The organism is Streptomyces sp. KL2 (assembly GCF_046529545.1).
Lineage (GTDB): Bacteria > Actinomycetota > Actinomycetes > Streptomycetales > Streptomycetaceae > Streptomyces > Streptomyces radiopugnans.
Genome location: NZ_CP127170.1, coordinates 4659639 through 4774981 on the forward strand (window position 1 = coordinate 4659639; position 115343 = coordinate 4774981).

96 protein-coding genes, 5 pseudogenes and 1 riboswitch (1 of these 102 only partly in view) are annotated in these 115343 nt (G+C 73.7%); of the genes and pseudogenes, 58 read left to right on the forward strand and 43 right to left on the reverse strand.

Annotation, left to right across the window (positions count from 1 at the left end; all coding sequences use genetic code 11):
- The first annotated feature begins 25 nt into the window (after positions 1-25).
- The gene (locus QPK52_RS20920) at positions 26-1012 is read left to right on the forward strand and encodes a TerC family protein (RefSeq protein WP_410538997.1); all 987 of its coding nucleotides are present in this window, start codon (positions 26-28) and stop codon (positions 1010-1012) included.
- Between the two features lie 33 nt (positions 1013-1045).
- On the opposite strand, the gene QPK52_RS20925 is transcribed toward QPK52_RS20920, so the two are convergent.
- From QPK52_RS20925 to uvrA, 3 genes are all read right to left on the reverse strand, one after another.
- The gene (locus tag QPK52_RS20925; protein ID WP_410540418.1) at positions 1046-4213 is read right to left on the reverse strand and encodes a phosphodiester glycosidase family protein; all 3168 of its coding nucleotides are present in this window, start codon (positions 4211-4213) and stop codon (positions 1046-1048) included.
- Between the two features lie 411 nt (positions 4214-4624).
- The gene (locus tag QPK52_RS20930) at positions 4625-5056 is read right to left on the reverse strand and encodes a Rieske 2Fe-2S domain-containing protein (protein WP_410538998.1); all 432 of its coding nucleotides are present in this window, start codon (positions 5054-5056) and stop codon (positions 4625-4627) included.
- A 23-nt stretch (positions 5057-5079) separates the two neighbouring features.
- Positions 5080-7926, reverse strand: coding sequence for an excinuclease ABC subunit UvrA (gene uvrA, locus QPK52_RS20935; RefSeq protein WP_410538999.1), 2847 nt, complete (start codon positions 7924-7926; stop codon positions 5080-5082).
- A gap of 190 nt (positions 7927-8116) precedes the next feature.
- On the opposite strand from uvrA, the gene QPK52_RS20940 reads away from it, so the two are divergent.
- From QPK52_RS20940 to pgi, 12 genes are all read left to right on the forward strand, one after another.
- On the forward strand, positions 8117-8851 hold the full coding sequence (locus tag QPK52_RS20940; protein WP_410539000.1) for a maleylpyruvate isomerase family mycothiol-dependent enzyme: 735 nt from the start codon (positions 8117-8119) through the stop codon (positions 8849-8851).
- 48 nt (positions 8852-8899) lie between these two features.
- The gene (locus QPK52_RS20945; protein ID WP_093655358.1) at positions 8900-9556 is read left to right on the forward strand and encodes an MBL fold metallo-hydrolase; all 657 of its coding nucleotides are present in this window, start codon (positions 8900-8902) and stop codon (positions 9554-9556) included.
- Positions 9557-9635: 79 nt separating this feature from the next.
- Positions 9636-11666: an excinuclease ABC subunit UvrC gene (uvrC, locus tag QPK52_RS20950; RefSeq protein WP_410539001.1), complete on the forward strand. Its 2031-nt coding sequence runs from the start codon at positions 9636-9638 to the stop codon at positions 11664-11666.
- Between the two features lie 51 nt (positions 11667-11717).
- Complete coding sequence (gene rapZ / locus QPK52_RS20955; protein WP_410539002.1) at positions 11718-12665, forward strand: RNase adapter RapZ; 948 nt, start codon at positions 11718-11720, stop codon at positions 12663-12665.
- Complete coding sequence (locus QPK52_RS20960) at positions 12662-13681, forward strand: gluconeogenesis factor YvcK family protein (RefSeq protein ID WP_410539003.1); 1020 nt, start codon at positions 12662-12664, stop codon at positions 13679-13681. Before rapZ ends, QPK52_RS20960 begins: the two co-directional genes overlap by 4 nt.
- Entirely contained in the window at positions 13672-14649 is a 978-nt protein-coding gene (whiA, locus tag QPK52_RS20965; RefSeq protein ID WP_093655366.1) for a DNA-binding protein WhiA, read from the forward strand. The genes QPK52_RS20960 and whiA overlap by 10 nt, the downstream gene beginning before the upstream one ends.
- Positions 14650-14914: 265 nt before the next feature.
- Positions 14915-15919 (forward strand): type I glyceraldehyde-3-phosphate dehydrogenase, encoded by a 1005-nt coding sequence (gene gap / locus QPK52_RS20970; protein WP_410539004.1) that lies wholly within the window; start codon positions 14915-14917, stop codon positions 15917-15919.
- A 145-nt stretch (positions 15920-16064) separates the two neighbouring features.
- A complete protein-coding gene (locus QPK52_RS20975; RefSeq protein WP_410539005.1) occupies positions 16065-17267 on the forward strand; it encodes a phosphoglycerate kinase in 1203 nt (400 codons plus the stop codon).
- Positions 17268-17414: 147 nt separating this feature from the next.
- Positions 17415-18191 carry a triose-phosphate isomerase gene (tpiA, locus tag QPK52_RS20980; RefSeq protein ID WP_093655371.1) on the forward strand — a complete coding sequence of 259 codons (777 nt, stop codon included), beginning with the start codon at positions 17415-17417 and terminating at the stop codon, positions 18189-18191.
- Between the two features lie 150 nt (positions 18192-18341).
- On the forward strand, positions 18342-18578 hold the full coding sequence (secG, locus tag QPK52_RS20985) for a preprotein translocase subunit SecG (RefSeq protein ID WP_093655373.1): 237 nt from the start codon (positions 18342-18344) through the stop codon (positions 18576-18578).
- A gap of 210 nt (positions 18579-18788) precedes the next feature.
- A complete protein-coding gene (locus QPK52_RS20990) occupies positions 18789-19124 on the forward strand; it encodes an RNA polymerase-binding protein RbpA (RefSeq protein WP_076971064.1) in 336 nt (111 codons plus the stop codon).
- 134 nt (positions 19125-19258) lie between these two features.
- Positions 19259-20923, forward strand: coding sequence for a glucose-6-phosphate isomerase (gene pgi, locus QPK52_RS20995; protein WP_410539006.1), 1665 nt, complete (start codon positions 19259-19261; stop codon positions 20921-20923).
- A 196-nt stretch (positions 20924-21119) separates the two neighbouring features.
- Here the strand turns inward: pgi and opcA are convergent, their stop codons facing one another.
- Genes opcA through tkt form a run of 4 tightly spaced genes read right to left on the reverse strand, consistent with a single transcriptional unit; the run spans position 21120 to position 27708 of the window.
- A complete protein-coding gene (gene opcA / locus QPK52_RS21000) occupies positions 21120-22931 on the reverse strand; it encodes a glucose-6-phosphate dehydrogenase assembly protein OpcA (RefSeq protein WP_410539007.1) in 1812 nt (603 codons plus the stop codon).
- Entirely contained in the window at positions 22928-24454 is a 1527-nt protein-coding gene (gene zwf, locus QPK52_RS21005; RefSeq protein WP_410539008.1) for a glucose-6-phosphate dehydrogenase, read from the reverse strand. The genes opcA and zwf overlap by 4 nt, the downstream gene beginning before the upstream one ends.
- A gap of 5 nt (positions 24455-24459) precedes the next feature.
- Positions 24460-25578 carry a transaldolase gene (gene tal, locus QPK52_RS21010; RefSeq protein ID WP_410539009.1) on the reverse strand — a complete coding sequence of 373 codons (1119 nt, stop codon included), beginning with the start codon at positions 25576-25578 and terminating at the stop codon, positions 24460-24462.
- A gap of 36 nt (positions 25579-25614) precedes the next feature.
- The gene (tkt, locus tag QPK52_RS21015) at positions 25615-27708 is read right to left on the reverse strand and encodes a transketolase (RefSeq protein WP_410539010.1); all 2094 of its coding nucleotides are present in this window, start codon (positions 27706-27708) and stop codon (positions 25615-25617) included.
- Between the two features lie 422 nt (positions 27709-28130).
- Between tkt and QPK52_RS21020 the strand changes: the two genes are divergently transcribed.
- On the forward strand, positions 28131-29105 hold the full coding sequence (locus QPK52_RS21020; RefSeq protein WP_410539011.1) for a heme o synthase: 975 nt from the start codon (positions 28131-28133) through the stop codon (positions 29103-29105).
- Between the two features lie 107 nt (positions 29106-29212).
- On the forward strand, positions 29213-29563 hold the full coding sequence (locus QPK52_RS21025) for a hypothetical protein (protein ID WP_093655384.1): 351 nt from the start codon (positions 29213-29215) through the stop codon (positions 29561-29563).
- A 257-nt stretch (positions 29564-29820) separates the two neighbouring features.
- Here QPK52_RS21025 and QPK52_RS21030 read toward each other — a convergent pair whose 3' ends face one another.
- The 3 genes from QPK52_RS21030 to QPK52_RS21040 all read right to left on the reverse strand — a co-directional run bounded on the left by QPK52_RS21030 (position 29821) and on the right by QPK52_RS21040 (position 32650).
- Positions 29821-30828, reverse strand: coding sequence for a COX15/CtaA family protein (locus tag QPK52_RS21030; protein ID WP_410539012.1), 1008 nt, complete (start codon positions 30826-30828; stop codon positions 29821-29823).
- A 101-nt stretch (positions 30829-30929) separates the two neighbouring features.
- The gene (locus QPK52_RS21035; protein ID WP_410540419.1) at positions 30930-31661 is read right to left on the reverse strand and encodes an ABC transporter permease; all 732 of its coding nucleotides are present in this window, start codon (positions 31659-31661) and stop codon (positions 30930-30932) included.
- Between the two features lie 62 nt (positions 31662-31723).
- Positions 31724-32650, reverse strand: coding sequence for an ABC transporter ATP-binding protein (locus QPK52_RS21040; RefSeq protein ID WP_410539013.1), 927 nt, complete (start codon positions 32648-32650; stop codon positions 31724-31726).
- Between the two features lie 258 nt (positions 32651-32908).
- Between QPK52_RS21040 and QPK52_RS21045 the strand changes: the two genes are divergently transcribed.
- The 11 genes from QPK52_RS21045 (at position 32909) to QPK52_RS21095 (ending at position 42460) form a co-directional block, all read left to right on the forward strand.
- Positions 32909-33700: a helix-turn-helix transcriptional regulator gene (locus QPK52_RS21045; RefSeq protein ID WP_410539014.1), complete on the forward strand. Its 792-nt coding sequence runs from the start codon at positions 32909-32911 to the stop codon at positions 33698-33700.
- Positions 33697-35118 carry a Fe-S cluster assembly protein SufB gene (gene sufB / locus QPK52_RS21050; RefSeq protein ID WP_093655392.1) on the forward strand — a complete coding sequence of 474 codons (1422 nt, stop codon included), beginning with the start codon at positions 33697-33699 and terminating at the stop codon, positions 35116-35118. The genes QPK52_RS21045 and sufB overlap by 4 nt, the downstream gene beginning before the upstream one ends.
- A gap of 111 nt (positions 35119-35229) precedes the next feature.
- Positions 35230-36411, forward strand: coding sequence for a Fe-S cluster assembly protein SufD (gene sufD, locus QPK52_RS21055; RefSeq protein WP_410539015.1), 1182 nt, complete (start codon positions 35230-35232; stop codon positions 36409-36411).
- Entirely contained in the window at positions 36408-36767 is a 360-nt protein-coding gene (locus tag QPK52_RS21060) for a non-heme iron oxygenase ferredoxin subunit (RefSeq protein ID WP_093655397.1), read from the forward strand. Before sufD ends, QPK52_RS21060 begins: the two co-directional genes overlap by 4 nt.
- A gap of 6 nt (positions 36768-36773) precedes the next feature.
- A complete protein-coding gene (gene sufC / locus QPK52_RS21065) occupies positions 36774-37538 on the forward strand; it encodes a Fe-S cluster assembly ATPase SufC (RefSeq protein WP_093655399.1) in 765 nt (254 codons plus the stop codon).
- Between the two features lie 124 nt (positions 37539-37662).
- Complete coding sequence (locus tag QPK52_RS21070; RefSeq protein ID WP_410539016.1) at positions 37663-38919, forward strand: cysteine desulfurase; 1257 nt, start codon at positions 37663-37665, stop codon at positions 38917-38919.
- A gap of 46 nt (positions 38920-38965) precedes the next feature.
- Positions 38966-39457, forward strand: a complete 492-nt coding sequence (sufU, locus tag QPK52_RS21075; RefSeq protein ID WP_410539017.1) for a Fe-S cluster assembly sulfur transfer protein SufU — start codon at positions 38966-38968, stop codon at positions 39455-39457.
- Entirely contained in the window at positions 39454-39789 is a 336-nt protein-coding gene (locus QPK52_RS21080; RefSeq protein ID WP_093655405.1) for a metal-sulfur cluster assembly factor, read from the forward strand. Before sufU ends, QPK52_RS21080 begins: the two co-directional genes overlap by 4 nt.
- 149 nt (positions 39790-39938) lie before the next feature.
- Entirely contained in the window at positions 39939-40262 is a 324-nt protein-coding gene (locus QPK52_RS21085; protein ID WP_410539018.1) for a DMT family transporter, read from the forward strand.
- 280 nt (positions 40263-40542) lie between these two features.
- Entirely contained in the window at positions 40543-41541 is a 999-nt protein-coding gene (gene dapD, locus QPK52_RS21090) for a 2,3,4,5-tetrahydropyridine-2,6-dicarboxylate N-succinyltransferase (protein ID WP_410539019.1), read from the forward strand.
- A gap of 88 nt (positions 41542-41629) precedes the next feature.
- A complete protein-coding gene (locus QPK52_RS21095) occupies positions 41630-42460 on the forward strand; it encodes an EI24 domain-containing protein (protein WP_410539020.1) in 831 nt (276 codons plus the stop codon).
- A gap of 73 nt (positions 42461-42533) precedes the next feature.
- Here the strand turns inward: QPK52_RS21095 and dapA are convergent, their stop codons facing one another.
- A complete protein-coding gene (gene dapA / locus QPK52_RS21100; RefSeq protein ID WP_410539021.1) occupies positions 42534-43427 on the reverse strand; it encodes a 4-hydroxy-tetrahydrodipicolinate synthase in 894 nt (297 codons plus the stop codon).
- Positions 43428-43594: 167 nt separating this feature from the next.
- Positions 43595-45421, reverse strand: coding sequence for an endonuclease/exonuclease/phosphatase family protein (locus tag QPK52_RS21105; RefSeq protein WP_410539022.1), 1827 nt, complete (start codon positions 45419-45421; stop codon positions 43595-43597).
- 279 nt (positions 45422-45700) lie between these two features.
- On the opposite strand from QPK52_RS21105, the gene QPK52_RS21110 reads away from it, so the two are divergent.
- On the forward strand, positions 45701-47254 hold the full coding sequence (locus tag QPK52_RS21110) for a hypothetical protein (RefSeq protein WP_410539023.1): 1554 nt from the start codon (positions 45701-45703) through the stop codon (positions 47252-47254).
- A 93-nt stretch (positions 47255-47347) separates the two neighbouring features.
- Entirely contained in the window at positions 47348-48832 is a 1485-nt protein-coding gene (locus QPK52_RS21115) for an alkaline phosphatase PhoX (protein WP_410539024.1), read from the forward strand.
- Between the two features lie 168 nt (positions 48833-49000).
- On the opposite strand, the gene QPK52_RS21120 is transcribed toward QPK52_RS21115, so the two are convergent.
- The 3 genes from QPK52_RS21120 to QPK52_RS21130 form a co-directional block, all read right to left on the reverse strand.
- Positions 49001-49192, reverse strand: a complete 192-nt coding sequence (locus QPK52_RS21120) for a hypothetical protein (RefSeq protein ID WP_410539025.1) — start codon at positions 49190-49192, stop codon at positions 49001-49003.
- Positions 49193-49502: 310 nt separating this feature from the next.
- Positions 49503-50705, reverse strand: a complete 1203-nt coding sequence (locus QPK52_RS21125) for a TerD family protein (RefSeq protein ID WP_410540420.1) — start codon at positions 50703-50705, stop codon at positions 49503-49505.
- 105 nt (positions 50706-50810) lie between these two features.
- A complete protein-coding gene (locus QPK52_RS21130) occupies positions 50811-51083 on the reverse strand; it encodes a GlsB/YeaQ/YmgE family stress response membrane protein (RefSeq protein ID WP_410539026.1) in 273 nt (90 codons plus the stop codon).
- 540 nt (positions 51084-51623) lie between these two features.
- Here QPK52_RS21130 and QPK52_RS21135 point away from each other — a divergent pair.
- From QPK52_RS21135 to QPK52_RS21195, 13 genes are all read left to right on the forward strand, one after another.
- The gene (locus QPK52_RS21135; RefSeq protein ID WP_410539027.1) at positions 51624-52844 is read left to right on the forward strand and encodes a hypothetical protein; all 1221 of its coding nucleotides are present in this window, start codon (positions 51624-51626) and stop codon (positions 52842-52844) included.
- Positions 52845-53128: 284 nt separating this feature from the next.
- On the forward strand, positions 53129-53806 hold the full coding sequence (locus tag QPK52_RS21140) for a GntR family transcriptional regulator (RefSeq protein ID WP_410540421.1): 678 nt from the start codon (positions 53129-53131) through the stop codon (positions 53804-53806).
- Positions 53803-54720, forward strand: coding sequence for a dihydrodipicolinate synthase family protein (locus QPK52_RS21145; protein ID WP_410539028.1), 918 nt, complete (start codon positions 53803-53805; stop codon positions 54718-54720). Before QPK52_RS21140 ends, QPK52_RS21145 begins: the two co-directional genes overlap by 4 nt.
- The gene (gene araD / locus QPK52_RS21150; RefSeq protein ID WP_410539029.1) at positions 54717-56498 is read left to right on the forward strand and encodes an L-arabinonate dehydratase; all 1782 of its coding nucleotides are present in this window, start codon (positions 54717-54719) and stop codon (positions 56496-56498) included. The genes QPK52_RS21145 and araD overlap by 4 nt, the downstream gene beginning before the upstream one ends.
- A 105-nt stretch (positions 56499-56603) precedes the next feature.
- Entirely contained in the window at positions 56604-57578 is a 975-nt protein-coding gene (locus QPK52_RS21155; RefSeq protein WP_410539030.1) for a carbohydrate ABC transporter permease, read from the forward strand.
- Positions 57575-58483, forward strand: coding sequence for a carbohydrate ABC transporter permease (locus tag QPK52_RS21160; RefSeq protein WP_410539031.1), 909 nt, complete (start codon positions 57575-57577; stop codon positions 58481-58483). Before QPK52_RS21155 ends, QPK52_RS21160 begins: the two co-directional genes overlap by 4 nt.
- Complete coding sequence (locus QPK52_RS21165; RefSeq protein WP_410539032.1) at positions 58483-59766, forward strand: Gfo/Idh/MocA family protein; 1284 nt, start codon at positions 58483-58485, stop codon at positions 59764-59766. Before QPK52_RS21160 ends, QPK52_RS21165 begins: the two co-directional genes overlap by 1 nt.
- On the forward strand, positions 59763-60662 hold the full coding sequence (locus tag QPK52_RS21170) for a PmoA family protein (RefSeq protein ID WP_410539033.1): 900 nt from the start codon (positions 59763-59765) through the stop codon (positions 60660-60662). The genes QPK52_RS21165 and QPK52_RS21170 overlap by 4 nt, the downstream gene beginning before the upstream one ends.
- The gene (locus QPK52_RS21175; RefSeq protein WP_410539034.1) at positions 60659-62209 is read left to right on the forward strand and encodes a family 43 glycosylhydrolase; all 1551 of its coding nucleotides are present in this window, start codon (positions 60659-60661) and stop codon (positions 62207-62209) included. Before QPK52_RS21170 ends, QPK52_RS21175 begins: the two co-directional genes overlap by 4 nt.
- A 135-nt stretch (positions 62210-62344) precedes the next feature.
- Complete coding sequence (locus QPK52_RS21180; protein ID WP_410539035.1) at positions 62345-63688, forward strand: ABC transporter substrate-binding protein; 1344 nt, start codon at positions 62345-62347, stop codon at positions 63686-63688.
- Between the two features lie 106 nt (positions 63689-63794).
- The gene (locus QPK52_RS21185; RefSeq protein WP_410539036.1) at positions 63795-64634 is read left to right on the forward strand and encodes a rhamnogalacturonan acetylesterase; all 840 of its coding nucleotides are present in this window, start codon (positions 63795-63797) and stop codon (positions 64632-64634) included.
- A 166-nt stretch (positions 64635-64800) separates the two neighbouring features.
- The gene (locus tag QPK52_RS21190; protein ID WP_410539037.1) at positions 64801-66117 is read left to right on the forward strand and encodes a polysaccharide lyase family 1 protein; all 1317 of its coding nucleotides are present in this window, start codon (positions 64801-64803) and stop codon (positions 66115-66117) included.
- Positions 66114-67193: a pectinesterase family protein gene (locus tag QPK52_RS21195; RefSeq protein WP_410539038.1), complete on the forward strand. Its 1080-nt coding sequence runs from the start codon at positions 66114-66116 to the stop codon at positions 67191-67193. The genes QPK52_RS21190 and QPK52_RS21195 overlap by 4 nt, the downstream gene beginning before the upstream one ends.
- A 110-nt stretch (positions 67194-67303) precedes the next feature.
- Here the strand turns inward: QPK52_RS21195 and QPK52_RS21200 are convergent, their stop codons facing one another.
- Positions 67304-68101: an IclR family transcriptional regulator gene (locus QPK52_RS21200; RefSeq protein ID WP_410539039.1), complete on the reverse strand. Its 798-nt coding sequence runs from the start codon at positions 68099-68101 to the stop codon at positions 67304-67306.
- A gap of 193 nt (positions 68102-68294) precedes the next feature.
- Between QPK52_RS21200 and QPK52_RS21205 the strand changes: the two genes are divergently transcribed.
- Both QPK52_RS21205 and QPK52_RS21210 read left to right on the forward strand, forming a co-directional pair.
- Positions 68295-69824 carry an aldehyde dehydrogenase (NADP(+)) gene (locus QPK52_RS21205; protein WP_410539040.1) on the forward strand — a complete coding sequence of 510 codons (1530 nt, stop codon included), beginning with the start codon at positions 68295-68297 and terminating at the stop codon, positions 69822-69824.
- 170 nt (positions 69825-69994) lie between these two features.
- Positions 69995-71098, forward strand: a complete 1104-nt coding sequence (locus QPK52_RS21210) for an aminotransferase class V-fold PLP-dependent enzyme (RefSeq protein ID WP_410539041.1) — start codon at positions 69995-69997, stop codon at positions 71096-71098.
- 98 nt (positions 71099-71196) lie between these two features.
- On the opposite strand, the gene QPK52_RS21215 is transcribed toward QPK52_RS21210, so the two are convergent.
- From QPK52_RS21215 to QPK52_RS21225, 3 genes and pseudogenes are all read right to left on the reverse strand, one after another.
- Positions 71197-72228, reverse strand: a complete 1032-nt coding sequence (locus tag QPK52_RS21215; protein ID WP_410539042.1) for a LacI family DNA-binding transcriptional regulator — start codon at positions 72226-72228, stop codon at positions 71197-71199.
- An 81-nt stretch (positions 72229-72309) separates the two neighbouring features.
- A pseudogene (locus QPK52_RS21220) lies at positions 72310-72713 on the reverse strand (carbohydrate ABC transporter permease); the annotation flags it as partial.
- Positions 72698-73025, reverse strand: a pseudogene (locus QPK52_RS21225) (sugar ABC transporter substrate-binding protein); the annotation flags it as partial. The pseudogenes QPK52_RS21225 and QPK52_RS21220, both read right to left, overlap by 16 nt.
- A 175-nt stretch (positions 73026-73200) precedes the next feature.
- Here QPK52_RS21225 and QPK52_RS21230 point away from each other — a divergent pair.
- Complete coding sequence (locus tag QPK52_RS21230; protein WP_410539043.1) at positions 73201-75207, forward strand: beta-galactosidase; 2007 nt, start codon at positions 73201-73203, stop codon at positions 75205-75207.
- A gap of 10 nt (positions 75208-75217) precedes the next feature.
- Positions 75218-75468: pseudogene (locus QPK52_RS21235) on the forward strand (glycosyl hydrolase 53 family protein); the annotation flags it as partial.
- A gap of 153 nt (positions 75469-75621) precedes the next feature.
- Here QPK52_RS21235 and thpD read toward each other — a convergent pair.
- From thpD to QPK52_RS21265, 6 genes are all read right to left on the reverse strand, one after another.
- Complete coding sequence (gene thpD / locus QPK52_RS21240) at positions 75622-76521, reverse strand: ectoine hydroxylase (protein WP_410539044.1); 900 nt, start codon at positions 76519-76521, stop codon at positions 75622-75624.
- Positions 76522-76657: 136 nt separating this feature from the next.
- The gene (locus tag QPK52_RS21245; RefSeq protein ID WP_093655460.1) at positions 76658-77062 is read right to left on the reverse strand and encodes an ectoine synthase; all 405 of its coding nucleotides are present in this window, start codon (positions 77060-77062) and stop codon (positions 76658-76660) included.
- 132 nt (positions 77063-77194) lie between these two features.
- On the reverse strand, positions 77195-78463 hold the full coding sequence (gene ectB, locus QPK52_RS21250; RefSeq protein ID WP_410539045.1) for a diaminobutyrate--2-oxoglutarate transaminase: 1269 nt from the start codon (positions 78461-78463) through the stop codon (positions 77195-77197).
- Between the two features lie 80 nt (positions 78464-78543).
- Complete coding sequence (ectA, locus tag QPK52_RS21255; protein WP_410539046.1) at positions 78544-79080, reverse strand: diaminobutyrate acetyltransferase; 537 nt, start codon at positions 79078-79080, stop codon at positions 78544-78546.
- A gap of 397 nt (positions 79081-79477) precedes the next feature.
- Entirely contained in the window at positions 79478-79843 is a 366-nt protein-coding gene (locus QPK52_RS21260) for a hypothetical protein (protein WP_410539047.1), read from the reverse strand.
- 346 nt (positions 79844-80189) lie between these two features.
- Positions 80190-80750: a SigE family RNA polymerase sigma factor gene (locus tag QPK52_RS21265; RefSeq protein ID WP_410539048.1), complete on the reverse strand. Its 561-nt coding sequence runs from the start codon at positions 80748-80750 to the stop codon at positions 80190-80192.
- 95 nt (positions 80751-80845) lie between these two features.
- Between QPK52_RS21265 and QPK52_RS21270 the strand changes: the two genes are divergently transcribed.
- Complete coding sequence (locus QPK52_RS21270) at positions 80846-81943, forward strand: amidohydrolase family protein (protein WP_410539049.1); 1098 nt, start codon at positions 80846-80848, stop codon at positions 81941-81943.
- A 262-nt stretch (positions 81944-82205) separates the two neighbouring features.
- Positions 82206-83318, forward strand: coding sequence for an SCO1860 family LAETG-anchored protein (locus QPK52_RS21275; RefSeq protein WP_410539050.1), 1113 nt, complete (start codon positions 82206-82208; stop codon positions 83316-83318).
- Between the two features lie 123 nt (positions 83319-83441).
- Here QPK52_RS21275 and cobC read toward each other — a convergent pair whose 3' ends face one another.
- From cobC to QPK52_RS21360, 17 genes and pseudogenes are all read right to left on the reverse strand, one after another.
- On the reverse strand, positions 83442-84566 hold the full coding sequence (gene cobC / locus QPK52_RS21280; protein WP_410539051.1) for an Rv2231c family pyridoxal phosphate-dependent protein CobC: 1125 nt from the start codon (positions 84564-84566) through the stop codon (positions 83442-83444).
- Positions 84541-85473 carry a sirohydrochlorin chelatase gene (locus QPK52_RS21285; RefSeq protein ID WP_410539052.1) on the reverse strand — a complete coding sequence of 311 codons (933 nt, stop codon included), beginning with the start codon at positions 85471-85473 and terminating at the stop codon, positions 84541-84543. Before QPK52_RS21285 ends, cobC begins: the two co-directional genes overlap by 26 nt.
- Positions 85470-86117, reverse strand: a complete 648-nt coding sequence (locus QPK52_RS21290; RefSeq protein ID WP_410539053.1) for a precorrin-8X methylmutase — start codon at positions 86115-86117, stop codon at positions 85470-85472. Before QPK52_RS21290 ends, QPK52_RS21285 begins: the two co-directional genes overlap by 4 nt.
- Complete coding sequence (locus tag QPK52_RS21295) at positions 86114-86356, reverse strand: DUF362 domain-containing protein (RefSeq protein ID WP_410539054.1); 243 nt, start codon at positions 86354-86356, stop codon at positions 86114-86116. The genes QPK52_RS21290 and QPK52_RS21295 overlap by 4 nt, the downstream gene beginning before the upstream one ends.
- Positions 86353-88131: a precorrin-3B C(17)-methyltransferase gene (gene cobJ / locus QPK52_RS21300; protein WP_410540422.1), complete on the reverse strand. Its 1779-nt coding sequence runs from the start codon at positions 88129-88131 to the stop codon at positions 86353-86355. Before cobJ ends, QPK52_RS21295 begins: the two co-directional genes overlap by 4 nt.
- 23 nt (positions 88132-88154) lie before the next feature.
- Entirely contained in the window at positions 88155-89396 is a 1242-nt protein-coding gene (gene cbiE, locus QPK52_RS21305; RefSeq protein WP_410539055.1) for a precorrin-6y C5,15-methyltransferase (decarboxylating) subunit CbiE, read from the reverse strand.
- On the reverse strand, positions 89393-90568 hold the full coding sequence (locus QPK52_RS21310; protein WP_410539056.1) for a cobalt-precorrin-5B (C(1))-methyltransferase: 1176 nt from the start codon (positions 90566-90568) through the stop codon (positions 89393-89395). The genes cbiE and QPK52_RS21310 overlap by 4 nt, the downstream gene beginning before the upstream one ends.
- Positions 90569-90647: 79 nt before the next feature.
- Positions 90648-91505: pseudogene (gene cobM, locus QPK52_RS21315) on the reverse strand (precorrin-4 C(11)-methyltransferase); the annotation flags it as partial.
- Positions 91502-92284 (reverse strand): precorrin-2 C(20)-methyltransferase, encoded by a 783-nt coding sequence (gene cobI, locus QPK52_RS21320; RefSeq protein WP_410540423.1) that lies wholly within the window; start codon positions 92282-92284, stop codon positions 91502-91504. The pseudogene cobM and the gene cobI, both read right to left, overlap by 4 nt.
- A 23-nt stretch (positions 92285-92307) precedes the next feature.
- Entirely contained in the window at positions 92308-93717 is a 1410-nt protein-coding gene (locus tag QPK52_RS21325; protein ID WP_410540424.1) for a cobyrinate a,c-diamide synthase, read from the reverse strand.
- 4 nt (positions 93718-93721) lie between these two features.
- On the reverse strand, positions 93722-94318 hold the full coding sequence (gene cobO, locus QPK52_RS21330; protein ID WP_410539057.1) for a cob(I)yrinic acid a,c-diamide adenosyltransferase: 597 nt from the start codon (positions 94316-94318) through the stop codon (positions 93722-93724).
- Positions 94318-96357 carry a putative cobaltochelatase gene (locus QPK52_RS21335; protein WP_410540425.1) on the reverse strand — a complete coding sequence of 680 codons (2040 nt, stop codon included), beginning with the start codon at positions 96355-96357 and terminating at the stop codon, positions 94318-94320. Before QPK52_RS21335 ends, cobO begins: the two co-directional genes overlap by 1 nt.
- 101 nt (positions 96358-96458) lie before the next feature.
- A complete protein-coding gene (cobN, locus tag QPK52_RS21340; protein WP_410539058.1) occupies positions 96459-100157 on the reverse strand; it encodes a cobaltochelatase subunit CobN in 3699 nt (1232 codons plus the stop codon).
- A gap of 98 nt (positions 100158-100255) precedes the next feature.
- The gene (locus QPK52_RS21345) at positions 100256-101836 is read right to left on the reverse strand and encodes a cobyric acid synthase (RefSeq protein ID WP_410539059.1); all 1581 of its coding nucleotides are present in this window, start codon (positions 101834-101836) and stop codon (positions 100256-100258) included.
- A pseudogene (locus QPK52_RS21350) lies at positions 101833-102878 on the reverse strand (cobalamin biosynthesis protein). The gene QPK52_RS21345 and the pseudogene QPK52_RS21350 overlap by 4 nt, the downstream one beginning before the upstream one ends.
- A 136-nt stretch (positions 102879-103014) precedes the next feature.
- Positions 103015-103143: riboswitch (cobalamin riboswitch) on the reverse strand.
- Positions 103144-103474: 331 nt separating this feature from the next.
- Positions 103475-103690 carry a hypothetical protein gene (locus QPK52_RS21355; protein WP_410539060.1) on the reverse strand — a complete coding sequence of 72 codons (216 nt, stop codon included), beginning with the start codon at positions 103688-103690 and terminating at the stop codon, positions 103475-103477.
- Between the two features lie 23 nt (positions 103691-103713).
- Positions 103714-104949 carry an anion permease gene (locus QPK52_RS21360; protein WP_410539061.1) on the reverse strand — a complete coding sequence of 412 codons (1236 nt, stop codon included), beginning with the start codon at positions 104947-104949 and terminating at the stop codon, positions 103714-103716.
- A 226-nt stretch (positions 104950-105175) separates the two neighbouring features.
- Here QPK52_RS21360 and QPK52_RS21365 point away from each other — a divergent pair, with 226 nt between their 5' ends.
- The 6 genes from QPK52_RS21365 (at position 105176) to QPK52_RS21390 (ending at position 111965) form a co-directional block, all read left to right on the forward strand.
- The gene (locus QPK52_RS21365) at positions 105176-105823 is read left to right on the forward strand and encodes a class II aldolase/adducin family protein (protein WP_410539062.1); all 648 of its coding nucleotides are present in this window, start codon (positions 105176-105178) and stop codon (positions 105821-105823) included.
- A 205-nt stretch (positions 105824-106028) separates the two neighbouring features.
- Positions 106029-107162: an alpha/beta hydrolase gene (locus tag QPK52_RS21370; protein WP_410539063.1), complete on the forward strand. Its 1134-nt coding sequence runs from the start codon at positions 106029-106031 to the stop codon at positions 107160-107162.
- Between the two features lie 53 nt (positions 107163-107215).
- The gene (locus QPK52_RS21375) at positions 107216-108607 is read left to right on the forward strand and encodes a hypothetical protein (protein WP_410539064.1); all 1392 of its coding nucleotides are present in this window, start codon (positions 107216-107218) and stop codon (positions 108605-108607) included.
- Positions 108608-108845: 238 nt separating this feature from the next.
- Positions 108846-110444 (forward strand): ABC-F family ATP-binding cassette domain-containing protein, encoded by a 1599-nt coding sequence (locus tag QPK52_RS21380; protein WP_093655506.1) that lies wholly within the window; start codon positions 108846-108848, stop codon positions 110442-110444.
- A 409-nt stretch (positions 110445-110853) separates the two neighbouring features.
- Positions 110854-111075, forward strand: a complete 222-nt coding sequence (locus QPK52_RS21385) for a helix-turn-helix domain-containing protein (protein WP_175540892.1) — start codon at positions 110854-110856, stop codon at positions 111073-111075.
- A 110-nt stretch (positions 111076-111185) separates the two neighbouring features.
- Complete coding sequence (locus QPK52_RS21390; protein ID WP_410539065.1) at positions 111186-111965, forward strand: enoyl-CoA hydratase/isomerase family protein; 780 nt, start codon at positions 111186-111188, stop codon at positions 111963-111965.
- 6 nt (positions 111966-111971) lie between these two features.
- Here QPK52_RS21390 and QPK52_RS21395 read toward each other — a convergent pair whose 3' ends face one another.
- Complete coding sequence (locus tag QPK52_RS21395) at positions 111972-112748, reverse strand: hypothetical protein (protein WP_410539066.1); 777 nt, start codon at positions 112746-112748, stop codon at positions 111972-111974.
- 238 nt (positions 112749-112986) lie between these two features.
- On the opposite strand from QPK52_RS21395, the gene QPK52_RS21400 reads away from it, so the two are divergent.
- The 5 genes in view from QPK52_RS21400 to amaP are tightly spaced (at most 50 nt apart) and all read left to right on the forward strand, a layout consistent with a single transcriptional unit that may run on beyond the window.
- Positions 112987-113463, forward strand: a complete 477-nt coding sequence (locus QPK52_RS21400) for an Asp23/Gls24 family envelope stress response protein (RefSeq protein WP_410539067.1) — start codon at positions 112987-112989, stop codon at positions 113461-113463.
- Between the two features lie 50 nt (positions 113464-113513).
- Entirely contained in the window at positions 113514-113696 is a 183-nt protein-coding gene (locus QPK52_RS21405) for a hypothetical protein (protein WP_237881311.1), read from the forward strand.
- Positions 113697-113699: 3 nt separating this feature from the next.
- On the forward strand, positions 113700-114110 hold the full coding sequence (locus tag QPK52_RS21410) for a hypothetical protein (protein WP_410539068.1): 411 nt from the start codon (positions 113700-113702) through the stop codon (positions 114108-114110).
- Positions 114111-114117: 7 nt separating this feature from the next.
- Complete coding sequence (locus QPK52_RS21415; RefSeq protein WP_410539069.1) at positions 114118-114819, forward strand: DUF6286 domain-containing protein; 702 nt, start codon at positions 114118-114120, stop codon at positions 114817-114819.
- A 20-nt stretch (positions 114820-114839) separates the two neighbouring features.
- Positions 114840-115343, forward strand: partial view of an alkaline shock response membrane anchor protein AmaP gene (gene amaP, locus QPK52_RS21420; RefSeq protein ID WP_410540426.1) — the 5' portion only. 99 nt of this gene lie beyond the right edge of the window; the window shows 504 of its 603 coding nt (coding positions 1-504); it begins with the start codon at positions 114840-114842; its stop codon lies off the right edge, out of view.

The window sequence follows — 115343 nt, forward strand, 5'->3', positions numbered from 1 at the left end:
GCAACCGGAGCCGGAGGATTCCCGTATGGACGTTTCCACGACCACCTGGGCGCTGACCATCGTCGGTCTGTGCGCCCTCATCGCCGTCGACTTCTTCATCGGCGGACGCAAGCCGCACGAGGTCTCCATCAAGGAGGCCGGCATCTGGACGATCGTCTGGGTCGTCCTGGCGATCCTGTTCGGCATCGGGCTGTACGCCGTCGGAGAGGGGCGGGCGGCGAGCGAGTTCGCCGCAGGCTACATCACCGAGAAGTCGCTCAGCGTCGACAACCTCTTCGTCTTCGTGCTGATCATGGCGAAGTTCGCGGTGCCCACCATCTACCAGCAGCGCGTGCTGATGATCGGAGTGCTCATCGCACTGGTGATGCGCGCGATCTTCATCGCGGCCGGCGCCGCGCTGATCTCCGCCTTCTCCTGGGTCTTCTTCATCTTCGGCGGCTTCCTCATCTGGACGGCCTGGAAGCTGGTGCGCGAGGCCCGCGCCGAGGCAGCGGGGCACGAGGAGGAGGCGTACGAGGAGAACCGCCTGCTGAAGGTGGTCGAGCGGCGCTTCCCCTCCACCTCCCAGTACCACGGCACCAAGCTGTTCGTCGTCGAGAACGGCAAGCGGCTGATGACGCCGATGCTGATCGTCATGCTGGCCATCGGCAGCACGGACCTGCTGTTCGCCCTGGACTCCATCCCGGCGATCTTCGGCCTGACCCAGGACCCGTACATCGTCTTCACCGCCAACGCCTTCGCCCTGATGGGCCTGCGCCAGCTCTACTTCCTCATCGGCGGACTGCTCAAGAGGCTGGTGCACCTGTCCTACGGGCTGTCGATCATCCTCGGCTTCATCGGCGTCAAGCTGGTGCTGCACGCCCTCCACGAGCAGGGCGTGCACGTCCCGGAGATCTCCACCCCGGTGTCGCTGGCCGTCATCTGCGGTGTCCTGGTCGTCACGACGATCACCAGCCTGCGTGCGTCCCGGAAGCTGCTGCGCGAGGAGGAGCAGGCCGCGCCGCGCGACTGAGCCGGCCCCTCCCGGAGCGGCGGTACGGCCGCCTCACGCCCGGTCGTACCGCCGCCGCGCGTCACCGCACCACCGCGACCCGCTGCTCCCGCCGCCCCGCGAGCCGGTCCAGTCCGCGCTCAGCGGCCAGCCCACCGGCACCGTACGCGCCGAGCTCCCGCCGCCCTGGACGACAGTCGCGGAGACCCTCCCCGGCGCACCGCCCGCCGCCACGGAACCGGGCGCGGTCAGCGAGAGCCCGTCCACATGGGCGCGGGTCTGGACCGAGATCCAGTCCCGGCCGGAGCCCTTGTCCACCCCCACCAGCGACCAGCCGCTGAAACCGCCCTCGCCCGCGGGCGCGGCCGGTGCCTTGCCCGCGTTGCCGTTGACCAGGTACGGCACGCCGTCCACCCGGGAGGCGTGGAAGACGCCGACGTGCGCCCCGATGAACGCCGCCCCCTTGCCGGTGCGGCGGCGGAAGTCGCCGAGCCAGTCCTCCAGGAGGTCCGCCTCCAGCCGGTCGGTCAGCCGGCTGCCCTGCTGCGGGGTCGGATCGCGCGGCGGTACGTGCGCCAGCACCACGACCGAACCGATCCCCTCGTCCCGCGCGGCGGCGTCCAGGCGCTCCCGCAGCATCCGGATCTGCTCCCAGCCTCCGCCGCGCAGGGTCAGCGAGGAGGTGTCGAGGGTGATGAAGCGAGTGCCCTTGTGGTCGAAGGAGCGATGTGCGTCGCCGAACTCCGCGCGGAAGTTCCCGATGGAGCCGCCCATCACCTCGTGGTTGCCCGGCACGTAGTACCAGGGCACCTCGTCGCCCAGCTCCTCGTCGAGCACCCGGCGGGCGAAGGCGAGGTCCCCGGGCGAGCCCTCGTCCACCCAGTCCCCGTTCACCACGGCGAAGTCGGGCCGGGCCGCCCTCACCTCCCGCAGGGTGCGCCGGGCCTTGCGCACCGCCTCGCCGTCCGGATCGCGGGCGACGAACTGGGCGTCGGAGACCACCGCGAACCGCCAGTCGCGGGCGGCCGTGCCGGCGGCCGTCGAGATCAGCGGGTCCCGGTGGGGGCCGGAGGCCGGCAGGGCGACGTCCGGCGGGGTCCGGGCGGTCAGCCCGTCCAGGACGACCTCGCCGCGGTACAGCTCGCCGGGCCGGGTCTCGGCCAGGTAGAACCGCCGGACCTTCAGCGGATGGGCGACGCCCTCGGGCACCTCGAAGGTGATCTGCCGCCAGCCGGTCCAGGTGACGTGCGGGCCGCGCAGTATCTGCGAGGTGCCGGCGGCGTCGGTGAGGTGGAGCGAGGGCCAGGCGCCGTGTCCGTCGCCCCTGAGCCACAGGGTGAAGCTCTGCGGCTGGCCGGGGACGGGGATCTGCAGCGGGGGGTTGGCGTAGGCCGCGCGGGTCGCGGTGGACTGGGTGAAGTCGTACTCCATCCGCAGCCCGGTGCCGTCGTGCCCGGCGGGATCGGCGCTCAGGGAGCCGGAGGCGCGTGCGGCGCTGAAGGTCCACTGCCCGGCGTCGTCGAAGTGCGCCACCTCGCGGTCCGTCAGGCCCACGGTGACGGCCAGGACCGTCTTCTTCCCCGCGACGGTCGCCCTGACCAGCCCGGAGGCGGACTCGGTGCCGTCGGTGGCGGCGACGGTGAATCCGGCGCGCGCCGGGTCGGGGTCGATGCGGAAGAGCGAGCGATCGTAGTCGAGCGCCACGTCCGACGGCTCCACGGGGGCGCTGCGTCCCTCGGCGTCGAAGCCGGTGAATCCGAAGTGCGCCTCGACGCCGGGCCCGGGGAGCCCGACCCGTTCCCGGGACGGGGCGATCCGCTCCAGCGCGCCCAGCACCGTCAGGGTGGTGGAGCCGCGGGCGTGGCCGCGGCGCGCGACGACATCGGCCGTACCGGACGCGCGGGCGTGGAAGACGCCGTCGCCGTCCACCCGGCCGACCTCGGGGCGGGAGCTGTGCCAGCGTGCGGCTGTCCGCGCCGGGCGTGCCGCCGGACCGTCGGCCGGGCCGTACGTCTCGTCGTGCCCCGCCGCGGTGAGCGCGCGGGTCAGACCGGGGAAGACCCGTTCCGGATGGCCGCCGGGCACATTGTCCGCCGAGGGGGCCTCGGCCGGCTCCGCGACCGTCTCCACCCAGAAGCCCTCCAGGTTTCCGCTGCCGTCGGGGGCTGTGACGGCCAGCCCGTTGGGGACCTCCCGCTCGAAGCCGTCGGAAGGGCTGTTCTCCACCTGCGGGGTGTCCGAGCCGGGCTCGCGGGCGATCAGCGTCGAGGAGCCGCCGCCGTCGAGGTTGAGCGCGTTGTGGGCCCCCAGCTCGTCCATCATCAGGGCCAGTTCGGTGAGGGTGACGCCGCCGGACGCGGCCTGGCGGCCGTCCACGGTCAGCACGTGCATCGTGGAGCCGTCCCGGGAGAAGCCCACGGCGGTGCGGGGCGCGGCGGTGTTGTTGGGCCGCCCGTCCCAGTTCCGCGGTTCGCCGTCCTCGACCAGCACGCCGCGGCCGCCGACCGCGGTACGGGGCATCTCGCCCCCGTCGGTACGCAGCCCGTACTCCCAGCTCACCGCGTCCCCCGGAGCCAGCGCGGCCAGGGCCTTCGCACCCGCGTCCCGGCCGAGCAGCACGGTCGTGCCCTCGGGGACCGGTCCGCTTCCGGGGGAGTCGTCCACGCCGGTGACCCGGCCGCCAGCGACGGTGACCTCGGCGACCTGCGACGCGCCGTCCACGGCCAGGGCACGGTCGGCCGGGCCCCACCGGGCGTTGTAGGCGCCGATGCCGTCGGCGGGGACGTTCGCGGCGTTGTACGCGGCCAGCGGCTCGGTCCCGCCGGGCAGGGTGAGGGTGCCCTCGAAGTACAGGCCGAGGACGCGGCCCGCGCCGTCCGCGCCGAAACCGGCCGCCTCATGGACGCCGGGGGCGGGCGAGTGGGTGATCTCGCCGTCGTCCAGGCCCGGACCGAGCGGGGCACCGGTTTCGTTGATGTCGAAGAAGTCGGCGTTGAAGGCGGCGACGGTGCGGCGCCCGGGGCCGGGGTCGTGCGCGGTGGCCAGTTCGGAGACGGTGGCGCGCTCGGAGACGGTGCCCGCTGACAGGTAGTCGACCTCCGCGCCGCCGCCGAGATCGACGCTGAGGGCGTCGGCGCGCAGCCACTTGTCCGGCTCCAGCCGGTCGAACGAGGTCAGTGTGGTGCCGGGTGCCACGGGCCGTACGGTGCGGGACAGCTCCATGCCGTCGTCGGCGGTGGAGGCGGTGGTGGTGCCGGCGGTGGTGGCGGTGCGTACGGGCGGGGAGGGCGAGGCGGGGACGGCGGCGACCGGTGGCGCCGACCCCAGCCCGAACGCGAGGAGGGCGGCGAGGCCCACCGAGGCCCGCCCGGAGGATCTTCTGCTCTGCGACCTTCGTGACACGACATCACCCACAGACGCTGCGAGAGAGCGCGCTTTTTGCGCGTCCAGCGCCACAGGGTGGCAAGGCCGACCGGTCTACACCAGAGGGCGTGCGCGAACACCGCCGGAACAACACGCGTTCCCCGTGCGTCCGTTGGACCGAACGGATGCACGGGGAACGCGCGGAAGCGAAGCGGGGCAGGCAGCCGGTCGCCGGGACCGGCCGTGCTCAGTCGCCGGGACCGGCCGTGCTCAGTCGCCGGGACCGGCGACGAGTCTGCCGTCCTCCACCCTGACCGGGACCGAGGGAAGAGGCGCGCCAGCCGGACCGGCCAGCACCTCGCCGCTGGTGGTGTCGAAGAGGCTGCCGTGACAGGTGCAGTCGGCCTCCAGTTCCTTCACCGAGGTCAGTACGCAGCCCGCGTGGGTGCACACCGCGCTGAACGCCCTGTACTCGCCTTCGGAGGGCTGCGAGACCACCATTCTCTTCTCGCGGTACAGCCGGGCGCCGCCCACCGGTACGGCGTCGGCCGCGCCGAGGTCCACGGGCGCGGTCGGGACCGCCGGGGCCCGCCCGCCGCCCCCGCCGGAGCAGGCGGTCAGGCCGAGCCCCGCGGCCCCGGTGAGGGCCACGCCGCACAGCACGGTACGGCGGGCGGGGGAGCCGGGGGAGCTGTCGCTCATGGTCGTGTTCTCCTCTCGGCCGCTCACGGCCTCAGCGGCAGGACGTCCTGGAGGAACTTGCCGGTGTGGCTCTCCGGCACCACCGCGACCTGCTCCGGGGTGCCCTGGGCGACGACCGTGCCGCCGCCGCTGCCGCCCTCCGGGCCCATGTCCACGACCCAGTCCGCCGTCTTGACCACATCGAGGTTGTGCTCGATGACGATCACCGTGTTGCCCTTGTCCACCAGCCCGGACAGCACCTCGATCAGCTTGCTGATGTCCTCGAAGTGCAGACCGGTGGTCGGCTCGTCCAGGACGTAGACGGTACGGCCGGTGGAGCGCTTCTGGAGCTCCGAGGCGAGCTTCACGCGCTGCGCCTCGCCGCCGGAGAGCGTGGTGGCGGGCTGGCCGAGCCGCACGTAGCCCAGACCGACGTCGTTGAGGGTGCGCAGGTGGCGGGCGATGGCGGGCACCGCCTCGAAGAACCCCAGCGCCTCCTCGATCGGCATGTCCAGCACCTCGGCGATGGACTTGCCCTTGTAGTGCACCTCCAGGGTCTCCCGGTTGTAGCGCGCGCCGTGGCAGACCTCGCACGGCACGTACACGTCCGGCAGGAAGTTCATCTCGATCTTGATCGTGCCGTCGCCGGAGCAGTTCTCGCAGCGGCCGCCCTTGACGTTGAAGGAGAAGCGCCCCGGCAGGTAGCCGCGGACCTTCGCCTCCGTCGTCTCCGCGAACAGCCGGCGCACATGGTCGAAGACGCCCGTGTACGTGGCCGGATTGGAGCGGGGGGTACGGCCGATGGGGGACTGGTCGACGTGCACGACCTTGTCGACGTTCTCGTCGCCCTCCACCCGCACGTGCCGCCCCGGCACCGACTTCGCGCCGTTCAGCTCGCGGGCCAGGTGGGTGTAGAGGATGTCGTTGACCAGGGTGGACTTGCCCGAGCCGGAGACGCCCGTGACCGCGGTGAACACCCCCAGCGGGAACGACACGTCGATGTTGCGCAGGTTGTTCTCCTTGGCGCCGCGGACGGTCAGCATCCGCTTGCGGTCCACCGGGCGGCGCTTCTCCGGGGTCGGGATGGCCCTCCGCCCCGACAGGTACTGCCCGGTCACCGACTCCTCGTTGGCCAGCAGCTCCTTCAGCGGACCGCTGTGCACCACCTTGCCGCCGTGCTCGCCCGCGCCCGGACCGATGTCCACCACCCAGTCGGAGGTCTTGATGGTGTCCTCGTCGTGCTCGACGACGATCAGGGTGTTGCCCATGTCCCGCAGCCGCACCAGGGTCTCGATCAGCCGGTGGTTGTCGCGCTGGTGCAGGCCGATGGACGGCTCGTCCAGCACGTAGAGCACGCCCACCAGGCCGGAGCCGATCTGGGTCGCCAGCCGGATGCGCTGCGCCTCGCCGCCCGAGAGCGTCCCGGCGGCGCGGTTGAGGGAGAGGTAGTCCAGACCGACGTCGACCAGGAACCGCAGCCGCTCGTTGACCTCCTTCAGAACCCGCTCGGCGATGGCCTTCTCGCGCTCGCTGAGCTCCATGGCGCTCAGGAAGTCGGCGCACTCGCTGATCGACATCGCGGAGATCTCCGCGATCGACTTCCCCTGCACCGTCACGGCCAGGACGATCGGCTTGAGCCGCGTGCCCTCGCAGGAGGGGCAGGGCACCTCGCGCATGTAGCCCTCGAAGCGCTCCCGGCTGGAGTCCGTCTCCGCCTCCGAGTGCCGCCGCCTGACGAACGGGACCGCGCCCTCGAAGGCCGTGGTGTACGACCGCTCCCGCCCGTAGCGGTTGCGGTAGCGGACCTCGATCTGCGTCCGGTGGCCGTTGAGCAGGGCCTTCCTCGCGCGCTGCGGCAGGCCGCTGAAGGGGATGTCGGTGCGGAACCCGAGCGCGTCGGCCAGGGCGCCGATCAGCCGCCCGAAGTACTCCTTGCTGTGGCCGTGCGACCAGGGGTGGATCGCGCCCTCGTCCAGCGACTTGTCCGGGTCGGGGACGACCAGCTCCGGATCCACCTCCATGCGGGTGCCGATGCCGCTGCACTCCGGGCAGGCGCCGAAGGGGGAGTTGAAGGAGAACGAGCGCGGCTCCAGCTCCTCGAACGACAGGTCGTCGTAGGGGCAGTACAGGTGCTCGGAGTACATCCGCTCGCGCTGCGGGTCGTCCTCGTCCAGGTCGACGAAGTCGAGGATCACCATGCCGCCGGAGAGGCCGAGCGCGGTCTCGACGGAGTCGGTCAGCCGCCGCTTGGCGCTCTCCTTGACCGTCAGGCGGTCGACGACCACCTCGATGGTGTGCTTCTCCTGCTTCTTCAGCTTCGGCGGGTCGGAGAGCTGGACCGTGGTGCCGTCCACCCGGGCGCGGCTGTAGCCCTTGGTCTGCAGCTCGGCGAAGAGGTCGGTGAACTCGCCCTTGCGCTGGCGCACCAGCGGGGAGAGGACCTGGAAGCGGCTGCCCTCCGTCAGCGAGAGCACCTTGTCCACGATCGCCTGCGGGGACTGCCGGGCGATCGGGCGCCCGCACTCGGGGCAGTGCGGCTTGCCGACCCGCGCGAACAGCAGCCGCAGGTAGTCGTAGACCTCCGTGATGGTGCCGACCGTCGAGCGGGGGTTGCGGGAGGTGGACTTCTGGTCGATGGAGACCGCCGGGGACAGTCCCTCGATGAAGTCCACGTCCGGCTTGTCCATCTGTCCCAGGAACTGCCGGGCGTAGGAGGACAGCGACTCCACGTAGCGACGCTGCCCCTCGGCGAAGATGGTGTCGAAGGCGAGCGAGGACTTGCCCGACCCCGACAGCCCGGTGAAGACGATGAGGGAGTCGCGGGGGAGGTCGAGCGAGACGTTCTTGAGATTGTGCTCGCGAGCCCCACGGACGATGAGACGGTCGGCCACGCCGATTGGCACCTTTCGTGTGGGATGTAGAGGGCCGGACGCCTGCCCGGAGCCCCCTGCCCAAGGGTATGGGGTAGCGCCGCCGTGGTGTCGTGCCCGGGGCGCATCGCGAGCCTATAGCACGTGCATTCGATTTACGGGTCTCCCTCTTCTCCTTCACCCGAAGGAGTGGTGGGGATAGCTTTGGATCATGACTGTGCCTGCCGCCGGCTCCGCCGGCCCCACCGCCGACCCGGTCGCCGACACCGCCGCCCTGCGGGAGTCCACCGACCGCCTCCTGACCGCCCTGCGGAAGCTGGACGACGCCGCCCTGGCCGCCCCCTCGAAACTGCCGGGCTGGACCCGCGGCCACGTCCTCGCCCACCTCGCCCGCAACGCCGACGCCCTGGTCAACGTGCTGGCCGGCCGCCCCATGTACCTCAGCGCCGAGGCCCGCGAGGCCGACATCGAGCGCGACGCCCCCCGCCCCCTGGCGGCCCAGCTGGAGGACCTGCGCACCAGCGCCGCCCGCCTGGACGAGGCGATGGCCCGGCTCACCGGCGAGCAGTGGGGCGCCACCGTCGAACTGCGCAACGGCGTCACCGACCTCGCCTCCTCCCTCCCCTTCCGCCGCCGGATCGAGGTCGAGCTGCACCACGTCGACCTCGGCATCGGCTACGGCCTGGAGGACATGCCCGCCTCCTTCACCGACCGCGAGCTGGAGAACATGGCCAGGCGGTTCGCGGGGCACCCCGAGGTGGAACCCGTGGAGATGAGGGTGGAGGACGGCCGGGTCCTGCGCACGGGCCGGGAGGCCGGGCAGGGGGAGAAGGCGGTGACCGTCGCCGGCTCGCCCACCGCGCTCGTCGGCTGGCTCACGGGCCGCACCGACGGCACCGGACTCACCGCCTCCGGGGCAGTCCTGCCCGCGCTGCCGCCCCTCTGACACACTGATCGCCGCCCGCGCCCCCTCCCGGAAGGAGCCGTAGAACCCATGCCGTACACAGGAAAAGTCGCGGTCGGCGGTCCGCCGGACGTCCACGAGCTGACCGACCTGGTGATCTCCAAGGTCGCGGTCGGCCCCATGGAGAACAACGCCTACCTGCTGCGCTGCCGCGCCACCGGCGAACAGCTCATGATCGACGCGGCCAACGAGCCCGACACCCTGCTGAGCCTCATCGGCGAGGACGGCATCGGCGCCGTCGTCACCACCCACCGGCACGGCGACCATTGGCAGGCGCTCGACACCGTCGTCCAGGCCACCGACGCGCGCACCTACGCCGGACGCTACGACGCCGAGGGCATCCCGGTGCCCACCGACGTGCCCCTGGAGGACGGCGACGCCGTGACCGTCGGCCGCATCACGCTCACCGCCCGCCACCTGCGGGGCCACACCCCCGGCTCCATCGCCCTGGTCTACGACGACCCCCACGGCCATCCGCACCTGTTCACCGGCGACTGCCTCTTCCCCGGCGGCGTCGGCAACACCCACGGCGACGCCGAGGCGTTCACCGCCCTGCTGAACGACGTGGAGGCCAAGCTCTTCGGCGAGCTCCCCGACGAGACCTGGGTCTACCCCGGCCACGGCGCCGACACCACCCTGGGCGCCGAGCGCCCGCACCTGGCGGAGTGGCGCGAGCGCGGCTGGTGACGGGCCCCGCGCGGCGTGCGGCGGCGGGGCGCGCCGCCGGCGGCCCTGCGTGTCGTACGCCGCCAGTAAGGTGGGCGCCATGGCAGACCCCTCCAGCTACCGCCCCAGGCCTGGAGAGATCCCCGACTCCCCGGGGGTCTACAAGTTCCGCGACGAACACGGCCGGGTGATCTACGTCGGGAAGGCGAAGAGCCTGCGCCAGCGCCTGGCCAACTACTTCCAGGACCTGGCGGGCCTCCACCCGCGCACCCGCACCATGGTCACCACGGCCGCCTCCGTGGAGTGGACGGTGGTCTCCACCGAGGTCGAGGCGCTCCAGCTGGAGTACTCCTGGATCAAGGAGTTCGACCCGCGCTTCAACGTCAAGTACCGCGACGACAAGAGCTACCCCTCCCTCGCGGTGACGATGAACGAGGAGTTCCCGCGCGTGCAGGTGATGCGCGGACCCAGGAAGAAGGGTGTGCGCTACTTCGGGCCGTACGCGCACGCCTGGGCGATCCGCGAGACCGTCGACCTGATGCTGCGCGCCTTCCCGGTGCGCACCTGCTCGGCCGGGGTCTTCAAGCGCTCCGCCCAGATCGGCCGCCCCTGCCTGCTCGGCTACATCGGCAAGTGCTCGGCGCCCTGCGTCGGCCGGGTCGACGCCGAGGAGCACCGGCGGCTGGCCGAGGAGTTCTGCGACTTCATGGCCGGGCGCACGGGCGCCCACCTGCGCCGCCTGGAGCAGGAGATGCACCGGGCCGCCGAGGAGATGGAGTACGAGAGGGCCGCACGGCTGCGCGACGACATGGAGGCGCTGAAGCGGGCGATGGAGAAGAACGCCGTCGTCCTGACCGACGCCACCGACGCCGACCTGGTCGCGGTCGCCGAGGACGAACTGGAGGCGGCCGTCCAGATCTTCCACGTCCGCGGCGGCCGGGTGCGCGGCCAGCGCGGCTGGGTCACGGACAAGGTGGAGGAGGTCACCACCGCCGGCCTGGTCGAGCACGCCCTCCAGCAGCTCTACGGGGAGGAGAGCGGCGACGCCGTTCCCAGGGAGGTCCTGGTCCCCGCCCTGCCCGACCCGGTGGAGCCGCTCGCGGCGTGGCTGGCGGGCCGCCGCGGCGCGGCCGTGGACCTGCGCGTGCCGCAGCGCGGCGACAAGCGCGCCCTGATGGAGACGGTGCGGCGCAACGCCCAGCAGGCCCTGGCCCTGCACAAGACCAAGCGCGCCTCCGACCTGACCACCCGCTCCCGCGCGCTGGAGGAGATCGCCGAGGCACTCGGGCTGGACTCGGCCCCGCTGCGCATCGAGTGCTTCGACATCTCCCACCTCCAGGGCGAGGACGTGGTGGCCTCGATGGTGGTCTTCGAGGACGGCCTGGCCCGCAAGAGCGAGTACCGCCGCTTCCAGATCAGGGGCTTCGCCGGCCAGGACGACGTCCGCTCCATGCACGAGGTGGTCTCCCGCCGTTTCCGCCGCTACCTCCAGGAGAGGCAGCGCACGGGCGAGTGGGCCACCGGGGAGGACTCCGGAGCGGAGGGACCCGGAACAGGAGACCCCGGGACCGAGGGACCGGACGGGCCGGCCCCGGCCGAGGAGCGGGGCGGGAACCGGCCGCCGAAGTTCGCCTACCCGCCGCAGCTGGTCGTGGTCGACGGCGGGCAGCCGCAGGTCGCCGCCGCGCGGCGGGCCCTGGACGAGCTGGGGATCGACGACGTGGCCGTGTGCGGGCTGGCCAAGCGCCTTGAGGAGGTGTGGCTGCCGGGCGAGGACGACCCGGTGGTCCTGCCCCGGACCAGCGAGGGCCTGTACATGCTCCAGCGGGTCCGCGACGAGGCGCACCGCTTCGCCATCCGCTACCAGCGCGGCAAGCGGTCGCGGGCGATGAGGGCGAGCCCGCTGGACGCCGTCCACGGCCTCGGGGAGGCCCGCAAGCAGGCCCTGGTCAAGCACTTCGGCTCGGTCAAGCGGCTGCGCGCCGCCACCGTCGAGCAGATCTGCGAGGTCCCGGGCGTCGGACGCAAGACCGCCGAGGCCGTCGCCGCGGCCCTGGCGCAGGCGGCCCCGGCCGCCCCGGCGGTGAACACCGCCACGGGTGAGATCCTGGAAGACCGGGAAGACCGGTAGGACACCGGCGATCGACAGGCGGAACGCCACAGCTGGGCGGGGGAGAGCACGATGAACGAGCACACGGGAGACGGAGCGCAGGTGGGCACGGATACGGGCGCGGTGGCGGACACCGCGGGGAACGGAGGCGACGCCGCCGCCATCCCCGAACTGGTGATCATCTCCGGCATGTCCGGCGCCGGCCGCAGCACCGCCGCCAAGTGCCTGGAGGATCTCGGCTGGTTCGTGGTGGACAACCTGCCGCCCGCCCTGATCCCGACCATGGTCGACCTCGGCGCCCGCTCGCAGGGCAACGTGGCGAAGATCGCCGTCGTCGTCGACGTCCGCGGCCGCCGCTTCTTCGACAACCTGCGCGAGTCCCTGGCCGACCTCGACGCCAAGAACGTCACCCGCCGGATCGTCTTCCTGGAGGCCTCCGACGACGCCCTGGTGCGCCGCTTCGAGTCGGTGCGCCGCCCGCACCCGCTCCAGGGCGACGGGCGCATCGTGGACGGCATCGCCGCCGAGCGCGACCTGCTGCGCGAACTGCGCGGCGACGCCGACCTGGTCATCGACACCTCCGCCCTCAACGTCCACGAGCTGCGGGCCAAGCTCGACGCCCAGTTCGCCGGCGAGGAGGAGCCCGAGCTGCGGGCGACGGTGATGTCCTTCGGCTACAAGTACGGCCTCCCCGTCGACGCCGACCTCGTCGTCGACTGCCGCTTCCTGCCCAACCCGCACTGGGTGCCGGGGCTGCGGCCGTACACCGGCCTCAACGAGGAGGTCGCCCAGTACGTCTTCAACCAGCCCGGCGCCAAGGAGTTCCTGGACCGCTACGCCGAACTGCTCCAGCTCATCGCCGCCGGCTACCGCCGCGAGGGCAAGCGCTACGTGACCGTCGCGGTCGGCTGCACCGGCGGCAAGCACCGCAGCGTGGCGATGTCCGAGAAACTGGCCGGCCGGCTGGCCGCCGAGGGCGTCGAGACCGTCGTCGTACACCGGGACATGGGACGCGAGTGACCGTCCGCACCCGAAGACTGCGGCGCCTGGTCACCACCCGCAGGGCCCGCGGCGGGACCCCCAAGGTGGTGGCGCTCGGCGGCGGCATGGGCCTGTCCGCCTCGCTGGCCGCGCTGCGCCGGATCACCCGCGACCTGACCGCCGTGGTCACCGTCGCCGACGACGGCGGCTCCAGCGGGCGGCTCCGCGACGAGCTGGGCGTCCTGCCCCCCGGCGACCTCCGCAAGGCCCTGGCCGCGCTGTGCGGCGACGACGAGTGGGGCCAGACCTGGGCCCGGGTCATCCAGCACCGCTTCGTCAGCAGGGGCGACCTGCACGAGCACGCGGTGGGCAACCTGCTGATCGTCGCCCTGTGGGAGCAGCTCGGCGACCACGTCCAGGCGCTGGACCTGGTGGGCAAGCTGCTGGGCGCGCACGGCCGGGTGCTGCCGATGTCCGCCGTCCCGCTGGAGCTGCGGGCCCTGGTGCGCGGCCACGACCCGGCGCGCCCGCAGGAGGTCACCACCGTCCGGGGCCAGGCCACCGTCGCCCTCACCCCCGGCGAGGTGCAGCAGGTGCACCTGGTCCCGCACGACCCGCCCGCCGTCCCCGAGGCGGTCGAGGCGGTCCTCGACGCGGACTGGGTGGTGCTCGGCCCCGGTTCGTGGTTCTCCTCGGTCATCCCCCACCTGCTGGTCCCCGAACTCCTCCAGGCGCTCACCGAGACCAGGGCGCGCCGTGTGCTCTCGCTCAACCTCGCGCCGCAGCCGGGCGAGACCGACGGCTTCTCCCCGCAGCGTCATTTGGAGGTTTTGGCCCGACACGCCCCTAAACTCGCCTTCGACGTGGTGCTGGCCGACCGGGCCGCCGTGCCCGACGAGGATGGCCTCCGCGACGCCGCCCGGCGCCTCGGCGGCACGGTCGAGCTGGCGCCGGTGGCCGCCCCGGGAGGGGCCCCCCGGCACGACCCGGAGCTGCTGGCCGCCGCGTACGACCGGATTTTTCGAATGCATGGAAGGATCGGCCCATGGCGATGACGGCAGCGGTGAAGGACGAGATCTCCCGGCTACCCGTCACCCGGACCTGCTGCCGGAAGTCGGAGGTCTCCTCCATCCTGCGGTTCGCCGGCGGACTGCACCTGGTGAGCGGCCGCATCGTGATCGAGGCCGAGCTGGACACCGGCATCGCGGCCCGCAGACTCCGCAAGGACATCCTGGAGATCTTCGGCCACGCCTCCGACCTGGTGGTCATGGCCCCCGGCGGGCTGCGCCGCGGCAGCCGCTACGTCGTACGGGTGGTGGCGGGCGGTGACCAGCTCGCCCGGCAGACGGGGCTGGTCGACGGCCGCGGCCGCCCGGTGCGCGGCCTGCCGCCGCAGGTGGTCTCCGGGGCCACCTGCGACGCCGAGGCCGCCTGGCGCGGCGCCTTCCTGGCGCACGGCTCGCTCACCGAGCCCGGACGCTCCTCCTCCCTGGAGGTCACCTGCCCCGGCCCCGAGGCCGCCCTCGCCCTCGTCGGCGCCGCCCGCCGCCTGCAGATCGCGGCCAAGGCGCGCGAGGTGCGCGGTGTGGACCGGGTCGTCGTCCGCGACGGCGACGCCATCGGTGCGCTGCTGACCCGGCTGGGCGCCCACGAGTCCGTACTGGCGTGGGAGGAACGGCGGATGCGCCGCGAGGTGCGGGCCACCGCCAACCGCCTGGCCAACTTCGACGACGCCAACCTGCGCCGCTCGGCCCGGGCCGCCGTCGCCGCCGGGGCCCGGGTGCAGCGCGCGCTGGAGATCCTGGGCGACGAGGTGCCCGAGCACCTGGCCGCGGCCGGCCGGCTGCGCATGGAGCACAAGCAGGCGTCCCTGGAGGAGCTGGGAGCGCTGGCCGACCCGCCGCTGACCAAGGACGCCGTCGCCGGGCGCATCCGGCGGCTGCTGGCCATGGCGGACAAGCGCGCCGCCGACCTGGGGATCCCGGGCACCGAGTCGAACCTGACGGAGGAGATGGTCGGCTGACCGGGCCCCGCGGGCCCCGGCCGCCCCTCCGGTCCCGCCTCCCGCGCGCCGCGTTCGCCGCGGGCCGCGGCGTGGACCGGGGCGTCCGGGATGTCTGCCCGGCGCCCTCGCGGGTACGTCCTGCCACCGGTGCGCCACACCGCACACGGCGGGTGGCCGATGTCACTCGCGAGCACCCGGCGCGGTAGGGTCGGAGATGGTCGGGGACATCCCAAACAGCTTTCGCCGGTGTCCGCACCGGCGTACCTAGCGAGGAGATCGGTTCGTGACGATCCGCGTAGGCATCAACGGCTTCGGCCGCATCGGACGGAACTACTTCCGCGCTCTCCTGGAGCAGGGCGCGGACGTCGAGATCGTCGGTGTCAACGACCTGACCGACAACGCGACCCTTGTCCACCTGCTGAAGTACGACAGCATCCTGGGCCGTCTGAAGCAGGAGGTCAGCCACACCGCCGACACCATCACGGTGGGCGGACAGACCTTCAGGACGATGGCCGAGCGCGACCCGGCCGCCCTCCCGTGGGGCGAGCTCGGCGCCGACATCGTCATCGAGTCCACCGGCATCTTCACCAAGCGCGAGGACGCCGCCAAGCACCTGGCGGCGGGCGCGAAGAAGGTCCTCATCTCGGCCCCGGCCAAGAACGAGGACATCACCGTCGTCATGGGCGTCAACCACGAGTCCTACGACGCCGAGAAGCACCACGTCGTCTCCAACGCCTCCTGCACCACCAACTGCGTGGCGCCGATGGCCATGGTGATGGACGAGAGCTTCGGCATCGTCAAGGGCATGATGACGACCGTCCACGCGTACACCAACGACCAGCGCATCCTGGACTTCCCGCACAAGGACCTGCGCCGCGCCCGCGCGGCGGCAGAGAACATCATCCCGACCTCGACCGGTGCCGCCAAGGCCACCGCGCTCGTCCTGCCCCAGCTCAAGGGCAAGCTGGACGGCATCGCCATGCGCGTCCCGGTCCCGACCGGCTCGGTCACCGACCTCGTGCTGGAGCTCGACCGCGAGGTCGGCAAGGACGAGGTCAACGCCGCCTTCCAGAAGGCCGCCGAGGGCCGGCTGAAGGGCGTCCTGGAGTACACCGAGGACCCGATCGTCTCCTCGGACATCGTCAACTGGCCGGCCTCCTGCACCTTCGACTCCTCCCTGACCATGGTCCAGGGCAAGCAGGTCAAGGTCGTCGGCTGGTACGACAACGAGTGGGGCTACTCCAACCGCCTCGTGGACCTGACGGTCTACGTCGGCGAGCGGCTCTGACACGCTGCCGGACAGCAGCGCCGAGAAGTGACGCGGCGGGGTTCGCGGGGCGCGATGACGCGCCCCGCGGGCCCCGTCTCGCGATGACCGGCCGCAGGGCCGGCGACCGTGCAAACCACCGAGCAGACCACCACGGAGCCACACCATGAAGACGATCGACGACCTCGGCGTCGCGGGCAGGCGGGTCTTCGTCCGCGCCGATCTGAACGTGCCGCTCGATGGCGGGACCATCACCGACGACGGCCGCATCCGCGCCGCCGTCCCGACGATCGGCAGGCTTGCCGAGGCCGGCGCCAGGGTGATCGTCGCCTCCCACCTGGGCCGCCCCGAGGGCGCCCCGGACCCGCAGTTCTCCCTCGCCCCCGTGGCCGGGCGGCTGGGTGAACTGCTGGGCAGGGACGTCGCGTTCGCCACCGACACCGTCGGCGAGTCGGCGAAGTCCACCGTCGGGGCCCTCGCCGACGGGCAGGTCGCGGTGCTGGAGAACCTGCGCTTCAACGCCGGCGAGACCAGCAAGGACGACGCCGAGCGCGGCGCCTTCGCCGACAGCCTGGCGGCCCTCGCCGACGTCTACGTCGGCGACGGCTTCGGCGCGGTGCACCGCCGCCACGCCTCCGTCTACGACCTCCCGGCGCGGCTGCCGCACGCCGCCGGCGGCCTGATCGCCACCGAGGTCGGCGTCCTGCGCAAGCTCACCGAGGACGTCGAACGCCCCTACGCCGTGGTCCTGGGCGGCGCGAAGGTCTCCGACAAGCTCGGCGTCATCGACCACCTGCTGGAGCGCGCCGACCGCATCCTCGTCGGCGGCGGCATGGCGTACACCTTCCTGAAGGCCCAGGGGCACGAGATCGGCGCCTCGCTGCTCCAGGAGGACCAGATCCCGGCCGTCCAGGGCTACCTCAAGCGAGCCGAGGAGCGCGGCGTGGAGTTCGTCCTCCCCGTCGACGTGGTGGCCGCCGCCGGTTTCCCGGACCTGAGGACCAAGGCGCCCTCCGAGCCCGTCACCGTGGCCGCGGACGCCATCCCGGCCGGCCTGATGGGGCTGGACATCGGCCCCCGCAGCCAGGAGCTGTACGCCGCCAAGCTCGCCGACGCGGCCACCGTCTTCTGGAACGGACCGATGGGCGTCTTCGAGCACCCGGACTACGCCGAGGGCACCCGGGCCGTGGCCCAGGCGCTGATCGACAGCCCGGCCTTCACCGTGGTCGGCGGCGGGGACTCCGCCGCGGCCGTCCGCATCCTGGGCTTCGACGAGGAGGCATTCGGCCACATCTCCACCGGGGGCGGCGCCAGCCTGGAGTACCTCGAGGGCAAGACGCTCCCCGGCCTGGCCGCGCTGGAGGACTGATCCGGTGCGCCGGGCCGCCCGGCGCACCGGGGGAGCACGCGCGGCCGCCGGGCCGCAGGCGATCACGATGCCCGCGCCTCCGCGCCGCGCGGGCGACAGCGACACGCTCCGCCGCCGAGGCGGAGCGAACCGAAAGGCAGCCTACCGATGGCAAACCGCACCCCGCTGATGGCGGGCAACTGGAAGATGAACCTCAACCACCTGGAGGCCATCGCCCACGTCCAGAAGCTCGCCTTCGCCCTGAACGACAAGGACTACGAGGCCGTCGAGGTCGCCGTCCTGCCGCCCTTCACCGACCTGCGCTCGGTGCAGACCCTGGTCGACGGCGACAAACTGAAGATCCGCTACGGCGCCCAGGACCTGTCGGCGCACGTCTCCGGCGCGTACACCGGTGAGATCTCCGGGGCGATGCTGGCGAAGCTCAACTGCACCTACGTGGCCGTCGGCCACTCCGAGCGGCGCCAGTACCACGGCGAGACCGACGAGCTGTGCAACGCCAAGGTCAAGGCGGCCTACCTGCACGACCTGACCCCGATCCTGTGCGTCGGCGAGGGCCTGGAGGTCCGCAGGGCCGGCGACCAGGTCGCCCACACCCTCGCCCAGGTGGACGGCGCGCTCAAGGACATCCCCGCCGAGCAGGCCGCCCGCATCGTGATCGCCTACGAGCCGGTGTGGGCCATCGGCACCGGCGAGGTCGCCACCCCCGAGGACGCCCAGGAGGTGTGCGGCGCGATCCGCGGCCGCCTGGCCGAGCTGTACGACCGCGAGCTGGCCGACGCGGTCCGCATCCAGTACGGCGGTTCGGTGAAGTCCGGGAATGTCGCCGCGATCATGGCGCAGCCGGACGTGGACGGCGCCCTGGTCGGCGGGGCCGCGCTGGACGTGGACGAGTTCGTGAAGATCGTCCGGTTCCGCGACCAGTAGGGTCGCCGGCGACCGCCGCCGGCGAGTGACGGCGGGCCGCCCACGTCGTACCCTGTCGGGGCCGGGAGCGAGCACGCGCAGCGCCTCCCGGCCCCGTACCCTGCAAGTCCCGACAGTTCCCGTCATCCGTCCGAGAGAGTTGGTCCAGCCGTGATCCTGGGGTTCTCCATCGCCCTCATCGTCTTCAGCCTGCTGCTGATGCTGCTCGTGCTGATGCACAAGGGGAAGGGCGGCGGCCTCTCCGACATGTTCGGCGGCGGCATGCAGTCCTCCGTCGGCGGCTCCTCGGTCGCCGAGCGCAACCTCGACCGCATCACGGTCGTGGTGGGTCTGATCTGGTTCGCCATCATCGTGGCGCTCGGCATCCTGATGAAGCTCGACGGCTGACGCCCGCCGACGCCTGCCGCGCGACGGCGGCCGCCGTGCTCTGACGCCGTGTCGCTTTCCCGGCCTATCATGAGGCTCGCGCCCACGGGACCCGAAGGGGGCCGCAACTCGGGTCTGTGGACGCGCGTTGGGCCCTACGTACACTGGGGCACCCGCAGCGGAGCGGCCTGTCGATGCTCCGCGGCACCGTGAAGGCAGGGAGTTACGACCGTGGCAAGTGGCAACGCGATCCGGGGAAGCCGGGTCGGAGCGGGGCCGATGGGGGAGGCCGAGCGAGGCGAGTCCGCGCCGCGCCTGCGCATCTCCTTCTGGTGCTCCAACGGGCACGAGACCCAACCCAGCTTCGCCAGCGACGCGCAGATCCCGGACACCTGGGACTGCCCGCGCTGTGGCTTCCCGGCCGGCAAGGACCGGGACAACCCGCCGGACCCGCCGCGCACCGAGCCGTACAAGACCCACCTCGCGTACGTGCGCGAGCGGCGCAGCGACGCCGACGGCGAGGCGATCCTCGCCGAGGCGCTGGCCAAGCTCCGCGGGGAGATCTGAACGCCGGTCGACCCGCCGGGCAACGCCGCACGACGGCCCGGCCGTACGCCCCCACGGGGCGCGCGGCCGGGCCGTCGTTCCATTAGGTTGGGACGCGGCGGGGTCCGTACGACAGGAATGGACTGATTTCCCAGATGAACGCTGAAGGCCGCGGCAGGCTCGACCGGATGCCGCAGTGGCAGGCGCTGGCCAGGCACCGCGAGGAGCTGGGGGAGGTGCACCTGCGCGAGCTGTTCGCCGCCGATCCGCGGCGCGGCGAGCGCTACGGCGTGCGGGTCGGCGACCTGTACCTGGACTACTCCAGGAACCTCGTCACGGACGAGACCCTGCGGCTGCTGCGCGAGCTGGCCGAGGCGACCGGGGTGGCGCGGCTGCGGGATGCGATGTTCCGCGGTGAGCGGATCAACACCACCGAGGACCGGGCCGTCCTCCACACCGCCCTGCGCGCCCCGCGCGACGCGGTGATCGAGGTGGACGGGGAGAGCGGGGAGAACGTCGTCCCCGCCGTGCACGCCGTCCTCGACCGGATGTCCGCCTTCGCCGAGGCGGTGCGGGCCGGGAAGTGGGCCGGGCACACCGGCCTGCCCGTCAGGAACATCGTCAACATCGGCATCGGCGGCTCCGATCTGGGGCCGGCGATGGCCTACGAGGCGCTGCGCGCCTACACCGACCGGGAGCTGGACGTCCGCTTCGTCTCCAACGTGGACGGCGCGGACCTGCACGAGGCGCTGCAGGGCCTGGACCCGGCCCGGACGCTGTTCGTCGTCGCCTCCAAGACCTTCACCACGATCGAGACCATCACCAACGCCACCTCCGCCAGGGACTGGCTGCTGGCCGGTCTGGGCGCGGGGAGGGAGGCGGTGGCCAAGCACTTCGTGGCGCTGTCGACGAACGCCGAGGCGGTCGCGGAGTTCGGCATCGACACCACGAACATGTTCGAGTTCTGGGACTGGGTCGGCGGGCGCTACTCGTACGACTCGGCCATCGGCCTCTCGCTCATGATCGCCATCGGCCCGGACCGCTTCCGCGAGATGCTCGACGGCTTCCGCACCGTCGACGAGCACTTCCGCACCGCGCCGCCGGAGGAGAACGCCCCGCTGCTGCTGGGCCTGCTGGGCATCTGGTACGGCGGCTTCTGGGACGCGCAGTCGCACGCGGTGCTGCCCTACAGCCACTACCTGTCGAAGTTCACCGCCTACCTCCAGCAGCTCGACATGGAGTCCAACGGCAAGTCCGTGGACCGGCGGGGCGAGCCGGTGAGCTGGCAGACCGGTCCGGTGGTGTGGGGCACCCCCGGCACCAACGGCCAGCACGCCTACTTCCAGCTCCTGCACCAGGGCACCAAGCTGATCCCGGCGGACCTGATCGGCTTCGCCCGGCCCGTGGCGGGCCTGGAGCCCGCCCTGGCGGCCCAGCACGACCTGCTGATGGCCAACCTCTTCGCCCAGGGCCAGGCGCTCGCCTTCGGCAAGACGGAGGAGGAGGTCCGCGCCGAGGGGGTCGCCGAGGACCAGGTCCCGCACCGCACGTTCCGCGGCAACCGCCCGACGACGACGATCCTGGCCTCCGAGCTGACCCCGTCGGTGCTGGGACAGCTTGTCGCCCTCTACGAGCACAAGGTGTTCGTCCAGGGCGCGGTGTGGGACATCGACTCCTTCGACCAGTGGGGCGTGGAGCTCGGCAAGGTGCTCGCCAAGCGCATCGAGCCCGCGCTGACCGAGGGCGCCGAGGTGGAGGGGCTGGACGCCTCCACGGCGGCCCTGGTGGCCCGTTACCGCTCGCTGCGCGGCCGGGACTGACGAGCGGCCCGAGACGGGCCGGACGGACCCCGGCGGGACCCCACGCCCCCCAGGGCGCCCGCACGCCGTGCGGGCGCCCCCGCGGGGCCCGGGACCTTCCCATGACGGCGGCGGCCCCGCTCCCCGGAGGGGAGCGGGGCCGCCGTGTTCCGCGCGGTGCCGGTGCGGTGCCGGTGCGCTGTGTGTCCGGCGCGGGTCAGCCCCGGGCCGACTCGGGCAGGAGGGCCGCCGCCTTCCCGTCGAGGATCCACAGGGTGCGCTCGCGCCCCCGGGCGCCCGCCGCGGGGGTCCGCGCCGGGTCGCCGGAGGCCAGCGCACCGGCCGCGGCCTCGGCCTTGTCCTCACCGGCCGCCAGCAGCCAGACCTCCCGGGCCGCGCGGATGGCCGGAAGGGTGAGGGAGATCCTGGTCGGCGGCGGCTTCGGCGCCTGCCGTACGCCGACGACCGCGCGCCCGGTCTCCTTCGCGGCCGGATGGCCGGGGAAGAGGGAGGCCACATGGGTGTCCGGGCCCAGCCCCAGCAGCAGCACGTCGAAGGCGGGCACCGCCCCGCCCGGACCGCCGCCGTCACCGGGACCACCGTCACCGGAAGCGCCGTCACCGGAGCCGCCGTCCGCGGCCGCGGCCAGCTCCGCCGCGTACGCCTCGGCGGCCGCGTCCACGTCGTCGCCGTGCGGACCGCCGGAGGCGGGCATCGGGTGGACGCGCGACGGGTCCAGGGCGAGCGCGTCCAGGAGCGCCTCGCGGGCCTGGGTGTGGTTGCGGTCCGGATCGCCGTCCGGCAGGAAGCGCTCGTCGCCCCACCACAGGTCCACGCGGGACCAGTCCACCGCGTCCCGTCCCGGAGCCTGCGCCAGGGCGGCCAGCAGGGCGTTGCCGTTGCGGCCGCCGGTCAGGGCGACATGGGCCCGGCCGCGGGCGGTCTGCGCGTCCGCGATCACGGTGACCAGGCGCGCGGCCGTGGCCCGGGCCATGCGCTCGCTGTCCGGGTGGACGACGACCTGCACAGGGGCCTGCTCCCCGCCCGGGGCCCGCGCCGCCTCCGCCTGCGCGGCCTCGGCCGCCTCCACCTCCGCGACCTGCCCGCGCACCAGGCGGTCGAGGCCGAAGCGGACGGCGCGCGCGTAGGTCTCGTCCGGGTCCAGGCGCCGCAGCTCCTCGGCGATCAGCTCGGCCGTGGAGCGCCGGTGCAGGGCCACGCTCCGGTCCGGCTGGCCCGGTACCGAGAGCGTCGCCAGTGAACCGTCGCCGCGGTCCAGGCAGATGTCGCCCTCGTCCGTGACCAGCCGCACCGCCGTGATGCCGGGGCCGCCGGAGAGCACGCGCTCGACGGGGACGCCCAGGCGGTCGGCCAGCCACAGCGCCAGCAGCTCCGAGCTGGGGTTGTACTCCTCGCCCTCGACCACCGCCCGGGTGACGCGGGCCTGCTTCTGGTCCAGGGCGGCGGCCAGCACGCTGCGCCACAGGGTGACGCGGGTCCAGGCGAGGTCGGTGTCGCCCGGCGCGTAGGCGGCGGCGCGTCCCCTGAGCGCCGCGACCGGGTCCTCGGTCTCCGCCGCGTCGGTGATGCGGCGCTGCGCCAGGGCGCCCAGCGGGTCCTTCGAGGGGTACTCGGGCGGATCGGCCGGCCACCACAGGACGACCGGCGCGTCCGGCAGCAGCAGGGGCAGGACGACACTGTGGGCGTGGTTGGCCAGTTCGCCGTGGAGACGCAGCAGGACCGTCTCCCCGGTGCCGGTCTCGCCGCCCACCCGCACCTCGGCGTCGAGCCGGGCCGTGGCCCGGTCGCGGGGCGAGCGGCCCGGGCGCCGCACGACGACGAGGATGCGCGAGGGGTGCTCCTTCGACGCGTCGCTGGCCGCCTTCAGCGCGTCGTAGTGGCTGCCCTCGTCCGTCACGATGACGAGCGTGAGCACCATCCCGACGGCCGGGCTGCCCATCGCCCGCCGCGCTCGCACCAGAGCCGCGTTGATCCGGCCGGACGTGGTGTCCGTGAGGTCGATGTTCATGGCCGCCGCCAGCTCCGTCCGTCACGTGCGAGCATCTCGTCGGCCGCCTGGGGACCCCAGGTCCCGGCGGTGTACGGCTCGGGCCTGCCGTGCGCGTCCCAGTACTCCTCGACCGGGTCCAGGATCTCCCAGGAGCGCTCGACCTCCTGGTGCCGGGGGAAGAGGTTGGCGTCGCCCAGCAGCACGTCCAGGATGAGCCGTTCGTACGCCTCGGGGCTGGACTCGGTGAAGGACTCCCCGTAGGCGAAGTCCATCGTCACGTCGCGGATCTCCATCGAGGTGCCCGGCACCTTGGAGCCGAACCGGATCATGACGCCCTCGTCCGGCTGCACCCGGATGACCAGGGCGTTCTGGCCCAGTTCCTGGGTGTCGGTGGCGTCGAAGGGGGAGTAGGGGGCGCGCTGGAAGACCACCGCGATCTCGGTGACCCGGCGGCCCAGCCGCTTGCCCGTGCGCAGGTAGAAGGGGACCCCCGCCCAGCGGCGGTTGTCGATCTCCAGCTTGATGGCGGCGTAGGTGTCCGTCCGGGAGGCCGGGTCGATGCCCTCCTCCTCCAGATAGCCGGGCACCTTCTCGCCGCCCTGCCAGCCCGCCCGGTACTGGCCGCGCACGGTGTGCCGGCCCAGGTCCTTCGGCAGCCGCACCGCGTTGAGCACCTTCAGCTTCTCGGTGACCAGCGCCTTGGCGTCGAAGGAGACGGGCTCCTCCATCGCCGTCAGGGCCAGCAGCTGGAGCAGGTGGTTCTGGATGACGTCGCGCGCGGCGCCGATGCCGTCGTAGTAGCCCGCGCGACCGCCGATGCCGATGTCCTCGGCCATCGTGATCTGCACGTGGTCCACGTAGGAGCGGTTCCACAGGGGCTCGAACATCGTGTTGGCGAAGCGCAGCGCCAGGATGTTCTGGACGGTCTCCTTGCCCAGGTAGTGGTCGATCCGGAAGACGTCCGACTGGCGGAAGACCCGGTGGACGACCCGGTTCAGCTCCTGGGCGCTGGCCAGGTCGTGGCCGAAGGGCTTCTCGATGACCGCGCGGCGCCAGGAACCGTCGGGGGCGTCGGACAGCCCGTGCTCCTTGAGCTGCTCCAGGACGGTGGGGAAGAACTTCGGCGGCACCGACAGGTAGAACGCGAAGTTGCCCCCGGTGCCGCGGGACTTGTCCAGTTCCTCGATGGTGGACTTCAGCCGGGCGAACGCGTCGTCGTCGTCGAAGACGCCGGGGACGAAGCGCATCCCCTCGCCGAGCTGCCGCCACACCTCCTCGCGGAAGGGGGTGCGGGCGTACTGTTTGACCGAGTCGTGCACGACCTGGCAGAAGTCCTGGTCCTCCCACTCGCGGCGGGCGAAGCCGACGAGGGAGAAGCCCGGTGGGAGCAGGCCCCGGTTCGCCAGGTCGTAGACGGCGGGCATCAGCTTTTTTCGTGACAAATCGCCTGTGACGCCGAAGATCACCAGTCCCGACGGCCCCGCGATGCGCGGGAGCCGCCGGTCCTGTGCGTCACGCAGCGGGTTGGCTGCGCTGCTCACCTGCTCTATGCCTCCTTCGGGGCGAGGCGCTTCAGCTCGGCCTCGGTGGAGGCCAGCAGGTCGCTCCAGGCCTGCTCGAACTTCTCCACGCCCTCGACCTCGAGCTGCTCGACGACCTCGTCGTACCCGATACCGAGCTTCGCGATCGCGTCGAGGTCGGCGCGGGCCTGCTCGTAGGTGCCGCGCACGGTGTCGCCGGTGATCTCGCCGTGGTCGCCGACGGCCTCCAGGGTGGCCTCCGGCATGGTGTTCACCGTGTTCGGGGCGACCAGCCCGGTGACGTAGAGGGTGTCGGGGTAGCTGGGGTCCTTCACACCGGTGGAGGCCCACAGCGGACGCTGCCGGTTGGCGCCCGCGGACTCCAGGGCCGTCCAGCGGTCGGAGGCGACGACCTCCTCGTACGCCTGGTAGGCCAGCCGGGCGTTGGCCAGCGCGGCCTTGCCGCGCAGCGCCAGCGCCTCGTCGGTGCCCAGGGCCGTCAGCCGCTTGTCGATCTCGGTGTCCACCCGGGAGACGAAGAACGACGCCACGGAGTGGATCTCCGACAGGTCCAGGCCCTTGGCCTTCGCCTGCTCCAGACCCTCCATGTAGGCGTCCATCACCATCCGGTAGCGCTCCAGCGAGAAGATCAGCGTGACGTTGACGCTGATGCCCGCGGCGATGGTTTCCGTGATCGCCGGGAGCCCGGCGGTGGTGGCGGGGATCTTGATGAGGGTGTTGGGGCGGTCCACCAGCCAGGCGAGCTGCTTGGCCTCGGCGACCGTGGGCCGTGTGGCGTGGGCCAGCCGCGGGTCCACCTCGATGGAGACCCGGCCGTCCTGCCCGCCGGTGGCGTCGAAGACCGGGCGCAGGATGTCGGCGGCGTCGCGGACGTCGGCGGTGGTGATCATCCGGATCGCCTCCTCCACCGTCACGCCGCGGGAGGCGAGGTCGGTGAGCTGGCGGTCGTAGCCGTGCCCCTCGGAGATCGCCTTCTGGAAGATCGACGGGTTGGTGGTCACACCCACGACGTGCTGCTCGTTCAGCAGCTCGGCGAGGTTGCCGGACGTGATGCGGTGGCGGGACAGGTCGTCCAGCCAGATCGCCACGCCTTCGTCACTCAGGCGCTTGAGTGCGTCTGTCATGAGGGATGCATCTCCTGATCTCGTTGCCTGTGGGCGTCAGCGTGCGGCGGCGGCGATGGATTCCCGGGCGGCGGCGGCGACCGCCTCGCCGGTCAGGCCGAACTCGCGGTACAGCACCTTGTAGTCGGCCGAGGCGCCGAAGTGCTCCAGGGAGACGATCCGGCCGGCGTCGCCGACGTACCGGTGCCAGGTCAGGCCGACACCGGCCTCGACGGCCACGCGCGCCCGCACCGACGGCGGCAGCACGCGCTCGCGCCAGGTCTGGTCCTGCTCCTCGAACCACTCCAGGCACGGCATCGACACCACCCGGGCGGGCACGCCCTCGGCCTGGAGCGACTCGCGCGCGGCGACGGCGAGCTGCACCTCCGAGCCGGTGGCGATGAGGACGACCTGGGGCTCGCACTCCCGCCCCTCGGAGTCCGCGGCCTCGAACATCACGTATCCGCCGCGGGCGGCGTCCTCGTTGGGCTCGTAGGTCGGCACGTTCTGGCGGGTCAGCGCGATGCCGTGCGGGGCCGGGCGGTCGCCGTGGCGGCGCATGATCTCGCGCCAGGCGATCGCGGTCTCGTTGGCGTCGGCCGGGCGGACCATGTTCAGGCCCGGGATGGCGCGCAGCGCGGCCAGGTGCTCGACCGGCTGGTGGGTCGGGCCGTCCTCGCCCAGGCCGATGGAGTCGTGCGTCCACACGTAGGTGACCGGCAGCCTCATCAGGGCCGCCAGCCGCACCGCCGGCCGCATGTAGTCGGAGAACACCAGGAAGGTGCCGCCGTAGATCCGGGTGTTGCCGTGCAGCGCGATGCCGTTCATGGTCGAGCCCATGGCGTGCTCGCGGATGCCGAAGTGCACCGTGCGGCCGTACGGGTCCGCCTCCGGCAGCGGGTTGTCCGCCGGGAGGAAGGACGAGGAGGCGTCGATGGTGGTGTTGTTGGAGCCCGCGAGGTCGGCGGAGCCGCCCCACAGCTCGGGGATCACGCCGCCCAGCCCCTTGAGCACCGCGCCGGAGGCCTTGCGGGTGGCCATGTCCTTGCCGGCGGGGAAGGAGGGCAGCGCCTTCTCCCAGCCCTCGGGCAGCTTCCCGGCGCTGATCCGGTCGAACTCGGCGGCGCGGTCGGGGTTGGCCTCGCGCCACTCGGCGAGCCCGTCCTCCCAGGCCCGGCGCGCCTCGCGGCCGCGGTCCACGACCTTGCGGGCGTGCTCGAGGACCTCGTCGGCCACCTCGAAGTGCTTCTCCGGGTCGAAGCCCAGCACCCGCTTGGTCGCCGCGACCTCCTCCTCGCCCAGCGCGGAACCGTGCGAGGCCTCGGTGTTCTGGGCGTTCGGCGCGGGCCAGGCGATGATCGTGCGGGCGGCGATGATCGAGGGGCGCTCGGTCTCCTCCTGCGCCGCCCGCAGCGCCGCGTACAGCGCCCGGACGTCGAAGTCGCCGCTGGGCGCCTGCTCGACGCGCTGGACGTGCCAGCCGTACGCCTCGTAGCGCTTCAGGACGTCCTCGGACAGCGCGGTCGCGGTGTCGCCCTCGATGGAGATGTGGTTGTCGTCGTACAGGGCGACGATGTTGCCCAGCTTCTGGTGGCCGGCCAGCGAGGACGCCTCGGCCGAGACCCCCTCTTCCAGGTCGCCGTCGGAGACGATGGTCCAGATGGTGTGGTCGAAGGGGGAGGTGCCCGGGGCGGCGTCCGGATCGAACAGACCGCGCTCGTAGCGGGCGGCCATCGCCATGCCCACGGCGTTGGCGATGCCCTGGCCCAGCGGGCCGGTGGTGGTCTCGACCCCGGTGGTGTGGCCGTACTCCGGGTGGCCGGGGGTCCTGCTGTCCCAGGTGCGGAAGGCCTTCAGGTCCTCCAGCTCCAGGCCGTAGCCGGACAGGTACAGCTGGATGTACAGCGTCAGGCTGGTGTGGCCGGGGGAGAGGACGAACCGGTCCCGGCCCGTCCACCGCGCGTCGGACGGGTCGTGCCGCATCAGCTTCTGGAAGAGCAGGTACGCCGCCGGAGCGAGGCTCATGGCGGTACCGGGGTGTCCGTTACCGACTTTCTGCACGGCGTCCATCGCCAGGACCCGTACGGTGTCGACAGCCCGCTGATCCAGTTCGGTCCACTCGAGATCTGTGGTGGTCGGCTTGGTGCTCACCCTGCGTCAGGGCTCCTCTCCACATGTCGAAGGCCGGTGTCTGTCAGGTCACACCGGGCGGTGTCGAGCGTACCCTCGCCGGTGTTCCCCCTTTCGGGCCGCTCATCCTTTGGGAAGCCGGGGGAACGAACCGCGTGAAACCGGGCGCGCAACGGGCCTCACCTGGGCATCTGTGGAACGCCGGGCGCACATGAGCGCCGCCTTCCGGTGCCCCGGGAGGCCCTGTGCACCTCCTACCCGCACCCCGCCGGGGCACCCCCCTGTGGGGTACACCGACACGGGCGACCCCCGGGGCGAGCGGCGTATGGCCAGCGTCTACAGTGGCGTGGTAGGCGCGAGCCGTGACGGGACCCCGAAGGTCCGGGCTCGCTTGTTCCCACGCGGCGCGAGCCGCGCATGTCGCATCGTGATCAGGGGTGTCCGTGACGGCCGTCGAATCCCGTCCCGCGGGTGGGGATACCGCCCACACCCGAGGGGTTGTGGGGGAGCTCGATCAGAGCCCAGCACACCGGCCGCTCGGGGCCCGTATCAAGGGCTACGTGGCACTGACCAAGCCGCGGATCATCGAACTGCTGCTGATCACCACCATTCCGGTGATGTTCCTCGCCGAGCAGGGCGTCCCCGACCTGTGGCTGGTCCTGGCCACCTGCCTGGGCGGCTATCTGTCGGCGGGCGGCGCCAACGCGCTGAACATGTACATCGACCGGGACATCGACGCGCTGATGCACCGCACCGAGCGGCGTCCCCTGGTCACCGGCGTACTGACCCCGCGCGAGGCCCTGGTCTTCGGCGTCACGCTGGCCGTGGTCTCCACGCTGTGGTTCGGCTGGACGGTCAACTGGCTCTCGGCGGCCCTGTCCCTGGGCGCGCTGCTGTTCTACGTCGTCGTCTACACGATGATCCTCAAGCGGCGCACCGCCCAGAACATCGTCTGGGGCGGCATCGCCGGCTGCATGCCCGTGCTCATCGGCTGGTCGTCGGTGAAGAACGAGGTGAGCTGGGCCGCCGTCGTCCTCTTCCTGGTCATCTTCTTCTGGACGCCCCCGCACTACTGGCCGCTGTCGATGAAGGTCAAGGACGACTACGCCCGGGTCGGGGTCCCGATGCTCCCGGTCGTCGCGGGCAACCGCGCGGTGGCCCGGCAGATCGTGGTCTACAGCTGGATCATGGTGGCCGTCTCGCTGGCCCTGTGGCCGCTGGGATACGTCGGCTGGTTCTACCCGCTGGTCGCGCTCGCCGCGGGCGGCTGGTGGCTGTGGGAGGCGCACGCCCTCCAGGCCAGGGCCAAGGCCGGGGTCACGGGCGCGAAGCTCAAGGAGATGCGGCTGTTCCACTGGTCCATCACCTATGTGTCGCTGCTGTTCGTGGCCGTGGCGGTGGACCCCTTCCTGCGCTGACCGCACGCCGGCCCGGCACCGGCCCGCAACGGCCCGGCGCCGGGCGTGGCGCAGGCCACCCGGAGCAGCGGTCGCCAGGTGATCTACCCATCGGTAGCATCCTGTCCATGGACAGCACACAGCAGGCGGAAGAGACCGGGCCCGACGCCAAGGCCCAGCGCTGGGTGACCAAGCTCGCCAAGGAGATCACCGCGTTCGCCAAGGAGCGCGGCGGCAGCGCCGACGCCCAGATCTCCTACATCGGCGAGCGCGGCGTGCGGATCGTCCTCGTCGGCGAGGACGGCGGCTGGGGCGACCTGGTGGCCCCGTCCCGCGAGGTCGCGCAGAAGGCCGCCGAGAAGGCCGGGGTCACCGTCCACGAGAGCCTCGACGGGGACCTCGCCGCCCGGATCCGCACCGGCCCCTACGAGTGGGAGCGGATGGCGGGCATCCAGGTCGGAGGGCCCAAGGACCGCTGACGCGGAAGTGCTGTGCGCGGCGGGGGCCGGCCGCCCGCCCGCTGGCCGCCGTACCCCGCCGCCGGACCCGTGCTCGTCCGCCGCGCCCGTGGGGTGCGCAAGGCCCCGGTGCGGCCGTGCCGCACCGGGGCCGCTCCGTGCCCGCCCCGCTTCCCCGGGCCCCGCGGCCCGCGCACCCGGCCGGGCGGGCGGGGAAACGCACGGGAGGGCCGGCCGGACGGGGAGTCCCCGTCCGGCCGGCCCTCCCGCCTCGGGTCCTACAGGCCGGCCGGGGCCGGGGCGGGCCGGTCGGCGGACACGGGTGCCGCGGCGGCGGCCACCGGCGGCAGACCGCGCTCGCGCAGCGACAGCAGCACCCGCAGGACGGCGACCCACACCAGGCAGGAGCCCAGCAGGTGCGCCGCGACCAGCACCTCGGGCAGCTCGGTGAAGTACTGGACGTAGCCGATGACGCCCTGCGCCAGCAGGACCAGGAAGAGGTCCCGGGTGCGGACGACCGGGGCCCGGGGCGCGTCCACGGCGCGCAGCGCCAGCCACAGCAGCACGGTCAGGGCCACCACGGCCCAGGCCAGCAGGGCGTGCACCCGGGCGGTCGTCTCCCAGTCCACGCCCATCCGCGGCACGTCGCTGCTGTCGCCCGCGTGAGGGCCCGCGCCCGTCACCATGGTGCCGACGACGATCAGCGCCACGGACACGGCGGTCAGCGCCGCCGCGAGCCGCCGGGTCCGCGCCCCGGCCAGCGGGCGCGGCGCGTCGTCGCCCTCGCGGGCGCGCAGCCAGGTGACGGTGGTGACCGTGATGAGCACGCTGGCGAGCAGGAAGTGCGCGGCGACGGTGTAAGGGTTCAGCCGCAGCAGCACCGTCACACCGCCCAGCAGGCCGTTGGCGACGACCAGCCAGAACTGCGACCAGGCCAGCCGCGACAGGCCGCGGCGGCGCGGCTTCGCCGAGCGGACCGCGACGATCGCCCAGCCGACGGCGGCGCACAGCACGTACGTCAGCAGGCGGTTGCCGAACTCGATGGCGCCGTGCAGCCCCATCTCGGGTGTGGCGACCAGGCTGTCCCCGCTGCACTTGGGCCAGGTGTCGCACCCCAGCCCCGAGCCGGTCAGCCGCACCACCCCGCCGGTGACCACGATGAGCACGCTCAGGACGAGCGCGGTCAGGGTGGCGCGCTCCACGGTGCGCTGGGCGGGGGTCCAGCGCCTGGCGACGTACGCGACGGGGTTTCGCGCGAATTCGAGCAGATTGGGCACGGACACCATGGTAGGCGGGGGCTTGTGCAAGCTTTCACGAGGGGGCGAGGGGCGAGGGGGCGCTCCACGCGCCTCCTCCCGGGCGTTGCCCGCGCGGGCGCCGGAGGTGCTCACTCCCAGCGGAAGAAGCGGGCCGCGGCGGCCAGGCCCGCCACCGCCCACACCCCCAGGACCGCCAGGTTCCCCCAGGGCATCCCGGCACCGTCCCGCAGCACCTCGCGCAGCCCCTCGGAGAGCGCGGAGATCGGCAGCAGTTCCAGCACCCCGCGCACCGGCTCGGGGAACTTCTCCAGCGGCACCACCACCCCGCCGCCGACCAGCAGCAGGACGAAGACGAGGTTGGCCGCCGCCAGCGTCGCCTCGGCCCGCAGCGTCCCGGCCATCAGCAGGCCGAGACCGGAGAACGCCGCCGTCCCGGCGACCAGCAGCAGCGCCACGGCGAGCGGACTGCCGTGCGGCGACCACCCCAGCGCCAGGGCCACCGACGTCAGCAGCACCACCTGCAGCACCTCGGTGACCAGCACCGCGCACGTCTTGGCGGCCATCAGCCCCCAGCGGGGCAGCGGCGAGGCGCCCAGCCGCTTGAGGACGCCGTAGCGCCGCTCGAAACCGGTGGAGATCGCCTGGCCGGTGAACGCGGTCGAGAGCACGGCAAGCGCCAGCACACCCGGCGCCAGGAAGCCCACGCGCCCGCCTCCGCCGTCTCCCTCCCCGGCCAGGTCCACGATGTCCACGGCGCTGAACAGCACCAGCAGCAGGGCCGGGATGACGATCGTCAGCAGCAGCTGCTCGCCGTGCCGCAGCAGCAGCCGCGTCTCCAGCGCGGCCTGCGCGGCGATCATCCGCGGCAGCGGGGCCGCGCCGGGGGCGGGGGCGTACGTGCCCGGCCCGGTGTTCTGAGCGCTCACGACCGCAGCTCCTTGCCCGTCAGCTCCAGGAAGACGTCCTCCAGCGTGTGCCGCTCCACCGCGATGCCGTCCGGCATCACCCCGTTCTGCGCGCACCAGGACGTCACCGTGGCCAGGAGCTGGGGGTCGACGGTGCCGGTCAGGCGGTACGAGCCCGGGGCCGTCTCGGCGGCCGCGGTGTCCGGCGGCAGCGCCTTGAGCAGCGAGGCCAGGTCCAGTCCGGGGCGCCCGGTGAAGCTCAGGGTGTTCTCGGCGCCGCCGCGGCACAGCTCCTCGGGGCTGCCCCGCGCGATCACCCGGCCCTCGTCGATGATCGCGACGTCGTCGGCGAGGGTCTCGGCCTCGTCCATGAAGTGGGTGCTCAGCACCACCGTCACGCCGTCCGCGCGCAGCTCCCGCACCAGGTCCCAGGCGGAGCGGCGGGCCTGCGGGTCCAGGCCGGCGGTCGGCTCGTCGAGGAAGACCAGCTCGGGCCGTCCGACGACGGCCATGGCCAGGGAGAGGCGCTGCTGCTGGCCGCCGGACAGCCGCCGGTAGGGAGTGCGGCCGCAGCCGGCCAGCCCCAGCCGTTCGACCAGCGCGCCGGTGTCCAGCGGGTGGGCGTGCAGCGCGGCCATGTGGCGCAGCATCTCCGCGGCGCGGACGGTGGGGTAGACCCCGCCGCTCTGGAGCATCACGCCGATCCGGGGCCGCAGCGCGGCGGCGTCGGCGACCGGGTCCAGTCCCAGGACGCGGACTGCGCCCGCGTCCGGACGGCGGTAGCCTTCGCAGGTCTCGATGGTGGTGGTCTTGCCGGCTCCGTTGGGGCCGAGGACGGCGGTGACCGTGCCGCGCCCGACGGTGAGGTCCAGCCCGTCCACCGCCGTCCTGCTCCCGTACCGCTTCACCAGTCCCGCGACCTCGACGGCCGCCGTGTCTCGCATACGGGCGAGTCTAGGAGCCCGCGGGCGGATCGCCCCCGCCGGGCCACACCGTCCGCCGGGCCGCGCCGCCGGTATCCCGGGTAAGGCACGCCTTACGTGACGCATCCCATCCGGGCCGGTCAGGGCGCGGCTTGCCCGCCTCCCCGGAATTACGCAACAATGGTGTTGTGAAAAAGCGCACCCGCCGCCACCGGCGGTCCGGCCACGGCGGGCGGGAGTGCTGCGGACCCGGAGCGGAGCGAGGAGGCGCGAGAGCACATGGCGGCCCACCACGGCGGCGGTGACACCCGCGCCCACGGCCACCCGGCCCCGGACGAGCACCACGGCACCCGCAACAAGGTCGCGCGCTCCATCCTCGACCACGGCCCGTCCACCGCGGCCGAACTGGCCCAGCGGCTGGAGCTCACCCAGGCGGCGGTCCGCCGCCACCTGGACGCACTCGTCTCCGAGGGCGTCGTCGAGCCCCGTGAGAAGCGGGTCTACGGCTCGCGCGGCAGGGGCCGCCCCGCCAGGGCCTTCGCGCTCACCGACTACGGCCGCAGCGCCTTCGACCAGGCCTACGACCAGCTCGCCGTCGACGCCATGCGCTGGATAGCCCAGGCCGCGGGCGGCGGCGAGAAGGGGCGGGCCGCGGTCGCGGCCTTCGCCCGCGCCCGGGTCGCCGCCCAGACGGAGCGGTACCGCGCCGAGCTGGAACGGGCCGCACCCGAGGAGAGGGCCAGGGTTCTGGCCGAGGCACTGTCCAGGGACGGGTACGCTGCCACCGCGCGCGGCGCGCCCGCCTCCAGCGGAGAGCAGCTCTGCCAGCACCACTGCCCGGTGGCCCACGCCGCCGAGCAGTTCCCGCAGCTGTGCGAGGCGGAGACGGAGGTCTTCTCCCGCCTGCTCGGCACCCATGTGCAGCGTCTGGCCACCATCGCCCACGGCGACGGGGTGTGCACGACGTTCATCCCCGGAGCGGCTTCCGGGGCCGCACCCGGGACACCCAAGACATCCAAGACCACCGCAGCGACAGCATCTGCAAGCACAGCCGGGAGGAACCCCGCATGACTCTCCCCACGGAGACTGCCCACCCTGAGCTGGAGGGCCTGGGCAAGTACGAGTACGGCTGGGCCGACCCGGACGCCGCCGGCGCCTCGGCCAAGCGCGGCCTCTCCGAGGAGGTCGTCCGCGACATCTCGGGCAAGAAGTCCGAGCCGGAGTGGATGCTGAAGCTCCGCATGAAGGGCCTGAAGCTCTTCGAGAAGAAGCCCATGCCGAACTGGGGCTCGGACCTGAGCGGCATCGACTTCGACAACATCAAGTACTTCGTGCGGTCCACCGAGAAGCAGGCCCAGACCTGGGAGGACCTGCCGGAGGACATCAAGAACACCTACGACAAGCTGGGCATCCCCGAGGCCGAGAAGCAGCGCCTGGTCGCCGGTGTCGCCGCCCAGTACGAGTCCGAGGTGGTCTACCACCAGATCCGCGAGGACCTGGAGAAGCAGGGCGTCATCTTCCTGGACACCGACACCGCCCTCAAGGAGCACCCGGAGCTGTTCCAGGAGTACTTCGGCACCGTCATCCCGGCCGGCGACAACAAGTTCGCCGCGCTGAACACCGCGGTGTGGTCCGGCGGCTCGTTCATCTACGTGCCCAAGGGCGTCCACGTGGACATCCCGCTCCAGGCCTACTTCCGGATCAACACCGAGAACATGGGCCAGTTCGAGCGGACGCTGATCATCGTCGACGAGGACGCCTACGTCCACTACGTCGAGGGCTGCACCGCGCCGATCTACCAGTCCGACTCGCTGCACTCGGCGGTCGTGGAGATCATCGTCAAGAAGGGCGCCCGCTGCCGCTACACGACCATCCAGAACTGGTCGAACAACGTGTACAACCTGGTCACCAAGCGCGCCGTGGCCTACGAGGGCGCGACGATGGAGTGGGTCGACGGCAACATCGGCTCCAAGGTGACCATGAAGTACCCGGCCGTCTACCTGATGGGCGAGCACGCCAAGGGCGAGACCCTCTCGATCGCCTTCGCGGGCGAGGGCCAGCACCAGGACGCCGGCGCCAAGATGGTGCACATGGCGCCCAACACCTCCTCCAACATCGTCTCCAAGTCGGTGGCGCGGGGCGGCGGCCGCACCTCCTACCGCGGTCTGATCGAGATCGGCGAGGGCGCGGAGAACTCCAAGTCCAACGTGCTGTGCGACGCGCTGCTGGTGGACACCATCTCGCGCTCGGACACCTACCCCTACGTCGACGTCCGCGAGGACGACGTGACGATGGGCCACGAGGCGACGGTCTCCAAGGTCAGCGACGACCAGCTGTTCTACCTGATGCAGCGCGGTCTGTCCGAGGACGAGGCGATGGCGATGATCGTGCGCGGCTTCGTCGAGCCGATCGCCAAGGAACTGCCCATGGAGTACGCCCTGGAGCTCAACCGGCTGATCGAGCTGCAGATGGAGGGCGCGGTCGGCTGACCGTCCGGCCACCCGTCCTCCCCACCTCCGTGACCGTGAGCCGGTCTCCGGGCGCCGATGGGCCCGGAGACCGGCGAACACAGAAGACAGAGAGCGAGCAACACGACAGCCATGGCTGAGGCTCAGAACATCCCGGCCGGGTCCACGACCGCCGGATCGATCGCGGTGGCGGCCGAGTCCACCGTCGCCACCCGGATGAGCGCCCCGCCGTCCTTCGACGTGGCGGACTTCCCGGTGCCGCACGGCCGCGAGGAGGAGTGGCGCTTCACTCCGCTGGAGCGCCTGAGGGGCCTGCACGACGGCACCGCCGAGGCCGGCGGCGGCGTCAAGGTCGACGTCTCCGCGCCCGAGGGCGTGACGGTGGAGACCGTCGGCCGCGACGACGCCCGTCTGGGCCGGGCCGGCAAGCCCGTGGACCGGGTCGCCGCCCAGGCCTACAGCGCCTTCGAGAAGGCCGCCGTCGTCACCGTGCCCAAGGAGACCGCGCTCACCGAGCCGATCCGGGTGAACATCCAGGGCCAGGGCGGCGTCTCCTTCGGGCACACCGTCTTCGAGCTGGGCGCCTTCGCCGAGGCCGTCATCGTCATCGACCACACCGGCGACGGCGTGCGCGCCGCCAACGTCGAGTACGTGCTGGGCGACGGTGCCAAGCTGACGGTCGTCTCCGTGCAGGACTGGGACGACACCGCCGTGCACTGCTCCCAGCACAACGCGCTGGTCGGCCGCGACGCCACCTTCAAGTCCGTGGTCGTCACCTTCGGCGGCGACGTGGTGCGCCTCCACCCGCGCGTCAACTACGCGGGCCCCGGCGGCGAGGCCGAGCTGTACGGCCTGTACTTCACCGACGACGGCCAGCACCAGGAGCACCGCCTCTTCGTCGACCACGAGGCGTCGAACTGCCGCAGCAACGTCGTCTACAAGGGCGCACTCCAGGGCCAGGACGCGCACGCCGTGTGGATCGGCGACGTGCTGATCCGCGCCTCGGCCACCGGCACCGACACCTACGAACTCAACCGCAACCTCGTCCTCACCGACGGCGCGCGGGTGGACTCGGTGCCCAACCTGGAGATCGAGACCGGCGAGATCGTCGGAGCCGGCCACGCCTCGGCCACCGGCCGCTTCGACGACGAGCAGCTGTTCTACCTGATGGCGCGCGGCATCCCGGAGAAGGACGCCCGCCGCCTGGTGGTGCGGGGCTTCTTCGCCGAACTGGTCCAGCAGATCGGCCTGCCCGACCTGCAGGACCGCCTCATCGCCAGGATCGAGGAGGAGCTGGAGGAGTCGGTCGCATGAGCACCGGCGAAAGCACGGTGGGCAGCGCGGGCTTCGTCCGCGTCGCCTCGCTCGGCGAGCTGGAGGAGGACACTCCCAAACGGGTGGAGGTCGAGGGCGTCCCGGTCTCGCTCGTCCGCACGGGGGGAGAGGTCTTCGCGATCAACGACATCTGCTCGCACGCGAACGTCTCGCTCTCCGAGGGCGAGGTGGAGGACTGCCACATCGAGTGCTGGCTGCACGGGTCCAGCTTCGACCTGCGCACCGGCAAGCCCGACGGACCGCCCGCCACGCGCCCCGTCCCCGTATACCCCGTCAAGATCGAAGGAGACGGCCCCGACGCGGCCGTGCTCGTCTCCACCACCCAGGAGTCCTGAAGCCCCATGGCAACGCTTGAGATCCACGACCTGCACGTCTCCGTCGAGGCCGAGAACGGCCCCCGGGAGATCCTGCGCGGCGTCGACCTGACCGTGAAGCAGGGCGAGACGCACGCCATCATGGGCCCCAACGGCTCCGGCAAGTCCACCCTCGCCTACTCGCTGGCGGGCCACCCGAAGTACACGATCACCGGCGGCACCGTCACCCTGGACGGCGAGGACGTCCTGGAGATGAGCGTCGACGAGCGCGCCCGCGCCGGCGTCTTCCTCGCCATGCAGTACCCGGTCGAGGTGCCCGGCGTGTCCGTCTCCAACTTCCTGCGCACCGCCGCCACCGCCATCCGCGGCGAGGCTCCCAAGCTGCGCACCTGGGTGAAGGAGGTCAAGGAGGCCATGGAGCGCCTCTCCATCGACCCCGCCTTCGCCGAGCGCAACGTCAACGAGGGCTTCTCCGGCGGTGAGAAGAAGCGCCACGAGATCCTCCAGCTGGAGCTGCTCCGGCCGAAGATCGCGATTCTGGACGAGACCGACTCCGGTCTGGACGTCGACGCGCTGCGCGTCGTCTCCGAGGGCGTCAACCGCGTCCGCGAGACCGGTGAGGTCGGCACCCTGCTGATCACCCACTACACGCGCATCCTGCGCTACATCAAGCCCGATCACGTCCACGTCTTCGCGGCCGGCCGGATCGCCGAGTCCGGCGGCCCGGAGCTGGCGGACAAGCTGGAGGAAGAGGGCTACGAGGCCTACGTCAAGGCCGACCGGACGGCGTGAGCCGTACCCGCGGGGCCGCTTCGGCGGCCCCGCGCACCGACGGCGCCCCCGGTCCGGCCGGACGGGCGCGCAATGGGGTACCCACGGGGCGTGGGGTCCCGGGGGAGAACGGAGAAACACGAGCGTGACACAGCTGCCGGGCCTTCTCGACACGGACGCGATCCGCAAGGACTTCCCGCTGCTGGACCGCACGGTCCACGACGGGAAGAAGGTCGTGTACCTGGACAACGCGGCGACCTCCCAGAAGCCGAACCAGGTGCTCGACGCGCTGAACGACTACTACGCGCGGCACAACGCCAACGTCCACCGCGGCGTGCACGTGCTCGCCGAGGAGGCCACGGCGCTGTACGAGGGAGCGCGCGACAAGGTCGCCGCCTTCGTCAACGCCCCGAGCCGCGACGAGGTGATCTTCACCAAGAACGCCTCGGAGTCGCTCAACCTCGTGGCGAACATGCTCGGCTGGGCCGACGAGCCCTACCGCGTCGACGACCGGACCGAGATCGTCATCACGGAGATGGAGCACCACTCCAACATCGTGCCCTGGCAGCTGCTGGCGCAGCGCACGGGCGCGAAGCTGAAGTGGTTCGGCCTCACCGACGACGGCCGCCTGGACCTGTCGAACATCGACGAGGTCATCACCGAGCGGACCAAGGTCGTCTCCTTCGTGCTGGTCTCCAACATCCTGGGCACGGTCAACCCGGTCGAGACGATCGTCCGCCGCGCCCAGGAGGTCGGCGCGCTGGTGGTGGTCGACGCCTCCCAGGCCGCCCCGCACATGGCGGTGGACGTCCAGGCGCTCCAGGCCGACTTCGTGGCCTTCACCGGCCACAAGATGTGCGGGCCGACCGGCATCGGCGTGCTGTGGGGCCGCCAGGAGCTGCTGGAGGACCTGCCGCCGTTCCTCGGCGGCGGCGAGATGATCGAGACCGTCTCGATGCACTCCTCCACCTACGCCCCCGCACCCCACAAGTTCGAGGCGGGCACGCCGCCGATCGCGCAGGCCGTCGGCCTGGGCGCCGCCGTGGACTACCTCTCGGCGATCGGCATGGACCGCATCGCGGCCCACGAGCACGCGATCACCGAGTACGCGGTGCGCAGGCTCCAGGAGGTGCCCGGGCTGAGGATCATCGGCCCGTCCACGGCCGAGGACCGCGGCGCCGCGATCTCCTTCACGCTCGGTGACATCCACCCCCACGACGTGGGCCAGGTGCTCGACGAGCAGGGGATCGCCGTCCGGGTCGGCCACCACTGCGCCAGGCCCGTCTGCCTGAGGTACGGAATTCCCGCGACCACCCGGGCGTCGTTCTATCTGTACTCCACCCCGGCGGAGGTCGACGCCCTGGTGGAAGGACTGGAACACGTACGGAACTTCTTCGGTTGATGTTCCGTGACCGACGAAGGACGACCGCAGCGGCTGAAGGTGACTCGTGAAGCTTGACTCCATGTACCAGGACGTGATCCTGGACCACTACAAGCACCCGCACGGACGGGGGCTGCGCGACGGCGACGCCGAGGTGCACCACGTCAACCCGACGTGCGGCGACGAGATCACCCTGCGGGTGAGGATGGACGGCTCCACCGTCGCGGACGTCAGCTACGAGGGGCAGGGCTGTTCCATCAGCCAGGCCAGCGCCTCGGTGCTGAACGAACTGCTGGTCGGCAAGGAACTGGCCGAGGCGCGAAGGGTCCAGGAGACCTTCCTGGAGCTGATGCAGTCCAAGGGCCGGATCGAGCCGGACGAGGCGATGGAGGAGGTCCTGGAGGACGCCGTCGCGTTCGCCGGGGTCTCCAAGTACCCGGCACGCGTGAAGTGTGCCCTGCTGAGCTGGATGGCATGGAAGGACGCCACCGCCCAGGCCCTGGGCGACGGCTCCGCCGAGGACAAGGCCGGGCAGAAGGCCGAGGAGAGGACCGCATGAGCGAGACGCCGACCACGACGAAGCCGGCGAGCGAGGACGAGGTCCGCGAGGCCCTGTACGACGTGGTGGACCCCGAGCTGGGCATCGACGTCGTCAACCTGGGCCTGGTCTACGGCATCCACGTCGACGACGACAACACCGCCACGCTGGACATGACGCTGACGTCCGCGGCCTGCCCGCTGACCGACGTGATCGAGGACCAGGCGAAGTCGGCGACCGACGGCATCGTCAACGAGCTGCGCATCAACTGGGTCTGGATGCCGCCGTGGGGCCCGGACAAGATCACCGACGAGGGCCGCGAGCAGCTCCGCGCCCTCGGCTTCAACGTCTGAGGCAACCGGACACCCGGGCACCCAGCGCCTTCCCCCCGCCGGCCGGGGCCCCTCGCGGGCCCCGGCCGGCGGCGTGCGCGCCCACGGGCGCGCACGGGCGCCCACGGGGCGGTCGGCGGCCCCGCCGCACCGCTGCGTAGCCTCGGCGCATGGCGTATCTGATGCTGGCCTGCGCGATCCTGGCCGAGGTACTGGCGACCACCTCGATGAAGTACAGCGACGGTTTCACCCGGCTGTGGCCCACCCTGGGGACCGCCGCCGGATACCTCGTCGCGTTCGTCCTGCTCGCGCAGACGTTGAAGACCATGTCCGTGGGCACCGCGTACGCGATCTGGTCGGGCGTGGGAACCGCCGCCATCGCCGTGATCGGCATGGTCTTCATCGGCGAGGCGGTCACCGCCGCCAGAATCACCGGAATCCTCCTGGTCATCGCCGGTGTGGTGGTGCTCAACCTGGGCGGCGGCGGCCACTGACGGCGCCGCCGTCATCAAGGACTCCAGAGAGCGGCCCGAGGTCTTCGCGCGCCTGTACGACCGGCACGCCGCCGACATCCACCGCTATGCGGCGCGGCGGCCGGGCGACGGCATGGCGGACGACCCGGAGAAGGCGCCGGCGGGAGGCGCCCCTGAGGCCGAGGCGGTGCGTGCGCACCGGGCCGGGAGAGCGCGCGGGACGGTGCGCGGGAGAGGCCGTACGCGTCCGGCCGATGGGACCGGTTCGCGCTCGCGGAAGGTGTCCGGTTAGCGTTTGGCCATGACCGAAGCACCCGCACCCGCACCCCGTACGACCGGCGCCGCCGCCGCCGGACTGGCCACCGTCGCGCTCGACGGGGGCGCCGTACTCGACACCTGGTTCCCCGCGCCCGAACTGGCCGACGCGCCCGGCCCCGCCGGCACCGAGCGGCTGAGCGCCGAGCGCGCCGCCGAGCTGCTGGGCGACGCCGCGCCGCAGGCCCTGGGCCCGGACCCGGTCCGCGGTGTCGAGGTCATCGCCGTCCGCACCGTCATCGCCTCGCTGGACGACAAGCCCCTGGACGCGCACGACGCCTACCTGCGGCTGCACCTGCTCAGCCACCGCCTGGTAAGGCCGCACGGCCAGAACCTGGACGGGATCTTCGGACTGCTCGCCAACGTGGCCTGGACCAACCTCGGCCCCGTCCCCGTCGAGAGGGTCGAGCAGGTCCGCCTCGCCGCCCGCGCCGAGGGCAGGCAGCTCACGGTCACCAGCGTCGACAAGTTCCCCCGGATGACCGACTACGTCATCCCCAAGGGCGTGCGCATCGGCGACGCCGACCGTGTGCGCCTGGGCGCCCACCTCGCCTCCGGCACCACCGTGATGCACGAGGGCTTCGTCAACTTCAACGCCGGGACGCTGGGCACCTCCATGGTCGAGGGCCGCATCAGCGCGGGCGTCGTCGTCGGAGACGGCTCCGACATCGGCGGCGGCGCCTCGATCATGGGCACCCTCTCCGGCGGCGGCAAGCAGACCATCTCCATCGGCGAGCGGTGCCTGCTGGGCGCCGAGGCCGGCATCGGCATCTCCCTCGGCGACGACTGCGTCGTGGAGGCGGGCCTCTACCTGACGGCCGGCACCCGCGTCGCCCTGCCCGACGGCGAGGTCGTCAAGGCGCTGGAGATGTCCGGCGCGAACAACCTCCTCTTCCGCCGCAACTCCACCACCGGAGCCGTCGAGGCCCTCCAGCGCTCCGGCTCCTGGGGCGGTCTGAACGAGGCCCTGCACAGCCACAACTGACGCCGCGCCGGGTACGCGTCCCCGGCACCGGGCACCCGTCCGGGCCCGCCGCCCCCACCGGGCGGCGGGCCCGTTACGCTGTGCGGCCATGGGCGATCTCATGACCGGAGCGCGGTACCTGGGGCAGGGCCAGAAGTGGGTCCTGCGCAACGGACGGTGGTTCGGCTTCGGGCTGCTGCCCGCGCTCATCACCCTGGTGCTCTACACGGCGGCCCTGGTCGCCCTCGGCTTCTGGGCCGACGACCTGGCCGCCTGGGCCACGCCCTTCGCCGACGACTGGTCCTCGCCCTGGGCCGGGCTGCTGCGCGGCACGTTCACCGTGCTGCTGTTCGCCGGCGGCCTGCTGATGGCGGTGCTCACCTTCACCGCCGTCACCCTGCTGGTCGGCGACCCCTTCTACGAGTCCCTGTCGGAGAAGGTGGAGGAGTCCGAGGGCGGCTGCCCCGAGGGCCCGGACGTCTCGCTGCTGCGAGGGCTGTGGATCTCCCTGTGCGACAGCCTCTACGTCCTGGCGCGGGCCCTGGTCTTCGGCGTGGTGCTGTTCCTGCTCGGCTTCGTCCCCGTCGCCGGCCAGACCGTCGTCCCCGTCGTCGGCCTCGCCGTCTCCGGGTTCTTCCTCACCCTGGAGCTCGCCTCGGTCGCCATGCAGCGCCGTGACATCCCGGTCCGCGAGCGGCTGCGGCTGCTGCGCGGACGCAAGGCGCTGGCGGTCGGTTTCGGGGCGCCGCTGGCACTGTGCTTCCTGGTGCCGCTGGCCGCTGTCCTCCTGATGCCGGGCGCGGTCGCGGGCGCCGCCCTCCTGGTGCGGGACCTGACGGGCGCGTCCGCGGACGGGGAACCGGCCGCGCGGGAGCCGCAGGGGCCGCACGGACCGCAGGGGATGTGGGCCAAGCCGGGCCGCCCGGACGGGACCGCCTGAGGAGCCCGAGGCGCCCGAGCCCCGCGGGGGCCGGTCCCGCAGGGCTCGGAGGACCGGGAGGACCTGGGCGGGCCTAGGAGGACAGCGTCCTCCTGAGGGCGTCGACCAGCCGCGCGGTCAGCTCCTCGTCGGCCGCGAGCAGCGGCGGACGCACCGGGCCGCCCGGCAGCCCGGCCGCCGAGAACAGCGCCTTGACCGAGACCGCGCCGGGCACCTGGGACATCATCGCGTCGACCAGCGGCACCAGGGCCTGATGGCGCCGGGCGGCCCCGGCGTGGTCACCGGCGTCGAAGGCGTCCAGGACGCCGCGTACGGCGGGGCCCGCCACGTTGGCGACCGTGCTCACGCAGCCGTGGGCGCCGATCGCGCGCAGCGGCAGGTTCATCTCGTCGCAGCCGGAGTAGTAGGCCAGCCCGGTGGAGCCCAGCACCTTCGCCGTCTTCATCAGGTCGTAGGCGCAGTCCTTCACCGCGCGGATGCGCGGGTGCTCGGCGAGCCGGGTCAGCGTCCGCGCCGTCAGCGCGGTGCCCGCCCCGGTGCGGGCGGGGATGTCGTAGAGCATCACCGGCAGGGCGGTGGCGTCGGCGACGGTGGCCAGATGGCGGGCGATGGCCTCCTGGGTGGGGCGCGAGTAGTACGGCGTGACGACCAGCAGGCCGTGGGCGCCCGCCTCCTCGGCCGCCCGGGCCAGTTCCGCCGAGTGCCGGGTGTCGCTGGACCCGACGCCGGCGACGATCCCGGCCCGGTCGCCGACCTCCTCGGTCACGGCCCGCACCAGCGCGGTCTTCTCGTCGTCCGATGTGGTCGGGGACTCGCCGGTGGTGCCGCCCAGCACCAGGGCGTCGCAGCCGCCCCGGTCCACCAGATGGGCGGCCAGCCGCCGGGCGCCGGGGAGGTCCAGGGCGCCGGAGGAGTCGAACGGGGTGATCATGGCGGCGGCGACGCGGCCGAAGGGGGAGTCGGGCATGCGCGCGAGTCTGGCCCATACGGAAGCGGCCGGTCCAACCGGCTTTGTCAGCGGCCGCCCCCCCCGGGGCGCGTTCCCGGGGGGCCGCCCCCGGGGACGGGCATCCGCACGGTCCAGCGGTACGAGGACCATGGCGGTCACGCCCCGCGCCGCGGGGGTGCCCCGCGTCAGGGACGGAAGCGGATCACCTGGGGGTCGTGGTCGCTCGCCTGGTCGGCGAACTCCGCGTTGACGTGCACGATGTCGTAGTCGAAGCGGTCGATGCCCGGGGAGACCAGGGTCTGGTCCAGCACCTGGGCGTTGCCGTCGTAGACGTAGGTGTAGCGCTCCTCCTCGGGCAGCGAGAGCACCGCGCTGCGCAGCGCGCCGCCCGCGGTCAGCTCGCGGGTGGTGGCGGAGAACTCGAAGTCGTTGATGTCGCCGAGGACGACGACGTTCGCCTTCCTCTCCACCGCCAGCACCTGCCGCACGAAGTGGTTGACCACCCTCGCCTGCGCGGTGCGCTGGACCTCGGAGGAGCGGTTGGGCGGCTGGACGGCCGCGTGCAGGGACTGGTCGCCGCCCTTGGAGGCGAAGTGGTTGGCGACCACGATGACGGTGCGTCCGCGGAAGCGGAACTCGCCGGCCAGCGGCTTGCGGCTGTCCTTCCAGGCCGTGTCGTTCGGCGCGACGCGGGCGGGGGAGTGGGTCAGCACGGCCCGGCCGCGCTCGCGCTCCACGCCGACCGCGGTGGTGGCGCCGCCACCGGGGCGGTCCACGAAGGAGACCCGCTCGGGGTTGAAGAGGAAGACGTTGCGGATGTTGCCGCCGGGCTGGCCGCCGTCGGCGTCGTCGACCGGGTCGACGGCGCGCCACTCGTAGCGCGGGCCGCCCGCGGCGGTGATGGCGTCGGTGAACTTCGTCAGCGTGGCGTCGGCGGAGACCACGTCGTCGTTCACCGGGCCGTTGTCGTCCTGGATCTCCTCCAGGGCGAGGATGTCGGGGGAGGCGAGGTTCTCCACCACGCCCCGGGCCAGCCGGTCGAACTTCTCCTGGTCGTTGCCGGGGTGGAGGTTCTCGACGTTGTAGGTGGCCACGGCCAGTTCGCCGCGGCGCTGGGCGCGGGTGCGCTCGCGCTCCAGGCCGCGGTCCTCGACCTCGCCCAGCTCGCGGGCCACCACGTGGTAGCCGCCGTACTGCTCGTAGTCCAGCGGGCCGGTGGTGGCGCCGGCCAGCACGTCGCCGGTGTTCGCGGTGGGGAAGGGCTCCTGGGACAGCGGGGTGAGCGACTCGACCTTGAGGCGGCCGGAGTTCTGCTCGTCGTAGCCGCCGTAGACGGTGCCGCCGCGCGCCGAGGGGTTCTGCTCCGGCCTGACGGTCACCCACAGTTCGGCGTACTGGGTGCTGGGGCCGATCACGCGGGCGTCGCGGATGCGTACGTCCATGCCCTCCAGGGACTCGTACAGGTCCAGGGCGTAGGCCCGCGGGCGCAGTTCGAGCCCCTCGATGCTCCCGCCCGCGGCCGGGTCGCCCTGGGGCGCGTACGCCTCGGGGACGGAGGCGGAGTCCAGGGTCACCGGGGCCGGCAGGGGGTTGCCGGAGGAGACGACGGTCACCTGGGGGCGGGATATCTGGGTGAGGGTCTGGTTGCCCGACGAGTTGCCGCCGGGGCGGTACTCGGTGACCGTGCCCGAGACCTGCACCAAGTCCCCGACGGCCACCCTGGGGACCGAGCTGGTGAAGACGAAGAGGCCCTCGCTGGTGGCCGGGTCCCCGTCGGGGGCGGTGTCCTGCATCCAGAAGCCGCGCGAGCCGTAGGTGCGCACGCCGGTGACGACGCCGGACACCTGTGACACCTGCTCGCCCACCAGCGGCGAGACGCGGGTGGTGCCCTGGATGTCGTGGATGCGGACCGTGTCGGCCGGTTCCGCCGCCGAGGCGGGGACGGCCAGCAGCGTCGAGGTCAGGGCTGCGACGGTGAGTGCGGCGGTACGGGCCGCCTGGGATCTGCTCAAGGGGTCCCTCCGGGACGGTGCTGTGAGTGCCGGATGTGCCGGACGTGCCGGGTGTGCCGGGTGTGCTGGGGGAGAAAGCCGGAGTGCGGCGACGCTGCCCGTGGTTCGCACTGTGCGGTTTCTACGCGCGTAACGTGCCGCTCTGGTCAGGTGCTTGTCAAGCGGTCGCCGGTGTACGCGGGCGGAAGGGCCGGTGAACCGGACGGTGGAGACGGAAGCCGTCTACGCTGGGGCAGCGATCACAACGCCCGCCTCATCGAATCGAGGAGCGCCTCCCCCATGACCGGTGACGACCGTCCCACCGTGCCGCCCGTACGGCTGCCCGCCGAAGCCGAACTGGCGCGGGACGCGCTGGCCTCGCCGCTGCTGTCCCGGGCCGCCCGGCTCGCGCGCTGGGCCGGGGAGGGGATCCGGGTCGGAGCCGGGGGCGAGCTGTCCGACGAGTCGCTGGCGCGGGCCGCCGCCCACCTCGGCCTCGACGGGGAGGAGGACGGGCTCGCGCACGCCGAGCGGGCGTGGGACGCGGCTCTGGACACCGGCCTGCTGGAGATCCGCGAGGACGGCGGACACGGCGGAAGCGACGCCGGGAGCGGTGAGGAGGGAGGGGACGGAGAGAACGGCACGGCGGTCCCCGGCGAGGAGCTGTCCCTGCTCACCGGGGGCGCCCCCGCCGACGTACTGGACATCTGGCGCGACGGCCTGGAGGCGGCCCTCGCGGACGCCGCCGCCCCGGCCCTGGAGGACCTGCTCGGCGAACCGGGCGCCGACGGCGAGGACGGCCGGCTCGACCCCGAATCCATCGACCTCGACGCGCTCGACTGGGACCCGGAGGAGGAGGCCGACTTCCTCGACGGAGCCCTGGGCAACCTCTACGTCCTGACCGCGACCGACCCCGCCGTGACGGCCGGGGCGATGGTGCCGCTGCCGGTGCTCGCCGCCTCGATGGTCGCCCCCGAGGACATGGAACACCCCACCGACTCCGTCCTGGAGGACGTCTCGGTGGCGATGGTGCGGCTGGACGAGCAGTTCCGGATGCTGGAGCCGGCCGGGATCGTCGACTACCGGCCCGTGGACGCGGCCCTGATCGAGGAGGCCGACGGCGGTGAACCCGGCGAATCCGCCGGCCTGGACGAACTCGGCGACTCCGCGGCCCCGGACGAGGAGGACGTGGCCCGCTACGGCATGGTCCGCCTGACCCCGCTCGGTCTGTACGGCGTACGGCAGCGGCTGCTGGAGGCGGGAGTCTACGCCCCGGTCGTGGGCGATCTGGCGGAGGAGGGCGCCGAGGCGCTGCTGGCCGCCCTGCCCGGCCACGGTGAGGAGGCCGCCCGCCACGAGATCGAACTGTGGCTCGCCCGGCGCACCCCCCTGGCCGCCGCCCGCGAACTCCTGGCCGCCGCCCGCGGCGACGACCGGGACGCGCCGCGCCGCCGCCTGGCCTGTCAGCAGGCGCTCTCGCTCACCGGCGCGGAGGCCGAGCCCGCCCTGCGGGAGGTCCTCGACGACGGCCAGCTGGGCGGACTGGCCCGGGTGTGGCTCTCCGAGCGCGGCTTCGCCGACGTGCCGGCGCCGTCGGAGGAGATGGTGTTCTGGCTGACCGTGGACACCCTGGCCGCCCAGCTGGCCACCGAGGGGGACGGGGGCGGGTCGGAGGAGCTGCGCGAACTGGTGCGCGGCCTGGTCGACCAGCACAGCGGCTTCTTCGACAAGGCCTGGCGCGTCGACCACCCGGCGACCGGGGAGGTGCTGGAGGCGATGAGCCGCGTGCACCCCGACCGCAAGGCGGCCAAGGACGCCCGCAAGGCGGCGTACAGGGCGCGGTCGCGCGGCTGAGCCGACCGGTTCGGCCCGTGTTCAACCCGCGTTCGCCGGAGGGCGGGATCGTGGTCGGCGCCGTGCCATCGCGCGAAGCCGACGGGAGAGACGATGCCGACCAGCAGCGAAGTCAGTCGCCCAGACCTCACCAGGCGGTCGGTCGTGGCCGGGGCCGGGATCGCCCTCACGGGCAGTGCGGGCATCCTGGCCGGCACCTCGGGCGCGTTCGGCGCCCCGGGCCACGACGACCACGACGACCGCGGGGAGCGCGACGGGCACCGCGGGCGGCGGGAGAGCGACGGACCGCGGGGCTACGGTCCGCTGGTGCCCGACCCCGAAGGGGTGCTCGCCCTGCCCGCGGGCTTCTCGTACCGCATCCTCACGCACTGCGGCGTCACCCGGCTGGAGACCGGCGAGTACACCCCCGCCAGGCACGACGGCACCGCCGCCTTCGAGGGGCCCAGGGGCAGGACGCTGCTGGTCAACAACCACGAGCTGAAGGGCCCCCGCGGCGACTGGGAGCACCCGGTGCCGCTCGCCGAGGGGCTGGTCTACGATCCGGCCGCCGCCGGGGGCTGCACGGTCGTGGAGGTCTCGCACGACGGGGAGAAGCTCGCCGAGTGGGTGGGCATCGCCGGCACCTCCACCAACTGCGCGGGCGGGGTGACCCCCTGGGGCACCTGGCTGACCTGCGAGGAGAACTCCGACAGGGCCGGTGAGAGGGGCATGACCCGCGACCACGGCTACGTCTTCGAGGTCGACCCGCGCGACCGGCGCGCCAACCGCGACCCGAAGCCGATCAAGGCGCTGGGCCGCTTCGACCACGAGGCCGTCGTCGTGGACCCGCGGCGCGGCCACATGTACCTGACCGAGGACGACTCCGACCCCAACGGCCTGTTCTTCCGGTGGGTGCCGCCGCACGGCTTCCGGCACGGACGGGGGAAGCTGCGCTCGCTGGCCGACGACGCGGGCGTCCTCCAGGCGTTCCGCTGCTTCGACTCCGGCGGCCGGTTCGTCGACGACCTCTCCCGCGCGGTGCGCCCCGGCACGGTCTACGGGGTGGACTGGGTGGACGTCCCCGACCGCGACGCCCGCGAGGTGCCCGTCCGCAGGCAGTTCGGCGGGAACGAGGTCACCCGCGCCCGCAAGCTGGAGGGCATGTGGTGGGCCGACGGCGGCGCGTACGTGGTGGCCTCCTACGCCCGCGACGAGGACAGCCCCGGTGAACCGCACGACGGCCAGGTGTGGTTCTACGACCCCCGGCGCCGCACCCTCACCCTCAGGCTGCGCTTCGGGGTCAACCGCGACCCGTACGAGCCCGGCGGCCTCGACGGCCCGGACAACATCACGGTCTCGCCGTACGGCGGGGTGATCATCGCCGAGGACGGCGAGGGGCTCCAGCATCTGATGGCCGCGGACGACCGCGGCCGGGCGTTCCCGATCGCGCGCAACGAGGTGAACATCGGCACGGAGGAGGAGCCGGAGTACAGCGAGTTCGCCGGGGTCTGCTTCTCGGGGGACGGCCGGACGCTGTTCGCCGGGATCCAGGAGCCCGGCATCCTGCTGGCGATCACCGGTCCCTGGCAGCGCCGCTGAACGGCCGCCGAGCCGCCGCCGAGCAGTGGCCGGACCGCCTCCGGCGGCGGCTCGGGACGAGGCGGTGACCGTACGCAAGGGCCCGCGGGAGATCTCCCGCGGGCCCTTGCGTGTCGCCCGGCGCCGTGCCGGTACCGTACCGGCGCCGGGTCAGCGCTGTGCGCGGCTTCAGGCCGCGGTGGTCATCCCCTGCCGCTCGGCCGCCCGCCACAGGCTCCGCAACCGGTCCAGCTCGGCGAGCTCCGCCCGGGACCAGGGGCGGTCTCCGTGTGCGCGTACGAAGGCGCGCAGCGCCTCGTTCGCCTGGGCGGGCGTCTGGGGCCCGGGGGCGGGGGATCCTTGCTCGGGAGTGGTGGACATATGACCAGCGTAGGGGCTGGGTATGACAGCGGCTGGCCCCACCGATTTCCCTTCCGTCGCGTAGTTCAAACCTCAATCGCTCCGCAAATGCCCGAAATCGTCGCTGACCTGCGAATACGGCTCCTGGTGCGGGGAGTTGGGCCTGTCGGGACAGTCGGCGGATGCGACGGATATCACTTCCGCCGGCCCTCCCGCGGTACGGCCGGAGCCCCGCGGCAAGCCTCTTCACGACTCCTGCGCGACTCCTCCTCCACTCCTCTCCGATCCCCGGCGGCCGTCCCCCGCTGCCGGCCTTCCCCCGCCGGCTCTCCTACAGGGCCGCACCGCCCGGCTTCACCATGCCGCGGACGGTGCGGGAGTCCACGTAGTCACCCAGCGCCGTCATCTCCCACTCGCCCGAGAACTGGCGGATCAGCTTGCACATCAGCACGCCCGTGCGCGGCTCGGAGCCGGTCAGGTCGAAGCGGACCAGCTCCTCGCCGGTGGCGGCGTCCAGCAGGCGGCAGTACGCCTTGGCGACCTCGGTGAACTTCTGCCCGGAGAAGGAGTTGACCGTGAAGACCAGGCCCGTCACCTGCGGCGGCAGGCCGCCCAGGTGGACGGTGATGGCCTCGTCGTCGCCCGCGCCCTCGCCGGTGAGGTTGTCGCCGGAGTGCTGGATCGTCCCGTTCAGGATGGCGAGCTTGCCGAAGTAGCAGTTGTCGATCTTCTTGCGATTGGCGTCGTAGGCGATGACCGACGCGTCGAGGTCGACGTTCTTGCCGCGGAAGGCGGGCTCCCAGCCCAGGCCCATCCGGACCGAGGTCAGCAGCGGTTTGCCACCCTTGACCAGGGAGACGGTCTGGTGTTTCCGCAGGTCGACCCGGCCCTTGTCCAGGTTGATCCGCCCGGTGGCGGCGGCAGCGGGGGCAGGGGCGGGAGGGGCGGCGGGCGGCGCGGCCGGCATGGCCGGAGCGGCGGGCGCTGCCGGCGCCGAGGGCGCGGCGGCGGGGGCTGCGGCCGTGGCGGGCGCGGCGGGCGCGGCGGGCTCCTCCACCGTCACGCCGAAGTCCGTGGCGATGCCCGCCAGGCCATTCGCGTACCCCTGGCCGACCGCGCGGACCTTCCAGGCGCCGCCCCTGCGGTAGACCTCGACCACCACCAGCGCCGTCTCCGGACCCAGCCGGGGCGGGGTGAAGGTGGCCACCACCGCGCCGCTCGCCGCGTCCCGCACGGTCGCGGTGGGCTCGGTGCCGGCGAAGGTCGCGCCCGGTGCGTCGAGGCTGGCCGTCACCACGACCTTCTCGATGTCGGCGGGCACCGCGGCGGTGTCCACCGTGATGGTGTCGAGGCCGCCTGCGGAACTGTGGGCCACCCCCGGGGCGGAGGGCTGGTTGTAGAAGACGAAGTCGTCGTCGGAGCGCACCTTCCCGTCGGCGGCGATCAGCAGGCCGGAGACGTCGAGCCGCGCCGGCGCGGTGACGTCCACCGCCACACGCGCGGTGGGCAGCGGAAGGTTCGAACCGGGAGTCATTGCAGTCATGGTCCGGATAACGGACCACGCCGGTTTACGGTTCCATTACCCTCCTCCGTCCGGGGCGCACTCCGCACCCGGGCCGGAGGCGGGGCGGACCGGGCCTCAGCGGGGCGGGCGCGAGTGGCCGAAGAACAGACGGTAGGCGATCAGCAGCACCAGGGAACCCCCGACCGCCGAGACCCACAGGGCCGGGTCGTAGAAGTCCCGCTCCACGGGGCGGTCCAGATAGGTCGCCGACAGCCAGCCGCCCACGAACGCCCCGACGATGCCGATGAGCGTGGTGCCCACCAGCCCGCCCGGGTCGCGGCCCGGCAGCAGGACCTTGGCGACGACCCCCGTGACCAGTCCGAGCACCAGCCAGCTCACGATGTCCACGATCGAACCCCTCCCCGCCGCGGGCTCCGCCCGCGGTCCGTGATCTTCGCGGGCCATCATGCCCGAACGGGTGCGCCCTCGAACACCTTCCGGGCGGGCGGCGGAAGGGACGGGGGAGCGGAACGCGCCGCCCGGGCAGGCGGGCCCGGGGCCGCCGCCCTGCCGCTCGTCCCCCAGGGCCCGCACCGGGTTCGCGGCCGCGTGGCGGCGCCGGTGGGCGGGCCGTAAGGGGATGGAAGCCGCCGTCCCCGTCACTGAGAACCGTTCACATCCGTGTCGGAGCACGGGGGTTGGGCCGGGACCCGCCGGAACATCATGGTGCGGAAGCGCTGGTCGGTCCGTGGGCCCCGACAACCGGGCGGACTTCGCGCGCTGTTCAGATATGCGTACATGCGGCACCATCATGGGCGGCCGTCCAGAGGGTGGGCGAGGCTGTCGCGGTCCGGCCCTGTGCCCCGGCCCTCGCCCGTCCCGCCCAGGGCCGTCCACCCGGCCCGGCCGTCCGAACCCGTCCGACCATCTCACACCAAGGAGCCGCCGATGCGCGCTTCCGCGTTCGTCTACCCCTGGGACGTCGTCGGCGACCCGGCCGCCGCCCGCCGGATCGCCGACCTCGGCGTCGAGCAGGTCACCCTCGCCTCCGCCTACCACTCCACCAGGGCGCTCACCCCCCGCCATCCGCGCCACCGCGTCGTCGCCGCCCGGCACTCCGCCGTCTACTACCCGGTGGACCCGGCCCGCTGGGAGGGTCTGCGGCTGCGCCCGTACGCGCAGGACTGGGTCGCGGGCGAGGACCCGTACGGCGAGGCCGCGGCCGCTCTGGCCGACGCCGGTCTGGAGGTGCACTCCTGGGTGATCCTCGCCCACAACACCCGGCTCGGCGGCGAGCACCCGGACCTGACCGTGCGCAACGCCTACGGCGACCGCTACCCCTGGGCGCCCTGCATCGCGCGGGAGGAGGTGCGCGCCTACGCCGCCGCACTGGCCGCCGAGGCCGCCGTACGGCCCGGCGCGCGGGGGGTGGAGCTGGAGTCCTGCGGCTGGTACGGGCTGGGGCACCTGAGCGCTCATGACAAGACCGGCGGGGTACGGCTGGACGGGGCCGGCCAGTACCTGATGTCGCTGTGCTTCTGCCCGGAGTGCGAGGCGGGGTACGCCGCGCACGGCGCCGACCCCGAGCGGCTGCGGCGCGCCGCGGCCGCAGCGCTGGAGCCGCTGTGGCGCGGGGAGGGCGGGGAGCGAGGGAAGGCGGCCGGCGGACGCGAACAGGAGTGGGAGGAGGTGGGGGGACTGCTGGGGCAGGAGCTCGCCGAGGCCGCGGCGGGCTGGCGTGACCAGGTAGCGAGCGCTTTCCAAACCGAGGTCGTGACAGCCGTGCGGAAGGCCGCCGAGGCCCGGCGGACGGAAGGATTCCGGGTGCTGCTGCACGCCGATCCGGCACCCCACCGCTGCGGCGCCAACGTCGGTGTGGACCCCGCCGGCGTCCTCGCCCTGGCCGACGGGGTGGTGCTGCCGTGCACCGGGGACGGCGCCGGACGCGAGGCCGTCCTGGCGCCCTTCGGGCCGCACCGGACCCCCTCCACCGTGCTCGCCGCCAACCTCATGGTGGTCGGGGGGATGGGCGGGCGCCCGGCGGAGCTGGCCGGGGACGCCGCGCACGCCCGGGAGCTCGGGGCGGACGAGCTGCGGCTGTACCACGCCGGTCTGGCCTCCGACGCGGACCTGGCGGCCGTGCGCGCCGCGCTGTCCCGGCTGGACTGAGTGGCGCGAGCGCGGCGCACGGCAGCTCCGCGTGATCGTCGGCACACCCGTCGTCGCATACGGTAAGCGCTTTCAGGGCGGTCTCCGAAAGTTCTGTCAGAACCGTTGACGGAGCCCGGGGGCCGCCCTACTTTCTTCCCACCGCACGTCGTACGCGATACGTCATACGTCATATCTCGTGCGTCATATACGAGATGCCGTACACGGGTGTGCGCCGCATCCCGAGCGCCGCGCACACCACCGCCCGTACGCCCGTCGCCACAGCCGACCTGAGAGCCGACCGCATGAGAGCCCCCCTGACCGGTCTCGCACCGGTACCCGTCCCCTCCAGGACGCAGTACGTCATGGAGCATCTGACCCACGCCATCCTCACCGGGCAGCTCCCGCCCGGGCAGCCGCTGGTGGAGACCGAGCTGGCCGCGCGGTTCGGCGTGTCCAAGACCCCGGTCCGCGAGGCGCTGAAGACCCTCGCGGGCCGCGGACTGGTCGTGATGAGCGAGTACAAGGGCGCCACCGTGCGCACCGTGGACGCCTCGATGGCCCGCTCGGTCTACGACGTGCGGCTGCTGCTGGAGCCGGAGGCGCTGCGCCGCACCGTCACGGCGAAGGCGGACCTGGCCGGGGCCCGGGCCGCGCTGGAGCGGGCCGACGCCGCCGCCGACCGGGCCGACCGCTCGCTGGCCAACCGGGACTTCCACCGGGCCCTGTACCTGCCCTGCGGCAACCCGCTGCTGACGCGGATGCTGGACGACCTGCGCGACCAGGCGGCCCTGGTGTCCACCGTCGCCTGGGAGGCCGTGCCCTCCTGGGAGCACGAGGCCGCCGAGCACCGGGAGATCCTCGCCCGGGCCCTGGACGGGGACGCCGACGGCGCGGCCCGGCTGCTGCGCGACCACATCGAGGGATTCGTCCGCCGGGCCTTCCCGGCCGTGGAGAACCAGGAAGGTCAGGTCCAGGCATGACGGACTTCTCCCCCCAGCGGGCCGCACTCGCCGATGTCGTGGCGATCCCGGTCACACCGTTCGACGAGCGGGACCGGCTGGACGCGGACACCTACCGGGCCCTGGTCCGCCGGCTGCTGGACGCCGGAATCCGCACCGTCACCCCCAACGGCAACACCAGCGAGTTCTACTCCCTCACCCCCGAGGAGCGCCGGCTTGAGGTCGAACTGACCATGGCCGAGGTCCGGGAGGCCGGAGGGGGCGCCGAGGTCGTCGTGGGCGTCGGCCACGACCCGGCCACCGCGGTCGCCGCCGCCGAGCAGGCCCGCGACGCCGGGGCGGGCATGGTGATGGTCCACCAGCCCGTCAACCCCTATGTCTCGCAGGCCGGCTGGGTGGACTACCACCGGGCCGTCGCCGAGGCCGTCCCGGAGGTGGGCGTCGTCCCCTACCTGCGCAACCCCCTCATCGACGGCTCCGCCCTCGCCCGGCTCGGCGAGGCGTGCCCCAACGTCATCGGCGTCAAGTACGCCGTCCCCGACGCCGCGCGCTTCGCCGCCTTCGCCCGCGACGCCGGCCCGGAGCGCTTCGTGTGGGTGGCCGGACTCGCCGAGCTGTACGCGCCGGCCTACTTCGCCTGCGGCGCCACCGGCTTCACCTCCGGCCTGGTCAACGTGGCCCCGCGGATCTCGCTGGAGATGCTCCGCGCCCTGCGGGCGGGGGACTTCGGCGCCGCGATGCGGGTGTGGGAGAGCATCCGCGTCTTCGAGGACCTGCGCGCCGCGCAGCAGTCGGCCAACAACGTCTCCGTCGTCAAGGAGGCCCTGGCCCACCTCGGCCTGTGCCGCCGCGACGTCCGCCCGCCGAGCCGGACGCTGCCCGAGGAGCAGCGCGCCGAGATCGCCGGAATCGTCAAGGGATGGGAGGCGGCATGACCGGCCGGAACGACCGGAACGACCGGAACGACCAGCACGGCGGGAGCGGCTCCCGAACCCGCCGCGCCCCCGAGGAGCTGCGCAGCCACCAGTGGTACGGCACCGACGGACTGCGGTCCTTCAGCCACCGCGCCCGCACCCGGCAGCTCGGCTACCTCCCCGAGGAGCACCTGGGCAAGCCGGTCATCGCGATCCTCAACACCTGGTCCGACATCAACCCCTGCCACCAGCACCTGCGCGAGCGCGCCGAGGCGGTCAAGCGGGGGGTGTGGCAGGCCGGCGGCTTCCCCCTGGAGTTCCCCGTCTCCACCCTCTCGGAGACCTTCCAGAAGCCCACCCCCATGCTCTACCGCAACCTGCTCTCCCTGGAGACCGAGGAACTGCTGCGCTCCTACCCGGTGGACGGCGCGGTGCTGATGGGCGGCTGCGACAAGACCACTCCCGCCCTGCTGATGGGCGCGGCCAGCGCCGACCTGCCCACCGTCTTCGTCCCCGCCGGGCCCATGCTGCGCGGCCACTGGCGCGGCGAGACCCTCGGCTCGGGCACCGACATGTGGAAGTACTGGGACGACAAGCGCGCCGGCCTCATCGGCGACTGCGAGATGGCCGAGCTGGAGTGCGGCCTGGCCCGCTCGCCCGGCCACTGCATGACCATGGGCACCGCCTCCACCATGACCGGCGCGGCCGAGGTGCTGGGCGTGACCATGCCCGGAGCGTCGTCCATCCCCGCCGTCGACTCCGGCCACTCCCGGATGGCCGCCGCGGCCGGGCGCCGGATCGTGGAGATGGCGTGGGAGGACCGCAGGCTCTCCACCGTCCTGACCCGCGAGGCGTACGAGGACGCCGTCGCCGCCGTGTGCGCGCTGGGCGGCTCCACCAACGCCGTCATCCACCTGATCGCCATGGCCGGGCGGTCGGGCGTCGGCCTCACCCTGGACGACTTCGACCGGATCGCCCGCACCACGCCCGTGCTGGCCAACCTCAGGCCCGGCGGGAAGTACCTGATGGAGGACTTCCACTACGCGGGCGGCATGCCCGGCTTCCTCTCCCGGCTGCAGGACCACCTCCACCTGGAGCGGCCCACCGTCGCCCACGACACGCTGCGCGAGCAGATCGCCGGCGCCCTCGTCCACGACGACGACGTCATCCGCACCGCCGACAACCCGCTCGCGGCCGAGGGAGGCGTGGCCGTGCTGCGCGGCAACCTTGCCCCGGACGGCGCGGTCATCAAGCACATCGCCGCCGAGCAGCACCTGCTGAAGCACACCGGCCCGGCGGTCGTCTTCGACGACTACCGCACCATGCAGGCCACCATCAACGACCCGGACCTGGGCATCACCGCCGAGAGCGTGCTGGTGCTGCGCGGCTCTGGCCCGCTGGGCGGGCCGGGCATGCCGGAGTACGGGATGCTGCCGATCCCCGACCACCTGCTCAAGCAGGGCGTGCGCGACATGGTCCGCCTCTCCGACGCCCGGATGAGCGGCACCAGTTACGGCGCCTGCGTCCTGCATATCGCCCCCGAGTCCCACGTGGGCGGACCGCTGGCCCTGGTGGAGACCGGCGACCTGGTCACCCTCGACGTGGCCGCGCGCACCCTGCGCCTGGAGGTCGACGACGCCGAGCTGGAACGCCGGCGCGCCGCCTGGCACCCGCCCGAGCGGCGCTACGGGCGCGGCTACGGGGCGCTGTACGAGGAGCACATCACCCAGGCCGACACCGGCTGCGACTTCGCCTTCCTCGCCCGCCCCGGCGAGGTCCCCGAACCCTACGCGGGCTGAGCGTCCGCACCGCACCGCCGCACCACAGACCGTCCGAACCACCCGCCGACACGACATCTCGAACGACGTTCGACAGTCATTCGACGACAGAACGGAGCACCGGCAATGGCCCTCACCGCCGTGCCGAAGAAGCGCGCCCTGCCGGGGAGGCCGGGGAAACCCGGTGGACCCGGGAAATCCGGAAAAGGGGGCAAGCCCGGGCTCACCGGGAAGCGCGGCCTGCCGTACGTACTGATCGCGCCCGCCGGGCTGCTGATGCTGGGCTTCATCGCCTACCCGATGCTCAGCGTCCTCTACTACAGCCTCCAGCACTACAACGTCACCAAGCCCTGGCGGAACGGCTTCGCGGGTCTGGACAACTTCCGTGAGATCTTCTTCGAGGACCCGCTGTTCTGGCAGACCCTCGCCTTCAGCGCCAAGTGGGTCGTCGCCGAGGTCGGCCTCCAGCTCCTCTTCGGCCTGGCGCTCGCGCTGATCGTCAACCAGACGTTCGTCGGCCGCGGCATCGCCCGGGCCCTGGTCTTCTCGCCCTGGGCCGTCTCCGGTGTGCTCACCACCACCATCTGGATCCTGCTGTACAACCCCTCCACGGGCCTGAGCCGCTACCTGGCGGACGCCGGCATCGGCGAGTACGGCACCTCGGTCCTCTCCGACACCGGCACCGTCTTCTGGGCCGCCGTCCTGGCCGAACTGTGGCGCGGTGTCCCCTTCTTCGCGATCCTCATCCTCGCCGACCTGCAGTCCATCTCCAAGGACCTGTACGAGGCGGCCTCGGTGGACGGCGCGAGCCGCTTCCGGCAGTTCTGGCACATCACCCTGCCGCACCTGAAGGACGCGATCATCCTCTCCACCCTGCTGCGCGCGGTGTGGGAGTTCAACAACGTCGACCTGCTCTACACCCTCACCGGCGGCGGACCGGCCGGCGTGACCACCACGCTCCCGCTCTACGTCGCCAACACCGGCATCGACGGCCACGACTTCGGCTACGCCTCCGCGCTGACCACCGTGGCCTTCGTGATCCTGCTCTTCTGCTCGATCCTCTACCTGCGCCTGAGCAAGTTCGGAGGCGACGACAAGTGACCGCAGCAATCGCGGAGAAGGGCGCCCAGGTGCCCGCCCCGGCCGACGGAGAGACTCCGCCCCCGGCCCGGAGGAGGGCGCGGCAGCGCAGACTCGACGACGGGCCGCCGCGCTGGCAGATCTACGTGCCCCTGGGCGTCTACCTGCTCTTCACCCTCATCCCCTTCTACTGGATGCTGCTGTTCGCGCTCCGCCCCTCCGGCTCCACCTCGCTGGTGCCCTGGCCGATGACCGGCGAGCACTTCGAGAAGGTCTGGAACGAGCGCAGCTTCGGCACCTACTTCCTCAACAGCACCCAGGTCGGCATCGCCTCGATGGTGATGACGATGGCGGTGGCCCTGGCCGGCGGGTACGCCCTGGCGCGCTTCCGGTTCCGGATGAAGAACGCCTTCATGCTGGCGCTGCTGTGCTCGCAGTTCATCCCCGGCGCGCTGATGCTGGTCCCGCTGTTCGAGACCTTCCGCAACCTCCAGCTCATCAACTCCATGTGGAGCGTGATCATCGCGGAGACGGTCTTCCAGCTGCCGCTGTCGATGATCCTGATCAGCGGCTTCATCAAGAACGTCCCCGAGTCGCTGGAGGAGGCCGCCTGGGTGGACGGCTGCTCCCGGCTGCGGGCGTTCATGGCCATCGTGCTGCCGATGCTGCGGCCCGGGCTGATCGCGGTGGGCTCCTTCGCCTTCGTGCACAGCTGGAACCACTTCCTGTTCGCCCTGATGTTCCTCTCCTCGCAGGAGAAGCAGACGATCCCGGTGGGCCTGAACACCCTCATCGGCTCGGACAGCGTGGACCTGGGCGCGCTCGCGGCGGGCGGCGTGGTCGCCGCCGTGCCCGTGGTGATCATCTTCGCCTTCATCCAGAAGTGGCTGATCACCGGATTCAGCGCGGGGGCGGTGAAGGGCTGATGACTTCCGCCTCCACCCCGGGCGCCGCATCCGCGTCCGCCGCGCACGCCCTGCCGGTCGTGCTGGCGGGCGCCCGCGGCCACGGCCGCTGGCACCTGGCCAACATCCGCCGCCTCGCGCAGGAGGGCCTGGTCCGCCTGGCCGGGGTCTGCGAACTGACGCCGCTGGACGAGAACGAGCTGGACGGCCTCGGCGCCCCCGAGCAGTCGGCCGACTTCGCCGCGCTGCTGGAGAGCACCGGCGCACGGATCGCCGTGGTGTGCACCCCGATCCACACCCACACCGACCTGGCGCTGGCCGCCGCCGAGCGGGGCGTGCACCTGCTGCTGGAGAAGCCGCCCGCGCCCTCGTACGCGGAGTTCGAGCGGATGGCGCGGGGGGTGCGGGCGGCGGGCGTCGCCTGCCAGATCGGCTTCCAGTCGCTGGGCTCGCACGCCGTCACCGCCGTACGCGACCTGATCGCCGACGGCGCGATCGGCACGGTGCGCGGCATCGGCGCGGCCGGCGCCTGGAGCCGCGACCTGGCCTACTGGGAGCGCGCCCCCTGGGCCGGCCGGCGCAGGCTGGAGGGCCGGGACGTGGTGGACGGGGTCCTCACCAACCCCCTGGCCCACGCGGTGGCCACCGCGCTGCGCATCGACGGCGGCGACCGCGCCGAGGACGTCGTCGGCATCGAACTGGAGCTGTACCGCGCCAACGCCATCGAGTCCGACGACACCTCCTGCGTCCGGCTGCGCACCGCGCACGGCGACGGCACGACGGGCGAGATCACCGCGGCCGTGACACTGTGCGCCGAGCGGCCCGGCGAGCCCTACGTCGTCGTCCACGGCACCGGCGGCCGGATCACCTTCTGGTACAAGCAGGACCGCCTGCTGCTGGAGCGCGACGGGCACGCGCCCGAGACCACCGAGCACGCCCGCACCGACCTGCTGCGCAACCTCGTGGCCCACCTCGCCGGCGGAGAGGAGCTGCTGGTACCGCCCGAGCGCACCGGCGCCTTCATGCGGCTGGTGGAGGCCGTGCGCACCGCGCCCGAACCGCGCCCGCTGCCCGCCGGCGCCTGGCGTACCGAGCCCGGCGCCGGCGGCGACGGCTCCGCCCGGCGGATCGTCACCGGCATCGACGACCTGGTCGCGGCGGGGGCCCGGGAGCTGGCCCTGTACTCCGAGCTGTCCGACGGCTCCGGCCCGCGCGCCCCCTGGGCCGTCCCCGCGGCGGAGCCCGGGCGGAAGCCCGAGCAGGAGCCCGAGCCGAAGCCCGAGCGGAAGGGAGCCGTGGCATGAGCGCACCGCACCTGCACACCGCCGGAGCCCCGGACGTCCCCGGCACCGCCGACGCCGTCGAACTGCGCTGCGGCGGGCGGACCGTGGCCCGCTACGAGTACCGTCCGCACCTGGCCCGGCGGGAGTCGCCGCGCCCCTACCTGCACCCCGTCCGGACCCTGGGCGGCACCGCCGTCACCGAGCTGCGGCCCGCCGACCACGTGCACCACCTCGGGGTGAGCATGGCCGTCCCCGACGTCGGCGGCGCCAACTTCTGGGGCGGGCGCACCTTCGTCCGCGACCGGGGACCGGTCGAGCTGGACAACCACGGGCACCAGAGCCACCTGGGCTGGCCGGAACTGCGCGAGGACGGCTTCACCGAGGAGATCGCCTGGCAGCGGGACGGACGGCGGCTGCTGACCGAACGCCGCACCGTCACCGCCCGGGCGCTGGAGGCGGACTGCTGGGCGCTGGACTTCACCACCGAGCTCACCAACGTCTGCGGCGAGGAGCTGTCGGTGGGCAGCCCGGCCACCAACGGCCGCCCCGGCGCCGGCTACGGCGGCTTCTTCTGGCGCCCGCCCATCGGCCCCCGCCCGCCGGAGGTGTTCACCGAGGACGCCGAGGGCGAGGAGGCGGTGCACGGCTCGCGGGCGCCCTGGCTGGCCATGGCGACCGACGCCTGGACGCTGGTGTTCGCCGGGGCCACCGAGGAAACCCGCCGCGACCGGTGGTTCGTACGCGCCGCCGAGTACCCGGGTGTGGGCTCCGCGCTGGCCTGGGACCGCAGACTGCTGCTGCCCGCCGGGCGGCCGGTGGTGCGGCGGGTGGTCACCGGTGTCGCCGACGGGCGGCTGGAGAGGGCCGCCGCCGCCGAGGTCGCCGCCCGGCTCACCGGGAAGGAGGCGGCCCGATGACGGCCCTCCCGGCGACCGCGCCACCCACCGCCCCGGCCGGCGCGTACCGCAACCCGGTGCTGGACGCCGACTGGTCCGACCCCGACGCCATCCGCGTCGGCGACGACTACTACCTGACCGCCTCCAGCTTCGGCCGCGCCCCCGGCCTGCCGATCCTCCACTCCCGCGATCTGGTCAACTGGCGGATCATCGGCCACGCCCTCCAGCGGCTGGAGCCGGAGCAGGCGTTCACCGCCCCGCGCCACGACTGCGGGGTGTGGGCGCCGTCCATCCGCCACCACGCCGGCCGCTTCTGGATCTTCTGGGGCGACCCCGACCACGGCATCTACCAGATCAGCGCCGAGGACGTACGGGGCCCGTGGAGCAGACCGCACCTGCTGAAGGCCGGCCGCGGACTGATCGACCCCTGCCCGCTGTGGGACGACGACGGCCGCGCCTATCTGGTGCACGCCTGGGCGAAGTCCCGCTCCGGGATCAAGAACCGGCTCACCGGCCACCGGATGAGCCCCGACGGCCGCGAACTGCTCGATCAGGGCCGCACGGTCGTCGACGGCGACGCGCTGCCCGGCTGGTTCACCCTGGAGGGCCCCAAGCTCTACCGGCACGGCGGCTGGTACTGGATCTTCGCTCCGGCAGGGGGAGTGGAGACCGGCTGGCAGGGTGCGTTCCGCTCCCGGGACGTCTTCGGCCCCTACGAGGAGCGCATCGTGCTCGCCCAGGGCCGCACCGGCGTCAACGGCCCGCACCAGGGGGCGTGGGTGCGGGCGGCCGACGGCTCCGACTGGTTCCTCCACTTCCAGCAGCGCGGCGCGTACGGGCGGGTGGTGCACCTGCAGCCGATGCGCTGGAGCGACGAGGGCCGGGACGGGGAAGCCGGCTGGCCGGTGATCGGCGACGAGGGCGAACCCGTCGCCGCCCACCGCCCGCCCGTCCCCGCCGAGCGCCCGGCGGCCCCCGCCACCGGCGACGACTTCCCCGGCGGCCGCTTCGGCCACCAGTGGTCCTGGACCGCCAACCCGGGGCAGGGCTGGACGGTCGCCCACGGCGGTGACGGACTGCGGCTGGCCTGCCGCCGCACCGCCGACGCCCACGACCTGCGCCGGCTGCCGAACGTACTGGTCCAGCGCCTGCCCGGCCGCCCGTGCACGGTAGAGGTCGAGCTGCGGCTGGACGGCTCGGGCGCCGGCGCCAGGGCCGGACTGGCCGTCCTGGGCGACGCGTTCGCCTGGATCGGCCTGGAGCGGGACGCCCTCGGGACCCGTCTGGTGCACCGCTTCGCCGAGCCCGCCGCCGAACACGAGCGGGACGCCGCGCACTCCCGGCCCGCGCCGGACGGCCGCGCGCACCTGCGCATCGAACTCCTCCCCGGCGCCCGCTGCCTGTTCTCGGCGCGCACCGGGGACGACACCGCCTTCCGCCCCTCCGGCCCGCCCTTCGCCGCGACCCCGTGGCGCTGGGTGGGCGCCCAGCTCGGCCTGTTCGCCGCCGCTCCCGAAGGCGGCGGACCGGCCGGAACCGCGGTCTTCACCCGGTTCCGCGTCACCTGACCCGGCCCGCCGGACACCACCGCGCCCGGACACCACCGCACGATCCGTCCCCCGGGACACCCCGCACCCCGCCCACCCCCGCAACGCACACCCCACACCCACGCGGAAACGCACGACCAGGAAAGAGACTCGACGATGAGTGGAAACATCAGCCGCAGACCTCGTGCCCGTACCCTGCTGGCCCTGGGCGTCAGCGCCTCCCTCGCACTGACCGCCACCGCCTGCGGGAACTCGGGGACCGAGACGGGCAGCGAGGGCGAGGGCAAGGGAAAGATCGTCTTCTGGGACAACAACGGCGGTGTGCGCACCGAGGTCTGGAAGAAGATCATCACCGAGTTCGAGAAGAAGAACCCGGACATCGACGTGGAGTACGTCGGCATACCCATCGCCGACGTGCAGTCCAAGTACGACACGGCCATCCAGGGCGGCGGCGACAGCCTGCCGGACGTCGGCATGGTCGGCACCGCCTACCTCGCCAACATGGTCGCCCAGGGGGCGCTCGACCCGGTCGGCGAGCGGATCGAGGACAGCCCGCTGAAGGGCAAGCTGGTCAAGGGCATGGTCGACAGCGTCAGGGCCGCCGGCGGTGAGGAGGACCTGTTCACCGTCCCGACCTCCGCCAACCAGGGCGTGCTGTGGTACCGCACGGACATGTTCGACAAGGCCGGTCTGGAGCCCCCCGCCACCTGGGAGAACTTCTACCGGGCCGCCGAGGAGCTGACCGACAAGAAGAAGAACCGGTTCGGCTTCACCATCCGGGGCGGCGCGGGCTCCGTCGCCCAGGCCCTGGAGATGATGTACGCCCAGTCCGGCATCGAGAACTTCTGGAACGGCGACAAGACCACCGTCAACGACCCGAAGAACGTCGAGGCCCTGGAGAAGTACGTCGGCCTCTACAACAAGTACACGCCCAAGGCCGACCTGAACAACGACTTCACCAAGATGGTCGCCACCTTCACCGGCGGCGAGGTCGGGATGCTCCAGCACAACCTGGGCTCCTACACCGACCACGTGAAGGCGTTCGGCGAGGACGGCGTCGACGGGCTGCCGATGCCGGCCTCCTCCGAGGGCGGCCCGCGCACCCTGGTCTCCAACCCGGTCGACGGGATGGGGCTGTTCAAGTCGAGCGGGAACAAGGCCGCGGCCTGGAAGTTCATCGAGTTCGCCGCGTCCGCCGAGATGAACAGCCTCTGGAACGAGTCCGCGGGCGCCATCCCGGCCCACACCGACGCCGCGGACGACGAGTGGATCAACGAGGCCAAGCCCACCAAGGCGGCCATGGAGTCGCTCGACGACCCGAGCACCAAGATCGTCCAGCTCCCGTACTACCTGCCGGACTGGAACACCATCAGCAAGGCCGACACCGAGCCCAACTTCCAGAAGCTGCTGCTGGGCCAGATGACGGCCGGGGAATTCGCCGACGACCTGGCGAAGCGGCTCAACGAGGCCCAGGCCGAGTGGAGCGAGCAGAAGGGCTGACCGCCCGTCCCGCCGCCGCGGCGGGGCGGCACCGCACCGGACCGCCCCGCCGCGCCCCCCACACACACAGCCCGTACCAGGCACACCGAGCCGAGGGGGTACCTCCATGCCCGTCTCCCGCCGACACGCCGCCGCGGCGCTCGCCGCGCTTCCTCTCACCCTCGCCGCCGCCGGCGCCGCGCAGGCCGCCGCACCCGCCCGCGGTCCCGGCCGCCCCCGGCGCGAGGGCACGGTCTTCATCGCCGGCGACTCCACCGCGGCCCCCAAGACCGCCGCCGCCGCGCCCGAGGCGGGCTGGGGCATGGCCCTGCCGGTCTTCCTGGGCCACGGCTGGACGGTCGCCAACCACGCGGTCAACGGCCGCAGTTCCAAGAGCTTCCACGACGAGGGGCGGCTGGTTCCGATCCTGGAGGCGATCCGCCCCGGCGACCTGCTGCTGGTCCAGTTCGGCCACAACGACGAGAAGACCGGCGACCCGGCCCGCGGCACCGACCCCTACACGACCTACCAGGACTACCTGCGCCGCTATCTCGACGGCGCCCGCGCCCGCGGTGCGCGCCCGGTACTGATCACCCCCGTCGAGCGCCGCCGCTTCGACGCGGACGGGCGTGCCAGACCCACCCACGGCGAGTACCCCGAGGCGATGCGCGCACTGGCCGCCGCCGAGGACGTCCCCCTCGTCGACGTCCAGGCCGCGAGCCTTGCCGAGTGGGACCGGCTGGGTCCCGGCGGCACGCTGGAGGTCTTCCTCCACCTCGCCCCGGGCGAGCACCCCAACCACCCCGAAGGCAAGCAGGACAACACCCACTTCCGGCCGCACGGCGCCGTCGAGGTCGCCCGGATGGTCGCCCGGGGCCTGAAGGAGCGGCGCCTGCCGCACCCGGGCGCACTCCGGCGGCTGGACGACGCCGTCCCGGAGAGCGTGGTCACCTGGCCGGCCGGCTGATCCGCCGCGCCGCCCGCGCCCACCGTGCCGCCCGCGCCCACCGGGCGCCTCCGGACACCCGGAGCGGCCCGGCGGCCCGACATCCCTCGAAACCCCCGAAGAACCCCGAACGCCCCGCACGACCGAAGGAGTCGCAGTGCAGAGAAAAGTGTGCCAAGCGCGTGTCATGGCCCTGGCAGGATGTGCCTCGCTCGCCCTGGCGGCCCTGGCCGTACCCGCCCAGGCCGCACCGCGCCACGGCGGTGACCCGGCCCGCGCCGTCCTGCCGGAGAACGACGGCTGGGCCTCGGCCGAGGGCGGCACCACCGGCGGCGCCGCCGCCGACGCCGACCACGTCTTCACCGTCACCAACCGCGCCGAGCTGGCCGCGGCGCTGAACAACGGCGACGACACCCCGAAGATCATCAAGGTCAGGGGAACGATCCACGGCAACGCCGACGACCAGGGCGCGCCGCTGGCCTGCGAGGACTACCAGCGCGACGGCTACACCCTGGAGAAGTACCTCCAGGCGTACGACCCCGCCGTCTGGGGCGACGCCGACCCCTCGGGACCGATGGAGGACGCCCGCGCCGCCTCGGCCGCCGAGCAGAACAAGCGGGTCAAGCTCAACGTCGGCTCCAACACCACCCTGATCGGGGTGGGCGACGACGCCACCATCCTCGGCGCCAGCCTCCAGATCCGGGGCGTGGAGAACGTCATCGTCCGCAACATCACCTTCGAGGACACCTACGACTGCTTCCCGCAGTGGGACCCCACCGACGGCGAGAACGGAGCCTGGAACTCCGAGTACGACAACGTCGTCGTCCACGGCTCCCGCCACGTCTGGATCGACCACAACACCTTCACCGACGGCCGCCGCCCCGACAGCGAGCAGCCGCGCTACTTCGGGCAGCTCTTCCAGCAGCACGACGGCCTGCTCGACATCGTGCGCGGCGCCGACCTGGTGACCGTGAGCTGGAACGTCTTCACCGAGCACGACAAGACCATCCTGCTGGGCAACAGCGACGGCGCCACCGCCGACGACCGGGGCAAGCTGCGCACCACCTTCCACCACAACCTCTTCGAGGACGTCAACGAGCGGGCCCCGCGCGTGCGCTTCGGCCAGGTGGACTCCTACAACAACCACTTCAAGCAGAACGAGGGCGCCAAGTACGGCTACACCTGGGGCATCGGCAAGGAGGCCGCGCTCGTCGCCGAGCACAACGCCTTCACCCTCCACAAGGGCCTGGCCCCGGCCGACACCATCCGCCAGTGGACCCCCGGCACCTCCATGACCGAGCGGAACAACTGGGTCAACGGCCGGTACGTGGACCTGCTGGCCGCCCACAACGCCGCCAATCCCGACCGCATCCTGGGCGACGACGCGGGCTGGACCCCGGTCCTGCGCACCCGTGTCCACCACCCGCTGGCCGTCCCGCACCTGGTGGGCCGGCACGCCGGGGCCGGAGTGCTGAAGGCCGGGGACGGAAAGGGCCGCAGGTGAGCACCACCCGACGCGGCGCGCTGACGACCGGAGCCGGCGCCGCCCTCCTCCTGTCCCTGGCGGGCCGGGCCCACGCGGGCCCCGCGGACCGGTCCGCGGGGCCGCGGCTGAGGGTCGCACCGGACGGCAGCGGTGACTTCGCCACCGTGCAGGAGGCCGTCGACGCCACGCCCGACCGTCCCGCGACGCCCTGGACCATCGCCCTGGCCCCCGGCGTCTACCGCGAGACGGTGGAGATCCCGGAGAGCAAGACCGGGCTGACCCTGCTGGGCGGCACCGGCGATCCCCGCGACACCGTCATCGTCCACGACAACGCCGCGGGCACGCCCAGGCCCGACGGTTCCGGCGCCTACGGGACCTCCGGCAGTGCCACGGTCACCGCGCGGCCCGACGGGTTCACCGCGCGCCGGGTCACCTTCGCCAACGACTGGCTGCGCGCCGACCACCCGGAGATCACCGGTGGCACCCAGGCGGTGGCGATCAAGGTGATGGGGGACCGCTCGCTGTTCGACCGCTGCCGCTTCCTCGGCCACCAGGACACCCTGTACGCCGACACGCGGCACGTCTCGCTCACCGCGCGGCAGTTCTTCCACCACTGCTATGCGGAGGGGGACGTGGACTTCGTCTTCGGCCGGGCCACGGCAGTCTTCAACGGCTGTGAACTGCGCACCCTGGACCGTGATGTGGACTCCACCCCGTACGGGTTCGTCTTCGCGCCGTCGACGGCCGCCGGCACCCGGTACGGCTATCTCGCCCATCGCTGCCGCGTCACCACCACCGCGCCGGCCGGTGCGTACAAGCTGGCCCGGCCCTGGGTGCCCAGCAGCGATCCGGGGGCCCGGCCGGGCCTGGTGGTGCGCGAGAGCCTGCTCGGCGACGGGATCGACGCGGCCCGGCCGTACGCGAACATGCGCGAGCAGTACCCGTGGCAGGGGTTCTTCTTCCGGGAGCACGCCAACCGGGGGCCGGGCGCGGCCGTCGCCGACCCGGCCGAGCGTCCGCGGCTGACGGCGGCCGAGGCCGCCGAGCACACGCCGGCGGCCTACCTGGGCGACTGGCGTCCCGCGGTGGACTGATCCTGCCCGTGGCACGGCGCCGTGCCCGGCCCGCGCCGGCCGGGCACGGCGCGGGCCGGCGGGGGAGGCGGTCTGCGGCTTCGGCCGGTGGCCGGCGGGGCGAGGGGCGTCTACAGGTGGCGGGTGGCCAGGGTCAGCCGGTCGCGTGCGTCGAACAGGGCGTCCTTGATGGTCTGTTCGTGGGCGGGGGTGAGCCGGGCCACCGGGACCGAGCAGCTGATGGCGTCCCGTGCGGGGGTGCGGTAGGGGATGGCGACGCCGAAGCAGCTCAGTCCCAGGGTGTTCTCCTCGCGGTCGACCGCGTAGCCCTGTTCGCGGATCTGGTGCAGTTCCCCGATGAGCTTTTCGCGGTCGGTGATGGTGTGCTCGGTCAGCGGAGCCAGGGTCTCGGGGAGCATCGCGCGGACCTGGTCGTCGTCGTAGGTGGCCAGCAGAGCCTTGCCCAGGGAGGTGGAGTGCGCGGGCAGGCGCCGTCCCACACGGGTGAAGGGGCGCAGGTAGTGCTGCGACTGGCGGGTGGCGAGGTAGACGACGTTGGTGCCGTCCAGCCGGGCGAGGTGGATGGTCTCGGTGGTGTCGTCGGAGAGCCGGTCCAGGGTGGGGCGGGCGGCGGCCACGACCTCGTCGCCGTCGATGTAGGAGGTGCCCACCAGCAGGGCGCGTACCCCGATGCCGTAGCGGGTGCCGGTGGCGTCGGTCTCGATCCAGCCCAGTTCCACGAGTGTGCGCAGCAGCATGTACAGGCTGGACTTGGGGTAGCCGACGGCCTCCTGGACGGCGGCGAGGGTGTGCATGCCGGGCTGCCCGGCGAAGAACTCCAGCAGTTCCACGGTGCGCACCGCCGATTTGACCTGTGCCCCGCCCGCCTCCGGTTTCCTCCCGGGGGCGCCCCCGTGCGCAGAAGGCATCGACCTTGACCCTTTCGCTCGACCGGTCATAGAGTCCCATATGGTTATTCACACATAGGGACGGCGTTCAGTATATCGAACAAGGTCTCCGGGGGGACAGTCTTCGGCGTCCGGGCCCCGGACGCGCCCCCGCCGGTCCCGTCGCCCCCTGCCGTCGTCAGGTCGGCGGTCGTTTCGAAGGAGGAGTTCAGCGGTGGCAGTACCAGTGTGGAGCGTCGACCCCAGGACGGGGAAGCAGCGTGAACAGGTCGCGGTCGAGGCCACGGCAGCCGATGTCGACGCGGCCGTGCGCGCCGCCCACGCCGCCCGCGGGGAGCTGGCGGGCCGCACCGCGCGGATCGCCCTGCTGCGGGCGGCCGCCGAGGAGCTGGAGGCCGCCCGCGAGGAGATCGTCGCCGCCGCGGACGCCGAGACCGCGCTGGGTGAGGTCCGGCTGAACGGTGAGCTGGGCCGCACCACCTACCAGTTGCTCGCCTTCGCCGACGAGGTCGCCGACGGGGCGTACCTGGACGTCGTCATCGACCACGCCGACGCCTCGCTCACCCCGCCCCGGCCCGATCTGCGCCGCTACAAGATCCCCCTGGGCGTCGTGGCGGTCTACGCGGCCTCCAACTTCCCGCTCGCCTTCTCCGTGCCCGGCGGCGACACCGCCAGCGCGCTCGCGGCGGGCTGCCCGGTGGTGGTCAAGGCGCACCCCGACCATCCGGCCACCTCCGAGCTGTGCGCGGCCGCGCTGCGCCGGGCGGCCGCCCGCGCCGGTCTGTCCGAGGACGTCGTCCGTGTGGTGCACGGCTTCGACGCGGGCGTGGAGCTGGTGAAGCACCCGCTGGTCGCCGCGGCCGGGTTCACCGGCTCGATCCGGGGCGGCCGGGCCCTGTTCGACGCCGCCGCCGCCCGCCCGGTCCCGATCCCCTTCCACGGCGAGCTGGGCAGCCTCAACCCGGTGGTGGTCACCGAGGCGGCGGCGAAGGAGCGCGCCGAGGGGATCGGCGGCGGGCTGGCCGGTTCGATGACGATGGGCTCCGGGCAGTTCTGCACCAAGCCGGGGCTGGTCCTCGCCCCCGAGGGCGAGTCCGGCGACCGGCTGCTGGAGGCGCTGGCCGAGTCCGTCGCCGAGACCGCCGGAGGGCCGATGCTGGACACCCGGATGCGCGAGGCGTTCCTGGCCGGGGTGAGGGCCCGGGCGGAGCTGGAGGACGTGACGGCGCCGGTCGCCGCGGCCGAGGGCGAGGACCAGGCCGTGCGCGCGGGCTTCCTCACCGTCCCGGCGGAGCGGCTGGCCGGCTCCGAGCGGCACGGGCTGCTGCTGGAGGAGTGCTTCGGGCCCGTCACCGTCGTCGCCCGCTACCGGGACGTCGGCGAGGTCAGCGCCGTGCTGGCCAAGCTGCCCGGCAACCTGACCGCCACCCTCCACATCGCCGAGGAGGAGGCGGGGGAGGAGGGCGGCGCCGCGGCCCGGCTGCTGGCCGAGCTGACGCCGCTGGCCGGACGGGTCCTGGTCAACGGCTGGCCCACCGGTGTCGCGGTCACCCCCGCCCAGCACCACGGCGGCCCCTACCCGGCCACCACCTCCACCTCCACCTCGGTCGGCGCCACGGCCATCGAGCGCTGGCTGCGCCCGGTCGCCTACCAGGACACCCCGCCGGCGCTGCTGCCCGAGGAACTGCGCGACGACAACCCGCTCGGCCTGCCGCGCCGGGTGGACGGGCGGCGCGAGGGCTGAACGCCTCCGGGCCCCCGGATCCCGCCTGTGGCCGCTCTCCGGGAGGGCGGCCACAGGCGTTCGCACGGAAGGCCGGAAGGGAGGAAGCCGCCTCCCCTGAGGGAGGCCTTGGGGCAGCCCAAGACAATTCGCCGTGGACAGCGGCGAACCGGGGCGACACAGTGGTGCTCGTGGAGACCTCACTGCCGGGAGCACCGGACCTGCCGGAAACGCCGACCCCGCCGAGCCTGCGCGACCTCGTGCGCGCCGAGTTCGCGCCGACGACCGTCTACCTGAACACCGCCTCGCACGGTCTGACACCCGCCCGTACCGCCGACGCGCTGCGCGAGGCGGTGCAGGAGACGGTGGAAGGGCGCATCGACCTGACGCGCTGGTTCGCCGTGATCGAACGGGCACGCGCCCGCTTCGCCCGGCTGGTCGGCCTGGACCCGGACAGGGCGGCGCTCGGAACGGCCGTCTCCGCGCACGTCTCGCTGGTCGCGGGCTCGCTGCCGCCCGGCGCCGAGGTGCTGGTGGCCGACGGCGACTTCAGCTCCCTGGTCAACCCGTTCGCGATGCGCGCCGACATCAAGCTGCGCACCGCCCCGCTGGCGGAGCTGGCGGACGCCGTCCGGCCCGGCACCGCGCTGGTGGCCGTCAGCGCCGTGCAGTCGGCCGACGGCCGCATCGCGGACCTCGCCGCCGTCGCCGGGGCCGCACGGGCCCACGGCGCCCGCACCCTGGTGGACACCACCCAGGCCGTCGGCTGGCTGCCGCTGGAGGCGGGCGCCTTCGACTACACCGTGTGCGGCGCCTACAAGTGGCTGCTGTGCCCGCGGGGCACCTCCTTCCTCACCGTGCCCGGGGACGGCGGGGGCCTGGTGGCCGCGCAGGCCGGATGGGTCGCGGGGGAGCGGCCCTGGGAGAGCTGCTACGGGACGGTCGCGGAACTGGCCCGTTCCGCCCGCCGCTTCGACGTCTCCCCGGCCTTCCTCCCCTACCTGGGCGCCGAGCGGTCCCTCCGCCTGGTCGAGGAGGCCGGGCCGGAGGCGATCGGCGCCCACGACCGGGCCCTGGCCGCCCGTTTCCGGGCCGGCGCCGCCGAGCTGGGCCACCGTCCGGTGCCCGGCGACTCGGCCATCGTCGCGGTGCCCGGGCTGGGCGGCGCCTCCGAGGCGCTTAAGGAGGCGGGGGTGGAGGTGTCCGTCCGGGCGGGGAACCTGCGCGCGGCCTTCCACCTGTACAACACGGCCGAGGACGTGGAGCGGCTGCTGGCGGCGCTGCCCCGGGCGTGACCCCCGGCGTGGCCCCGAACGGCCGAAGATCCCGCGGCCCCGGGGCCTTCGGCCGTTCGGGGCAAGTTCGGGGCAAGCGAGCCCCGGTAAGCCCGAGGTCACGCCGACTGCCTGCGCACCAGCTCGGTCGGCAGGATCACCGCCGACGGCTCCTCGCCGCCGATCAGGCCCAGCAGCACCCGTACCATCTCCGCGCTGATCCGGTCCCACGGCTGGCGGACGGTGGTCAGCTCCGGGAGGCCGGCGACGGCGGCGGGGGAGTCGTCGAAGCCGCCGACGGCGACGTCGTCCGGCACCCGCCGCCCGGCCTGCTCCAGGGCGGTCAGCGCGCCGCGCGCCATCAGGTCGGAGGCGACGAACAGCGCGTCCACGTCCGGCGCCCGCTCGAGCAGTTCGGCGGCGGCCCGCCGGCCGCTGTCGCGGCTGTAGTCGCCGTGGGCGACCAGGTCGTCGCCGGCGGGGAGCCCGGCCTCGGCCAGCATCTCGCGCCAGCCCGCCAGCCGGTCCACACCGCCGGGGGTGTCCGGCGGCCCGGCGACCGTGGCGATGCGGCGGCGCCCGAGCGAGACCAGGTGCCGCACGATGTCGCGGGCGCCCTCCCGGTCGTCGGCCGCCACATGGGCGATCCTGGCGGTACGCCCGCTGCGGTCGATCGGCTTGCCGCTGGCGACCACCGGCATGCCGGCCTTCGTCAGCTGCTCGGCCATCGGGTCGCCGGTGTGGCTGGAGACCAGCAGGACGCCGTCGACATGGCCCGCGGTGACGTAGCGGACGACGCGGCGCCGCTCGGCGGGCGTACCGGCGATCATAAGCAGCAGCGGGATGTCGTGCGCGGCCAGCGCCTGGGTGCAGCCGCGCAGCAGCACGTTGAAGTTGGGGTCCTCGAACAGCTTCTCCTGCGGCTCGGTGAGCAGGAAGGCCACCGAGTCGGAGCGGCCGGTGATCAGGCTGCGGGCGTGCCGGTTGACGACGTAGCCCGTCCTGCGGATCGCGGCCCTGACCGCGTCCGCCGCGGCCGGGCTGACGTTGTGCCCGCCGTTGAGGAACCGCGAGACCGTGCCGCGGGAGACCCCGGCCTCCCGCGCCACGTCGTGGATCGTCGGCGGGCGCCGCCGCTCACTGCCGCTCATGCGGTACCCATCCTCGTGTCTCTCCCCCGTCTCCCCGTCCCACGTGCAATTCTCCGTGATCCTCGCGCACCCGCCGGCTTTTCAGGACTTCACCGCTCCGGACAGCAGGTCCAGGCTCCAGAACCGCTGGACCACCAGGAACAGGGCGATCAGCGGCAGGACGGCCAGCAGGGCCCCGGCGACGACCGGGTGTACAGGGCCGGGGTGTTGGACCCCTGCTGGAGCAGGGTGAACAGCCCGAGCGTGACGGGGAACTTCTCGTCGTCGCCGGGCATGATGTACGGCAGCAGCACCGACAGGTGGGTGTCGGTCAGGTTCACCTCGGCCAGCAGCAGGTACTGCGGTACGGCCAGGACGACCGGGGGCATCAGCACCCCGGTGAGCAGCACGTTGAAGACGGTCTCCCGGCCGCGGAAGCGGTAGACGGCCAGGGCGTAGCCGGCCGGCGCGGACACCGCGGCGGACAGCAGGGCCCCGAGTCCCGCGGGAGGGCGTGGACCGCGTCGCCGCCCAGGGTGACCTGCTGCCACACCCCGGGGGCGAACTCCTTCTCCGCGCCGGCCACCTCGCCCGGTATGTCGGCCGGCACGTCGTTGCCGACCAGGGTGGGCAGCGCCTTGTACTCGGCCTGCACCGGGTCGGGGGCCTCGCCCGCCTCGGCCGCGGTGATGGTCCTGGTCACCAGGTCGTCCCCGCCGACCGGAGGCGGCGGAGTCGCCGTCCGAGGAGCCGCAGCCGGTGAGGGCGGCTGCCGCCAGAGCGACCGCGGTGCACGCCGCGACGGTGCGGTGGTTCATGTTTCCTCCTGACAAGGTGCTGTGAACGTGCACAGCAGAGAAAGCCGACTGGCTCTTGTCAATGGTTCGGAGCTTGATGTTTTCTGTGTGATGCAGCCGAAGTGCAGCTGTGAACGTTCCCAGTTCTTTCCCGGTCCGGCCCGCTCGGGCCGGGGACTTCGACCCAGGAGGTCGTATGGTGCGCCTCGCCTACGGCGGCGACTACAACCCCGAGCAGTGGCCCGAGGAGGTCTGGCACGAGGACGTCGCGCTGATGCGTGAGGCCGGTGTGACCATGGCCAGCGTCGGCATCTTCTCCTGGGCGATGATCGAGCCCGCCGAGGGCGTCTTCGACTTCGGACGGCTCGACCGGATCATCGAGCTGCTGCACGGAGCCGGCATCGGCGTGGACCTGGCCACCCCCACCGTGGTGCCGCCCGCCTGGTTCTACCGCGCCCACCCCGAGGCGCTGCCCGTCAGCCGGGAGGGCGTGCGCTGGGAGTTCGGCTCACGCGGCGCGATCTGCCACAACTCGCCCGCCTACCAGCAGGCGTCCGCCCGGATCGCCCGCGCGCTGGGCGAGCGCTACGGAAGGCATCCCGCGGTCGCGATGTGGCACGTCCACAACGAGTACGGCGTACCCGTCCTGGAGTGCTACTGCGAGACCTCCGCCGCCGCCTTCCGCACCTGGCTGCGGGAGCGCTACACCACCCTGGAGAGGCTCAACGCCGCCTGGGGCACCGCCTTCTGGGGCCAGACCTACGGCGACTGGGAGGAGATCGCCCCGCCCCGGGCGACCCCCACCGTCTGCAACCCCGCCCAGCGCCTGGACTACGCCCGGTTCGCGAGCGACAGCGCCCTGGCCAACTTCCGCCGCGAGCGCGACCTGCTGCACGAGCTGTCCCCGGGCATCCCGGTCACCACCAACTTCATGGTCTCGCCCACCCAGTGCGACACCATCGACTACTGGGCCTGGGGCCGCGAGGTCGACATCGTCACCAACGACCACTACCTGGTGGCCGAGGACGAGCGCAACCACGTCAATCTGTCGATGGCCGCCGACCTGACCCGCTCGGTCGCCGGCGGCGAGCCGTGGCTGCTGCTGGAGCACTCCACCAGCGGCGTCAACTGGCAGCCGCGCGGCATCGCCAAGCGCCCCGGCGAGATGGCCCGCAACTCACTGGCCCACATCGCCCGCGGCTCGGAGGGGGCGATGTTCTTCCAGTGGCGCGCCTCCCGCTCCGGCGCGGAGAAGTTCCACTCGGCGATGGTGCCGCACGCCGGCACCGACAGCCGGATCTGGCGCGAGGTGGTCTCGCTCGGCGCGGACGTCGCCGCGCTGGAGGAGATCCGCGGCACCCGCACGGTCGCGGACGTGGCGGTCGTGTGGGACTGGCAGTCGTGGTGGGCGCAGAAGCTGGAGTGGCGCCCCAGCCAGGACCTCGACGCCCGCGAGCGCGCCGAGGCCTGGTACGCCGCGCTCTTCGACCGCCATCTGACCGCCGACTTCGTCCCCCCTCGGACCGATCCGGCGAAGCTGGCCGCGTACCCGCTGGTGGTGGTGCCCGCCCTCTACCTGGCCTCGGCGGAGACCGGTGAGGACCTGCGCGCCTACGTCGCCGGCGGCGGCACCCTGGTGGTCTCCTACTTCTCCGGCATCGTCGACGAACACGACGCCGTCCACCCCGGCCCCCACCCGGGCGCGCTGCGGGAGGTGCTGGGGTTGACGGTCGAGGAGTTCCAGCCGCTGCGGGCGGGGCAGACGGTGACCGTCCTCGGACCCGGGGTCCCCTCGCTGGAGGCCGACGTGTGGGCCGAGACCGTCGTGGCGCGGGGTGCCGAGACGGTGTGGTCCTACGGCGGCGGTCCGGCCGCGGGCGGCCCCGCCGTCACCCGGAACCGGCTGGGCGAGGGCACCGCGTGGTACGTCTCGACGCGACTGGGCCCGGGCGGGCTCGACGCCGTGCTGGCCGCCGCCTGCGCGGACGCGGGCATCGCCCCGCGCGAGGAGATCCCCCGCGACGTGGAGGTGGTGCGCCGCTCCGGGGAGTGCGGCACCTACCTCTTCGTCCTCAACCACACCGGCGCCGACGCCAAGGTGCCGCTGGGCGCGTCCGGCACCGAACTGCTCGGCGGCGCCCGCGTGGCCGGCCGGCTCGCGGTGCCGGCCGGTGAGGTCCGCGTGGTCCGCCTCGACGGCTGAGCCCCGGCCCTCCGAGCCGGTTCCCGGCTACCCCGCGACCCCCGAGGGGCAGGCCGCCCGGCTGCGCGACATCACGGCGGTCGTGGCCGCCGTACCGGGCGGGGACTGGGGCTGTTCTGGTGGGAGCCGGCCTGGACCGCGGTGTCCGGCAACGGCTGGGACCCGGCCGACCCGGCCTCCGGCAACGGCTGGGAGGACCAGGCGCTCCTCGACTACGACAGCCGTGCCCTCCCGGCGCTGGAGGTCCTGGGCCGCGGCTGACCCGTACCCGCACGAGGGGTCCACGGGCGGGTACGGCGAAGGGGCGGGGCCGCCGCGGCGGCCCCGCCCCTTACCTCGCGTTCCTCGCGTCCCGCCGGCCGCGCACCGTGCGGCCCGGCGGTCGGCGGCGCGCTCCCCACCCCGCGGGGGTGGTCACCTCACGGGGGTGAAGTCCCGCGCGCCGAGGAACTCCGGGCGCGGGATGGGCGCCGCGAACGGTTCCACCGCGGTGTTCTCCACGCTGTTGAAGACGATGAAGACGTTGCTGCGCGGGTAGGGGGTGATGTTGTCCCCGGAGCCGTGCATGCAGTTGCAGTCGAACCAGGTCGCCGAACCGGGCTTGCCCGTGAACAGCCGGATGCCGTGCTCGCCGGCGAGCCGGGTCAGCGCCTCGTCGGACGGCGTGCCCGCGTCCTGCATCTGCAGGGACTTCTTGTAGTTGTCCTTCGGGGTGGCCCCCGCGCAGCCGAGGAACGTCCTGTGCGAACCAGGCATGATCATCAGGGCGCCGTTGGTCTCGTAGTTCTCGGTCAGGGCGATCGAGACGGAGACCGTCCGCATGTTCGGCAGACCGTCCTCGGCGTGCCAGGTCTCGAAGTCGGAGTGCCAGTAGAACCCCGATGCCCCGAAGCCCGGCTTGACGTTGATCCGGCTCTGGTGGACGTACACGTCCGAGCCCAGGATCTGACGGGCGCGGCCCACCACCCGCGGGTCCCTCACCAGGCCGGCGAAGACCTCGCTGATCTTGTGGACCTCGAAGACGGAGCGGATCTCCTGGGACTTCGGCTCCACGATCGAACGCTCGTCCGCGCGGATCAGCGGGTCCGAGACCAGCCGGTTCAGCTCCCGGTTGTAGACCTCCACCTCATCGGGGGTGATGAGCTGGTCGATCGCCAGGAAACCGTCCCGGTCGTAGGCCTCGAGGTCCGCGGCCTCGATCGGTCCCGGCGTGCCGGGGGCGGACCACACCGTGGGGTCCTGCCGCGGGGTGATCACCTCGGAGGCTCCCCGGGTCGGGTAGAGGTCCGCGGTGCGCTCGGGTGCGGTGGTCATGGTTCTGCCTTCCTCTCCTCATCGTGCGGCCCTGTTCCCGCGTGTGGCCGCTTCGTCGCGGGGTTCTCTCGCCAGGGCCTCCCGTGTGGTCTCGGCTGCCGTCCGCACCGGCTTGCTGGATGGCCGGTGCGGACGGTCAGCTCTCGTCCGGTTCGGTGAGCAGGGGGTAGACGCCGTTCTCGTCGTGGTCCTCGCGGCCGGTGACCGGGGGGTTGAAGACGCAGACGCAACGGAAGTCCGTCTTGGGACGAAGTGTGTGCTTCTCGTGTCCGTCCAGCAAGTACATGGTGCCGGGGGTGATCCAGTGCTTCTCGCCGGTCTCGTCGTTGGTGAGCTCGGCCTCGCCCTCCACGCAGAGGACGGCCTCCACATGGTTGGCGTACCACATCGAGGTCTCCGTGCCGGCGTAGAGCACGGTCTCGTGCAGCGAGAAGCCCACCCGCTCCTTCGCGAGCACGATCCGCTTGCTCTCCCAGGTGCCGGAGGCGGACCTGACGTGGCGGTCGGTGTCCTCGATTTCCTGCAGCGATCGGACGATCACAGTGCTGAGGTGCCTTTCCTGTCAGAGGCCCATCCGCGGAAAAACTCGCGGGATGGGCCATTCGGGTGGTGCGTGCGGCGACCGGACGCCCCCGGCGCCGGGTCGGGCGCCGGGGACGGGCGGTGCCGCGTGTCAGGCGGTCTCGCGGACCGCGCGGGCCAGGATGCGCAGGCCCTCGTCCAGCTCCTCGGGGGAGATCGTCAGCGCCGGGAGCAGCTTGACGACCTCGCTCTCGGGGCCGGAGGTCTCGATCAGCAGTCCGAGCTCGAAGGCGCGGGAGGCCACCGAGCCGGCACGGGCCTTGTCGTGGAACTCCATGCCCCACACCAGGCCGCGGCCTCGGACGTCGGCCACCTCCTCGCGGTGCTCGGCGGCGATGGCGCGCAGGGCGGCCTCGACCTGTTCGCCGCGGGCCAGCGTCTGCTTCTCCATCTGCCCGTCGGCCCAGTAGGTATTCAGGGTGGCCGCCGCGGTGACGAAGGCCGGGTTGTTGCCGCGGAAGGTGCCGTTGTGCTCGCCGGGCTCCCAGATGTCCAGCTCGGGCCGGAACAGGGTCAGCGCCATCGGCAGCCCGTAGCCGCTGATGGACTTGGAGACCGTGATGATGTCGGGGGTGATCCCGGCCTCCTCGAAGGAGAAGAAGCCGCCGGTGCGGCCGCAGCCCATCTGGATGTCGTCGACGATCAGCAGCATGTCCTGGCGCTTGCACAGGTCGGCCAGGGCGCGCAGCCACTCGGCCCGGGCGACGTTGATGCCGCCCTCGCCCTGCACCGTCTCCACGATCACGGCGGCCGGCCGGTTCAGGCCGGAGCCGGAGTCCTGCAGCAGGCGCTCGAACCACAGGAAGTCCTCGACCTTGCCGTCGAGGTAGTTGTCGAACGGCATCGGGGTGCCGTGCACCAGGGGGACGCCGGCGCCGGCGCGCTTGAAGGCGTTGCCGGTCACCGCCAGGGAGCCCAGCGACATGCCGTGGAAGGCGTTGGTGAAGGAGACGATCGACTCCCGGCCCTTGACCTTGCGGGCCAGTTTCAGGGCCGCCTCGACGGCGTTGGTGCCGGTCGGGCCGGGGAACATCACCTTGTGGTCCAGGCCGCGCGGACGCAGGACCACCTCCTGGAAGGTCTCCAGGAAGGCCCGCTTGGCGGTGGTGGACATGTCCAGGCCGTGGGTGACGCCGTCGCGCTCCAGGTAGTCCAGCAGGGCGCGTTTGAGCACCGGGTTGTTGTGCCCGTAGTTCAGTGACCCGGCGCCGGCGAAGAAGTCGAGGAACGCGTGGCCGTCCTCGTCGTACATGTAGCTGCCGCGCGCCCTGTCGAAGACGGTGGGCCAGCCGCGGCAGTAGCTGCGCACCTCCGATTCGAGGGTCTGGAAGATGCTCAGGTCGGGCTGGGTGATGGTCACAGCGATCTCCTGGGAGATGGATTGCGAGAGGAGTGAGAGGTCTGGGGTGCCGGGGCGCGGTGCGGCGCGCCGCGCGGCGGTCAGCCGCCTGCGGCGGCCGGTGCGGTCGCGGCGGAGGCCAGGGCTGGGACGGGCCCGATCCGGTACAGCACCTCGGGCTCGTGCCCCTCCTCCGGGAACAGCGCTCCCTCGAAGAGGACCTCGCGCCGCACCGGCGCGCCGTGGCGCTCCGCGTAGGAGGTGAACAGTCGGTTGGAGGCGGTGTTGTCAGGGGTGATCGTCGTCTCTATCCCGTCGATGCCCAGCTCCTCGGCGGCACGGGTGGTCAGCCCGTCGAGCATCGCCGCGGCCAGGCCGCGTCCGCGCTGCCCGTGGTCGACGGCGACCTGCCAGACGACCAGGGTCCGCGGGTGCCGCGGCCGGACGTAGCCGGTTATGAAACCGACCGGCTCACCGTCGCCGTCGCGCGCCACCACCGAGGTGGCGGCGAAGTCGCGGCACCACAGGAGGTAGCTGTAGGAGGAGTTGAGGTCGAGTACCCGGGAGTCGCGCGCGATCCGCCAGATCGCTGCGCCGTCCTCCACGCGGGGCGCGTCGAGCTTCAGTCCCTCCGGCATTTCGACGGTCTTTCTGTGGGCACCTGCATGGTCTGCTTGTGCGGCGGTCATGCAAATCCAATTTACCCAGAGCGAACTCAAATCACATCGAGGACAGGGGTTACGCGGGCGCGCTTCCTGTGTTATCGCGCGTGGGTGCGCACGCGCACGAAAGCCGGTGCGTTATGCCTGGTATGCCCCCTATTTTCCGGGCAAAGGGGAAGCGCTGTTGAGTCCGTCACAGATCCATAACGAGCACGGAGCGTGTCCGAAATACGCGGTTCGCCGATATCGAATCTTAGTGTTTAAGGACTGTCTGAGCGGGCATGAGGATATGGGATTCTATTCGGATCAGGTGCCCGTAAATTCATCTTCGATTCATGGAAGATACCCCGGCGAAACCGGATCGTGAGGTTCTTCAGGGAACTCGGCGGAAGTCCCCCTCCGCGGACACCGGCCCGCCGGGGCCCGCGGCGTGGACGGTGTAGGAGTCCCGCCCCGCGTCCCGCAGCCCCTCCGCATGGCCGTACTGGCCCACGAACCTGTGCTCGCCCGGCGGCACCGCGCGCCCCTTTCGCAGCGTCCAGCGGTACACCAGGGCGCCGCCCTCCTCGCGGACGGTCACCTCGAAGTCGTCCGCCGGCAGGGTGCTCCAGGAGCCGGTGTGCCGTACGCCCCCGGTCGGCGCGACGCGCAGCTCCACGGCGAGGGAGGCCAGCCGCTCGCCGCAGTGCAGGACGACACCGCTCTGCGCCCAGTGCGCGTTGTTGCCGGGGCCCAGCACCCCCCGCGAGCGCAGCCGGTCCTCCCGCGGGCCGGGCCCGCCCCCGCCGGCGGGCGGCGGCCCTCCGTCCCGGACCGCGGCTCCCGCCGGTGCCCGCTCCCCCGGGGCGCCCCGTCGCCGGCCGCCCGGTCGACGGCCAGCCCGCCCGCGGCGAGCACGGCCACCAGCCCGCCGGCGGCCCCGGCCATCCGCGGCCAGGCCCGGCGGGGGCGCGGGCGGGTACGGGCGGCCTCCTCCCGGGACCCGGCCGGAAGGCGCGCGGAGGCCCGGGCCCACATGCGGGCCCGGTCCGGCCGGTGCCCGTCGGCGGCCGCCCTGAGCCGTGCGGCCACATCGGGGCGATCGGTCACCAACCGCTCCGTCCCGCGGGCCCGGCACGCAGCGCCCGGACGGTCTCGTACGCGCGGTCCGGCCCCGTCCGGGCCGGCGTCAGCATCCGCTCCAGTTCGGCGATGCCGCGCGAGGTCTGGCTCTTGACGGTGCCGACCGAGATGCCCAGGGTGCGGGCGGTCTCCTTCTCCGACAGGTCGAAGGCGTGCCGCAGCACGACACACGCCCGTTTGCGCAGCGGCAGCCGGGCGAGCGCGTCGCGCACGTCCAGCACCGCGGGCACGTCCGGGTCGTCGATCCGGTCGGGCCGGTGCGACCAGAACAGGGCGATCCGGCGGCGCTCGCGCACCAGGCTGCGCTGCCGGGTGCGGGCCATGCCGGCCACCACGCTGCGCGCGTACGCCAGCGGGTGCCCGTCGGCGCGCACGCTGTCCCACCGGCGCCACACCGCGACGAGCGCGTCGGCGGCGAGGTCGTCGGCTCCCTCGGAGTCTCCCAGCAGCAGGTAGGCGAAGCGGGACAGGTCGGCGTAGTACCGGTCGAAGAAGGCGTGGAACTCTTCGGTGGGGGCGTCCACGCGGCCTCCTCAGGGCTCGACGGATCCTGTGAAGTGATGTGCCACGACCCCCTGCGGCTGCGTGAGCGTAGCAGGGGACTCGTACAGTGCGGCATATGAGCGAGCGCGGGAATTTCCACATCCGGGGACGGGTCCTGACCGGGCCCGGCCCCGACGACGTCCGGGACGAGATGTGGGTCGTGGACGGGCGGATCACCTACGAGCGGCCCACCGGGCCGCTGGAGACGGCCACGGTCGAGGGCTGGGTGCTGCCCGGGCTGGTGGACGCGCACTGCCACGTCGGCCTCGACGCCCACGGCGCCGTCGACGACGCCACCAGCGAGAAGCAGGCACTCACCGACCGCGACGCCGGGACGCTGCTCGTCCGGGACGCGGGATCGGCCGCCGACACCCGGTGGATCGACGACCGGGAGGACCTGCCGCGCATCATCCGGGCCGGCCGCCACATCGCACGCACCAGGCGCTACATCCGCAACTACGCCCACGAGATCGAGCCCGGGGACCTGGCGGCCTACGTGCGGCGCGAGGCGCGGCGCGGCGACGGCTGGGTCAAGCTCGTCGGAGACTGGATAGACCGCGAGCAGGGCGATCTGGCCCCCTGCTGGCCGCGCGGCGCGGTGGAGGCCGCCATCGCGGCCGCCCACGAGGAGGGCGCGCGGGTCACCGCCCACTGCTTCGCCGAGGACTCGCTGCGAGATCTGGTGGAGGCCGGGATCGACTGCGTCGAGCACGCCACCGGTCTGACCGAGGAGACCATCCCGCTCTTCGCCGAGCGGGGCGTCGCCATCGTCCCCACCCTGGTCAACATCGCCACCTTCCCCCGGCTCGCCGAGGGCGGCGAGAAGAAGTTCCCGCGCTGGGCCGACCACATGCGGCGGCTCCACGAGCGCCGCTACGACACCGTGCGCGCGGCGTACGACGCGGGCATCCCGGTCTTCGTCGGCACGGACGCCGGCGGCTCGCTGCCGCACGGGCTGGTCGCCGACGAGGTCGCGGAGCTGGTGGCGGCGGGCATCCCGCCGGTGGACGCCCTGTCGGCGGCCACCTGGGCGGCCCGCGCCTGGCTGGGGCGCCCGGGGCTGGAGGAGGGCGCCGAGGCGGACCTGGTGGTGTACGAGGCGGATCCGCGGGCCGACGTACGGGTGCTGGCCGTGCCGCGGGCGGTGCTGCTCAGGGGGCGCGCCGTGCGGTGAGCCGCGCGGCGCGGCGTGCGGCGAGGCGTGCGGGATGTCCGCGGTGGAGGAGGGCGTACGCCTGTTCTGTGACGGCGCGGTGCGATACCCATGATGAGCTAATCGAAAACTGCGACCGGTGTGACTCTTTCGGGTGAATTAACGCTACGTGGCCGCTCTTTCGCGCTACGTGGGTCAACAATGGCGTGGTCTCAGTCACCGGTGTGAGCGATGTCCCCCATTGGCCGCCGGTGACGTCATGCAATCCGTGGGGGTTTCACCTGTGAACAAGTCTGTCTACGGCCTGCTCGCCGCCGCCGCTCTGGTGGGGGTCACCGCCGCGCCCGCGAACGCCGCCGGCGACGCGGGCTCGGCGAGCGCGGCCGTACTCCGGGCGAGCCTGGAGGTCTCTCTGCTCAAGGGGGGCGCCGCCGTACCGCTGAAGACCGAGCTCAACGCGGTCCGGGCGCCCGAGAGCGCCGACGAGACCCTGCTGGAGGCCCGCGTGGACGGCGTGCACGGCGGCAAGCCGTTCACCATGCTGGGCGCGAAGGCCGCCACCTCGAGGGCGACGGTGGAGAAGGGGAAGGCCGAGGGCCACTCCAACCTGGCCGAGGCCAGGGTGTACGTGCCGGGGCTGCTGCGGCCCCTGGTCAGGACCGAGCTGGTCACCTCCCACGCCGTGTGCGAGGCCGGTGCCCAGCCGACCGCCGAGTCCGAGATCCCCGGCACCGTCACGGTGCTCGGGAAGAAGGTCGAGGTGAAGGCCGACGGCACCACCACGGTCGAGGCGGAAGGCCTCGGCACGGTGCGGCTGAAGCTGGCCGAGACCGTCACCACCACCCGTACGGCCGCCGCCACCGCGCTCGCGCTGGACATCGCGCTGAATCCGGCGGATCTGAACGTGGCCGAGGTCAAGGGCCGGGTGACGCTGGTGGAGGCGGCCTGCGAGACGCCCGGCGGCAAGGGCGGTGACAACGGCGGCTCCACCGGGTCCACGGGGTCCACCGGCGGTAACGGCGGCTCCACCGGGTCCACCGGCGGCGACGGCGGTGCCACCGAGGGCGGGTCCACCGGTTCCGCCGGTGGGGGCTCCGCCGACGGGGGCTCCACGAGCGGCAGCGGCGGTGCCACCGAGGGCTCCACCGACGGGGGTTCCACCGGTGGTGACGGCGGCTCGGCCGGTTCCACCGGCTCCACCGACGGCAAGGGGAACGACCCGCAGCCGCAGACCGGTTCGGAGCCGTCCGGTGAGAAGCCCACCGGCAGCCTCGCCGAGACCGGCGGCAGCTCGGCCACCCCGTACATCGCCGGCGGAGCCCTGGCGCTCGTCGCCGCGGGCGGCGGGCTGCTGATGCTGCGCCGCCGCCGCGCGTCCGGCGCGGCCGACGCCTGATCCGTCACCGCCGCCCCGGCCCCGGGCCGGGGCGGCGGTGTGAGCGGCGCGAGTCGGTGTGAGCGGCGCGAGTCGGTGTGAGCGGCGGCGGGCCCCTGGCGGGGCCCGCCGCCGCTCCGGGTGTCAGCGCACCCCGAGGCAGGCCAGCGTCCGCGCCAGACGGTCGGTCGTCGCCCGGTCCCGCACCGCCAGCCGCAGCCACCGCGCGTCCAGACCGGGGAAGGTGTCCCCGCGGCGTACCGCGATGCCCTCCGCGCGCAGCCGCTCCCGCAGCCCGGCCGCATCGGCGTGCCGCACCAGGACGAAGGGCGCCCGCGGGTCCGCCGTCGCCTGCCCCAGCTCGCCGAACTCCGCGAGCCGGCCGAGCAGATGGGCCCGGTCGGCGGCGGTCCGCTCCGCCGCCCGCTCGGCCTCGGCCAGCGCGGCGGGCTCGCAGCACGCCTCGGCCGCGGCGAGCGCGGGGGAGGAGACCGGCCACAGCGGCTGGTGACGCGCCAGTGCGGCGACGGTCTCCGGGTCGGAGAGCACATAGCCGACGCGCAGCCCCGCCAGCCCCCAGGTCTTGGTGAGGCTGCGCAGCACCACGGTGCGGCCCGGAAGCTCCGTCACCAGCCCCGCCAGGGACTCGCGCTCGCCCGGCACCGCGTCGATGAACGCCTCGTCCACCACCAGCGTCCGGCCCGGCCGTGCCAGCGCCGTCAGGGCCGGGGCCGGGTGCAGCACCGACGTCGGGTTGGTCGGGTTGCCGACGACCACCGCGGCGGCCCCGGCCGGAACGCGGGCGGGGTCGAGGCGGAAACCGTCCCGTTCCTCCAGGACGACGCGCTCCACCCGGTGGCCCGCGTCCAGCAGCGCGGCCTCCGGCTCGGTGAACTGCGGGTGCACCACGACCGGTCCGCCGTCGCGCCAGGCGTCCGACCCGGGCGGGGGCAGGAACCGGGCGAGCAGGACGAACGCCTCCGCCGCGCCCGCCGTCAGCAGCACGCACTCCTGCGGCAGCCCGTGCCGGGCCGCCACCGCCCGCCGGGCCGCCCGCCCGTCGGGGTAGGCGGCCAGCGAGCCGAGCGAGGCGGCCACCCGCTCCCTCAGCCACGCGGGGGGCGTGCCGGCGCGGACGTTGACCGCGAGGTCCACCAGGTCCGCGCCCGCGTCCCGCACCTCCGCGTCGCCGTGGTGGCGCAGGTCGTGCGCGACGCCCGGGGACCGGGGGGGAACCAGGGGTTCAGTGGGCGTGTGCATGGCCGTCATTGTGGTGATGGTGGTGCCCGTGCCCGTGTCCGTCGTCGTCCGGGTGGTGGTGGGGCCGCTGGGGCATGCCCACCTTCTCCTCGAAGCCGGGCAGCGCGATGCGGTAGACGCACGAGTCGCAGTTCATCCGCAGGTCGCCCTCGACGGCCTCCGTGTAGCGCTCCCAGACCAGCTCCGCCAACTCGTCGGTGGGGCCGATGACATCGGCGGAGAGCACCTCGGTCTCCGGGTGCGCCGCGGCCCAGCCCTCGGTCTGCGCCCGGACCCGGTCCGGCAGGATGCCGGTGAACAGGAAGTACGGCAGCACCACGATCCGGCGGGCGCCCAGCATCCGGCAGCGGTCCAGGCCGGAGGGGACGTCGGGGGCGGCGAGCGAGACGAACGCCGTCTCCACGCCCGCGTAGCCGCGCCCCTCCCACAGCAGCCTGGCCGCCTTGTGCACCTCGGCGTTGGCATCCGGATCGGTGGAGCCGCGGCCCACCAGCAGCACCGTGGTGCCGGCGCGGCTGCTCGCACCGCCCCCGTCGCCCGCCGAGCGCAGCGCCTCGTCCACCCGGCGCTCCAGCACGTTCAGCAGCGACGGGTGGGGGCCGAGCGGGCGGCCGTACGCGTAGGTGGTGCCCGGATGGCGCTGCTCCTCGCGGGCCAGGGCGGCCGGGATGTCGCCCTTGGCGTGCCCGGCCGAGACCAGCATCAGCGGGACGGCGGCGAAGTTCCGCACACCCCGTCCGGTCAGATCGGCGACGGCGTCGGCGAGCGGCGGCGGGGACAGTTCGATGAAACCCCCCGCGACGGGGAGGCCGGGCCGCCGCTCGCCGAGGTCGCGCACGAAGGAGCGGAACGCCTCGGCGCCGGCGTCGTCACGGGTGCCATGGCCGACGAGGAGCAGGGCGGGCGGACTGGTCACTGGGTCTTCTCCTTGGCGGTACCGGGGGCGGTACGGGGGACGGTGCTGTCGGGGTGCACGGCGGTGGCCGGGGTGTACAGAAGGGCGTTGAGGGCTGCCGCGGCCACCGCGCTGCCGCCCTTCTCCGAGACGTTGCTGACGGCCGGCAGGCCGCTGGCGCGCAGCGCCGCCTTGCTCTCGGCCGCGCCGACGAAGCCGACGGGCAGACCGATGACCAGGGCGGGGTCCGCGTCCAGGGCGAGCAGTTCGAACAGGGCGGTGGGCGCGCAGCCGACCACCCACACCGCGCCCGGCCCGACCTGCTCGTGGGCCAGCCGCACCGCGTGCGCGGAACGGGTCAGGCCGTCCTCGGCGCGGGCGTCGGCCAGCCGGCACACCGTCTCGCGGCGGGTGATCCCGGCGGCGACCATCTCGACGTCCACCACGACCGGCGCACCGGCGTGCAGGGCGGTGTGCGCGGCGCGCAGCGCGCTCTCGTCGGTGACCAGGTCCTCGGCGTAGGCCGGGTCGGCGCTGGAGTGGATCACCCGCTCCACCACGGCCCGCGTCAGCGGCGGGAGGTGGGAGGTGTCCAGCCGCGAGCGCAGGATGCGGTACGACTCCTCCTCGATGGGATGGACGGTGCGGTGGGTCAAAGGCTTCACGACGGCTCCCGGGGGTCGCGTACGGGGATCTCCTCGACGGCGTCGACCGGGCACACCTCGACGCACTCCAGGCAGCCGGTGCACAGCTCGGCCCGCACCAGCAGCGCGCCGCCCAGCGGACGTATCGCGTGGACCGGACAGGTCAGCAGGCAGGCGCCGCAGCCCGCGCAGCGCGAGGTGACGGCGACGGGCGCGGCCCGGGGGACGGCCGTCGGTGCGACGGCCGCGGGCGCGGTCACCGGGACTCCTGCCAGCGGTAGCCGCGCGGGGTCACCATGCGGCCGGCCACGGTGCGGGTGGCGGTGTTGCCCACGGTCACCACCGTCATCATGTCGACCGTCTCCGGATCGAGTTCGCCGAGCGTGGTCACGGTGGTGCGCTCGCCGGGGCGCGAGGCGTTGCGCACCACCCCGGCCGGGGTGTGCGGGGCGCGGTGCTCGGCCAGCAGGGCGAGCGCCTTGGGCAGCTGCCAGTCGCGGCCCCGGCTGCGGGGGTTGTAGAACGTCACCACCAGGTCGGACTCGGCCGCCGCCCGGACCCGGCGCTCGATCACCTCCCAGGGCGTGTGCAGGTCCGACAGGCTGATCGAGACGTGGTCGTGGCCCAGCGGCGCGCCCAGCAGCGCGGCGGCGGCGAGCGCCGCGGTGACGCCGGGGACACCGACCACGTCGATGTCGGCGGACGCCTCCGCCAGGGCGGGCGAGGCCATCGCGTACACCCCGGCGTCGCCGCTGCCGATCAGCGCCACCGCGCGGCCCGCGCGGGCCTGTGCCACGGCGGTGCGGGCGCGCTCCTCCTCCGCGCCGAGACCGGACTCCAGCACGCGGGTGCCCGGCCGCAGCAGATCGCGGATCTGGTCCACGTACTGGTCGAGGCCGACGACCACCGAGGCGCGGCGCAGCTCGTCGCGGGCGCGCGGGGTGAGCAGGTCGCGGGCGCCGGGCCCGAGCCCGACGACGGCCAGCCGCCCGCGGTGCCGCCGCCGCGCCACGGCGCAGGTCGCCATCGCCGCGCGCCCCTCGGGAGCGGACTTCCGCTTGGGCACGACCAGTTCGGCGCCCTCGCCGCAGGCGAGCAGCGCGGCGGCCTCCGCCACGCTCGGGGTGCCCACGGCGGCCAGCGGCGCGTCGGAGGGGTGGGGCACGGGCACGGCGGCCAGTTCCTCCGCGGGGTACGTCCGCAGCGGTACGCCCAGGCGCCGGGCCGCCTCCACGATGCCCTCCTCGCCGGCCTTGGCCTCGACGGTGGCCAGCTCGGTGACGGACAGCGGTGACAGACCGGCGTCGGCGAGGGCCTGCCCGACCAGGGCGGCGACCTCGTCGGCGGGGGCTCCCCGGCTGGCGCCGACGCCGACGGCGAGGGTCGGCGGGCGCAGCACGGCCGTGCGGTCGCCGGGCGGCACCGCGCGGTCGCTGACCAGCAGGGTGTACCCGTCGTCCGCATCCCGGCCACCGGGTCCGCCGTCGCTCTGCGTGGCGCTTTCGGTGGCCTCGGTCACGTTGGGCGGCAGTGCGGGAAGGGGGAGGACGGAATGACGCACCAGACGGACGGGGTCGCCGTCGAGGACCGCCCGCGACACCGCCGCGACGGCGCCCTCGACGGGCAGGCCGAGGGTGTCCAGGCCGGGGACGCCGGCGGCGTCGGTGGCGGTGGTGACGACGGGACGGCAGCCGGGCAGGACCTCGGCCACCGCGTGCGCCAGGTCGTTCGCGCCGCCCGCGTGGCCGCCCAGCAGTGCCACGGCGTACTGCTGCGCCTCGTCCACGCACACCACGCCCGGATCGTCCGCCTTGCCGCCCAGCAGCGGGGCGATCAGGCGCACGGTCGCGCCGGTGGCGAGGAAGCAGACCAGGCGGTCGCACTCGGCGAAGGCACGGGTGACCGCCTCGCGGACGGTGCCGGCGGTACCGCCTTCGCCTCCGGTGTCGTAGACGCGGGTGGCCTCCGGCCAGGCGGCCGCCAGGCGGTCGCGGGCGCGCCGCCCCGCGGCGGTGGCGGAGACGAGACCGACCAGGCCGGCCGGGGCGTTCGGGGCGTTCACGAGGATGCTCCTTCGGTGCCGGGGCGGGTGCCCCACAGGACGAAGACGGGGTTGCCTGCGGCGAGCCGCACCACCTCGCCGGGCAGGGGGGCCAGCCGGGAGGACTGCAGCAGCACGCCGTCGGCGGCGAGACCGGCGGCGCCGAGCGCGGCCCGCACCGCCGGTACGCGGTCCAGCGCGGCGAGCGTGACGACGACCGTGCGGCGGGCGCGGAGCGCGCAGGCCGACACGATCGCCTCCAGCTCCCGCCCCCCGCCGCCGACGAACACGGCGTCCGGCTCGGGCAGTTCGGCGAGGACGCCGGGCGCGGTGCCGTGCACGGTCTGGAGGTCCACACCGTGGGCCGCGGCGTTGGCCCGGCAGCGTTCGGCGCCGTCGGCTGTGCGCTCCACGGCGACCGCCGCCGCGCCCAGGCGGGCGCACTCCACGGCGACGGAGCCGGAGCCCGCGCCGACGTCCCAGACCAGATCGCCCGGGCGCGGCCCGAGCCGGGCCAGTGCCAGCGCCCGCACCTCGTACTTGGTGATCATCGAGTCGCGGTGGGCGAAGGCGTCCTCCGGCAGCGCCCATCCGGCGGGCGGGCGCCGCGGCCCGGCGAGCGCCCGGGGCGCGTCGGCCAGGGCGCGGGAGGCGTCCAGGCACAGCACCACGCTGACCTCGTCGGGCCAGGCGCGGGCGGCGGCCTCGGCGGGGGAGAGGCGCTCGACGCGCTCGCCCGCCGTGCCCAGCGCGCTCGCCACCACCAGGGTGCGCGGCAGTCCGGCCGCGGCCAGGGCGGCGCCCAGCTCCGCGGGCCCCGCGCCGGGCCCGGTGAGCACGGCGGTCTTGGGGTGCGCGCGGCAGACGTTGACGGCGGTGCGCGGGTCGCGCCCGTGCGCGCTGACCACGGCGGCGTCGTCCCACGGCAGTCCGGCGCGGGCGAAGGCCACCGCGACGGACGGCGCGGTGGGCCGTACGTCCAGGGCCTCGGGACCGAAGCGTTCGGCGAGCGAGCGGACGATCCCGAAGAACCCGGGGTCGCCGGAGGCGAGCACCACCACCGGGCCCCCGGCTTCCGACAGTTGCCGCTCGACGGCGTCCAGCGCCGGGGCGAGCGGCCCCAGGACCACGCGCCGCACCCCGGGGGGAGGGGCGGCCGCGTCCAGATGGCGGCGGGCGCCCACGGCCAGGCGGACCCCTCGCCAGGACAGCGCGCCGAGTCCGCAGGCCCCCGTGCCCGTTCCCACGACGGTGATCACGGCAGCAGCCCCCCGCCGTCTGAGCACAGGGCGACCACCGTGCGGCCGGTGAAGTCCACCATGGCCGCCTCCGCGGTGATCCGGTGGTCGGTGAAGCGCTCCAGCACGTCCACCACCCGGCGGCACAGCTCCGGCGCGGCCGACTGCAGCAGCCCAGCCGCGTCCCACAGCTCGTACGCGTGGCGGGCGGTGTTCGCCGCCGCGACCTCGGCCGCCAGCGCGTCCGCGCCGCCCACCGCGCGGGTGACCTCGGCCAGGACGGAGGTGTCCACCTTCGACCGCGTGTAGTGCGTCATCAGCACCCCGGAGGCCAGCTTGGTCAGCTTCCCCACCATGCCGACGAACACCACCCGGTCCACCCCGTGCTCCACCGCCCGCCGCAGCGCGGCACCCGTGAAGTCGCCGACCTCGATGAAGCACACCGGCGGCAGCCCGGGCAGCAGCTCCATGGCGCCCTTCTCGGTGCGCCCGCCGGTGCACAGCACCACGGCCGGGGCGCCCTGCGCGGCGGCCACCGACACCGCCTGCTCGACACTCGCCCGCCACGAGGCCGTCGAGAACGGCCGGACGATCCCGGTCGTCCCCAGGATGGAGATGCCGCCGAGGATGCCGAGCCGGGCGTTGGTGGTCTTGCGGGCGCGCTTCTCGCCGTCGGGCACGCTGATGGTGACGTCCACGCCGCGCTCCGCCACGTCGACGACCTCGCCCACCGCCTGGCTGATCATGGCGCGGGGCACCGGGTTGATCGCCGGGCCGCCCACCTCCAGGCCGAGTCCCGGCCTGGTGACGACGCCGACGCCGACACCGCCGTGCAGTTCGAGGCCCGGCTCGCTGCGCCAGCTCACCGTGGCGGTCAGGTGCGAGCCGTGGGTGACGTCCGGATCGTCGCCCGCGTCCTTGACCACCACGGCCTCGGTGCGGCCCGGCCGCAGCTCGGCCGAGCGCTCCACGGCGAAGGTCACCCGCCGCCCCGAGGGCAGCGCGACCTCCACCCACGGCTGGGGCTCGCCCGTGACCAGGTGCAGCGCGGCGGCGCGGGCCGCCGCCGAGGCGCAGGTGCCGGTCGTCCAGCCGGTGCGCAGCGCCTTCGGCCGCTGCTTGGCGGTACGCGGCAGGTCCGGCTCGCGCAGCTCCGGTCCCTGGGCGGGCCGGTGTTCCGGCCCCTCACTCACGGCCCGCCGCCTCCCGGCCGCTCTGCCCGACGCTCTGCACGACGCTCTGTCCCGCGGCCTGCTCCCCGGCCTGCCCGCGGGCTCCCCGGGCCGCGCGCAGCGCCCGGCGCGCCTCCGGCCGCGCGCGGCGGTGTCCGTGGAAGTGCCCGGGGTGGTACAGGTGCGAGCGCGTGCCGGAGGCGGACAGCGCGGGGCCGACGAGGAACAGCGTGTGCTTCCACAGCCGGTGCTCCTTGACGGTCTCCTCCAGGGTGCCCACCGTGCAGCGCAGCACCAGCTCCTCCGGCCAGGTCGCCTGGTGGGCGATCACCACCGGGGTGTCGGTCGGATAGCCGCCCTCCAGCAGCTCCACCGCCAGCTGCCCCGAGCGCGCGGCCGACAGGAAGACCGCCATGGTCGTGCCGTGCCGGGCGAACTCCCGAACCTCCTCGCCCGGCGGCATCGGGGTCTTGCCGCCGCCGAGCCGGGTCAGGATCACCGACTGCGCGACCTCCGGGATCGTCAGCTCCCGCCCCGCGATGGCCGCCACCGCCGAGAACGACGACACCCCGGGGACGATCTCCACCTCGACGCCCAGCTCCGCGCAGCGGTCCACCTGCTCCTGGGTGCCGCCCCACAGCGCCGGGTCGCCGGAGTGGACGCGCGCCACCCTCAGCCCCTCGCGGGCCGCGCGCTCGTAGACGGCGATGACGTCCTCCAGGGACATCGAGGCCGAGTCCAGGACCTCCGCGTCCTCACGGGCGTGTTCGAGGACCTCCTCGCGCACCAGGCTGGCCGCCCACACCACGATGTCGGCCTCGGCGATGGCGCGGGCGGCGCGGAAGGTGAGCAGGTCGGCGGCGCCGGGTCCGGCGCCCACGATGGTCACCTTCCCGGAGGGCTCCGGGGCCCTCCCGGCGGTTCCGGATGTCCCGGCGGTCTCGGTCTGGGCGGTCACAGCTTGCCTCCTCGGCTCTCCCGGCGTGCGGGGGCGATGAGCGTGGACAGATAGGGGAGTTCGGTCTCCGCGGCGGCCGGGCCGCTCCCCGGGCCGGCCTCCGCAGCGGCCTCCAGTTCGGCCGCCGGGCGGATCGACTCCTGCGGCAGCCCCAGCGCCGAGCCCCACACCGCGCCCTCGGTACGGCCCGTGGCGCGCAGCGCGGCGGCGACCTCGCGCGCCCGCCGCCCGAACTTGTAGGCCACCACCGTCCCCGGCCCCTCCAGGGCCTGCCTGAGCACCGCCATCCCGGCCGTCACCGGCACCAGCGTCAGCGGCTCCGTCCCCTCGGTGAGCACCGCCCCGCCGCGCGCGGCCAGGTCCTGCATCGCGGTGATGCCCGGTACGGTCTCCACGGCCGCCTCCGGCACCAGCGTGCCGACGGTCTGGGCGAGATAGGTGAAGGTGGAGTAGACGTTCGGGTCGCCGATGGTCGCGAAAGCCACCGTGCCGTGGGCGCGCAGCAGCCCGGCGACGCGTTCGCCCGCCGCGTCCCACGCCGCCTCCCGGCGGACCCGGTCGCCGCGCTCGTTGAGCGCGAAGACCACCCGCACGATCCGCTCGCGCGACACGTAGTGCAGGACGGTGGCCTCGGCGCGTCCCGTGCCGCCGTCCTCCATCACGGGCACCACCACCACGCTCGCCGAACGCAGCGCCTTGACGCCCTTGACCGTCACGAGCTCCGGGTCGCCGGGGCCCACCCCGACGCCGACGAGCCGCGGCCCGCCGCTCTCCCGCACCCCGTCGCCATCGCCGTTACCGTTCACGCCGCACACCTCTCGACACATCTTCCGACGAAACGCTGGGCCACGGACGGCTCGGCGGCCCAGTGCACATGCAGATACGAGGCATGCACGCCGTCCTTCACGAAACCCTCGACCCGGCGCCCGGGCCGGGAGGCCCCCCAGGTCAGCCCCCACGCCGGCGCGGCCCCGGCCCCCGGCGCCCCGGCCTCCCGTACCCCGGCGCCGGGGTCCACCGCCGTGCGGTGGAACTCGTGGCCGCGCATCCGCGTCCCCGCGGCGGCCAGGACGCTGTCGCCCACCGCCACCGCCTCGCGGTAGCCGAGGGTGAGCCGTTCGGTCATCCGGGCGGTGGCGTCGAGCACCCCGCACATCGGCACACCGTCCAGCTCCCTGGCCAGGTACAGCAGTCCGGCGCACTCGGCGGCCACCGGCGCCCCCGAGGCGGCCAGTTCCGCCACCGCCCGGCGCAGCGGCTCGTTCGCCGACAGCTCCGGCGCGTACACCTCCGGGAAGCCGCCGCCCATGACCAGCCCGGCCGTGCCCGGCGGCAGCGCGGTGTCCCGCAACGGGTCGAAGACGGCCACGTCCGCGCCCGCCGCCCGCAGCAGCTCGGCGTGCTCGGCGTAGGAGAAGGTGAACGCGGCCCCGCCCGCGACGGCCACCACCGGGCGCCCGCGCGGCGGGCTCGCGGGAACGGGTGGCGCCCACGGCTCGTCCGGCAGCGGCGGCGCGGAGTGCGCCAGGGCGAGCAGCGCCTTCAGATCGCAGCCGGACCGCACCCGCTCCGCCAGCTCCGCCACCGCCCCGGCCGCCTCCGCCCGCCGCTCGGCCACCGGCACCAGACCCAGATGGCGCGAGGGGGTGCGCATCCGCTCGGCGCGGCGCAGCACGCCCAGCACCGGCACCCCGCAGGCGTCCAGCGCCTCGCGCAGCAGTTCCTCGTGGCGGTCGGAGGCCACCTTGTTGAGGATCACCCCCGCGACGCGGACCTCCGGATCCCAGGACGCGAAGCCGTGCACCAGCGCCGCCACCGAACGCGACTGCGAGGAGGCGTCCACCACCAGCACCACCGGCGCCCGCAGCAGCTTGGCCACCTGAGCCGTCGAGGAGAGCTCACCGAGGCCCGCGGCCCCGTCGTACAGCCCCATCACGCCCTCGACCACGGCCACGTCCGCCCCGGCCGCGCCGTGCAGGAACAGCGGCGCGACCAGGTCCGGGCCGCACAGGTACGCGTCGAGGTTGCGGCCGGGGCGGCCGGTGGCCAGCGCGTGGTAGCCCGGGTCGATGTAGTCCGGGCCCACCTTGTGCGGGGACACCTCCAGTCCGGCCGCCGCGAAGGCGGCCATCAGACCGGTGGCGACGGTGGTCTTGCCGCTGCCCGAGGAGGGAGCGGCCACGACCAGCCGGGGAAGGGCGGTACTCACGATCCGATCACCACTCGATGCCCCGCTGGCCCTTCTGGCCGGCGTCCATCGGGTGCTTGACCTTGGTCATCTCCGTCACCAGGTCGGCGGCGGCGATCAGCTCCTCCGGAGCGTTCCGCCCGGTGATCACCACGTGCTGGACGCCGGGACGGGCCCGCAGCACCTCGACCACCTCGTCGGTGTCCACCCAGCCCCAGTGCATCGGGTAGGCGAACTCGTCCAGCACGTACAGCCGGTAGGTCTCGGCCGCCAGATCGCGCTTGACCTGCTCCCAGCCCTCGCGCGCCGCCTCCTCGGAGGACTCGATGCCGCGCTGCACCCACGACCAGCCCTCGCCCATCTTGTGCCAGGCGACGGTGCCGCCCTCGCCGCTCGCGCCCAGCACGCGCAGCGCCCGCTCCTCGCCGACCCGCCACTTGGCGGACTTCACGAACTGGAACACCCCGATCGGCCAGCCCTGGTTCCAGGCGCGCAGCGCCAGCCCGAAGGCGGCCGTCGACTTGCCCTTGCCGGGGCCAGTGTGGACCGCCAGCAGCGGGCGGTTGCGGCGCTGACGTGTGGTGAGACCGTCGTCGGGGACGACGCTCGGCTGTCCTTTCGGCACTACGCGGCCCTCCTGTGGGTGTTCCGGTGGGTGGGGTGCGGGGTCTGCAGGGAGCGGACGAGCCCGGTCACGGTGTCGGCGCGCAACTCCTCCAGAGTCACGGCGGGGCCGCCCAGTTCGGCGGCGAGCGCGCCGGCCAGGCCGAGCCGCACCGGCCCGGACTCGCAGTCGACCACCACCGACGCGGTGCCGTCGGCGGCCAGCAGCCGCGCGGCCTGCCGGGCGCGCACCACCGGCTGCGGGCCGCCCGTCGCCCGTCCGTCGGTGACGGCGACCAGCAGCGGGCGCCGCGAGGGGTCGCGCAGCCGCTCGGTCCGCAGTACGTCGCGGGCCTTCAGCAGCCCGGCGGCCAGCGGGGTGCGGCCGCCGGTCGGCAGCGACTCCAGACGCGCCGCGGCGGCGTCCACCGACGAGGTCGGCGGCAGGGCCACCTCGGCTCCCGAGCCGCGGAAGGAGATCAGGCCGACCTTGTCGCGGCGCTGGTAGGCGTCCAGCAGCAGCGACAGCACCGCGCCCTTGACCGCGCCCATCCGCCGCCGCGCGGCCATCGAGCCGGAGGCGTCCACCACGAACAGCACGAGGTTGGACTCCCTGCCCTCGCGCACGGCCTCGCGCAGGTCCTCCCGGCGCACCAGCAGCCCGGGCCCGGAACGGCCCCGCGCCCGCTGGTGCGGGGCGGCGGCCCGTACGGTCGCGGCCAGGTGCAGCCGGGACAGCGCGCCCTGCGGACGGCGGGCGCCGGTGGTGCGGCCCTGTGCGGTACGGGCGCGCGAGCGCCGCCCCGCCGCGCCCTCGCCCACACCCGGTACGTGCAGCGCGCGGGCGCGGAACGGCTCACCGGCGCGGGCGGGGGCCTGCTCACCGCCGCCCTGCCCCGGTCCGGTGCCCTCCTCGTCGCGCGACTGCCCGGGGAGGGAGGGCTCGGGTGCGCCGGACCGCTCCCGCGGGCCGTCCTGCGGCGGCTGCCCGCCGCCGTCCCCGCCGTCCCCGCCGCCACCGGGGCCGCCGTCCGGCCCGTCCGGGTCCGGATCGCCGTCCGTGTCGCCGTCCGCGCCGTCCCCCGTGCCGCCGTTCTGCCGCAGCGTCTCGTCGAGTTTCTCCTCGTCCAGGCCGGGCGCGTCGAAGGGGTTGCGGCGCCTGCGGTGCGGCAGGGCCAGCAGCGCCGCCTGCCGGACGTCCTCGGCCGCCACATCGGTGCGCCCGGCCCAGGCGGCCAGCGCGGTGGCGGTGCGCGCCATCACGATGTCGGCCCGCATCCCGTCCACCTCGAAGGCCGCGCAGGTGGCGGCGATCTGCCGCAGCGCGGCGTCGCCCAGGCGCACCTCCGGCAGCAGCTCCCGCGCGGCCGCGATCCGCTCCCGCAGCCCGCTCTCCTCGCCGGCCCAGCGGGCGGCGAAGGCGGCCGGGTCCTCGTCGTACTCCAGGCGCCGCCGTACGACCTCCATCCGCTCCCCGGTCTCCCGGGAGGCGGCGACCTCCACGGTCAGCCCGAAGCGGTCCAGCAGCTGCGGGCGCAGCTCGCCCTCCTCGGGGTTCATCGTCCCCACCAGCAGGAAGCGGGAGGAGTGGCGCACCGAGACGCCCTCGCGCTCGATGTGGACCACGCCCATCGCGGCGGCGTCCAGCAGCGAGTCGATGAGGAAGTCCTGCAGCAGGTTGACCTCGTCCACGTAGAGGACGCCCCGGTGGGCCCGCGCCAGCAGGCCCGGCTCGAAGGCCTTGACGCCCTCGGACAGGGCCCGCTCGATGTCCAGCGATCCGACGAGCCGGTCCTCGGAGGCGCCCACCGGCAGCTCCACCATCCGGGCCGGCCGGCTCTCGCCCGGCCCCGGCCCGTGCGGCCCGTCCGGGCAGGCCGGGTCGGGGCGGCGCGGATCGCAGGAGAAGCGGCAGCCGGGCACGGTCTCGACCGGCGGCATCAGTGCCGCCAGGGCCCGCACCGCGGTGGACTTCGCCGTGCCCTTCTCCCCGCGCACCAGGACGCCGCCGACGGCCGGCGAGACCGCGTTCAGCAGCAGCGCCAGCCGCAGGTCGTCCATGCCGACGATCGCGGTGAACGGATAGGCGGCGGTGGCCGCCGCGCCGGTGGCGTCGTCGGTGGCGTCGGTGGTCGCGTCGGTGGTCGTGCCGGCGGTGGTGGTCACGCGTCGCCCTCCAGTTCGTCGGAACCGCTCTCCAGGTCGCCCTCGAGTTCGAGGTAGATCTCGCGCAGCCGCTCCAGGGTCCGCTCCTCGGGCTCGGCCCACAGCCCGCGGTCGGCGGCCTCCAGCAGCCGTTCGGTCACCCCGCGCAGCGCCCACGGGTTGGAGCGCTTCATGAACTCCTGGTTGGTCTCGTCGAAGACGTACTCGGCCGCGAGCCGCTGGTACATCCAGTCGTCCACGACCCCGGCCGTCGCGTCGTAGCCGAAGAGGTAGTCGACGGTGGCCGCCATCTCGAAGGCGCCCTTGTAGCCGTGCCGACGCATCGCCGCCATCCAGCGCGGGTTGACCACCCGCGCCCGGAAGACCCGGTGGGTCTCCTCGCCCAGCGTCCGCGTCCGCACCTGGTCGGGGACGGCCGAGTCGCCCACGTACGCCTCGGGCGAGTCCCCGGTCAGGTGGCGCACCATCGCCACCATGCCGCCGTGGTACTGGAAGTAGTCGTCGGCGTCGGCGATGTCGTGCTCGCGGGTGTCGACGTTCTTGGCCGCCACCTGGATGCGGCGGAACGCCGTCTCCATGTCGCCGCGCGCCGGGCGGCCGTCCAGCCCGCGCCCGTACGCGTAGCCGCCCCACACCGCGTACACCTCGGCCAGATCCGCGTCCGAGCGCCAGTTGCGGGCGTCGATCAGCGGCAGCAGCCCGGCCCCGTACGCGCCCGGCTTGGAGCCGAAGATCCGCGCCGTGGCCCTGCGCCGGTCGCCGTGCGCGGCGGTGTCCTCGTCGGCGTGGGCGCGTACGTAGTTGGACTCGGCGGGCTCGTCCAGCTCCGCCACCGCCCGCACCGCGTCGTCCACCAGGGCCACCACGTGCGGGAAGGCGTCCCGGAAGAAGCCGGAGATGCGGACGGTGACGTCGATGCGCGGCCGGCCCAGCTCGGCCGGGGGCACGATCTCGAAGCCCGTCACCCGCCGCGAGGCGTCGTCCCACACCGGGCGGCAGCCCAGCAGCGCCAGGATCTCCGCGATGTCGTCGCCCTGTGTGCGCATGCAGGAGGTGCCCCACACCGTCAGGCCCACCGACCTGGGGTACTCGCCGTGGTCGGCCAGGTGCCGGGCCAGCAGGGAGTCCGCCAGCGCGCTGCCGACGTCCCACGACAGCTTGGACGGGATCGCCTTGGGGTCCACGGAGTAGAAGTTCCGCCCCGTCGGCAGGACGTTGACCAGGCCGCGCGTGGGCGAGCCGGAGGGACCGGCGGGCACGTAGCCGCCCTCCAGCGCGTGCAGCACGTTGCCGATCTCGTCCCCGGTGCGCTCCAGCCGGGGTACGACCTCGTCCGCGGCGAACTCCAGGACGCTCACGGCGCCCGGCAGTTCGGCGTCCAGCACTTCGCGGACCACCTGCGGGGCCGCCTCGCGCGCCCAGCCGCGGGCCTCCATCGACTCCACCAGCCGCCGCGCCAGGTGCTCCAGCAGGTCCACGGCGTCGGAGGCGGTGCGGGAAGGCCCGTCCGCGAGCGCGGTCAGGGTCTTGGGCACCTCGATCCGCGCGCCCGGCTCGGCCAGCAGCTCGGACTCCACCAGCCCCACGTGCTCGGCCAGCACCGCCCGCAGACCCGGCAGCGCGCCGCCGACCCCGCCCCACACCTGGGCCGAACGCAGCACCGCCAGCACCAGGTTGACGCGCGGTTCGCCCACCGGCCCGCCGCCCAGCACGTGCAGGCCGTCGCGGATCTGCACGTCCTTGATCTCGCACAGCCAGCCGTCGATGTGCATGACGAACTCGTCGAACTCGTCCTCGTCCGGCTGCTCCTCCACGTGCAGGTCGTGGTGGAGCTCGGCGGCCCGCACCAGCGTCCAGATCTGGCTGCGCACGGCCGGGGCCTTGGCCGGGTCCAGATCGCTCACCAGCGCGTACTCGTCCAGCAGTTGCTCCAGCCTGGCCAGGTCGCCGTAGGAGTCGGCGCGCGCCATCGGCGGCACCAGGTGGTCGACGACCGTGGCGTGGCCGCGGCGCTTGGCCTGGGTGCCCTCGCCGGGGTCGTTGACGATGAACGGGTAGACCAGCGGCAGATCGCCCAGCACCGCGTCCGGGGCGCAGCCGGCCGACAGGCCCAGGCCCTTGCCCGGCAGCCACTCCATCGTGCCGTGCTTGCCCATGTGCACCACGGCGTCGGCACCGAAGCCACCCTGCTCCCGCGGGTTCTCCATCCAGCGGTAGGCCGCCAGGTAGTGGTGGGAGGGCGGCAGGTCGGGGTCGTGGTAGATCGCGATGGGGTTCTCGCCGAAGCCGCGCGGCGGCTGGATCATCACCACCACGTTGCCGAACCGCAGCGAGGCCAGCACGATCTCGGCGTCCTCGCCCTCGCCGTCCACGTACAGCGAGCCCGGCGGCTCGCCCCAGTGCTCGCGCATGGCCTCGCGCAGCTCCGGGTCGAGCGCGGCGAACCACCGCCGGTAGTCGGCCAGCGGCACCCGGGCCGGCGCGGCGGCCAGCTGCTCCTCGGTCAGCCACTCGACGTCGTGGCCGCCCGCCGCGATCAGCCGGTGGATCAGCTCGTCGCCGGTGTCGGGGATCTCACCGGTGTCGTAGCCGGCGTCGCGCAGGGCGCGCAGCAGTTCCACGGCCGAGGCCGGGGTGTCCAGGCCCACGGCGTTGCCGACGCGCGAGTGCTTGGTGGGGTAGGCGGTGAAGACCAGGGCGATCCGCTTGTCCGCGTTCGGCCTGTGCCGCAGGGCGGCGTGCCGCACCGCGATCCCGGCCACCCGGCGGGCCCGCTCGGGGTCGGCGACGTAGACGGGCACCCCGTCGGGGCCGTCCTCCTTGAAGGAGAAGGGCACGGTGACCAGCCGCCCGTCGAACTCCGGGATGGCCACCTGCATCGCCGCGTCCATCGGCGACAGGGCGGCGTCCGACTCCTCCCAGACGGCGCGGGAGCCGGTCAGGCACAGGCCCTGGAGCACTGGGACGTCCAGTTCGGCCAGCGCGCCGACGTCCCAGGTCTCGTCGTCGCCGCCCGCGCTCGCGTCCGCCGCGTGGGCGCCGCCGGCGGCGAGCACGGTGGCGACCAGCGCGTCGGCACGGCCCAGCAGCTCGTACAGGCCGGGGTCGGCACTCCTGAGCGAACCGCAGTACACGGCCAGGGCGTTGGCGCCGCGCTCCTCGATCGCGTCGCACAGCGCGTCGACGAAGGCGGTGTTCCCCGACAGCTCGTGGGCCCGGTAGAACAGCACGCCCACCGTCGGCCGGGACGGGTCGTGCCCCCGGTCGCCGTGGACGCCGTACTCGGGCATCGGGCGCGGCCCGGCGAAGCCGTGGCCGGTCAGCAGTACGGTGTCGGACAGGAAGCGCACCAGCTCCGCCAGGTTCTCCGGCCCGCCCGCCACCAGGTACTTCAGCGCCTCGGCGACCACGCCGGCCGGGACGGTGGAGGCGGCCATCAGCTCCGCGTCCGGGACGGACTCGCCACCCAGCAGCACCGTCGGGATCCCGGTGGCCCGCAGCGCCGCCAGCCCGTCCTCCCAGGCGCGCCGACCGCCCAGCAGGCGCACGACGGCGATGTCCGCGCCCTCCACGAGCGCGGGCAGCTCCCCGGCGACGTCGACGCGCGCCGGGTTGGCGATGCGGTACGGGGCGCCGGAGGCGCGGGCCGCCAGCAGGTCGGTGTCGGCGGTGGACAGCAGCAGTACCGTGCTCATCGAGCTCCCATCGGTTCGTACGTCCTTCGCATCGGCCGTGCCGGTCCTTCCGGTCTCGCCGGTCGTCTCGTTCGTCCTGTCCGTCCCGCTCGCCCCGCTCACGGCGCACCCGGCGGCACGAACGGCAGACCCGCGGGCGCGCCGCCCTCGATCAGCCGCAGCAGCGCGGCGGTGTCGGCGTGCTCCTCCACCAGATCGCCCAGCCGGTCCAGCTGCTCCTCGCGCAGCGCGGCGAAGGAGGTGTCCGGGGCGGGGACGAACGCCCGCCCGGCGTCGGCGGCCACCCGCCGCAGGAAGGCGCGCCGGAAGCCGTCGCTCTCCAGCGAGCCGTGCCAGTGCGTGCCCCACACCGAGCCGGCGCGGCAGCCGTCCAGGAAGGGCTCGTCGCCGCCGGTGACCTCGGCCACGCCGTGGTGGATCTCGTAGCCCTCCACCCGCTCGCCCAGCGCCTCGCCGACCGGCCGCGCCAGGGTCTTCTCCGCCTCGAAGCGCACCCGCACCGGCAGCAGGCCCAGACCGTCGACCGTCCCGGCGCGCGACTCCACCTCGTCCTCGATCCGTTCCCCCAGGAGCTGGAAGCCGCCGCAGATCCCCAGTACCGGGCGGCCCTCGGCCGCCCGCCGGGCCAGCGCGCCGGCCAGGCCGCGCTCGCGCAGCCAGGCCAGCGCCCGCACGGTGCCGCGGGTGCCCGGCACGATCGCCAGGTCGGCGTCGGCCAGCTCCTCGGGGCGGTCGGTGAACCGCACCACCACGCCCGGCTCGGCCGCCAGTGCGTCCACGTCCGTGAAGTTCGACATCAGCGGCACGGGCACCACCGCGATCCGCAGCACGTCGCGGCCGTGCGGCGGCGCGACGGCCGACTCGCGCACCCCGCCGCGCAGCGACAGCCGCAGCCCGTCCTCCTCGTCGATGCCCAGCCCGTGCGCGTAGGGCAGGACGCCCAGCACCGGCCGGCCGGTCAGGCCGCGCAGCATCTCCAGACCGGGTTCGAGGAGGGTGACATCACCGCGGAACTTGTTGACCAGGTAGCCCGCCACCAGCGCCTGGTCCTCGGGCGCCAGCAGGGCGGTGGTCCCGAAGAGGGAGGCGAAGACGCCGCCGCGGTCGATGTCGCCGACCACCACGACCGGAAGCCGGGCGGCGCGCGCCAGGCCCATGTTGACGATGTCGGTGCGCCGCAGGTTGATCTCGGCCGGACTGCCGGCGCCCTCGCAGATCACCGCGTCATGGGTGCGGCGCAGCTCGGCCAGGCAGTCGGCGACCGTCTCCAGCAGGTCCTCCCGCCGCCCCGCGTACCGCGCCCCCGCGGCGGGTCCTGCCGGGGACGGCCGACCGTCCGGCTGCCGCGGCCCGGGATGCCCGAAGTAGCCGCGCGCGCTCATCTCGCCCACCGGCTTCCCCAGCAGCACCACCTGGCTGGAGCGGTCGCCGCCCGGTTTGAGCAGCACGGGGTTCATCAGCGCGCTCGGCTCCACACCGGCCGCCGCGGCCTGCATGGCCTGGGCACGGCCGATCTCGGCGCCCTCGCGTGTCACGAAGGAGTTAAGGGACATGTTCTGCGCCTTGAACGGCGCCACCTTCACGCCCTTGCGGGCCAGCCAGCGGCAGACGCCCGCCGTGACCACGCTCTTGCCCGCGTCCGAGGTCGTTCCCGCGATCAGCAGTCCGCCGCCCGTCACAGTCCTCCCTCCGATGCCCTTCGCGGCCCGCCCCGCCGTACGGCACGGGCCTCCCGCAGCGTCCCGGCGGCGCCGCACACCGCCAGCGCCAGCGCGCACACCCGGCGCGAGAGCCGCACCGCGCGCTCGATGTCCTCCACCCGCACCGGGCGGCCGCCGGCGCCCAGGACCGGCCGGTGCTCGACGCGCCCGCCGTACGACAGCGTCCCGCCCAGCCGTACGCCCAGCGCCCCCGCGAACGCCGCCTCGACCACACCGGCGTTCGGACTGGGGTGGCGGCGGGCGTTCGCGCGCCAGGCGCGCAGCGCGCCGCGCGGATCGGGACCGGCGAGCGCGGCCAGCAGGGCGGTCAGCCGGGCGCCGGGCCACCCCGCCGCGTCGTCCAGCCGCGCCGAGGCCCAGCCGAAGCGCAGATGGCGCGGCGAGCGGTGGCCGACCATCGCGTCCAGGGTGTTGACGGCCCGGAAACCCGCCAGCCCCGGCACACCGGCGGCGGCGCCCCACACCAGCGCGCCCACCACGGCGTCGGAGGTGTTCTCGGCCACCGACTCCACCACCGCCCGGGCGATGCCGTCGGCGTCCAGCGCCTGCGGGTCGCGCCCGCACAGGTGCGGCAGCCGGGCGCGGGCCGCCTCCAGGTCGCCCGCCTCCAGCGCGGCGGCGATCGCGCGGGCCTCGCGCGCCAGCGTCGTACCGCCGACCACCGCCCAGACGGCGGCGGCCGTCAGGGCGGTACGGGTGGCGGGGAGCGGCGTACGGCGCGTTCCAGCGCCGCCGCGGCGGCCGCCGCGCCGCCCGCGCACACGGCGGTGTACAGCGCGCCGGCGCCGCGGTGGTCGCGCCACAGCAGCCGCTCGGCGGCCGCGGCCGCGCGTCCGAAGGCGGCGACGGGGTGCGCGCGGCGCGGATCGCCCGCGATCAGGTCGAGCAGAGATCCCAGGACCGCCCCGCACGCGTAGCCCGCGACCGGGAGGCCCGGGGCCGCGGGGAGGTCGGTGTCCGCTGGAGCGATGGCCGGGGGGAGGGCGTGGTCGGCACGCATCGCGTCAGCCGGCCGTCACACCTCGTGCGGGACGGGTGGCACGGCGGGGTGGAGGCGGTGCGGCAGGCAGGGTGCCGGGCATGGCGGTATGTCCTCACTCAGGGTCCTCGCCCTGGCTCGACGTGACCGGCGGTGAGAGTCTCCTGGCTCCCGGATCGGCGCGTCCCCCGGCCTTCCAGCCCGATGTGCGGGCCGTGACGCTGGGTGGGGGAGCGCTCCCCGGTGACAGTGGCGGGACCGCGCCGGATTCGCACCGGCTTCCTCTCCTGCCGCCGTTTGGCAACGGGAAGTCCACCACGGCCGGGAAGGCGCGTCAACTCACCCGTGACCTGCGACGGCGCACTGTGCGGAAGCGCACACGGCGCTCAACGGCGCACGCCGGGGCGCTCGCGCCCCGGGGGAGGCCGGAAGGGCGGAGGGCGTGCCGGGGGGACGCCGGGACGCCGGGAGGACGCAGGAAGACACCGGCAGGGTACCGGGAGGACGCCGGGAAACAGGGAGGCGCCCGGCGGATGTCCGCCGGGCGCCGGTGGAGGCGTACCGGTGCCCGAGGGGCCGCACGGGCCCCTCGGGTCCGGGCAGGCCGAGGGGCCTGCTCAGGCCGCGATGATGTAGATGCCGTACGCCACCGCGGCCGCGCACAGGGCGTAGCTGGCGTAGGCGCCGACGCGGGCCAGGACGGCGGAGCCGCCCCGCGCCTTTTCGCTGGTGCCCAGACCGACGATGCCGAGGGTGAACACGCCCACCAGGCCGACCGTCATCACGAGGCTGACGCCGAAGACCTGGCCGAGGGCTGCCCAGTCGATGTCCATGGTGCTTCTTTCCTTCGCGGGGCTCAGGGAGCGGAGACGGTGGTCTTCGCCGGGGTGTCGGAGACCTTCCCGGCCTCCTCCATGGCGGTGGTGGGCGGCGGGGCGACGGCCTGCACCGCGGCCGTGACCACGCCCGCGTCCTCCGCCTCGACCGGCTCGACGTCGTTGACGTTGGTGTGGTCGACCGGCTCCCGGCGGGAGGCGAACCAGATGGCGGCGATGGCGGCGACGGAGGCGACCGCGACCACGGTGACCCCCCAGTCGCCCTGGATGGCCAGCAGCGCGGCACCCGCGGCGATCAGGCCGGCGGCCGGAAGGGTCAGACCCCAGGCGGCGACCATGCGGCCGGCGGTGCTCCAGCGGACCACGCCGCCCTTGCGGCCCAGGCCGCAGCCCATGATCGAGCCGGAGCAGACCTGCGTGGTGGAGAGCGCGAAGCCCAGGTGGGAGGAGGCCAGGATGGTGACGGCCGAGCTGGTCTGGGCGGCGAAGCCCTGCGCCGGGCGGATGTCGGTCAGGCCCTTGCCCATGGTGCGGATGATCCGCCAGCCGCCCAGGTAGGTGCCCAGCGCGATGGCGATGCCGGCCGAGGCGATGACCCACAGCGGCGGGTCGGCGTCGGCGCCGAGCACGCCTCCGGAGATCAGCGCGAGGGTGATGACGCCCATCGTCTTCTGCGCGTCGTTGGTGCCGTGGGCCAGGGAGACCAGACCGGCCGAGGCGATCTGCCCGGCGCGGTAGCCCTTGGCGACCTGCCCTTCCTCGGCGTTGCGGCTGATCCGGTAGGTCAGCCTGGTCGCGAGCATGGCCGCGATACCGGCGACCAGGGGCGCGACGAGGGCCGGGATCAGCACCTTCATGAAGACGGCGCTGACGGAGACGGCGCCGATGCCGACGGCGGCGATCGTCGCGCCGAGGAGACCGCCCATCAGGGCGTGGGAGGAGCTGGAGGGGAGTCCGGCCAGCCAGGTCAGCAGGTTCCAGATGATCGCGCCGACCAGCCCTGCGAAGATCACCGCGGGTTCGATGCCGGAGTCCTCGTTGATGAGGCCTTTGGAGATCGTCGCGGCGACCTCGACCGAGATGAAGGCGCCGACGAGGTTGAGGACCGCCGACATCGCCACCGCCGTCTTGGGCTTGAGTGCCCCGGTGGAAATGGTGGTGGCCATGGCGTTGGCCGTGTCGTGGAAACCGTTGGTGAAGTCGAACACCAAGGCCGTGACGATCACGATCCCGATGAGAAGCGTGATGTTTTCCATTCACCCAGGCAATCGGTCGATGGGGCAGGTACTCGGTGAACGTAAGGATGCCGGGTGAACGCAAGGTGAACTGGGAACGGCGCCATGGTGTCTCGTGCCACCTGTGTGCGCAGGATCGCACGGTGCTGCGAGCGGGTTCGCCCCCGTACGCTCCCGTACGCCCCCGGCGCATGAGGGCGCCCCGCCGCTCGCCCGCCGCTAGAGTGCTCCGCCGGAGGTGGCGCGGATGCGGTCGGCCTGGGCGGACGCCTGGAGGCAACTGGTGGCCACGGCCCGCCGGACGGTGGCCGACGGCCTGGTCGTGGGCACTTCGGGCAACGTCTCGGTGCGGGTCGGCGACACCGTCCTGGTCACCCCCAGCGGCATCGCGTACGACCGCCTCGGTCCGGACGAACTGTGCGCCGTGGACCTGGAGGGGCGGCGGACGGCCGGCGACCTCGTGCCCACCAGCGAGCTGCCGATGCACCTGGCGGTGTACCGCTCCACCGGCGCCGCGGCGATCGTCCACACCCACGCCGTGCACGCCACTGCGGTCTCCACCCTCGTCGACGAGCTCCCGGCGATCCACTACATGACCGCCGCCCTGGGCGGTCCGGTCCGCGTGGCGCCGTACGCCCCCTACGGCAGCGAGGAACTGGCCGCCCACGTACTGGAGGCGCTGCGTGACCGCACCGGCTGCCTGCTGCGCAACCACGGCACGGTCGTGTACGCCGACAGCCTCGGCCGGGCGTACGACGACACCGCCCAGCTCGAGTGGATGTGCCGTGTCTGGCTCGCGGCCGCCTCCGTGCCCGGCCGCGCCCCGGCCCTGCTGCCGCCCGAGGAGCTGGACCGCGTCGCCGAGCGGCTGCGCGGCTACGGACAGCGCGGCTGACCCGTCCGCGCGGCCCCGTTTGCCCCCGTCCCCCTTCGTCCGCCTCCGCCCGGCCCCGGCGGATGACGCCGCGCGGACGGGGTACGAGGTGGGCGACACCGGCGTCGGCGGCGCCGGGCGAGGGCCCGGTCCCGTCCGGCCCCCGCTCACCCGCCGGAGCCCGCCCGCTGGCCCCGGCGACACCACGCCACCATCCTTGGAGACGATGAGTCTGCGCAGAACGGCGGCCCTGACCGCCCTCACCACGCTCGGTGCCGGAGCGGCCGCTGTGGTGGCCGGCCGGTACGCGGCGACCGCCGCCCTCAGGCCGTCCTCACCGCACTCCCCGCCCGCCGGCTTCGAGGGTCCGCAGCTGACCGTCCACGCCACCGCGGCGGGGCAGGTCACCCTGACCCGGTCCCTCATCTCGCAGCTTCCCGGCACCTACGCCCTCACCGGCCCGGGCCGGCACGCCGTCGTCGGGACCGTTCTCGACGTCCCCTCCTCCGCCGACACCGTCGTACGCCGCCTGGAGCGGGTGGACCGCGGCCGGCTCGCCACCGGCGACCGGGTGCGGCTGACCCCGCAGCTCCACACCGGGAACCCCGGGGACGCGCTGGGCCTGGAGTACGCGGACGTCGAGGTGCCTGGCGAACTCGGCCCCCTGCCCGCCTGGTACCTGCCCGCCCTGCGCGACGTGTGGGTCGTCGCCGTGCACGGCCTGGGCGCCACACGCGAGCACACCATGAACGTCCTGCCCTTCCTGAACGCCATGGGCGTTCCCGTGCTCGTCCCGGCCTACCGCGGCGATCCCGGGGCGCCCCGGTCGCCCGACGGCAGCGCGCACCTGGGCGACTCCGAGTGGCGCGACCTCGACGCGGCCGTCCGCCACGCCCTCGGCCGCGGCGCCCGCGGCGTGGTGCTGTACGGCTGGTCCACCGGGGCCACCATGGCGCTGCGGGCCGCCGCCGAATCCCCGGTCCGCGACTTCCTCACCGGACTGATCCTGGACTCGCCCGTGCTCGACTGGCGGGCCACCCTGCGCGCGCTGGCGGGCGCCCGCCACGTCCCCGCCGCCCTGCTGCCGCTGGCGGTGCGCGCCGCGCAGGGCCGCGCCCGGCTCCGTCCGGAACTCCACTCGGAGCTGAACGACCCCGGCGCGCTGCGGCTGCCCACACTCGTCCTGCACGGCCCGGGGGACGCCGTCGCCCCCTGGGGCCCCTCCCGCGAACTGGCCGAACGGCGCCCGGACCTGGTCTCGCTGCACATCGTCGGACAGGCTCCGCACGCCGCCATGTGGAACGCCGATCCGCAGGGCTACGAGGAGGCGCTGCGCCGCTTCCTCACCCCGCTCATGTGAGGCGCCGCGACCGGCGTTTGGGCTTTCGGGCCGTCATCAACAACACTGCTCCCGTGACGTCCCGTACCCCGCGAGACACCCGGCTGCGCCTCGTATCCCGTCAGCCTCTCGCCGCCGCGCGCCGAGCCGTGGGCGCGCGCCGCCGGCGGAGCACGCCCCGGCCCCCCGAGGGGGTGCCCCCACGCGACCAGCTCGCCCGGCAGGCACGGGCCTGCCTCAGCGAGGCGGTGCGGCTGGCCCGCTGGGCCGACGGCACCGGACTGTCGCCGGTGGCGGCCGCCGAGCGAGTGGCGGCCGAACTGCGGATACCCGTGGAGCAGATCCCCGTCCACTGGGACCGCGCCCGGCTCGCCGGCCTCATAGAACTGCACGACGGCACCGCCATGCCCGGCTGGCGGCTGCGTGCCTGGGACCGCGACGACTCGGCGGTGCTGCGCGGCTGGGTCGCGCTTTTCGACGCCTGGTCGCTGGCCCATCCCGCGCCCGGCGGCGCGGACCCCGGGGCGGTCGGGGAGGTGGTCGTGGCGGCGCCGCAGTTCCTGTCGGTGATGCACCTGTCCTCCGGCCCGGTGACCGTGCCGGCCCTGCTGGACCTGCTGAGACGGCGCATCGCGGAGATCCGCGCCGAGCGCGACGGCACGGTGCCCCCCGGCGGCCCCCCGGCGGACGAGGCGGCCGGGAACGCGGACGACTGCCTGCCCGCGCTCCTGGACTGGGCCCTCGACGGCCTCGCCTCCGTGGGCGCCCTCACCCGCTGCGCCGAGGACGACCGGGGCCGCCCCGGGCAGGCGGTGCTCACCCCGCTGGGCAACTGGGCGGTGTGGGTGAAGCTGGAGCAGATCTGCGTCGCGGCCCAGAGCCCGGCGGGGAACATCGAGCAGCCCGCCGAGGACATGCTGCGCGGCTGCGCCAGGCTCTCGCCCGGAGAGGCCCGCGCCGAGTACCGCGCCTGGCTGGCCGCACGCCCCACCGGCCCGGCCGTCGCCGAACTGATCGACGCCGCCCGCGGCGACGACGCCCTCATCCGCGGTCTGGCCTTCGAGGCGCTGCGCGCCGTGGGCGCCCCCGCGGAGCCCGCCGTCCGCGAGGCGGCCGGCGAGCCCGTCCTGCGCCCCTACGCGCTGCTCTGGCTCGCCGAGCACGACGGCGCGGACCCGGCGGACCTGGCGAACGGCGCCCCCGGTGTCCTGACCCGCGAGGAGGCCACCTGGCTGTGGGTGGACACGGCCGCGGCCGTCGCCGACCACGGTGACGGGAAGGTGCTGGTGGAGCATCTGGACTCGGCCGTGCAGAGCAGCGTCCCCGAGCTTCTGGAGGCGGTCCGCGCCACCGGCCATCCCCGTACCGTCCAGGTCCTGGTCGCGCTCGCCGCGGCCCACCCGGATCCGGTGCTGGCCAGGGCCGTGCGCCGCGCGGCCTTCCAGGTCCACACCGGCGAGGTGTGACGGGCCGGCCCGGGCTCCCGCGTCCCCCGGCCGTATCACCCGCCCCGTACGCCCCCGCACGGCGGCCGCCCGCCGTGCGGGGGCGTACGCGGTCCGTCGCACCGGGCGCGGAAATCCGGTTGCGCGCCGCCGTTAGACTGGCCGCATGGTGAACCTCCTCGTGCATTAGCGGCGTACGCCCGTCTCCCAGCCCCCGACCGACGACGTACGTACGTCCACCCTGCCCAGGAGTATTTCCGTGATCACCGCCACCGGAGTAGAGCTGCGCGCCGGCGCCCGGATCCTCATCGAGTCCGCCTCCTTCCGCATCGCCAGGGGCGACCGCATCGGACTGGTCGGCCGCAACGGCGCGGGCAAGACGACCCTCACCCGCTGCCTGGCCGGCGAGGGGGCCCCCGCCGCCGGGACGATCACCCGCACCGGCGAGGTCGGCTACCTGCCCCAGGACCCGCGCACCGGCGACCTCGACGCCCTCGCCCGCGACCGCATCCTGTCCGCCCGCGGCCTGGACACCGTGCTGCGCAGGATGCGCGAGAACGAGGACCGGATGGCGAACGGCCAGGGCGCCACCCGCGAGAAGGCGATGAAGAAGTACGAGCGGCTGGAGACGGAGTTCCTCACCAAGGGCGGCTACGCCGCGGAGGCCGAGGCCGCCACCATCGCCGCCAGCCTCGGTCTGCCCGACCGGGTGCTCGGCCAGCCGCTGCACACCCTCTCCGGCGGCCAGCGGCGCCGGGTGGAGCTGGCCCGCATCCTCTTCTCGGACGCCGACACCCTGCTGCTGGACGAGCCCACCAACCACCTCGACGCCGACTCGATCGTCTGGCTGCGCGACTTCCTGAAGACCTACCGCGGCGGCTTCGTCGTCATCTCCCACGACGTCGACCTGGTGGAGACGGTCGTCAACAAGGTCTTCTACCTCGACGCCAACCGCTCGCGCATCGACATCTACAACATGGGCTGGAAGCAGTACCTGGCCCAGCGCGAGGCGGACGAGAAGCGGCGCAGGCGCGAGCGCGCCAACGCCGAGAAGAAGGCCGCGGCCCTCAACGCCCAGGCCGACAAGATGCGCGCCAAGGCCACCAAGACGGTGGCCGCCCAGAACATGGCGCGCCGCGCCGAGCGGCTGCTGGCCGGGCTGGAGGGGGAGCGGCAGGCCGACAAGGTCGCCAAGCTGCGCTTCCCCGACCCCGCGCCCTGCGGCAAGACCCCGCTGATGGCCGAGGAGCTGTCCAAGTCCTACGGCTCGCTGGAGATCTTCACCGACCTCTCGCTCGCCATCGACAAGGGCTCCAGGGTGGTCATCCTCGGTCTCAACGGCGCGGGCAAGACCACCCTGCTGCGGCTGCTGGCCGGGGTGGAGAAGCCCGACACCGGCCGGGTGGTCCCCGGCCACGGACTGAAGCTCGGCTACTACGCGCAGGAGCACGAGACGCTCGACGGCGACCGCACGGTCCTGGAGAACATGCGCTCGGCCGCCCCGGACATGGATCTGGTCGACATCCGCAAGACGCTGGGCTCGTTCCTGTTCTCCGGCGACGACGTGGACAAGCCCGCGCGGGTGCTCTCCGGCGGTGAGAAGACCCGGCTGGCGCTGGCCACGCTGGTGGTCTCCTCGGCCAACGTGCTGCTGCTGGACGAGCCGACCAACAACCTCGACCCCGCCAGCCGCGAGGAGATCCTGGGCGCCCTGCGCACCTTCACCGGTGCGGTGGTGCTGGTCACCCACGACGAGGGTGCGGTGGACGCGCTCCAGCCGGAGCGGATCATCCTGCTGCCCGACGGTGTGGAGGACCTGTGGGGCGAGGAGTACGCGGACCTCGTGGCGCTCGCCTGAGCGTGCCCGTCCGGAGCCCCGCGGGGGACGGGCACGTCTCCACCGGGCCCCGGCCACGCCGCGAGCGAGCGGTGATCACATCGTTCTGGATCATTCGGTCGACGCTTGATCCATCATCTGAGTGAGATCGGCTCGTATTCCGGCGCGGTCGGGCGTCGATGGCGCCGGTGATGTGGCATAGACCTCCCACTCCGGGTGTTTGAACGCCGGTCGATGCTCTGACCTGCTCTTTCTCTGTACCGCGTGGAAGTGCGCCGCCCAAAGGCCCCACGGAACACCTCGTTCCAGAGCCTTCCGGCCCTTGCCCGGCCGCCGATGACGTCCTACGGACCTTGTCGAATGGGTGGCCAGAAAACCGGCAAGGGGTGATCATGAGAGTCCAGAGCGCACTTCCCATGAGGAGGCACGGGTGGCCGAGACTCTGAAGAAGGGCAGCCGGGTGACCGGCGCCGCGCGCGAGAAGCTCGCGGCTGACCTCAAGAAGAAGTACGACTCCGGTGCGAGCATCCGGGCGCTGGCCGAAGAGACCGGCCGCTCCTACGGATTCGTGCACCGGATGCTCAGCGAGTCCGGCGTGACCCTGCGCGGTCGCGGCGGTGCCACGCGGGGCAAGAAGACCGCGACGTCCTGAGACCCAGGGTGTCCCGAGGGGCGCCACCCGGTCGGCCATCCGACCGGCCGGGTGGTTACTCTGCAGTCACTTGACAGTCGTCCGACTGCGGACTGCCCCGGGAGATCCTCATGACCCTGCTCGACAAGGACGGCGTGCGGCTCGTCGCGGACGGTGCCGTGGCCACGGTCACGCTCGACCGCCCGGCCAAGCGCAACGCCCAGACCTTCGCCATGTGGCGCGCCCTGGCCGAGGCCGGGCGGCTGCTGCCCGGCGAGATCCGCGTCGTCGTCCTGCGCGGAGAGGGGCAGTCCTTCTCCGCCGGGCTCGACCGGCAGGCCTTCACCCCCGAGGGCTTCGACGGCGAGCCGTCCTTCATCGACCTGGCGCGCGGTTCCGACGCCGAGGTCGACGCGGCCATCGCCGGCTACCAGGAGGCATTCACCTGGTGGCGGCGGAACGACATCGTGAGCATCGCAGCCGTCCAGGGCCACGCCGTCGGCGCCGGCTTCCAGCTCGCGCTCGCCTGCGACCTGCGGGTGTGCGCCGACGACGTGCAGTTCGCGATGCGCGAGACCAGCCTCGGCCTGGTCCCCGACCTCACCGGCACCCACCCGCTCGTCTCCCTGGTCGGGTACGCCCGCGCGCTGGAGATCTGCGCGACGGGCCGTTTCGTGCGCGCCGAGGAGGCCGAGCGGACCGGCCTGGCCAACCTCGTGGTGCCCGCCGCGGAACTGGAGGCCGCCACCGCCGACCTGGCCGCGGCGCTGCTCGCGGCCCCGCGCGACGCGGTGATCGAGACCAAGGCGCTGCTGCGCGGCGCGGTGGACCGCACCTACGACGAGCAGCGCGCCGCCGAGCGCGCGGCCCAGACGCGCAGGCTGCGCGATCTGGCCGGCATCGGCGACTGACCGCTCTCATCCCGGGCTCCGCACCACTTCCGTCACCACCTCCGTCACCACGGCCGCGACCGTCACGGGCCCGGGGGCACCGGGCGCCGCGGCCCGTGCCACCGCGCCGCGGACCCCGCGCGCCACGTCGAGCGCACGGTGGTCCGCGGCGACCGCGAACTGGACCCGCACATGGCGGCCGGGGGCCGCGCCGGCCGCGTCGCCGGGGCCGGTGTCCACGGTCCGCAGCGCCCGGGCCGCGCCCCCCAGTTCGGGAGCGAGACGTACCACGCCCGGAACGGCGAGCGTCGCGGCGCCCACCGCGGTTTCGGCCTCCCCGGTGTCCGGGGTCTTTCCGCCGCCGGCCCGCTCCCCGGAGGACTCCTCGGGCGGAGTCCCCTCGTCCGGCCCCTCCAGCAGCCCGGTGATCCGCAGGTCGACCGCCGCCACCACCAGCCCCAGGCGGCTCTCCGCCGCTTCGGCCAGGGCCGCGCGCAACCGCCCGGCCGCCTCCGGCAGCGGCTCCTCGGTACCGGCCTCGAACTCCGCGGCGATCCTGACCGGACCGGGCGGGAGCGCGCTGGGAGGCATCGGTACGGCCGGCCTCCCGCCCGCGCCGGGCTCGGCCGGGGAGAGCCGCAGCGTGCCCGGCCTCACCCCCGGCAGCCCGTCCGCCGCCTTCCGCAGCACACCGGCCGCGGCCCGTTCCGCGATCCAGGCGCCGTCCTCCGCCTCACCCAACGGGAGCAGCCGGCCGAAGCCGATCTGCCGCCGTACGGCCTGAGCCAACCGGTCCGTGGCCATGCTCTGCGCTCCTCTCCCGGCGTACCGGTGTCCTGCCGGATTCCCCGGCGCTCCTCGGTGCTCCGCCGGTGCTCTCCGGACTCCACCACCAACGGTGCCCAGCCTTCCGCCACGGGCTCCCCGCCGCCGCGTGCTTCCTCCATGCGGCGGTACATCCATGAGGAAAAAGGTGGCGAACGTGTCTAGCGTGGACATAGCGGAACTAATACTCCTGTATCGAAGGCAAGGGGTGACGGAGATGGCGGAAGTCACGCAGCAGAACCGCCCGGGCCCTCCCGGCGGGCGGCTCGGCGAGGGACGCGGCGCCGAGGACCCGCGGGTCCGAGGGAAGACCACGATCGCCGACGGCGTGGTGGAGAAGATCGCGGGGATGGCGGCCCGCGAGGTCGACGGCGTCCACGCGATGGGCGCCGGCATGAGCCGGACCTTCGGCGCGGTGCGAGACCGCGTCCCCGGCGGCGGTGGCGGCCAGTCCGTCACGCGGGGGGTGAAGGTCGAGGTCGGCGAGACCCAGGCGGCCATCGACCTGGACATCGTGGTGGAGTACGGAGTGTCGATCACCGATGTGGCGAGCGACGTGCGCGAGAACGTCATCGGCTCGATCGAGCGGATGACCGGGCTGGAGGTCGTCGAGGTCAACGTCGCGGTCGACGACGTCAAGCTGCCCGACGAGGAGCAAGAGGAAGAGCAGCCGGAGAGGCCGCGGCTGCAGTAGGGCGCCGCGACCGCAGGGGTCCGGTGGAGCAGGGAGCTGAGGAGCGCACGATGAGCATGGCCGCAGTCGGCTTGATCGCCGGCATGGCGCTGGGCTTCGCCGGATACTTCGGCGGGTTCTGGGCCTTCCTCCTGGTGGCGGTACTGGGCGCAGTCGGTTTCGTCGCCGGCCGGGTCCTCGACGGCGATCTGGAACCGGGGGAGATCTTCCGCTCCGGTGGCGGACGGCGGTGACCGGTGGCACAGGAGTTCCGCAAGACGGAGACGTCCTGGGTGCCCGCGGCCGAGCGGGGGGCGACGAGGATCGCCGACCGGGTCGTCGCCAAGATCGCCGCACGGGCGGCCCGGGAGGCACTGGACGACGAGCAGGAGGCCTCCGGGACGCCGCGCGTGGGGAGGGACCCGCGGGCGAGGATCGCCGTCCGCCGCCCTCCCGACCGGAACGGGCTGAACGGCGAGGCCCGGGTGGTGGTCGCCGTCGAGCTCCCCTACCCCTGTGACATCGGCGCGCGGTGCGGCACGGTGCGCAGACGGGTCGTCTCACGGGTGCGGGAACTGGCCGGTATGGCGGTCCGGCAGGTGACCGTCGAGGTGACGCGGCTGCACACGGGACCGTCCGGCGGCCGGGACGGAGGAAGGGTGCGGTGAGGGCACGATGAGTCACGAAGCCCGGCGGCAGCCGGCTCCGGAGGCCGCCGCCACGGACCCGGACGGCGGGGCGCCGCCCTCTCCCACCCCTTCCGGCTCCGGCGAGGGGTCCGCCGAAGCGGATCACCGGCCGGACGGCGGTGGGGGCGGGGGAGGCGGAAGCACCCGGCGCTTCTGGTCGGCGCGGCGGATCCCCGCCGCGATCGTGGCGCTGGTCCTGACCGTGGCGGCGGCCGTGCTGCTGTACGAGGCCGTCGCCGCGAGCACCGGCGAGCCCCCCTCCGCCTGGCGGCGCGAGATCACCGCGGACCTGGCCACCCGGCCGCTCGACGACCCCTGGGCGATCGCCGGTTCGGCGCTCGCGGCCCTGCTGGGACTGTGGCTGGTGGTGCTGGCGGTCACCCCCGGACTGCGCGGTCTGCTGCCGATGCGCGGCGGCGCCTCCGACGGGGTACGGGTGCGCGCCGGACTGGAGCGGTCCGCCGCCGAGGCGGCGCTGCACGACCGGCTGCTGGACGTGCCCGGGGTGCGGTCGGTCCGGGTGAGGGCCGGAAGGCACCGCATCCGGGTGCGGGCCCGGGCGCACTTCCGGTCCCTGGACGAGGTGCGGGGGGATCTGGACAGGGCTCTGGACGACGGTGTGCGGCAGCTCGGGCTCGCCCGGCGGATGCGGCGGTCGGCCCGGGTGCGGCGCCCGACCAAGGACTGAGGAAGGGCTGGGTGGAGCGGATGCTCACGGTGGTGAACCGGATCCTGCTGGGACTGGTGGGGCTGGCGCTGCTGCTGCTGGGGCTGGCGGCCCTGCTGGGGGGACTCGACCTCCAGCGGCGCTGGGGCTTCGACCTGCCCTCGGGCCTGTCCTGGGACGGACCGGAGGAGGTGCCGCTCGGGCGCGGGGAGCCCGCCTGGTGGCGGGACGCGGACTGGTGGCGGTGGCTCCTGGCGATCGGCGCCCCCGCCGTCGCGCTCCTGCTCGCCCTGTGGTGGCTGTCGGCCCAGTTGTGGCGGCAGCGGCCGGACACGGTACTGGTCGACAGCGGGGACGGGTACGGCGCCCTGGTCGGGACGCGGACCCTGGAGGACGCCGTGGCCGGGGAGGCCGCGACCCTGCCGGGCGTGGAGCGGGTCCGGGTGAGGATGGGCCGCCGCCGCGCCGGGGTGCGGGCCCGGACCGCGCTGGCGGTGGCCGCACACGCCAGCCCGGCCGAGACCGTCGAGCGCCTGCGGGACGAG

What these genes read in the sequence shown, in the direction of transcription:
- rapZ (WP_410539002.1), top strand. Translation starts at nt 11,718, where the DNA reads ATGAACGAGCACACGGGAGACGGAGCGCAGGTGGGCACGGATACGGGC.
- QPK52_RS21120 (WP_410539025.1), bottom strand. Translation starts at nt 49,192, where the DNA reads ATGTCCACCACTCCCGAGCAAGGATCCCCCGCCCCCGGGCCCCAGACG.
- QPK52_RS21355 (WP_410539060.1), bottom strand. Translation starts at nt 103,690, where the DNA reads ATGGACATCGACTGGGCAGCCCTCGGCCAGGTCTTCGGCGTCAGCCTC.
- QPK52_RS21110 (WP_410539023.1), top strand. Translation starts at nt 45,701, where the DNA reads ATGACCGGTGACGACCGTCCCACCGTGCCGCCCGTACGGCTGCCCGCC.
- QPK52_RS21185 (WP_410539036.1), top strand. Translation starts at nt 63,795, where the DNA reads ATGCCCGTCTCCCGCCGACACGCCGCCGCGGCGCTCGCCGCGCTTCCT.
- QPK52_RS21405 (WP_237881311.1), top strand. Translation starts at nt 113,514, where the DNA reads ATGAGCATGGCCGCAGTCGGCTTGATCGCCGGCATGGCGCTGGGCTTC.
- cobN (WP_410539058.1), bottom strand. Translation starts at nt 100,157, where the DNA reads ATGAGCACGGTACTGCTGCTGTCCACCGCCGACACCGACCTGCTGGCG.
- QPK52_RS21085 (WP_410539018.1), top strand. Translation starts at nt 39,939, where the DNA reads ATGGCGTATCTGATGCTGGCCTGCGCGATCCTGGCCGAGGTACTGGCG.
- QPK52_RS20945 (WP_093655358.1), top strand. Translation starts at nt 8,900, where the DNA reads ATGCCGTACACAGGAAAAGTCGCGGTCGGCGGTCCGCCGGACGTCCAC.
- sufC (WP_093655399.1), top strand. Translation starts at nt 36,774, where the DNA reads ATGGCAACGCTTGAGATCCACGACCTGCACGTCTCCGTCGAGGCCGAG.
- QPK52_RS21155 (WP_410539030.1), top strand. Translation starts at nt 56,604, where the DNA reads ATGGCCCTCACCGCCGTGCCGAAGAAGCGCGCCCTGCCGGGGAGGCCG.
- dapD (WP_410539019.1), top strand. Translation starts at nt 40,543, where the DNA reads ATGACCGAAGCACCCGCACCCGCACCCCGTACGACCGGCGCCGCCGCC.
- QPK52_RS20920 (WP_410538997.1), top strand. Translation starts at nt 26, where the DNA reads ATGGACGTTTCCACGACCACCTGGGCGCTGACCATCGTCGGTCTGTGC.
- QPK52_RS21115 (WP_410539024.1), top strand. Translation starts at nt 47,348, where the DNA reads ATGCCGACCAGCAGCGAAGTCAGTCGCCCAGACCTCACCAGGCGGTCG.
- ectA (WP_410539046.1), bottom strand. Translation starts at nt 79,080, where the DNA reads ATGCCGGAGGGACTGAAGCTCGACGCGCCCCGCGTGGAGGACGGCGCA.
- QPK52_RS21200 (WP_410539039.1), bottom strand. Translation starts at nt 68,101, where the DNA reads ATGCCTTCTGCGCACGGGGGCGCCCCCGGGAGGAAACCGGAGGCGGGC.
- QPK52_RS21025 (WP_093655384.1), top strand. Translation starts at nt 29,213, where the DNA reads ATGGACAGCACACAGCAGGCGGAAGAGACCGGGCCCGACGCCAAGGCC.
- QPK52_RS21030 (WP_410539012.1), bottom strand. Translation starts at nt 30,828, where the DNA reads ATGGTGTCCGTGCCCAATCTGCTCGAATTCGCGCGAAACCCCGTCGCG.
- QPK52_RS21395 (WP_410539066.1), bottom strand. Translation starts at nt 112,748, where the DNA reads ATGGCCACGGACCGGTTGGCTCAGGCCGTACGGCGGCAGATCGGCTTC.
- QPK52_RS21335 (WP_410540425.1), bottom strand. Translation starts at nt 96,357, where the DNA reads ATGGACGACCTGCGGCTGGCGCTGCTGCTGAACGCGGTCTCGCCGGCC.
- QPK52_RS21190 (WP_410539037.1), top strand. Translation starts at nt 64,801, where the DNA reads ATGGCCCTGGCAGGATGTGCCTCGCTCGCCCTGGCGGCCCTGGCCGTA.
- thpD (WP_410539044.1), bottom strand. Translation starts at nt 76,521, where the DNA reads ATGACCACCGCACCCGAGCGCACCGCGGACCTCTACCCGACCCGGGGA.
- QPK52_RS20975 (WP_410539005.1), top strand. Translation starts at nt 16,065, where the DNA reads ATGAAGACGATCGACGACCTCGGCGTCGCGGGCAGGCGGGTCTTCGTC.
- QPK52_RS21165 (WP_410539032.1), top strand. Translation starts at nt 58,483, where the DNA reads ATGACTTCCGCCTCCACCCCGGGCGCCGCATCCGCGTCCGCCGCGCAC.
- QPK52_RS21215 (WP_410539042.1), bottom strand. Translation starts at nt 72,228, where the DNA reads ATGAGCGGCAGTGAGCGGCGGCGCCCGCCGACGATCCACGACGTGGCG.
- opcA (WP_410539007.1), bottom strand. Translation starts at nt 22,931, where the DNA reads ATGAACATCGACCTCACGGACACCACGTCCGGCCGGATCAACGCGGCT.
- QPK52_RS21415 (WP_410539069.1), top strand. Translation starts at nt 114,118, where the DNA reads ATGAGTCACGAAGCCCGGCGGCAGCCGGCTCCGGAGGCCGCCGCCACG.
- QPK52_RS21140 (WP_410540421.1), top strand. Translation starts at nt 53,129, where the DNA reads ATGAGAGCCCCCCTGACCGGTCTCGCACCGGTACCCGTCCCCTCCAGG.
- QPK52_RS21390 (WP_410539065.1), top strand. Translation starts at nt 111,186, where the DNA reads ATGACCCTGCTCGACAAGGACGGCGTGCGGCTCGTCGCGGACGGTGCC.
- QPK52_RS21045 (WP_410539014.1), top strand. Translation starts at nt 32,909, where the DNA reads ATGGCGGCCCACCACGGCGGCGGTGACACCCGCGCCCACGGCCACCCG.
- QPK52_RS21145 (WP_410539028.1), top strand. Translation starts at nt 53,803, where the DNA reads ATGACGGACTTCTCCCCCCAGCGGGCCGCACTCGCCGATGTCGTGGCG.
- QPK52_RS21370 (WP_410539063.1), top strand. Translation starts at nt 106,029, where the DNA reads ATGAGTCTGCGCAGAACGGCGGCCCTGACCGCCCTCACCACGCTCGGT.
- whiA (WP_093655366.1), top strand. Translation starts at nt 13,672, where the DNA reads ATGGCGATGACGGCAGCGGTGAAGGACGAGATCTCCCGGCTACCCGTC.
- QPK52_RS21360 (WP_410539061.1), bottom strand. Translation starts at nt 104,949, where the DNA reads ATGGAAAACATCACGCTTCTCATCGGGATCGTGATCGTCACGGCCTTG.
- uvrC (WP_410539001.1), top strand. Translation starts at nt 9,636, where the DNA reads ATGGCAGACCCCTCCAGCTACCGCCCCAGGCCTGGAGAGATCCCCGAC.
- QPK52_RS21095 (WP_410539020.1), top strand. Translation starts at nt 41,630, where the DNA reads ATGGGCGATCTCATGACCGGAGCGCGGTACCTGGGGCAGGGCCAGAAG.
- QPK52_RS21035 (WP_410540419.1), bottom strand. Translation starts at nt 31,661, where the DNA reads ATGATCGCCGCGCAGGCCGCGCTGGAGACGCGGCTGCTGCTGCGGCAC.
- tpiA (WP_093655371.1), top strand. Translation starts at nt 17,415, where the DNA reads ATGGCAAACCGCACCCCGCTGATGGCGGGCAACTGGAAGATGAACCTC.
- QPK52_RS20940 (WP_410539000.1), top strand. Translation starts at nt 8,117, where the DNA reads ATGACTGTGCCTGCCGCCGGCTCCGCCGGCCCCACCGCCGACCCGGTC.
- dapA (WP_410539021.1), bottom strand. Translation starts at nt 43,427, where the DNA reads ATGCCCGACTCCCCCTTCGGCCGCGTCGCCGCCGCCATGATCACCCCG.
- tal (WP_410539009.1), bottom strand. Translation starts at nt 25,578, where the DNA reads ATGACAGACGCACTCAAGCGCCTGAGTGACGAAGGCGTGGCGATCTGG.
- QPK52_RS21135 (WP_410539027.1), top strand. Translation starts at nt 51,624, where the DNA reads ATGCGCGCTTCCGCGTTCGTCTACCCCTGGGACGTCGTCGGCGACCCG.
- QPK52_RS21230 (WP_410539043.1), top strand. Translation starts at nt 73,201, where the DNA reads ATGGTGCGCCTCGCCTACGGCGGCGACTACAACCCCGAGCAGTGGCCC.
- araD (WP_410539029.1), top strand. Translation starts at nt 54,717, where the DNA reads ATGACCGGCCGGAACGACCGGAACGACCGGAACGACCAGCACGGCGGG.
- sufB (WP_093655392.1), top strand. Translation starts at nt 33,697, where the DNA reads ATGACTCTCCCCACGGAGACTGCCCACCCTGAGCTGGAGGGCCTGGGC.
- QPK52_RS21365 (WP_410539062.1), top strand. Translation starts at nt 105,176, where the DNA reads ATGCGGTCGGCCTGGGCGGACGCCTGGAGGCAACTGGTGGCCACGGCC.
- QPK52_RS21080 (WP_093655405.1), top strand. Translation starts at nt 39,454, where the DNA reads ATGAGCGAGACGCCGACCACGACGAAGCCGGCGAGCGAGGACGAGGTC.
- QPK52_RS20925 (WP_410540418.1), bottom strand. Translation starts at nt 4,213, where the DNA reads ATGGAGCTGTCCCGCACCGTACGGCCCGTGGCACCCGGCACCACACTG.
- cobC (WP_410539051.1), bottom strand. Translation starts at nt 84,566, where the DNA reads ATGACGGCCATGCACACGCCCACTGAACCCCTGGTTCCCCCCCGGTCC.
- pgi (WP_410539006.1), top strand. Translation starts at nt 19,259, where the DNA reads ATGAACGCTGAAGGCCGCGGCAGGCTCGACCGGATGCCGCAGTGGCAG.
- QPK52_RS21060 (WP_093655397.1), top strand. Translation starts at nt 36,408, where the DNA reads ATGAGCACCGGCGAAAGCACGGTGGGCAGCGCGGGCTTCGTCCGCGTC.
- QPK52_RS21040 (WP_410539013.1), bottom strand. Translation starts at nt 32,650, where the DNA reads ATGCGAGACACGGCGGCCGTCGAGGTCGCGGGACTGGTGAAGCGGTAC.
- QPK52_RS21180 (WP_410539035.1), top strand. Translation starts at nt 62,345, where the DNA reads ATGAGTGGAAACATCAGCCGCAGACCTCGTGCCCGTACCCTGCTGGCC.
- sufD (WP_410539015.1), top strand. Translation starts at nt 35,230, where the DNA reads ATGGCTGAGGCTCAGAACATCCCGGCCGGGTCCACGACCGCCGGATCG.
- QPK52_RS21270 (WP_410539049.1), top strand. Translation starts at nt 80,846, where the DNA reads ATGAGCGAGCGCGGGAATTTCCACATCCGGGGACGGGTCCTGACCGGG.
- QPK52_RS20930 (WP_410538998.1), bottom strand. Translation starts at nt 5,056, where the DNA reads ATGAGCGACAGCTCCCCCGGCTCCCCCGCCCGCCGTACCGTGCTGTGC.
- QPK52_RS21175 (WP_410539034.1), top strand. Translation starts at nt 60,659, where the DNA reads ATGACGGCCCTCCCGGCGACCGCGCCACCCACCGCCCCGGCCGGCGCG.
- QPK52_RS21125 (WP_410540420.1), bottom strand. Translation starts at nt 50,705, where the DNA reads ATGACTCCCGGTTCGAACCTTCCGCTGCCCACCGCGCGTGTGGCGGTG.
- QPK52_RS21400 (WP_410539067.1), top strand. Translation starts at nt 112,987, where the DNA reads ATGGCGGAAGTCACGCAGCAGAACCGCCCGGGCCCTCCCGGCGGGCGG.
- QPK52_RS21170 (WP_410539033.1), top strand. Translation starts at nt 59,763, where the DNA reads ATGAGCGCACCGCACCTGCACACCGCCGGAGCCCCGGACGTCCCCGGC.